The sequence below is a fragment of the Oxalicibacterium sp. genome (assembly GCF_057353965.1).
The window spans coordinates 170,821-278,626 of the sequence record NZ_JBMQZD010000003.1; the positions used below are offsets into that span (position 1 = coordinate 170,821).

Sequence of the window (107,806 nt, forward strand, 5' to 3'; positions counted from 1 at the left end):
ATGCTGCAACGCCAGTCGCCCGAACTGCGCCGCCGCTTCACGCTGGCCGGCGGCGACGATTACGAACTCTGCTTTACCGCGCCGGCTTCCCGCCGCGACGACGTGCTCGGCGCAGCGCTTGCCGCCGGCACGACCGTGACGCGCATCGGCACCATCGATGCGGAACACGGCACACGCCTGTGCGACGCCAGCGGCGAGGCACTCGACCTGCATCTTTCCTCTTTCGATCATTTCGCTTCACCATGACCGCACAGGCATCCACGCGCGCGACCGCCGTCCGCGCCAACTCCAGTTTCATGCTCGCACATCCAGCGCACCTGCTGGCGCAGGGATTCGGCAGCGGCCTCGCACGCACGATGCCCGGTACCTTCGGCACGCTGTTCGGCTGGCTGTCGTTCAACGTGCTATCGTCACGCTGGCCCGGCATCTTCACGCCGGAAAACTGGCTGTTGATCGTCATCGTCGGCTTCCTGATCGGCATCCCGGCGTGCGCGAAAACGGGCCGCGACCTGGGCGTACCCGATCACGGCAGCATGGTATGGGACGAGATCGTCGCGATCTGGCTGGTGATGCTGTTCGTCACGCCGACCAGTGCGTGGACACAGTTCTGGGCTTTCCTGTTGTTCCGCTTCTTCGACATGGTCAAGCCGCAGCCGATCAAGCACTTCGACCGCACGGTCAAGGGCGGCTTCGGCGTCATGCTCGACGATCTGGTCGCCGCCTTCATGACGCTGCTGGTCTTTGCCATCTGGCGTGCGCTGTAAGGAAACCGCGATGGATGAACTGCTGACACTGGCGGCATTGGCAGGACAAAAACTGAAGGAGCGCGGCCTCGTGCTCGCCACGGCCGAATCCTGCACCGGTGGCGGCGTCGCCCAGGCCATCACGGAAATCGCCGGTTCCTCCGAATGGTTCGACTGCGGTTTCGTCACCTATTCGAATGCCGCAAAAATGGCGCTGCTCGGCGTACCGGCGAATGTGCTGGAACGGCATGGCGCGGTCAGCGCGGAAACCGCTGCGGCCATGTGCGAAGGCACGCTGCGCAACAGTCGCGCGACGGTATCGCTCTCCACCACCGGCATCGCTGGTCCAGGCGGCGCGGTGCCCGGCAAGCCGGTCGGCACCGTCTGGTTCGGCTGGGCACACGGTAAATCGGTACGTACAGAGAAGATGCTATTCGACGGCGATCGCCATGCAGTACGCACGCAATCAATCATTCATGCATTGCGCGGCCTGATGGCGCTGCTGGATGGAACGAACTGAAAAAGCTGAATCGAAGACGAACCGGAAATGAACTGAAGCGGGATGCATCGCATCCGGCGTCTGCGTCATCGACAATGAATCGGCTAAAAACCAGAGCCGAAAATCAGAATTAGAAATCGAAGCTGAAGATCAGAACAGAAAAACCAGCGTGGATACGCCGAGAAGCAGGACGGCGGCCATCGTCTTGGCCGGATGTTTTTCGATCAGGTAATCCATGGGGAGAAGGAAAATTATTGCGTGGCGGCAGTATGCCGAGCACCGCTTCCTTTTCCCATCCCATGAACATGGCAGATCAACTGCCGCGATGATGATTCAATCGCTCTTCATTCAATAACGATTGATTGCGTCGCGCGTTTCCAGTGCGACGCGACGCGAAGCTTGCGCGAACGGTTCGCCGCCTTCACTCTTCGCATACAGGATGGCACGCGACGAATTGATCATCATGCCGGTGCCGGCCTTCGTGCGGCCGGCTTCCACCGTGGCCTTGATGTCGCCACCCTGCGCACCGATGCCCGGAATCAGCAAGGGCATGTCGCCGACGATTTCGCGCACCTGCGCCAGTTCGTTCGGAAAGGTCGCGCCGACCACCAGACCGCACTGGCCGTTGGTGTTCCACTTGTTCGCGACCATCGCCGCCACGTGCTGGTACAAGGGTTTGCCGTCCGCGTTCAGGAACTGCAGGTCGGAGCCGCCGGCATTGGACGTGCGGCACAGCACGATAACGCCGCGATCCTTCCATTCCAGATACGGCTGCACCGAATCGAAACCCATGTACGGATTGACGGTGACCGCATCGGCGCCGTAACGCTCGAACGCTTCGCGTGCATACTGCTCGGCGGTTGCACCGATGTCGCCGCGCTTGGCGTCCAGCACGATAGGCAACTGCGGATGGCGCTTCTTCAGATAGGTGCAGATTTCCTCCAGCTGGTCTTCGGCACGCAGCGCAGCGAAGTAGGCGATCTGCGGCTTGAATGCGCAGACCAGATCGGCCGTCGCATCGATGATCTCCTTGCAGAAGGCGAAGATCGCATCGCTTTTTCCCTGCATCTGGCCGGGGAACTTCGCCGGATCGGGATCGAGCCCGATGCACAGTTGCGAACGACGGTCTTGCCATGCGGCGGATAATTTCTCGATGAAGGTCACGGCTGGATCTCTTGCTGAATGCCGGAATGCGGCTGGAATATGGTCGATACGTGGTCGATACGGTCGAAATGTGCGGCAGATTGCCGCGATGCGTATTGTACCGCGCGTACCACGCAGCACGGCATGGATTACGCCTGCCCGATTGCACCTGACGGATGGCACCGTAGCGCTGTCATGTTATCTTTTCGTCACCGGCGCCATTGAAATCCCTGACGGCGGCAGCACATGGCATGCAGTTCAAACCCCTCATTCCACGGAGAAACGCAATGGCAAAACTATTCAAGTGGCTGACGATGGCAGTACTGGCGTCCATGCTCACCGCCTGCGGCTATAACGACTTTCAGGCCAAGGACGAAGCGACCAAGGCTGCATGGAGCGAAGTCGTCAACCAGTACCAGCGCCGCGCCGATCTGATCCCCAACCTGGTCAACACCGTCAAGGGCTACGCCTCGCACGAGCGCGAAACGCTGGAATCCGTGACGAAGGCGCGCGCTGCCGCCACCAGCTTCCAGGTCACGCCGGAAGTGCTGAACGATCCGCAGGCTTTCGCCCGCTTCCAGCAGGTACAGGGCGAGCTGTCGTCCGCGCTGTCGCGCCTGATGGCGATCTCGGAAAACTATCCGCAACTGAAGGCCGACACCAGCTTCCGCGATCTGCAGTCGCAACTGGAAGGCACGGAGAACCGCATCACCGTCGCCCGCCAGCGCTACATCGCAGCGGTACAGGAATACAACGTGCTGGCGCGCAGCTTCCCGACCAATCTGACGGCGAAGGTGTTCGGCTACGCGGTCAAGCCATCGTTCACGGTCGAGAACGAAAAAGCGATCTCGGCGCCGCCGGCCGTCAATTTCGACAAGTGATCGTCATCCGATGAGAGGTGATGCGACGATGCGCAATGCGATGCCGGGCTGGCTGCTGCGGCTGCACTTATCGCCCGGTTTCCTGACCGGCCTGCTGCTGGCTGTTTTCTTCGCATTGCAGGGCACGCTGGCTGCAGCGCAAGTGCTGCAGTCGGTGCCGCCGCTGAACGCGCGCGTCACCGACCAAGTCGGCATGCTCAACATCGGCCAGCGCACCACGCTGGAAAACGTGCTGGCCGAATACGAACAGCGTACCGGCAGCCAGATCGCGATCCTGCTGGTCGATCGCACCGAACCGGAAACCATCGAGCAATACAGTATTCGCGTCGCCGATGCATGGAAGCTCGGCCGCAAGGGCATAGACGACGGCGTGATCCTGCTGGTAGCCAAGAACAATTCGGCCGCATCGGGCCGCCTGCGCATCGAAACCGGCCGCGGCGTGCAGGGCGTGCTGACCGATGCGCAATCCAAACGCATCCTGCAGGACGTGATCGCACCGCACTTTCGCCAGGGCGATTATTACGGCGGGCTGGCATCGGGCGTTTCCGTCATCACCAGTCTGCTCGACAAGGAAGCCTTTCCCGCACCGGACAAGCAGCAGCGCCATGCAGAAGATGAAGGTTTCGGCATCGCGCCCTTCGTCTTCTTTGCCGTGCTGATCTTCATCACGTTGTGGCGCAGCCGCGGTGGACGCGGTGTCGGGCGGCGCGGACATCGCAGCGACGACTGGGGCAATGCCGCCGGCGTCATCCTCGGCAGCGCAATCGGCAATCATTACGGACGCCGTCCACCGGGAGGATTCGACGGCGGCTTTGGTGGTGGGGGCGGCTTTGGCGGCGGATTCGGCGGCGGCGGTGGTTTTTCCGGCGGCGGAGGCGGCTTCGACGGTGGCGGCGCTTCGGGGAACTGGTGATGAACAGACTGACGCGCACACTACGACACCTGGCAACGAATCGACGCACCGGCAACAAGGCGTTTCCCGTCGAGACGCTGAAAGCCATCCAGGCTGCCATTGCCGAAGGCGAAACCCAGCATCGCGCCGAAGTGCGCCTGATCGTCGAACCGGCGCTCGACCTGGCCGCATCCTGGAACGGCATGACGTCACGCCAGCGCGCACGTGAACTGTTCACGCTGTACGGCATCTGGGACACGGAAGAAAACTGCGGCGTGCTGATCTACATCAATCTCGCCGACCATCAGGTCGAGATCATCGCCGACCGCGGCATCGCGCGTTGCGTGCCGCCTGACGGATGGCAAGCCGTCTGCCGCACGATGACCGACGGTTTCGCGCAGCGCATGTATCACGACAGTGCAATCGCCGGATTGAAGCAGCTGAACGCACTATTGCGCACGCATTTCCCGGAAACCGCTTCGCAAGCAACCGAGGCGCCGTCCAACCAGTTGTCGGACAAACCCATCCTGCTTTAGCGGCACGACGTTTTTAAAGCGCACAACTTCATGCGCATGCAGCGTATGCGGTAAAGAAGCGCGCAATGCAAAGTAATGCATGATGCACATGAAAAAAGCCGGCAGCTTCAACAAGCTGCCGGCTTTTTCTTTGTCAGTATGAATCAGTAGCCCGCTGCCTGACCGTCGCCGCGCGGATCGGTGGCGCCGTAACGCACCTTCGAAGCCGGATCGATCCAGATCGCGCCTGCATGCCCCATCGTATCCGTGTAGTCGTCGACCACGTTGATCGGATGACCGCGCTTCTTCAGTTCATCCGTGACGGCCGAAGGCACGCGTCCCTCGACTTTCAGATCGTTCGATGCCGCGCCCCAGGTACGGCCATGCAGCCAGCGCGGACCGTTGATCGCATCCTGCGGCGACATACCGAAGTCGACGATGCGCGTGACGATCGCTGCCTGCGTCTGCGGCTGGCCTTCGCCGCCCATCGTGCCGTAGACCAGCAGCGGCTTGCCGTTCTTCGTCAGCATCGCCGGGTTCAGCGTATGGAAAGTGCGCTTGCGCGGTTCCAGGTGATTGACGTGGTTCTTGTCCAGCGAGAAGAAGCTGCCGCGGTTCTGCAACAGCACGCCGGTGCCTTTCGGCACGATGCCGGAACCGAAATCGTGATAGACGCTCTGGATCAGCGAGACGGCATTGCCGTCCTTGTCCACCACGCCCAGCCAGATCGTGTCGCCTTTCGGATCGAGCGGCTGGACAGAGGTCGCGGCATGCGCCATCTGGATGCGCTTGGCCTGATCCGTGCCGTGCTGCTGCGACAGCAGGAAATCGAGCGGAATCTTGTTGAAGGCAGGATCGGTCAGATACTTGTCGCGATCGGCGAAGGCTTCCTTGGTCGCCTCGATGATCAGGTGGTAGTAGTCGGCCGTGCCTTCACCCAGTTTCTTCACGTCGAAATTGTTCAGCACGTTCAGGATTTCCAGCGAAGCCATGCCCTGCGTATTCGGCGGCAGATTGTAGGCCACGGTATCGCGATAGTTCACTTTCAGCGGCGTGACCCAATCGGCCTTGTGCGAAGAAAAATCCTTCATCGTCAGCAAGCCGCCGTTTTGCTGCAATTCGTCCACGATCTTCCTGGCGATCGCGCCCTGGTAGAACGCTTTCGCGCCGTCGCTGGCGATGGTGCGCAACGTGCCTGCCAGTTCCGGCTGCTTGAGCACTTCGCCGACGTGATAGATGCTGCCGTCCGGCTTCAGATACGTGTGCTTGAAACCGTCGAAACGCTGCAGGTTGCGGAATTCCTGATCGGCCGGATTGACGTTGATCTTGCTCCATTTTTCCAGCGACGGCGTGACGGCAAAGCCGTTCTCCGCATAGCCGATCGCGCTGTTCAGCAGTTGCGGCCATTTGACCTTGCCGCCCATCGATTTCTGGCCGTAGCGATATGCCTCGTCCCAGCCGGAAATCACGCCGGGCACCGTGTTGGCGGCCAGATAGCCGCGCGCCGGGATCTTTTCCAGTCCTTTCTGCTTATAGAAATCGATGGTGGCCTTTTCGCCCGAACGACCGCTGGCGTTCAGCGCGCGCATTTCGCCGGTCTTGGCGTTGTAGATCAGCCAGAAGTTGTCGCCGCCGATGGTCGTCATCTGCGGATAGACCACGGCCAGCGTGGCCGCCGCCGCAATCGCCGCGTCGATGGCGTTGCCGCCGTCGCGCAGGATCTGCAGTCCGGCCTGGGTCGCCAGATAGTTGGAGGTGGTCACCATGCCCTGCGTGGTCGCCGGGTTGATGCAGCGGGAAGGGGTGTCGCAATACTTCCCGGTAATTTCGAATGCCCCGGCTGCGGAATATGCGCCACTCAACAAGATGGCGCCAGCCAGGCGCGTGCAAAACGATGCCTTGATCACTGTCTTCTCCTGATATCGATTTAATTATTGATTTATTATTTTTTCGATCTAACACATTTGTAACATGTCAGATCGAGCAAAAAGATATCACCAAAAAGAACAACGTTGGGAGATTTTTTGTCGACGTTACGTGCAGGTAATATCGCAGGCAATATCGCAGGCGATATCGTAGGCAATACGGCGGCCGCAGCAGGCAGATGACACGAAGAGCACAAAACCGGCACGAAGGCGGCACAAAGACGTCCCGCCCCATTGCCGGCCTCAGCAGGCCTAGCCTTTTTCGTACACCCACTGCAGCAGCGCGTCCTGGGCCGCCTGCCCGCCTGCGGCATGAATGTCGTTGATGATGCAGACCACCACATAGCGTCGCCCGGATGCTGCCAGCACGTAGCCGGCCACTGCGCGCACGCCATCCAGCGAACCGGTCTTGATATGCGCGTGGCCGGCCACCGTATCGTCCACCAGGCGCTTGCGCATCGTGCCGTCCAGTCCGACCACCGGCATCGACGCCATCAATTCCGGCATTACCGGCGAGCGGAAGGCCGCCGTCAGCATGCGTCCCATCATCGCCGGCGTGACTTGCTCGATGCGCGACAGGCCCGATCCGTTTTCGATCACCAGCTTGGCGGTATCGATGCCCTTGTGATCCAGCCAGCCCTTGACGACCACGGCGGCCGCCTCCGGCGTCGCCGGCAGGTTGCCGGTTTCCGCTGCGATCGTCAGCAGCAGCTGACGCGCCATCACGTTGTTGCTGTACTTGTTGATGTCGCGCACGACTTCCGGCAGCGACGGCGATTGCCATTCAGCGACCAGACGCGCCTCTGCCGGCGTCACGCCTTCCGTTACCGCACCCGAGAACACGCCGCCGGACTCGCGCCACAGTTCGCGGAACACGCGGCCGAAGTACTCGGTACTGCTCAGTCCGTACGGATGCAGATACCAGGTCTTTTCGCCGCAGGAAGACGGATAGCTGCCATCGAAGCGCAAGCTGCCGTTATCGAGTTGTGCATTCAACCCCGATTGCCAGTCACCGCACGGTCCGTTCGACAATACCGGCGCGGCAATCGGCATGCCAGCCACCGGCGGATCGGTCTGCACGGCAACAGCCAGATGCATGGGCTGCGGCAGGAAATGCAGCGCCAGCACCTTGTAGTTCAGCAGCAGCGCATCGGGGCCTGCGTTATACGGTTTCGCCGGCTCATCGTCGAAGCGCGCCGGATCGTAGGGCATGGAAGCAAACACGCTGCGATCCAGCACCAGATTGCCGCGTATCTCGCGAATGCCGGATGCGCGCACCTGCCGCAGCAGTTGCCAGAATTTTTCCGTCACCAGTTTGGGATCGCCGCTGCCCTTGATGATCAGGTCGCCGTTCAGCACGTCGCCGTCCTGCGTACCGGTCGCATACACACCCGTCTTCCAGGTGAATGCAGGGCCGAGCAGATCGAGTGCCGCATTGCTCGTCACCAGCTTCATCGTCGAAGCGGGATTGAAGCCGGCTTCGGCATTCAATGTCAGCATCGGCGCCGCACCCGTCACCTGCTGCACATACACGCCCACAGCCTGCAGCGGAATCGCGCTGCGATTGAGCGCATCGGTCACGGCGGCCGGCAGGCGTTGAGCCGACACCGACGACATAAGCGAAAGAAACAGAATGCAGAGGCAGGAAAAATATTTGGCGATTCGCATGGCGGCAGGCTGAATGGACAGTGCCGGAATTATTGCATGGGGATCGCATCGCCTGCCCGATCACCTGTCCACAGGCATCCGGCACATGGCGGAACGCGCAGCAAACCGCATTACAATGGAATGCCCGAACGCAACAGACCAGACATCAAGGAACCGCATGCCGACATCCGTTCTTTCGCACTGCCGTCTTTGCATCCATCTGCACACTTTGCCGGCGGGATGCTGACGTGATTCCAGCTTACGAACCGCTGGTGCGCGCCATCGGCTGGATCGACGGCATCGCATTCGGTCTGGCACTGCTGCTGATACTGGCGGCCGGTACGCTGCGCATCGCGCAGCAAAAAAAGCGGCGCAGGGAACAGGACTTTCTCGCCGTCTGGCGTCCGCTGCTGCTGAACGCACTCACCTCTTCCGTTCCTCCGCAATTGCCCGCACTGGCCGCCGACGAACGCGTGCCCTTCCTGAACCTATGGAACAGCCTGATGCGCGACGCCGCAGGAGAGACGGCGCACAACCTGATCGACGTCGCCCGCGCCATCGGTTGCGACCGTTTCGCACGACACATGCTGCGTCACGGCAGCCGCGCCGAATGCCTGCTGGCGACCATCGCGCTCGGCCATCTGTGCGACCAGATTGCGCGCGAAGCGCTGACCACGCAGACGCTGGCCGCCGACAGCATCACCTCGCTGCACGCCTTCCACGCACTGATCCGCATCGATGCCGATACGACAGCCGCCGAATTGACACCGCTGCTGCTGGCACGCACCGACTGGTCGATCGTACAGATCGCCGCCATTCTGCAATCAGCACAGAATGCGTTCGCGCCGGCCTTGCTCACCGCCGCGGCCGAGCGTACTGCAGAACATCTGCCGCGCACGCTGAGATTGCTGGAAGCGTTGCATCTGTCACCGCCACCTGCCGCCCTCGCTTCCTTGCTGGCACGGGACGACATGGAAACCGTTACCGCGGCGCTGCGCACCATCCACGATGCGGAAATGCTGCCGCAAGTACGTCCTCTACTGCAGCACGGCGACTGGCGCGTCCGCCTGCAGGCTGCCAAGGTTGTCGGACGTCTCGGCGAAGAAACGGATGTCAACCGGCTGGTACCGCTGCTGGCCGATGCCGAATGGTGGGTTCGCTATCGCACCGCGCAGGCGCTGGTCGGCATGCCTTCCTTCGGACGCGTCGAAGCCGAAATGCTGCGCGACAACCTGGCTGACCGCTTTGCCCGCGACATGCTGGCGCAGGCGCTCGCGGAAAAGGATGCAGCATGAGCGCGCATCTCTGGGCAAGCTGGCTGGCATCCGCCATCCTCGCCTATTTCCTGCTGTCACGCACCGGCAATATCCTGCTGAACCTGCTGTCCATACGCAAGCTGCGCGACATCGAACGGGAACGGCTGCTGGCCGACCTGCCACAACTGCACTCGGGACTGGAACAGCCGATCAGCATTCTGCTGCCGCTGCAAGGGACAGAAAAGGATGCGACCGTCGCCGCCGTGCGTGCATTGCTGCAGATGGAACATGCGGCGTACGAGCTCATCGTCATCCACGATACCGATACCGATGGCGACGGCGGCGCCACGATGGCTGCGCTGACGCACGCCTTCGATCTGCATCCGTTTCCCGAAACCTACCGCATGCGCATTCCGACGCAGGCGATTCGCGGCATCCATCGTTCGACGCGCCACCGCAATCTGCGCATCGTCGACAAGCAGACCGGCGGCCTGGCCGATGCGCTGAACGCCGGCATCAACGCCGCGCGCCATCCGCTGTACTGCAGCGTCGATACCGGCATGCTGCTACGCCGCGACTGTCTGCAGCGGCTGGCAGCGCCCTTCATCAACGAAAGCGGCATCGTCGCCACCGTAGCAGCGCTGCATGCCGCCAACGATGCCGCGATTACGGAAGGCCTGCTCTTCGACAGGCTGCCCCTGCCACGCCGCTGGTTGCCGCGCCTGCAGGTCGTCGAACTGCTGCGCAGCGCGCTGTGCGCGCCGCTCGGCTGGTCGGTCTGCAATGCGATGCCGCACGCGCCTTCTGCACTGGCTCTGTTGCGCATCGATGCAGCGATGCAGGCAGGCGGCTACGATGCGACTGCGGTCGATCCGCAGGCGGAGCTGATTCTTCGCCTGCAACGCACGCTGCGAACGCAAGGCAGGCAACATGGCCTGCGCTTCGTTGCCGAACCGGTCTGCGCACGCGCGGTCGCTGCATCATGGCCGGACTGGTCGCAGCAGCGATCGGCGTGGCAGCAAGGCCTGTCCGATACCTTGCACCGCAATCGTCGCTGGCCACCGATGTGTGCCGGTCTGGCCGGCTGGCTGGCCTATCCGTTCACGCTGCTGTGCGAAGCATGGGGGCCGCTGATCGAAACGTTCGGTTATCTGTTCATGCTGGTCGCGTTGGTCTTCGGCCTGCTGCCGATGTCGGTGTTCTGCGCTTTCCTGACTGTGGCGATCGGATTCGGAATTCTGCTGTCGCTATCCAGCGTCCTGCTGGAAGACATGGCGTTGCACAGCTATCCGGCCGGTAGCGATGCGGCGGTGCTGGCGCTGTCTGCCGTGCTGTTCAATTTTGGTTATGCACAACTGGATGTCGGCTGCCGCGCGCTGGCGATGCTGCGTCCGCAAGATACGAAGGCCGGCTGACGCCGCGATCCTTCCTGTCGTTCAGATCAGAGTTCCTGCGTTTTCCGCCTGCAGACGCCGGCCGTCCTGCAGCATGCGGCCCATCGCCTCGGCCGGAATCGGGCGGCTGAAGAAATAGCCCTGGATCTGATCGCATTCGTGCTTGCGCAGATAACCAAGCTGCTCGATGGTTTCCACACCTTCCGCGATGACCTGCAGGCGCAAGCTGTGCGCCAGTGAAATAATCGATGCGACGATGGCGGCATCGTCCGGATCGATCGTGATGTCGTTGACGAAGGAACGATCGATCTTCAACACGTCGATCGGGAAACGTTTCAGGTACGACAAGCTGGAATAGCCGGTGCCGAAATCGTCGATCGACAGCTGAACGCCCAGTGCTTTCAGTTCACGCAGAATACCGATCGCATGGTCGACATCGGCCATGACCAGGCTTTCGGTCAGTTCAATCTCCAGATATTCCGCCGCCAGCCCGCTTTCCTTCAGCGCCGCCGCCACGCATTCCACCAGATCCTGCTGGGTGAACTGCCGCGCCGACAGGTTGACCGCCACGCGCGGATGCCCGAGCCCTTCCTTCTGCCATTGCCTGCCTTGGCGGCAGGCTTCGCGGATGGCCCATGCGCCGATCGGCACGATCAGTCCCGTCTCCTCGGCCAAGCCGATGAAGCGCATCGGCGGCACCATGCCGAGCTCCGGATGCTGCCAGCGGATCAGCGCCTCGACGCCGACAATCTCGCGCGTGCGCAGATCGACCTGCGGCTGGTAGTACAGCACGAACTCGTTGCGCTCCAGTGCATTGCGCAGATCGCCCTCGATGCGCAATCGCTCCAGCGCGCGTTCGTTCATCTCGGACGTGTAGAACTGGAAGTTGTTGCGGCCGGTTTCCTTGGCACGATACATCGCCACGTCCGCATGCTTGATCAGTTCCTCGGGCGTGGCGCCGTCGGACGGATAGACGGAAACGCCGACGCTGCAGCTGATGAAGAATTCATGCCCCTCGATCGTCAGCGGCTGCGCAATCGCGTCCATGATGCGCTTGACGATGCCGGTCGACAGTCCCGCATCGGTACGCTCGGGCAGCACCAGCACGAATTCGTCGCCGCCCATGCGCGCCACCGTGTCGGTATCGCGCACCGACGATTGCACGCGTTCGGCAACGGCTTTCAGCAACACATCGCCGGCCTGATGCCCTAGCGTATCGTTGATGAACTTGAAGCGGTCGAGATCGACGAACAGCACCCAGATCGGATGCCCGTAGCGATAGGCGTATGAAATCGCCTGCCCCAGACGGTCGCGCAGCAAGTTGCGATTGGCCAGTCCAGTCAGCGCATCGCGGTTGGTCTGGAATTCGAGTTCGGATTCATAACGCTTGGTGGAGGTGATGTCGTATTGCGCAACCACGTAGTGGCCGACATTGCCGGCATCGTCGCGCACCGGCGCAATGTACAGATCGCTCCAGAACATCGCGCCATCCTTGCGATAGTTGCGCAACACCGCATGGCCTTCGCGCTGCTCAAGCGTGCAGCCGCGGATTTCCTTGATGCCCGACTGTTCCCTGTCCTTCTCCCACAGCAGGCCGAGATTGCGGCCGATGACTTCACTGGCCGCGTAGCCGGTGATGCGTTCGAATGCCGGATTCACGTATTCGATCGCATAGTCGGGCGCCGTCGCGCTGGTGATGATGATGGCATTGGCGCTGGCCTCGATTGCACGCTGGCGCAACTGCAGCGCCTGTTCGGTGCGCTTGCGCGCGGCGATATCGGCAATCAGGTCTTCATTGACCGAACGCAGCTGCAACGTGCGTTCATCGACCAGCTTCTGGATGCGCCGCGAGCGATTGGCCATGACTTGCATGCAGAACGCCGTGCCGCCGCTGAACAATAGTGCGGCCAGCAGCGCCCACAACGCGTTGCTGCTGCGCTTGGTAAACAATGCCGGCGGCGTGGCGACTTCGACGCGCCAGGTTTTGCCGGCGATCTGGAAGACCTGCCGATACGGTTGCGGCTGGTCGTACAGCAGCCAGCCGAATGCGGATTTCTCGATCGGCGGCAATTTGCCGGTGCCGTAGATCAGGCTCTGTTCGTCCCAAACCGGATTGAGCAATGCACCGACATTGACGTTGATATCGATGTTGCGCTCCGCCAGCGATAGGGTGCGGGGATTCTCGGTCGTCAGCGCCTTGGCGATCAGGTCGCCGCTGCGAAACACAGCCGCGGCAAAGCCGATCACGGCCGCACGGCGCGATGGCGCATCGGTCAGCATGGCGCCATGCCGGTAAACCGGCATCAGTACGATGAATCCTCTCTGGGTGCCGCGCTCCTGCAACAACTGAAATAGCCCGGTAGCCGATGGCTCACCGGTATCGATGGCGCGCTGCATCGCTTCCTGCTGCATATCGTAGGAATCGGCATCGAATCCAAAGGCCGCTTCATTGCCCTGCATCGGTTCGATGTAGTCGACCACGCGGTAACGATCCCGCGGTCGCGCCGGCGTCAGCACGCCGTTGATCTTTTCCGTAATCGCAAACCCGGGGAACTGTTCCCGCATCGCTGCTTCATACGCCGCGCGATCGGTTTCATAGACGAGACGCTGGTAATTCAGCGCCTGGATGGTGGGGTTGCGCGCCAGCAGCGGTTCGGCGAACAGCCTGAACTGTTCGCGGCTGACATCGCCGAAGGCGACGAACAACTGGTTGATGTCGACCAGCACGCGCATCGAATTGTCCAGGCTCTTCTGGATGGCGGCGACGTGCAGCTTGGCGTGCTGGCGGAATTCGATGTCGGCGTTGTCGTGCTCCAGCCGCCGCAGCGAGGCAAACAGGACCGCGCTGATGAACACGCCCAGAATGAGCGTCAGCACGGCTGCCATCGACAGGGAAAAGAGTGGACGACTGCGCATCGATGAATTCCCTATGCGGTACCGTTTCTGGCGTCGGGACGGCCGACGATGGTAAACGGTCGACAGGATTTTCGACCGCAAAATATTTCCACAGGGTAACTTAATTCCCCTTCGCTGATAAGCAAAGATCGGCGCTGTCCGCTCGCGAATGGCGTCGATACAACAGTTCCGCCTTTGCGCACGCTTTCAGTGCACAACAACCATCATCAAGTCGTCAAATAAAAAAGCGCGCCATCGGCGCGCCTTCTCCTGTTCTACGCTATCCCAGCCATGTAGCGATCGACAGCAGCAGGACCAACAGCATCCACAACAACAGCGCCCGCCAGACCAGGCCCACCGTGCTTTGCAATGCCCGCCCGGATGCTTCCTCGCCGAAAGGCGTTTCTGTCTCGATGTTGACCGAATCGACGGTCGTCGCATCGGCCGGAATCACGTCAGCCGCATTTTCGACCGGCGCGCCCAGACGAATGCCCATCGCACCGCCGCCCGCCGACAGAATGATGCCGACCGCCTCGTCCTGCCAGCGTCCGGCGAAATTGCGCCAGGCATAGATCGCATCCTCGAAATTGCCGACCACCGCGAACGCCGCCGCGGTCAACCGCACCGGAATCCAGTCAATCAGGTAAAAAGCCTTGGCAGCGAAACGGCCGAACTCTTCGCGCTCTGCCGTGCGCGGCTCGTTCCAGATGCGCGCCAGATATTCGGCCACGCGATACATGACGGCGCCGATCGGTCCCAGCGGCGTCAGCACCCAGAAAAACACGCCGAACACGTTACGATGCGTCGTCACCAATGCCTGCTCCACCGCGATACGCGCCACCTCGCTGGCTTCCATGCCGGCGGTGTCGCGCTTGGTCCATTCGCCCAGCAGCGAACGCGCCGTGGCTTCGTCGCCGCTGTTCAGCGCCAGCTGGATCGACGTGAAGAAATGGCTGTAATGGCGAAAACCCAGCGTCAGGTAGACGACCGCGATGTTGAGCAGCAGCACGAACAGCGGCCCCATCTTGAGCGTAATCCAGTACAGCACGGCGACCGGCACCGTGAAGGCAGCGATCATCAATCCCCACGCCAGGCGTCCATGCTGCGCCTGCCCCGCGTTGAACGACGCTTCCAGCCGTGCAGCCAGCGCACGCGCACCGGCGTAGACAGGATTGTCCGCACGCAGCGGCTTCAACTGCTCGATCAACAAGGCGAAGAATATGGAGAAAAATGTCATCGGCGTCCCTGACTGTCAGTGAGCCCATACGATAACGCAGCGCTTCCACGGAAGCAATGAAACCGCACACAGCGTACGCATGGCTGCGACCGCCTCTCCGCCGGGCCATCAGGCGCCAGGCAAACTACAAGGCAACTTTATGCGCGCAGATAGTGGAAGAGATTACGCAACATGCCGGCAGTCGCTCCCCAGATGAAATAGCGCTGGTAAGGCATTGCGTAGAAAGTGCGGCGGCCGGTCTGGAATTCGGCGGTACGACGCTGGTGATGCATGCCGTCCATCAGGAAAGACAACGGCACCTCGAAGATTTCGGCGACTTCGAAGGAATCGGGATGCAGATCGAACGGCGGCTGGACAAGGCCGACGATCGGCATCACGCGAAACCCGGTGCCGGTGCAGTAATCGGGCAGGCTGCCGATCACTTCGATGTGGCGACGATCCAGTCCGGTCTCTTCTTCGGTCTCACGTAAGGCGGTATCGACCGGAGAAGCATCGGTCGTTTCCACACGGCCGCCGGGAAAGCTGATCTGTCCCGCATGATCATGCAGATGCGCAGTACGCTGCGTCAGCAACAGCGTCGGGCCGCTCTCGCGCTGCACGATGGGCACCAGCACGGCCGCATCGGTCAGCGGCCTTTCCATTGGGCGCACCAGACGCTCCACGGTAATCTCGGGCGTCCATTCGCGCTGGTCGGCAAAACGGCTGCGCAATGCGTCAGCCGTCAATCGTTCCGGAGAAACCGCCGTTTCTCCTCCCAGCGAATCCACCGGCAAGGCTTCCGGATCGAAATGCAGTCTGGCCAAGTTCTATTCCTGCTTGCTAAAAATCTAGAAAAATTCTGGAGCAAATCTGACTCAAGCGGCGGCATGGCCAAGCCCGCCAACCGGACAAATCGGAACATTTTGTTCCCCTCGTTACGTTACGCGTAACGTTTCGCGATGTTACCCGAGCGTTCGCAAATTTGCCGTGCGCGCCAAAAATATCGCACAAGTCATTGATTTCAAATGAAATAAAAAAACCTCCTCCGTCTCACTCGTTCCGTTTTTCCAGCTGGCACGTCGTTTGCCCTATGGAAAGTGCGGGGTTCCGAATTTTTTGATTTTCGAATTGAACGAGGAGACGAAAATGAACACCTTCCACAACGGCGTTTCAAGCATCCTGGCCTTGACGGCCGTCCTGACGCTCGCCGGTTGCGCAAGCGGCAGCGGCTCAACGAGTGCCGGTCTCGGTGGCAGCGACGGCGGCGGCAGCGGTGGCGGTGGTGGAGTCACCACGCTATCGGCGACGCCGACCGGCAAAACGCTCGACAGCACCTCCAATATCGTTACTGCTACCGGCGACACGGTTTCCGAGCTTGGCGACACGATCACCGCCATGAACCTGCCGATCGTGCCGGATCAGACCCAGAACGATCTGGGCCAAGTCGTTACTGAGACCGGCGGCATCGTCTCGACGCTGGGCGCCGGCATCGGCGACGGTCTCGGCCAGATGGGCATCGTCAAGGATCCGGTCGGCATCACGGTTGCCAACACCGGCAACGTCGTCGACCAGACCGGCGTAACCGTCCAGAGTGCAGGCCAGCTGGTGACTAATCTCGGCACCGGCCAGCTGTCGGCGCTGGCTCCCGTCACTGAACCGGTCGGCGGACTCGTGACCAAGGTCGGCACGACGGTTTCGGATCTGTCGGTACCGTTGACGAAAGCCTTGTCGACCGGCCCCGTCGAACAAATCACACAAACCACCAGCAACCTGATCGTTCCACTGACCAGCCGGGTCACCACGCTGACGCGCGACATCGGCGTCAAGACCGGACTCGGCCAGCCGGTCAATAATCTGCTGGTCACGCTGGGCGGCCAGGTCGTCCGCACTGGCGAACAGGTCGGTGCAAGCGGCATCCCCGTCGTCGAGCGGACGGACAACATCATCGAAGCAGCCGGCAGCACCATCGCCCTGGCCGGCATTCTGCTGCAGCCTGAAGGTGCAAGCGGCAATCCGAACGGCTTGGGCGGCTTGCTTGCACCGATCACTGGCGCACTGGGTAAACTGGATGGTATCGGCGGTCTGCCTGACGGCGGCACCGGCAACATCCTCGCACCCGTCACCAATACGGTCGGCGCAATCGTCGGCGGCGTAGGTGGAGGCAACGGCGGCAACCTGCTGTCGCCCGTCACCAATGCCGTGCACACGATCGTCGGCAATGTCGGCGGTGGACTGCCGGGCGGCGAGAATGGCGGCCTCACGTTGCTGGCGCCGGTTACCGGCACGCTCCATACCGTCGTCGGCGGCACGCTGGGCGGCATCGGTGGCCTGCCCAACGGCGGCGCGACCGGCAACATCCTTGCGCCGGTCACCAATACGGTTGGCGCAATTGTCGGTGGTACAGGCAGTGGCACTGGCGGCAACCTGCTGGCACCCGTGACCAACGTCGTCGGTAGCGTTGTCGGCGGCGTGACAGGAAGCACGACTGGCGGTACCACCAAACCTGTACTGCTCGCTCCGGTTACCTCGCTGGTAGGCGGCTTGCTCGGACAAAAATGAGCGCCGCGTCGTATCCCTCCCTCGTTCTCCGGAGGGTCGGATACGACTTTTCGAATAGCGTGATCGCAGCATACAAAAAAACAACAACGCATTACGGAAAAATCCTGACAAGGAAAATGCCGTTTCCCCGGCGCCGATAGAAGAAGAAAAAAACGAAGAAATAGAAACGAAATCGGCAACTTTTTCCAGAAATCCCATATTCATGGGATTTTCAGAACGGCAAGGGAACTTCATTCTCCAAAGCAACGGTTACAACCATATTCATGGGAAAAGTAGCCGGCAGTTGGCAGGTTTTATGCGCACTTGAGTTACTGGCAAGAAGTTGGCTGTTTCGCCATCAATGTCGGACAAAGGGGACGTATGCAACACTGCATCAAAGGGTGGATCGCAATCTGCGCCGGTGCCGCCTTCTGCCAGTCGGCCTTCATCGCCGATGCGCTGGCAGCCGATGCCCGCAGTCCGGGCCAGGGCAACCCGCTCGATACCCTTCCCAAACTTGAGGCTGCACCTGCGCAGCCCGTCGTCACCGATATCCAGACGCCCGGGCAAGACCCGGCGATGCAGCGCCTGCTCAACAGCCGCATCACGCCGTCGCGGTTCCGCATCGCAGGCGTCAACGCCCTTCCCTTCGACGTCGTCGCCGCCGAATTTGCCGGACTCACCAATCGCGAAGTCACGGTTGCCGAATTGCTGCGTGCCGCCGAAAAGGTCAGTCATCTCTACCGCGAAAAAGGCTATCCGCTGTCGTTCGCCTTCGTGCCGGACCAAAGCTTCAAGGACAACGTCGTTCTCATCAATGTCGTCGAAGGTTATGTCGAGACGGTGAAGATCCACGGCAATGTCGGCGCCTCGGAAGCGCGTCTGCGCAAGATCGCCGAACAACTTAAGACCGATCGGCCGCTCACGCAGAAAAGCTTCGACCGCATCACCGGCATCCTCGGCCTGCAGCCCGGCATGCGCATCAAGGCCACCGTGAAGCCGCCGCTGACCACCGACGGCGCATCGGAAATGGTGCTGGATGTGCACCGCACACCGATCGCTGCCGCAGTCGGCATCGACAGCTCCACCGGCAATCTGCGCGGCGTGCTCAACGTCAGCGCCAACGCGCTGTCGCCGCTGGGCGAACAGATCAGTGCCAGCACACTGGCGCCGCGCGGCCCGTCGAAAGAGGAGTACTACAGCGTCAATTACGCGCAACCGATACGCTATCAGGGCATGCTGCTGCAAGTGAACCTGTCGCGCTACGAGGCGCAACCGAAAAACCGCGATCTCGTGCCGCTGCAGTTTAACGAACGCTATCGGACTGAAACGCAGCGCGTCAGCGCAAATCTCAGCTATCCGCTGATCCTGGCGCAAAGCCGCACGCTGACGATCAACGGTGGCGTCTATGCCGTCAAGAACACTACCCGCTATTCGCGATCGGTGCCGTCTACGCAACCCACCATCGAACAGCGTGCCGATATCCGCGCCATCAGTATCGAACTGAATGGTGCGGAAGCGATGAAAAGAACCACCGCGCAATGGTCGCTCGGCCTGTTTCAGGGCATCGACGGCATGGGTGCCGATCGTCTCAACAGTGACGTTGACCTGGACTTCACCCGCCTGCGCGGCAGCTTTTCGCTGAGCCGCCAGCTGACCGAACATGTCGGCACTGTCTTCAGCGGCATGGCGCAATACAGCGGCGACGTGCTGGCGCTGTCGGAACAGATCGGCTTCGGCGGCCGCCTGTTCGGCCTGGCCTATCCGGCCGGCGAGATTGCCGGTGACAAAGGCTGGGGCTTCTCGCTCGAATTCAATCGCGTCTTTGCCTACGACGGCACCTATCTGAAGCAGATCCAGCCCTATGTAATGGCCGATGCCGCCCGCGTCTATGTCAACAACTACACGCTATCGCACGACGAGATCGCTTCGGTCGGCTTCGGCGTGCGCTTTACCGACCAGATGCACTACTCACTGGACCTGTCCATCGCCCAACCGATAGGAGAGATTCCGGTCAATGCGAGCCGGCGCGAGCCGCGATTGAATCTTTCGTATGCATATCAGTTTGAATGACTGCAGGCGATGGACTATGTTGGATAAGTAGTTTTACTGATCGCAGAGACTGTCAATGGCAGGCTGCTTCGCTCGGGAAACCGGAAGAACTGCGAGAAGAACCATGCGTTTTCATCCGGATATGAGGTAGTGAAAACCGTCGGTCCTTACCTTAAGGAGAAATGCCATGAAAAATCAGATCATCCAGTTCTTAAAAGACGAAGAAGGTGCGACAGCTATTGAATATGGCTTGATCGCAGGACTGATTGCCATCGCAATCATCGCTGGCGCCACTGACATTGGCGAAGCATTGGGAACAATTTTCGACAATATTGCGACCGCGCTACAAGAAGCCATATCGCCACCAGCAGAATAAAACTTCAACACGAAGACAAAGTGCTCCATAGAAGATACGCACTTTCTTCTATGGCGCCCTCTCACCAGGAGATCGAAATCATGCTGTTCGTCTCTTTATGCATTGCCATTGCCGCTTACGACATCATGTATCGTCGTGTTCCCAACAGCATTCTGCTGCTGGCTTTGGGATTACATGCCCTATCCCTGATGACGATGGGAAAAGGTTTTGCCGGCATCGACGTCTGGCAATCGGTAATCGGCGGCTCGATCGCATTCGCCGTCTTCCTGCCCCTATACCTGCTGCGAGCGATGGGTGCCGGTGACGTGAAATTCTTCACGCTGCTCGGCTTCCTGCTCGGAATCAAATATCTCGCAATCACCTGGCTGGTCGCCAGCCTGATGGCCGGTCTGCATGCCGCGGCGTGGCTTGCATGGCGGCATGGCATCACCGCGGATCTGCCCGCGCTGGGGCAACTGGCTCACAAGATCGCCGACAGCCGCTTCTATCAACGCATGGTGCAACATCGATCCGGCAGAAAAGGCATTCCCTACGCTGCCTATCTCGCCTGCGCAGCCCTCGTCGCCACCGCCTGAAGGAAAAACCGACCGGAGAGACGCAATGAAGAACGCGGCATGCCATGGCAAAGCAATACCGACATCATCCAATCTGCCGGTTCCGCCCCGTATCTCCTGCCGTGCCATTCCCTTGTGCCATTCGTTCCGCCGTCTTCCGTTCAACCAGGCCGGCGGCGCAGCCATTGAATTCGCCGTTGTCTTTCCGCTCTTCTTCATGATTTTCTACGCGATCGTGACCTACGGCCTGATCATGGTCGCCCAGCAATCGATCACGCTGGCGGCAGAAGAGGGAGCGAGAGCCGCACTACGGTTCGCGGCAACCGACGCAGCGCGCAACGACAACGCGCAAAACGCCGCCATCGGTACCGGCAGCGCCGCTGCCTGGCTGGCCGATCGGCTGTATTTCGATGGCGCGCTGCTGGAAAGCTGCCCGTACTCCGCCGGCACGAGCCGCTGCTATCGCGTCACCGTCACCTACCCCGACTATCGCACCAACCCATTGGTCCCGCTGCTCATCGGCCCGCTGATGGGTGTCGTCGTTCCCGAACAGTTGTCCAGCACGGCCGTCGTGCAGATCGACTGATGATTGCTGTCTATTCTTCCGATAAAGAAAGCGCGCAACCATGAACAGACTGACGAAAATCGTCGCAGCGATCCTGATGGTGCTGGCCGTGCTGCTTGCCGCAGCGGCATGGTGGATGGGACGCAAACCCGTCGTCACCAATCCAGCCATTGCGCAAGTCGAAGTGCCTACCTATCTGACCGTCGTCGCCGCACGCAAGCTCGAAAAAGGGCAGCCGATCGCGATGGAAGACGTCAAGCTGGCCGCCACGCCGATGCAGATGAGCGGCACCTACCAAAATGTCGCAGATGTCGTCGGCCGCCTGCCGATGGACGACATCGAAGCCGACGCCTTCATCACCGACGCCGGCCTGGTGCATGGCCTTGCGCTCAAACTGACCGAAGGTGAACGTGCGATCGCCATCCCGGTAGACGAAACGATCGGCGTTGGCAACAAGGTCCAGCCCGGCGATTACGTCGACGTCTTCTTCACGCTGAAACAAGGTGCCAACGTCGAACACGGCCAGGCCCGTCTGCTGGCATCTCGCATGCGCGTGCTTGCCTATGGCGCGGCAGTAGTCGGCGAACCGCCTTCCAAAAGCACACTATCCACACCATCTTCCACGCCATCTACCCAAGCCCGCACCGCCGTGCTGGCCGCCGGCATGGAACAGATCAACCCTCTGCTGCTCGCCATGCAAAACGGCAAGCTGACGCTGGCGCTGCGCCACCCTGGCGACGCAGGCACCGCCGATACCGCACTGTTCCCGCAGCCACGCAGCGTACTGTCGCCCACGGAAAATCGCGCCGAACTGAGCGCCGACAACCGTGCTTTCGCCGGTGTCGATCTCTCCAGCTGGGCCGACGGCAAGGGCGCGCGCGACAACCATTCCGCACCGCGCAAGACCGCAAATGCCGCACCGGCATCCGGCAAGCTCGAAGTCATTCGCGGCGCGCAGAGGGAGAGCGTCAACTTCTGAAACGCTTCGCAGGTTCATCGCAATACCGGTCATTCCCGTCAACGTCATGAAAGAAACGAGACGCAGCAATGAAGATATTTCGCGCGATGGCAGCAACGGCAGGACTTCTGTTCTTTACTCCTGTTTTCTCATCAGCGGCTGAAGGCTCTGCGGCCGATCTGACGATCAGCGTGCGTGAACAGCGCCCGCTGCAGATACCGGCCGATCTGGAGCGTATCGCGGTTGCCGATCCGGAAGTCGCCGATGTCGTCGTTCTGCGCGGTAGCGCGCGCAAGCCGGGCAGCGTGCTCATCGTCGGCAAGAAACCCGGCCGCACCGTCGTGACGGCCTGGCCGCGCAACGGTGTCGAAAAATCCTGGCACGTCACAGTGCAAAGCCAGCTGCAAAGCCAGTTGCCGAAATCGGGCGCCGAACTGCAGATCGGCGACGGCAACGCGCTGATCCGCGGCGAAGCGCCATCGCTGCTGTCGCATGCCGGTACGACGGCGGTTGCCGCCAACGCGGTCGGCGCGGACAAGTTGCTCGATACTTCCACCGTCGGTGTCGGCGGTGTTGTGCAGATAGACGTCAAGATCGTCGAATTCAGCAAGAAGGTGCTGAAGGAAACCGGCTTCGATTTCCTTTATCGGCAGGATCGCGGTGCCGTCTTCAGCTTCGGGCTGAACACGTTTACTTCACTGCTGCTGCCCGGCACCCAGACGCCGGAAGCACAGGCCTTCAATCTGCTCGGCAGTTCCAGCGTCGACGCCAAACTGAAACTGATCGAGGAAAACGGCCTGGCCCGCGTGCTGGCGCAACCGTCGCTGACCGCGCTATCCGGGCAAAGCGCCAGTTTCCTCGCCGGCGGCGAACTGCCGATTCCGCAATCGGGCGGACTGGGCACCACCACCATCGTCTTCAAGCCGTTCGGTATCGGATTGACCGTCACGCCGACCGTGCTGGCCGCCAATCGCATCGCGCTGAAGGTCGCACCCGAAGCCAGCGACATCGATTATCTGAACGCGCTGAACGTCAACGACATGCTGATTCCCGCCATCACCACGCGCCGCGCGGAAACCACGCTCGAACTCGGCGACGGCGAAAGCTTCATCATCGGCGGGCTCGTCTCGCGCACAACGAAATCCAACGCCAGCAAGATTCCGCTGCTGGGCGACCTGCCCATCATCGGCGCCTTCTTCCGCAGCATGAACTATACGCAGGATGAAAAGGAACTCGTCATCATCGTCACGCCGCGTCTCGTCAAGCCCATCGCCAAAGGCGTACAGCTCGCGCTACCGGGCAGCACGGAAAAACGCGACACACCCGCCAATGCTTGGAGCTATTACCTGATGGGCAAGGCCGGCAACGAAGACCTTCCCGGTTTTTCGAAATAAGGCAGAGGGAGATTGCAACCGATGCATACGGAAAAATCGATGCTGTCGGCAACAGATACAGATGCCAAGTTCGCGGGCGGAAAATTCGCCGACAGCAAGTTCATCTTCTGCTCGTCCAACCGCGCACATTTCGACTGGCTCGATCGTGTGCTGAACGAGTGGCATCTGAAGCAGCAGGAAATGGTGCCGCTGGACATGCTGGTCGCGCGCATGACGGCGTGCAAGCCGCAGCTGCTGCTGCTCGATTTTTCCGGCAACTGCGGCGAAGAAGGCATCGACTGCAATGCGTCGATGATCGGTCTTGCACAACGGCTCAAGGCCGTACTACCCGATCTGCAGATGGTCGCCGTCGGCACGATGGACTATCCGGACGGCGCCATCGCCGCGTTGCGCGCCGGCGTGCATCATTTCGTCGACATGCACGCCGATGCCGAGGAAGCACGTACCGTCATCCGCAGGCTGATTGCTCCGGACGCAACGGCGGCCTCCGAATCCTGCACCCTGATTGCGCTGGCCGGTGCCCGTATCGGCATCGGCACGACCACGCTTGCCGTACATCTGGCCGATCTGTTGCAGCAACGCCAGACCCTGCAACAGACGGAACCACGCATCGGCCTGCTCGATCTCGGCCTGCCGGTCGGCGACGGCCAGCTCTACATGAACGCCGCCGGCGCATTTCACCTGGACGACGCGATCCGCAATCGTCATCGCCTGGACCAGACGCTGATCCACACCGCATTGCCGCGCACTGCCAGCGGCGTACGCATCGTCTCGCTGCCGCGCACGGCAAACGATATCACCGGCATCGCTGCATCCGATACGGTGGCGCTGCTGATGCAGCTATGCCCGTACTTTGACGTATTGATCGTCGACCTCGGCGGTTTTCCGCATGCCGGCTTCATCTCCCGGATTACGCAGGCCGTCGACGAGACCTGGCTGGTCACCGATCAGAGCGTCGGTTCGCTGGTATCGCTGGCCACATTGCTGAAGGAACTCGACAGTCAGGCTGCCGAAACTGAACGTCAGACCGGAAAGCGCCAATTGATCGTCAGCCGCTACGACACGCGCTACGGCATGGACGCCGAACAGATTGCCGACCGTTTCGGTCTGCCGCTGAAGGCCGTGCTGCCGGAATGCGCGGCACGCATGATAAGCGCGGCCAATCTCGGCAAGCTGCTGCACGAAGTTGCCCGCAACGATCCGTATGTACGCGCGATACAGAAGCTCGGCGCCGACCTGCTGAAAACAAACGTGGACAGGCGCAGCAGCGCCGACAGCCGCCTGCCGCGCTGGATGCAACGCTGGATGCCGTCGAATAACAATAAAAGGGGAATGAAATGAGCGATCACATCGACATGACCGGCGAAGAAGCCGCATTCGTCAACACGCAGCGTTTCCAGGACATCAAGACCGCCGCCTACGACAACCTGCTGACGCGCATCGAAGAGCTGGGTGCGGAGTTCGGCCGCTGGTCGCGCTCGGCAATCCAGCAGTTCGTCAATCTGGATGTCGACGGCTTCGTGCGCCTCCGCCGCATTCCGCTGAACGAGAATGAAGTACGCCTGATCGCTGATGCACTGACAAAAGAACTGGCCGGCCTCGGCCCGCTGGAAGACCTGCTGGCCGACGCGGATGTCGAGGACATCCTGATCAATGGCTACAACGATGTCTTCGTCTCGCGGCACGGCGTACTGGAACGCGAAACATTGCGCTTCACGGACAACAGCCACTTGTTGCGCATCGTGCGCCGCATCCTCGCGCCGCTCGGCCGCCGCCTCGACGAATCGAATCCGATGGTCGACGCACGTCTGCCGGACGGTGGCCGCCTGAACGTCGTTATCGAACCGCTGGCGGTGGACGGCCCGATGGTTTCCATCCGTAAGTTTCGCAAGGATCCACTGAAGCCATCCGATCTGCAGCAACTCGGCACGCTGAACGAAGACCTGTTCGCGCTGCTGGAAAACGCCGTCAAGGCACGCTGCAACATCCTCGTCTCCGGCGGCACCAGTTCTGGCAAGACTTCGCTGCTGAACGCACTGGCCTTCTTCCTGCCGGAAAACGAACGTGTCGTCACCGTCGAAGACACGGCCGAACTGTCGCTGAACCATCCGCATGTGGTGCGCCTCGAATCGCGCATCGGCAGCTTCGAAGGCACCGGCGCCGTCACCATTCGTGATCTGATCCGCAACAGTCTGCGCATGCGTCCGGACCGCATCATCGTCGGCGAGGTGCGTGGCGCCGAAGTGATGGAAATGCTGCAGGCGATGAATACCGGTCATGACGGTTCTATGGCAACGATTCATGCCAACACGCCGCGCGAATGCCTGCATCGTATCGAAATGCTGGCCGGTTTCGCCGGCTTTCAGGGCAGCGAAAACAGCCTGCGCCGCCAGATCGCCGGCGCGATCGATTTCATCGTGCAGATCGCGCGGTTGTCGAACGGCCGACGGCGCATCGTCTCGATCACTGAAGTCACCGGCGTCGGCGACAACATCATCACGACGCAGGAACTGTTCCGCCACGAAAGCTTTGTCGCACCCGACGGCGAAGAAAAGGATCGTTGGGTATCGCTCGGCATTCAGCCGCATTCGCCCAAGCTACAGCGCCGCAAACAACTCGCGGCAGCCGCAGCCATGCCGACGAGGAAGCCATGAGCACCTTGATGCTGCTGCTGATTGCCGGTGCGATCCTGCTGATCGCGGCCAGCCTGCTGCTATGGCAGGGTGCACAGACGCGCGCGCATCAGCAGGCGGCTTCGGCTTTCGTCGATCGGCAATTGCGCAACATGGCCGAAACGGAAAACCTCGAGATGACCGGTGCCAATTCCGCACAGCACAACACCACCGCACGGCAAGGACGGCGCAGGTGGCAGAATTTCCTGCGGTATTTCTTACTGCGCGCCGGCATCGTGCCGAATCGTCTGTTTCTCTTTCTATTGATTGCGCCTGGCGTTCTGCTCATTGCCATTGCCGCACTGTTCGGCGGCATCCTGTCTGCGATTGGCACGGCCATTCTGTATGTCGGACTCTGCCATTTCCGCCTGTGGTTGAAGGCCACGCGGCGCCATCAGCGGATGGTGCGCCAGTTGCCATCCTTCCTCGACACGATGGTGCGGCTCGCGACTATCGGCAACAGTCTCGAATCGTCCTTTCAATCCGCGCTGCTGACGACCGATGCACCTCTGCGCGACCTGCTCGACCGCTCCAACGGCCTGGTGCAGGCCGGCCTCGATCTCGAACAAGCACTGCTGCAGGAGGCGCGCCTGTTCCGCCTGCATGAACTAGAGCTGATCGCCGCCGTCATCGGTGTCGCGCTGCGCTTCGGCGGACGCGCCGACAACGTGCTCGATCGCATGGCTGCCTTCATGCGCGATCGCGAACAGGCGCAGAACGAACTGGTGGCACTATCGGCGGAAACACGCCTGTCGGCATGGATACTCGGCCTGCTGCCGATCGGGCTCGGCCTGTTCATGGTCATTTTCAACAGCGCCATGTTCTCCATCATGCTGAACGATGAAGCCGGCAGGGAAATGTTGTTCGGTGCGCTGGCGCTCGAAGTATGTGGCGCATTCTGTCTGTACCGGCTCGCAAAGTCGGTATGAAATTGAAGAAAGACGGGAACACACAATGGAACGCAATACGCTGATCGCCCTGTCGCTGCTGTTCTTCGCCGCCGCCGCGCTGCTGGTCGGCGGCGTGCTGCTGCGCCGCGCATGGGACATGATGCGTACCGAGCGTATGCTGAACCGCCGCATCGACAGGCAGGAACATCCGCAGCATCCGGAAGAGCATGAAGCCGACGACGAACCGGAGCCGACGCACTGGCTCGACCGCATCGTCGCGCATGCTGCACATTGGGTCGATACGCCGATCGGAAGGCAACTGGTCGCCGAGGAAGACCGCCAGCTGCTCGACCAATGCGGTGTCAACGACAATCGCGGCAAGACGCTGTTCTTCATCACGCGTACTGTCCTCGGCCTGCTGCTGCCCACCCTCGCCTGGTTTTTCATCGCCAACGGCACGACATCGTCCTTCCTGATCTGCGGCTTCTTCGGCTTCGGTTTCGGCTACATGGGACCGAAATGGGCGATGCAATGGAAGGCGCGCGACCGCCGTCGCCGTGCCGCAGAAGAACTGCCACTGCTGATCGACCTGTTGCGTCTGTTGCAAGGTGTCGGCCTGTCGATCGATCAAAGTCTGCATGTGATCGAAACCGAATTCGCGAAGACGCTCCCGGTTCTCAGCCGCGAACTGCAGATCGCCGCGCGCCAATACTTGAACGGCCGCAGCCGCGAACAATCGCTGCGCCGCTTCTCCACCGTGTTCAACAACGACGACATCAATGCCATCGCACGCCTGATCGTGCAGGTCGATCACTACGGCGGTGCAGTACAGCAGCCGCTACAGCAGTTCAGCGACCGCGTACGCGAACAGCGCAAGCTCGACATGAAGGAGAAAGTCGGCAAGCTGACCGTCAAGATGACCGGCGTCATGGTCCTCACGCTGTTGCCCGCGCTGCTCATCATCACCGGCGGCGCAGGTTTTCTCGCCATCATTCGCACACTCTCGAGGATAGGACACTGACATGAGCGCATGCCATCGTTTTTCCCGCCTTGCCATCGGTACCACTGTGCTATCCCTGCTCGCTGCCTGTTCCACTTTCGACAAGGCATCGAACGACCAAGCCGAACGCATGGAAGCTGCCATTCAGCGCCAGCAGCTGGAGCCGGAAAAGCCGGCGATCGACAACAAGCTGGTCTATCTGGACATGATCAAGACGATGCAGTCGCGCTCGCTGTACTTCGCCTCGCTCGCCCATATCGACGCCTATCGCAAGCAGCATGGCGATTCGCCCGAAATCATGCGTCTGGAAGCCGATGCATTGCGCGCCACCGGCCAGACGGAAGCAGCCGACAAGGCCTACCGTCGCTTGCTGGATACCGTGGAAACCGCCTCGGCTTGGCGCGGCCTCGGCCTGCTGGCAGCGCAACGCGGCGATTACGCCACCGCCGTCACCGCACTGCAGGAATCGACGCGGCACGATCCGATCAATGCGACGGCACTCAGCGACCTCGGCTACGCACTGCTGCAAAACAACGAATTTGCAGCCGCCCGCCTGCCGCTGATCCAGGCCGCCGAACTCGCGCCGGACAATCGCAAGATCGTCAGCAATCTGGCTCTCTACCTGATCCTTGCTGGCGAAAACGACAAGGCACGCCATCTGATGGACAAGGCCGGCTTGCCGCAGGAAACGCAGGAAGAAGTCGCACGTCAGGCACGTGCAAACGGCAATCCGTCATCGAAAACGGCCACGACTAACGCATTGGCATCCGCCCGACACGACAACAGCAACGGTATGCAATTGCAACTGCAATGGCAATTGCTCGAACCGGCGCAGCAGTTGCGCCAATAACTTTCATCGAGACAACGCGTACCTGAAAAGGAGATCAACATGCCGAGACGCCTTCTTCATCGCGACGTTCCCGCACGTACAGTGCCAGTCCTCTCGCGCCGCCTGCGCACACCTTTACTTGCCGTGCTGCTAATCGCTTGTACGCCATATGCCTTTGCCCAATCGGAATCGAACGAAGAACCGACTGCCGAGCAGATGCAACAATCGTCAAATACCATCGGCGAGACCACCACCAGACTGCTGAATGCACAAGCCGACGGCAGCATTGCCGGCCCCGGTCTGCCGATGCTCGGTGCCACCGGCAATCTGAGCTGGCACCGCTATCTGGACAGCTTCAAATACAAGATTCCAGAAAGCTTCAACAGCAAGATCGATGAAGCATCGACCAGCCGCTGAAACCGGTCACGCATATGCCAGCGTTCACGACAATCGGAAATCCGGTGCAGAATCTGCCACCACGTCAGCGCGGCTCGATTGCCGTGATGGCGGCGCTGGTGATCTCCGCTGTCGTGATTTTGCTGGCTTCGATCGATATCGGCTTCCTGTTTTATCAAAAGCGGGAATTGCAGAAGATTGCAGATATGGCGGCGATTGCGGGAGCACAAAAAATCGCACGCTCGGCAGATTCGCCCGATGACCAATGCGCATCCGGTTTCAGCGCTGCCGCCAACAATGCACAAATCGCACATGGTTTCAGCGGCACGATCAACTCTACGTGCGGCAAATGGGATCCGACCTCGATACCGGCAGCGCCGCATTACCTCGCTTACGCTGGCGGCATTACTCCAGCGGGCCACCCCGTACCGACGGCAGTTCGTGTCGAGGTCAGCCGCTCGTTCGGCAGCTTCTTTGGCGCATGGGCCAGCCAACAGGTAAGTGCTTTTGCCATCGCCACGACATCGGCACCTGTTGCCGTATTCTCCGTCGAATCGCGGCTGTTGCGCATCAAGGATGGCAGCGTACCGATGCTGCTGGCGCAGCTGGGCGTCGATATCAACGGCACGACGCTGGCATCGTATGATGGATTGGCGAATGCACGCATCACCACCGGCGGATTGCTTTCTGAACTGGGATTCAACATTCCCCTGAATGCCGATATCGCCACAATCAAGAACATCGTCTCGTTGGGTTCACCGGCATGCAGCAACGGCATTTGCCCGCTGAACACACTACTTGGCGCAGTCAGCACCATCGGCGGACAGCAAGATCTGATCAATGCACTCGGTGTTCAGAGTGGGAATGTCAAGCTGCTGACGGATGCCGGCGAACGGGGCTTGCTCACCATTCTTGATACAGCCAACGGCAAGGCAGCGCTGGATGCCAATATCAAGGCATCAGAATTGCTCTCAACTGCCATTGTCATGGCCGGCAGCGAACATCCGGCTATTGCAGCCAATGTCAATCTCGGTGCTCCAAGCCTGCTATCAGTTGATAACCAGATTGGCATCGTTGCTCCACCGTCGATCGGGATAGGTGGCGTTGGCACCAAGGCTTTCACGTCACAAGTACGAATGTTCACGCATGTCACAAGCAATCTGCTGAACGCAAATCTGGTCTCTTCCGATATTCCTCTGGCGATCGATGTCGTTAATGGCACCGGAACGATCATGGACATGTGTACGAAAAAGAAAGATGGCAAGGATGTCGCCACCATTGCAATCGATGCACCGATCCTTAAATTATGTGTCGGAAATTTCAATGCGAGCAGCGCATTTTCGACGTCTTCGACATGCAGCGACAATCTGCAGAATCAAACCCTTCTCAAAATATTGCCCAATCTTCCGCCCAGTGGCGGATTGAACGTCAATACCAGCTTTTCCATCGATTCCTTACCGAATACCGATACGCATGATTTCGTAAAAGGGGAAACGTTCACGCTGGGAAAAAATGATCTTCAGCTCGGCGCAACCCTGCTGGATCTGATGGACGGCATGCTTGCCAAGCTGCTGGGAGCAACCTTGCTACAAGTGCAGACGCAAGGCGCCGGCGGCGTCAACAACAATACGCTTGCCACAGGTCTGTTAAACGCTAGCGGCAATGTACTTAATACAGCGCTCTCCACCGTCCAAGGCGCTCTCGGCGATCTCAAGAATTTCGTCAATGGCATCAATGCAAACAGCGGTCTGGCTGCCGCGCTCGGCAGTGTTTTGACGGGCCTGCTGAATACCGTAGGCAACCTGGCAAACGGGCTGCTCAACATCGTCGGCGACATTCTCAATCCAGTTCTTTGCCTGGGCAACGCACAGTGCATCCTTTCGGGGCAACTAGCAGGCGATCAAGGTTCTATTAGCAAGGCCGTATTAACTGCGCTAGGCCTAACGACCGACTTGCTGCAGCCGATTCTCGACGAACTGGGCAGCGCCCTTTCCAATCAATTGCAAACCCTGCTCGGCCTGCAGATCGGCCAGGTCGACGTCACCTTGATCGACCTGAATTGCGGCGGTGGCGAAAACGTCAAACTGGTTTATTAGACATTTTTCATATGAACGGAGCATCGACCATGCAATCCTCTGATTCCGCCAGCAGATTTTTCCGCTATCTGAACATGGATGACCTGATCGCCCCCTTTCTGATCAGGTTGATCTATTGGGTCGGCTTCATCGCCATCATCGGCGCCGCATGCGGCATCCTGTTCAATTCGCCCGATACATCCGTCTCAGACAGCGCGCGCATATCGCTGACGATAGGCGCAACCTTACTCTCCCTGCTGCTATGGCGGCTGCTCAGCGAAATGCTGGTGCTCGCCTTCAATCTCCATTCACGGCTGATCGAAATTCGCGACCTGCTGTCGCATCGGCAGGGCATGGCGGAAGAGGAACAACATGCACCGCCGCCATTGTTCCTCCTGAAGAAACCCGCACCTCCCTTCGACGATCAAGGAACGGCATGATCAAGAACAAGCCTCCACAGGAAAATATCGACATCTACGTTTGGGAAGGCAAGTCCGATATTTTCGATCGCATTGCACGCTGCCTGGTCAGCGCCGATGTCGACGTCATTCGCGCCGACGGCATGGAGCCGTTGCCGGAGCAGGTGGCGCAATCGACATCGATCGCGATCATCTCGGTCACCGTCATCGACAGTTCCGGCTTCGATGCGCAGGATTGGCAGCGCACGCACGGCATGCCGGTCATCTGGGTCGCCGAAGCGCCGCGCGCCTACGATTCGCGCGTCTATCCGCCCGAGTATTCGCACATCCTGATGCTGGATTTCACCTGTGCGGAACTGCGGCGCCAGGTCTTCGCACTGGCAGGAGAGCTTCACCTGCACGGCAAATCGGCACAGGAGCGCGATCCGCTGATCGCCGAGTCCGACGTAATGAAAGCCTTGCTGAAAGAAGCGGAAACGTTTGCCGACTGTGATTCCAACGTACTGATCTCGGGCGAAACCGGCGTCGGCAAGGAACGCATTGCGCGACTGCTGCACGATCACCATAGTCATTACAGCAAGGGGCCATTCGTCGCCGTCAACTGCGGTGCCATTCCGGACGGTCTGTTCGAATCACATTTCTTCGGCCACGCTAAAGGCGCATTCACCGGCGCGATGCTGGCGCACAAGGGCTATTTCGAGCAGGCCGACGGCGGCACACTGTTCCTCGACGAGATCGGTGACCTGCCGCTGTACCAGCAGGTAAAACTGCTGCGCGTGCTGGAACAGAGCAAGGTCACGCGGCTGGGATCGGCAACAGAGATCAGCGTCGATTTCCGGCTAGTCGCTGCCACAAATCGCAACTTGCGCGAACTGGTGCGGCAGGAGATGTTCCGCTCCGACCTCTACTACCGAATGGCCGTCATCGAATTGCGCGTACCGAACCTGCAAGAGCGCGGTGAAACGGACAAGATTGCGATCTTCTCGCACATCGTGCAGCGCATGCTGGGCAGTCAGTCCGGCAGCGACAAGAATGGCGAGGCATCGTCGATCACCATCCCGGACTGGCTGATCCGCATGGTTGCGAACACGCGCTTCGTCGGTAATGTACGTGAGTTGCGCAACATCGCCGAACGCATCACGATCATCCATCGCCAGTTCGGCGACTGGAATCGCGATGCGATCGATCGCGTGTTCGTCGCCCTGCGCGAATTCCGCGACGAGTTGCAGGAAATCGAAAACGACGGTGCGCGCCGCAAATGGGACATGGCCGACCGTCAGCGCATCATCGAAGCGCTTGATGCACACAACTGGCGACGGCAGGATACGGCCAACCATTTGAAGATGAGCCGCAAGGTCTTGTGGGAAAAAATGCGCAAATTCCAGATCATCGACGGCGAGACGGCAGCAAAGGGCGATATCGATCCCTGATAGCACTTGTTGGGATCACAAGGCATGCCCTGCCCGCCACTTCTTCACTTGATCGATTGGCTGCACTCGCAGCCGAAAAAGAAAAACCCCGCCGAAGCGGGGTTTTCATGGAAACCGAAGAGCGTTTCCTGACGCAGACATCGGCCAGAAAACTGGCCCGATAAATTATTCTGCGTCTTTTGCAGCGGCGCGGCGGCTCGGCAGTTTTTCCTTGATACGTGCCGATTTGCCCGAACGATCGCGCAGGTAGTACAGCTTCGCGCGACGTACGTCACCGCGGCGCTTGACTTCGATCGACGCGATCAGCGGCGAGTACAGCTGGAACGTACGTTCCACGCCTTCACCCGACGAGATTTTGCGAACAATGAAGTTCGAGTTCAGACCACGGTTGCGACGCGAGATCACGACACCTTCGTATGCCTGTGCACGCTTGCGGGTGCCTTCGACCACATTGACGCTGACGATGACCGTATCACCCGGCGCAAAGTCGGGGATGTTCTTGCCGAGACGGGCGATTTCTTCCTGCTCGAGTTGCTGGATCAGATCCATTTTTCACTCCTGTAACCATCATGCCGGCGCTGCTTGCTGCTGATGCCCGGTAGAGGATGGGGTTTGCAAATTGCAGAGAACGGTTGCTCCCTGCACGATTGCCGCCACGGTTTGCCGTGACGGCGAATTCCTTGTTACTTCAGACTGCTCAAAAATTTTTCGTCGGCCCGCGTCAGCAATCCTGCCTCGCGTGCCTTGCCGATCAGATCGGGACGCTTCCTTGCGGTCGCTTCCAGCGACCGCTCTCGCCGCCACTTCTCGATCTCGGCATGGTTGCCGCCCATCAGGACCGTCGGCACCGCTTCGCCTTCGTGGACTTCCGGCCGCGTGTAGTGCGGGCAATCCAATAAGCCGTTGACGAAACTGTCTTCGACTGCAGAAGCATCGTCATTCAATACACCGGGCAACTGGCGGATCACTGCATCCATCAACGCCATCGCCGGCAACTCACCGCCGGAGAGAACGAAATCGCCAAGGCTGATTTCCTCATCCACGCAACGATCCAGGAACCGCTGATCCACCGCTTCGTAGCGGCCACACAGCAACACCAGCCCCGGTTCCGCTGCCAACTGCATCACGCGTTCATGCGTCAATGCCTTGCCTTGCGGCGACAGATAAATCACTTTCGGTATCGGCAACTCGGCGGCAATCTGCCTCGCCTTGGCTGCCTTTACCGCCGCTTCCAGCGGCTTGACCATCATCACCATGCCGGGACCGCCGCCATACGGCCGGTCATCGACGGTGCGATGCTTATCGGTCGTGAAATCGCGCGGATTCCACAGCGACAAGGAGCAACTCTTCTGCTCGAACGCGCGTCGCGTGATACCCGACTGCGTGATCGCCGTGAACATTTCCGGGAACAGCGTGACGACATCGAATTGCATCCCGCCCTACTCCTTGCTCCGGAATCCAGTCATGGGACTCAGTAATCGAGTTCCCAGTCCACCGTAATCTTCTTTGCCGTCTTGTCGACCGTGATGACGAACTGGTCGACGAACGGAATCAGCATTTCCTGCTGCTTGTCTTCCGTCGCGACCGCCGGCATCACCCGCAGAATCGGATGCGCGCCGTTGTCCATCATGTCATGCACGGAGCCCAGATGCCGGCCTTGCAGATTCTCGACTTCCAGGCCGATCAGATCGACCCAATAGAATTCGTTGTCCGACAATGCCGGGAAATGGCTGCGTGCGATTTGCACGGTAGCACCTTTCAGCGCCTCGGCGGCATCGCGATCGGCGACGCCCATCAGCTTTGCCACCACGTCGTCGGTATGCACGCGGGATTGCATGACTTCCACATCCCGCATGGCCGGCTTGTCCAGCCACCACGTGCGTGCGTGCAGCAATGCGTCCGCGTCTTCCGAATACGGCCTGATACGTACCCAGCCTTGCAGCCCGTACGCACCGGTAATGTGCCCGACCAGCACCAGATCGTCAGGAATTTTCATCCCCGAAGCTGCTCCCGATCAGACAAGCCTGAACAGCTATTGCTGCAATTAAGCAGCAGCTTTGCCGGCTTCGACCAGACGTGCGACGGTCGGCGACAGTTGGGCGCCAACACCTTGCCAGTACGACAGACGATCCTGAGCGATGCGAACGGTTTCTTCCTTGCCCGATGCAACCGGGTTGTAGAAGCCGATGCGCTCGATGAAACGACCATCGCGACGGTTGCGCGAATCGGTTGCAACGATGTTGTAGAACGGGCGCTTTTTGGCGCCGCCACGAGCTAAACGAATGACGACCATAATATTTCCGATATCGGGATTTTTAATCAATAAAACCGCCGAATCCTCGGATAACCACAGGGTTCGACGACGCCCATCGAATTGAACGACCAACCGGTGAAACATCGGCCAACCGTCGAAACGTGGGAAAAGCCGCAAATTATAGCCCGTACAGCCCTCCCCCTGCAACTTTCAGTAGTAGCACGCAGTGGCTTTTACTACTTTCAGTAGTATTTCGACCACCAATAGTTGCCAAAAATTTAACTCGCCAGCAACCCATATAGCTCCACCGCACGCCCACGCCCGCTGTACCACCTTTGTGCATGCGTCCCTAATCTGCGCAGGTCCAGTGCAATCGAACCGTTCCGGACACGGCCTGCCGCGCTTTCTTCCGGCTCCGCGCATGGCACGCATAGTGCTTTTGTGAAACACAAGACATCGCATCAAGGAAGCCTCCATGATCAACCGCTTTGCCGCGCCGCTGGCAATGGCCGCCCTGGCCGCCGCCTTGTTCCTCCCCTCCGCATTCGCCCAAAATGCATCGGATACATCGGATGCATCGGCTTCCGCCGACACTCCGGTTACAGCTCCACCCATCCTTGCCGCGCCGCCGATCGCCGATCCGGAAGCGCAGCCGGCCACCGTCGAACCGACCGCACCGCCAACGGAAGAAGAAGTGCTGACCCGGCCGATGCTGGTCGATGCCGCCAGGCTTAATCCCGGCGATACCGCCTGGATGCTGACTTCCACCGCACTGGTGCTGCTGATGACAATTCCCGGCTTGGCGCTGTTCTACGCCGGCATGGTGCGCAAGAAGAACGTGCTGGCGACGATGGCACAAAGCTTCGCCGTCACCTGCCTGGTCACCGTGCTGTGGGTCGCGATCGGCTACAGCCTCGCCTTCACGCCTGGCTCGGCCTACATTGGAGGACTGGACCGCGTACTGCTGGATGGCATGTCCTTCATGAAAGAAGCAGGCAAGGTGACCGTCAGCGAGATCGCGCCGACGATTCCGGAAAGCGTGTTTGTCATGTTCCAGATGACTTTCGCCATCATCACGCCGGCGCTGATCACTGGCGCCTTCGCCGAACGCATGAAGTTCTCGGCGCTGCTGATTTTCATGGCGCTGTGGTCCGTCTTCGTCTACGCACCGGTCGCGCATTGGGTGTGGGAGCCGGGCGGCTGGCTGGCCGGACGTGGCGTACTCGATTTCGCCGGCGGCACCGTGGTGCACATCAATGCCGGCGTTTCCGGCCTGATCGCCGCCGTCATCATCGGCCCGCGCACCGGCTTCGGCAAGGAGCCGATGCCACCGCACAACCTGGTGCTGACCGTGATCGGTGCCTGCCTGCTGTGGGTCGGCTGGTTCGGCTTCAATGCCGGTTCCGCCGTGGCGGCCGACGGCCGTGCCGGCATGGCGATGCTGGTCACGCAACTGGCCACCGCGGTCGCCGCGCTGGCATGGATGTTCGCCGAATGGCTGCGGCGCGGCAAACCCTCGGTGCTCGGCATGGTGTCCGGCGCGGTATCGGGCCTGGTCGCGATCACGCCAGCCTCCGGCTTTGTCGGCATCAACGGCGCGCTGGCGATCGGCGCAGCGGCCGGCATCGCCTGCTACTGGGGCGCGACGTCACTCAAATCCATGCTCGGCTACGACGATTCGCTGGACGTGTTTGGTGTGCATGCGATCGGCGGCATAGTCGGCGCGCTGCTGACCGGGGTGTTCGCGGCAAAGGAAATCGGCGGCGTAGAAAGTTCGTTCGGCAATCAGGCATTCGGTGTCGTCATGACGATTGCCTTCTCCACCGTGATGACCGCCATCATCCTCGGTATCGTCAAGGCCCTAGTCGGCCTGCGCGTGACGGAAGAAGCCGAGCGCGACGGCCTCGATCTGGAACAGCATGGTGAGCACGTACTATGAGCGACGAACACCACACACGTGCCGAACAGGAGAATCACGCCTTCGCATTGATGGGGCGGCTGCACGTCACGCTGCGCCGCCACACCGGTCGCGTGACCGACATCGAGTACATGCGCATCGATCCCGACTACTGCCGCCACGTGCTGGAAATGACCGCCGGTTCGGACAATGCGGGCTTGCGTGAACTGAGCGCCAAGCTGCAGGACATCTTCTTCGGCGGTGAAGGTTTATTCACGCAGCAGGCACCGCGGCAACCGCTATTGTCGCGACTAGCGGAGACGCCGCCCGCGCCCCAACCGCAACAGTCGGCCAAGCCTTCTTCCGACACCGATGACGATGTCGATCGCGGCTATATCGGCCGGCTGCGTTGAAAGTCGTCAGAACTGATCTTCTTCCAACGCCAGCATCCCCGCATTGCCGCTGACAATCGCGCTGCTATAACCGGCCGCCTGCGACAAGAAATGATCGGCAAAGAAACGCGCGGTCGCCAGCTTGGTGCGGTAAAAGGTTGCGTCGCCGTCGCCCTGTTTCAATTTCTGCCGCGCGATCAACGCAGCACGCGCCATCTGCCAGCCGCCGAGCACAATGCCCGCCAGTTTCAGATACGGCACGCTGCCGGCGAATACGCCCTTGATGTCGGATTGCACATTGGCAACGGCATAGTCCACGACGTCTTCCAGCGCCTGCGCCGCCGCAGTCAACTGCGCATGGATCGCAGCGAAATCTTCCGCGCCGTCCTCCGATGATGCTTCCAGCAATTCGTTTGCCGTACGCATCACGTCGGCAACGATTGCCTTCGCTACCGCACCGCCGTCGCGCACCGTCTTGCGGCCGACCAGATCGTTGGCCTGGATCGCGGTCGTGCCTTCATAGATCGTCAGAATGCGGGCATCGCGGTAGAACTGCGCAGCGCCCGTCTCTTCGATGAAGCCCATGCCGCCGTGAATCTGCACGCCGGTCGAAGCGACGTCGATCGCCATCTCGGTCGACCAGCCCTTGATGACCGGCACCATGAATTCGTAAACCGCTTCGTTCGCCGCGCGCACGTCAGCATCCGGATGATGATGCGCGATGTCGGCTTTCGCCGCCGCCACGTAGGCCAGCGCGCGCGCCGCCTCGATCTGCGCCTTCATCGACATCAGCATGCGCCGCACGTCCGGCTGGTGGATGATGGACACCGCCGTTGCCGAGCCTTCGAGATCCTTCGACTGCACACGCTCTTTCGCGTACTGCACCGCTTTCTGATACGCACGCTCGGCCAACCCGATGCCCTGCACGCCGACCGCGAAGCGCGCCGCATTCATCATCACGAACATCGTTTCCAGGCCGCGATTTTCCTCACCGACCAATGTACCGATCGCACCGCCATGGTCACCGAACTGCAGCATCGCCGTCGGACTGGCCTTGATGCCGAGCTTGTGTTCGATCGAGATGCATTGCACGTCGTTGCGCTCGCCGAGCGAACCGTCGGTGTTCACCAGATATTTCGGCACGAGAAACAACGAGATGCCCTTCACGCCTTCCGGCGCATTGGGCAAACGTGCGAGCACCAGATGCACGATGTTCTCGGCCATGTCGTGCTCGCCGTAGGTGATGAAGATCTTGGTGCCGAAGATACGATAGGTGCCGTCGCCCTGCGGTTCCGCGCGTGAACGCACCATCGCCAGGTCGGAACCGGCCTGCGGTTCGGTCAGGTTCATCGTACCTGTCCATTTGCCGGCGACGAAGTTGGGCAGGAAGCGCTGCTTCTGTTCGTCGGAACCCGCCGTCATCAAGGCCTCGATCGCACCATCGGTCAGCAGCGGACACAAGGCAAACGACAGGTTGGCCGCATTCAGCATTTCCATGCACGGCGTCGCCACCAGCTTGGGCAAACCCTGCCCGCCGAATTCCGCCGGATGCTGCACGCCCTGCCAGCCGGCTTGCGCAAACGCATGGAAGGCATCCGCGAAACCAGGCGTCGTCTTCACTTTGCCGTCCTTCCATATGCTCGGTTTCTCATCGCCGATGCGGTTCAGTGGCGCGATGACTTCTTCGCAGAAGCGCGCGTTTTCTTCCAGCACCGCCTCTACCGTTTCCGGCGTCGCATCCTCGCAGCCGGGCAAGGCATTGACGGCCGGCAGATCGGCCAACTCGTTCAACACGAACAGCATGTCCTTCAACGGCGCGGCGTAACTCATGCAGACTCCTGAAATGGAAAACGGACGGGACGGTGACGATTGCAGTGTGCCAGAAAGCCTCCAGCCGCTACAACCGTCGCCGCCCCGCCCGTTCGTTTGAATCAAGCGGAACGCAGCTCAACGTCTAAAACGTCAGCCCAGTTCCTTCACCAGTGCAGGCACGACTTCGAACAAATCGCCGACGATGCCGTAATCAGCCACCGAGAAGATCGGCGCTTCCGCATCCTTGTTGATGGCGACGATGGTCTTCGAATCCTTCATGCCGGCCAGATGCTGGATCGCACCGGAAATGCCGACGGCGATGTACAGATCGGGCGCGACGATCTTGCCGGTCTGGCCGACCTGCCAGTCGTTCGGCACGAAGCCGGCATCGACGGCCGCGCGCGAGGCACCCATCGCCGCGCCCAGCCTGTCGGCCAGCGGTTCGAGGATCTTGAAGTTTTCTTCCGAGCCGAGACCGCGGCCGCCGGAGACGACGACCTTGGCCGCCGTCAGTTCCGGACGCGCCGACGTCGCGATCTCACGCGAGACGAACGACGACTTGCCGGAATCGGCAACTGCCGTCACGTTCTCGACCGCAGCGGAACCGCCTTCGGCAGGCGAATCGAATGCCGTGGTACGCACGGTGATCACCTTCACCGCATCCGACGACTGCACGGTCGCGATCGCGTTGCCGGCATAGAACGGACGCTCGAAGGTATCAGGCGATACCACCTTGGTGATTTCGGAAACCTGCGCGACGTCCAGCTTGGCAGCCACGCGCGGCAGGATGTTCTTGCCGTAGGCGGTGGCAGGCGCCAGGATGTGCGAGTAGTTCGATGCCAGCGCCAGCGCCTGCGCAGCGACGTTCTCGGCCAGGCCGTCGGCAAACTGCGGGCCTTCTGCGACGAGGACCTTGGCAACGCCGGCGATTTTCGCAGCGGCTTGCGCAGCGGCACCGGCGTTGTTGCCGGCGACGAGGACATGGACGTCGCCGCCGCATTGCGCGGCAGCGGTGATCGTGTGCAGCGTGCTGCCCTTCAGGGAAGCGTTGTCGTGTTCTGCAATGACGAGTGCGGTCATGATGTGATCCCTTAGATGACTTTGGCTTCGTTTTTCAGCTTGTCGACCAGCGTGGCGACATCCGGCACGATGATGCCGGCGGAACGTTTCGGCGGTTCGCTGACCTTCAGCGTCTTCAGGCGCGGCGTGACGTCGACGCCCAGATCGGCCGGCTTGAAATTGTCCAGCTGCTTTTTCTTCGCCTTCATGATGTTCGGCAGCGTCACGTAACGCGGCTCGTTCAGGCGCAGGTCGGTGGTGACAATGGCCGGCAGCGACAGTTGCACGGTTTCCAGGCCGCCGTCGACTTCACGCGTGACCTTCACCTTGTCGCCGTCGACTTCCACTTTCGACGCATAGGTCGCTTGCGGCCAGTCCAGCAGCGCAGCCAGCATCTGGCCGGTCTGGTTGGCGTCGTCGTCGATCGCCTGCTTGCCGAGGATGATCAGTTGCGGCTGTTCCTTGTCGGCAACGGCCTTCAACAGCTTGGCCACGGCCAGCGGCTGCAATTCGACGTCGGTCTCGACCAGCACGGCGCGGTCGGCGCCGATCGCCATCGCAGTACGCAGCGTTTCCTGCGATTGCAGCACGCCGCACGAGACGGCGATGATTTCCGTTGCCTTGCCGGCTTCCTTCAGACGCACCGCCTCTTCCACGGCGATCTCGTCGAACGGGTTCATCGACATCTTCACGTTGGCGATATCCACGCCGGACTGGTCCGATTTGACGCGTACCTTGACGTTGTAATCGACGACGCGTTTGACTGGCACCAATACTTTCATCACTTTTCCCTTGAAAAAGTCACCAAATTGCAAAAATCAACGCAGGATTATAGCGGAAGCACGCTTTTCGCCGGCCTCGCCCCACGGCAAGGCCTTGCGAACATCGGGAGCGGGTACGGGGAAACAAGCGCGCACTGCGCGGGGGAAGCGCCGGCGATGTGCCTGGCGCGGTACTGCGATGAACGACCGGGATTACTTGCGCTTCATGAAGAAGACGAAGACGTCGCCGTCCTTGTCCTGCTGCACCAGCTCGTTGCCGGTCTGCCTGGCAAACGCCTGGAAATCGCGCACCGAACCCGGATCGGTTGCCTGTACGCGCAATACTTCGCCACTCGACATTTCCGCCAGCGCCTTCTTCGTCTTCAGAATCGGCAGCGGACAGTTCAAACCTCGTGCATCGAGGTCCTTGATAAAGTCCATGGTTGTGTATCCACCTCAGTACTATCAAAGGGGCGATTCTACCCTCAATCGTTGCACGGTGACGGTATCGCGCCGATGTGTTGTCTCCGATTTAACAATTGATTGCAGTCGCGGCAACACTGCATGGCATGCACCAATGAAAACGGCGGACACCCGGCCCGCCGTTTTACAAGTACGGATCAAACTCAAACGCGCTCGGCCACCCAGCCCTGCACGGAAGCCAGCGCCGCCGGCAATGCCGCCGCGTCGGTACCGCCCGCCATCGCCATGTCCGGCTTGCCGCCGCCCTTGCCGCCGACCTGCTGCGCGACGAAGTTGACGAGTTCGCCGGCCTTGACCTTGCCCATCGCATCGGCCGTCACACCGGCCGCGATCTGCACCTTGGCACCGTCGACCGCCGCCAGCACGATGGCTGCGCTCTTGAGCTTGTCCTTCAGCTTGTCCATCGTATCGCGCAAGGTTTTCGCATCGGCACCGTCCAGCTTGGCAGCCAGCACCTTCAAACCCTTGACGTCGATCGCCTGCGTGACCAGTTCATCGCCCTGCGACGAAGCCAGCTTGCCTTTCAGCGTGCCGACTTCGCGTTCCAGCGCCTTCATCTGATCCAGCACCTGCGCCAGACGCGCCTGCAGTTCCGTCGCCGGCGACTTCAGCGTTGCCGCCGCGCTATGCACCGTCGACTCCAGATCCTGCAGATAGCCCAGCGCATTGGCACCGGTGATCGCTTCGATACGGCGCACACCAGCGGCAACGCCGCTTTCGCCGACGACCTTGAACAGGCCGATATCGCCGGTGCGCGACACGTGCGTGCCGCCGCAGAATTCGCGGCTGGTGCCGATGTCCAGCACACGCACGGTCTCGCCGTATTTCTCGCCGAACAGCATCACTGCGCCAGTCTGCTGCGCCGATTCGATATCCATCACGCGTGCCTGCGTGTCGGTATTCGCCAGGATTTCCGCATTCACGCGTTTTTCGATTTCGAGAATCTGCTCATGCGTGACCGGCGCGTTGTGCGCGAAGTCGAAGCGGGTCTTGTCGGCATCGACCAGCGAGCCCTTCTGCTGCACGTGGCTGCCCAGCACTTCGCGCAGCGCCTTGTGCATGATGTGCGTGACCGAGTGGTTGCGCATGGTCGCCGCGCGGCGCGCGCCGTCGACCGCCGCCTTCACCTTGTCGCCGACCTTCAGCGTGCCTTGCGTCTGCACACCGTGATGGCCGTAGACGTCCGACTTGATCTTCTGCGTGTCTTCCACGCCGAACTGCACACCCTCGGCAGCGATCACGCCCTGATCGCCGACCTGGCCGCCGCTTTCCGCGTAGAACGGCGTCGTATCCAGCACGACGATGCCGCTCTGGCCCTGCTTCAATTCGTTGACGGCCGTGCCTTCGAAGTACAGGCCGACCACCGTCGCCTGCTCTTCCAGATGTTCGTAGCCGGTGAAGACGTTACCTGCGCCGGTGTATTCAACAGCGCGCTCCATCTTGAACTTGCCGGCGGCGCGGCCTGCGGCTTTCTGCTTTTCCATCGCCGCATTGAAGCCGGCTTCATCGACGGTCACATTACGTTCGCGGCAGATGTCAGCCGACAGGTCCAGCGGGAAGCCGAAAGTATCGTGCAGCTTGAACGCCACGTCGCCCGGCAGCACTTTCACGCCGTTCGCCAATGCCGTATCCAGGATTTCCATGCCGTTGGCCAGCGTTTCGAAGAAGCGTTCCTCCTCCGCCTTCAGCACTTCGGTGATGCGGTCCGCATCGGCCTTCAGCTTCGGATAGGCGTCGCCCATCTGTTCGACCAGATCCTTCACCAGCTTGTGGAAGAACGGTTTCTTCTGGCCCAGCTTGTAGCCGTGGCGGATCGCGCGGCGCACGATGCGGCGCTGCACGTAGCCGCGGCCTTCGTTCGACGGAATCACGCCGTCGGCGACGAGGAAGGACGTCGCGCGGATGTGATCGGCGATCACCTTCAGCGAGTTGTTGTCGAGATCGGCCGTATTGGTTTCACGGCCAGCCGCCTTGATCAGCGCCTCGAAGGTATCGATCTCGTAGTTGCTGTGCACGCCCTGCAGGATTGCGGCCAGACGCTCCAGCCCCATGCCGGTATCGACGCACGGCGCCGGCAGCGGCTTGACCGAGCCGTCCTCGGCCATGTCGAACTGCATGAAGACGTGGTTCCAGATTTCGATGAAACGGTCGCCGTCTTCGTCCGGGCTGCCCGGAGGACCGCCGGCGATATGCGGGCCGTGGTCGTAGAAGATTTCGGAGCACGGGCCGCAAGGGCCGGTATCGGCCATCATCCAGAAGTTGTCGCTCTTGTACTTGCCGCCCTTGTTGTCGCCGATGCGGATCACGCGCTCCGGCGGCAGGCCGATGATCTTGGTCCAGATGTCGAAGGCTTCGTCATCTTCGTGATAGACAGTCGCCAGCAGTTTTTCCGGCGGCAGGCCGTAGACTTTCGTCAGCAGCTCCCAGCCCCACTGAATCGATTCCTGCTTGAAGTAGTCGCCAAAGGACCAGTTGCCCAGCATCTCGAAGAACGTATGGTGGCGCGCCGTGTAGCCGACGTTTTCCAGATCGTTGTGCTTGCCGCCGGCACGCAGGCAGGCCTGCACCGAAGCCGCGCGCACGTAGGGGCGTTTGTCTGTGCCGAGGAAGACGTCCTTGAACTGCACCATCCCCGAGTTGGTGAACATCAGCGTCGGATCGTTGCCCGGCACCAAGGGGCTGGATGCGACGACCGTATGGCCTTTCGACTCGAAGAACTTCAGGAATTTTTCGCGGATTTCGGACGATTTCATGTTGGTGAAAATGGAGTGGCCGGTTGGCTGGGAAACCGCAAATTATACGTGATAAGCGCCCAATGCCCCTGCCCCCGTCAGGGTCGGAAATGCGGAAAAAACCACGAAAACCGGGACGTTTCTCGCTTCCGGCAGTCGGAGCGCGGCATTCTGCCGCATCCCGCCACATTCGGCTTATTTGACCGTCGCCGCCACGCCGGCGAATTGCGGCCCGATCAGGTCGATGCGATCGGTGCAGAAACCGTCCACGCCCCACGCCATGATTTCCGTCGCCCGCACCGGATCGTTGACCGTGTAGCAGAACAGGCCGAAGCCGGCTTCCTTGACGGCGCGTGCCAACGGCGGCGTCAGGAACTGGTGATTGGTCATCAGCGCAATTGCGTTCAACGCATGCAGGCGCTCCGACCAGTCCGGCGCAATCTCGCGCATCAGCAGGCCGCGCGGAATCTCCGGCGCTGCCAGCTTCGCCGCCTGCAATGCCTCGAACGAAAATGAAGACAACAACGGCAACGCCGCCGGCTGGTAATTCATCGCCGGATCCAGCAGATGCGCGAACAGTTTGCGCGTGGTTTCCGCCACCACCCAGCCGGTGCGCTCCTCGAACCCCGGCACCGGCTTGATCTCGATATCCATCCAGATGCCGTGCTGCATGCAGAACGTCGCCACCTGCTCGAAGGTCGGCACCGGCTCGCCTTCGAATTCCTCGCCGAACCAGGCACCGGCATCGCGCGCCGCCAGTTCGCGCGCGGTGAAATCGGCAATGCTGCCTTCGCCCGCTACCGTGCGGCCAAGCTGCGGATCGTGCATGACGACCGGCACGCCATCCTTCGCCAGCATCACGTCGAACTCCACCGCGCGGAAGCCATGGTTCAGCCCGCAGCGCATCGCCGCAATCGTGTTCTCCGGCGCCAGCGTGCCGCCACCGCGATGCGCGACGATTTTCGGATAAGGCCACATGCTCGTTCTCCCGTTGGAAATTCCCGACCGTATTGGCGCAGTGTAGCCGACGCACCGTCGCTTGCGGCACGGCCAATTGCCAGTGAATGCAATGAGAGACAGCTGCGGATCGGCGACAGATCGACAACGCGCCACAGAACGCTAGAATGTCCCTCAACCAATCCATTCACCGGAATACCTCATGCACGCATTCGACTGGAGCAACCGTTACCCATCCATCCGCCAGCCGCTGTTCGCGCGCAACGCCGTCGCCACCTCGCAGCCGCTGGCCGCACAGGCCGGCCTGCGCATGCTGCTCAAAGGCGGCAATGCCATCGATGCCGCCATTGCCGCCGCCGCTGCACTGGTCGTCGTCGAACCGGTTTCCTGCGGGCTCGGCAGCGATGCCTTCGCGCTGGTATGGGACGGCAAAGAACTGCACGGGCTGAACAGCTCCGGCTGCGCGCCCGCCGCGTGGACGCCGGATTACTTCAAGCAGAAGCACAACAACCTGATTCCCGAACGCGGCTGGGATGCCGTCACCGTGCCGGGCGCGATCGCCGCCTGGGCCGCGCTGTCCGACAAGTTCGGCAAGCTGCCCTTCGCCGATCTGCTGGAACCTGCAATCGATCTCGCCGAGCGCGGCTACATGGTTTCGCCGGTCGTGCAGAAGAAATGGACCAACGCGATCCCCATCCTGCAGAACCAGCCCGGCTTCGCGCAGACCTTCATGCCGCACGGCCGCGCGCCGCATATCGGCGAGAACTTCGTCTTCGCCGATGCCGCCAAATCGCTGAAGAAGATTGCGGAAACGAAAGGCGAAGCCTTCTACCGCGGCGAACTGGCCACCGCCGTCGCCAGACATGCAAAAGAGAACGGCGGCGCGATGACCGAAGCCGATCTCGCAGCCTTCGCGCCGGAATGGGTGCAGCCGATCAGCAAGGATTACGCCGGCCACACCGTGCATGAAATTCCGCCGAACGGCCAGGGCATTGCCGCGCTGATGGCGCTCGGCATCATCGACAAGCTCGACATCACGCGCTTCCCCGCCGATTCGGTCGAAAGCCGCCACCTGCAGATCGAAGCGATGAAACTTGCCTTCGCCGACGTCTACAAATACGTCGCCGACGAACGCTACATGACGAACGTCACCGCCGCCGACCTGCTGGACGATGCCTATCTGGCCGAACGCGCCAAGCTCATCGATCTGCAGAAAGCCACGCGCTTCATGTACGGCGCACCGAAAGGCGGCACCATCTACCTGACCGCCGCCGACGAATCCGGCATGATGGTCAGCTTCATCCAGTCCAACTACATGGGCTTCGGCTCCGGCGTCGTCGTGCCCGGCACCGGCATCAGCCTGCAGAACCGCGGCCACGGTTTCAACACCAGTCTCACGCATCCGAACTGCGTCGCGCCCGGCAAGCGCCCCTTCCACACCATCATCCCCGGCTTCCTCACGAAGAACGGCCAGCCGCAAATGAGCTTCGGCGTCATGGGCGGCAACATGCAGCCGCAAGGCCACGTGCAGGCGCTGGTGCGCATGCTCGCCTACAACCAGCAGCCGCAAGCTGCCTGCGACGCGCCGCGTTGGAAAGTCAACGCCGGCATGTCGGTCGACGTTGAGGATACGTTCGCGCCGGAGGTGACGGCGGCACTGGTCGCACGCGGCCACAAGATCGAAAACATCGCCGACAGCTACTTCATGGATTTCGGCTCCGGCCAGTTCATCTGGAAGACGGCGGACGGCTACATCGCCGCCAGCGATCCGCGTCGCGACGGACAGGCGGTGGGCTACTGAGAAGCCCGTTCGCGCTTGCCTCCGAAAGCGGCACGTATCTTGCACGGAACAGATGGGCGGATCAGATCAGATGGGTTGATATTTCGCACGCCCGTAACTTTCGTGTCGTAGCATGCAGATGTCGGCAACAATTTGGAGAATGAATGAAGCGCAGCGAAGTACGTCACAAGGTCCAGAACATCAGCCTGGGTTTTCTCGCGGGCTATGTAGATACGCTGGGATTCGTCGCGCTGTTCGGGCTGTTCGTCGGCCACATTACCGGCAACTTCGTGCTGATCGGCGCGGAAATGGCCCAGCCGCAAGGCGGCCCGCTGCTGATGAAATTCCTCGCCTTCCCTGCCTACATCCTCGGCGTGGCCGTTGCGCGGCTGCAGATCGCCTCGCTCGTCAAGCATGGCCACCATGCGCTGGTTTCCGCCTACGTGCTGCAGATCCTGCTGCTGTGCCTGTTCATGATCCTCGGCACCATGGCCGAACCGATCGGCCCCGTGCCCACGCTGCATTCCGAACTGGCCGGCATGGCCGGCGCACTGGCAATGGGCACGCACAGCGCCTGCAGCCGCCTGCTGCTGTCGCATCAGGCTCCCACCGCGATGATGACGGGTAACGTCACCCAGCTCGTCATCGACGCCACCGACTGGCTGCGCGGCGCCGCCGATGAACGCATCAAGGAACGCTGCATCAAGATTCTGTGGCCGGTGGTCGCCTTCGGCTTCGGCGCCGTCGTGGCTGCGTTTTCCTATCAGTTCATCCGCTTCTACGCACTGATCGTGCCGATCGGCATCCTGCTCTACCTGTGCTATCTCGAGCGCGGCGCGATCAAGAAGCTGCAAAAGAATGCGTCGGTATCGCACGTCGACCCGTCATCACGCTGATCTCCTGCGTTGAGATCCTGCGCCGATTTCCCGGATTGATATCCCGCACCGATATTCATCAGTGACCGGGCTCGATGCTGGGCCCGGCGCCATCCAGCCAGCTTTCCAATGGCAAAACCACCGCCGGCTGGCCATTGTTCACAAACCAGCTATCGATCACGTATTGGTGCGTTTTTGCCTTTTCCTCGGTGCCATCAACCGTCGATGCCGGAATGGGGCGAGGAAATTCCTGAACCACGGCAGAGAAATGATCGAACAGGAAAAACCGGCGACGGCGCGCGATATCCGCGACGACGTGATACTTCAACAATCCTCTACGCTCCAGCATCCTGAGGAAGCGCGTGGTCGTCGTGGAATGATCGATGCAATCCATTGCACCGTTCACGTGGTCATCAAACGCATTGCCGCCCTTGTCCGCGTATATGGGCGATTGCTGCCCGGCCCAGTGATACATCTGCCCGATGACATCCGCCAGGGCATTGCGCTCTTCCGCAGCTGAGGGAAGCGATCGCAGTCTTTTTGCAAGCGTGCGCAACTGCCGATCCGAAAACCGCACTGTGGCTTCCTGCTTACAGCCATAGTTGTAGCAAACGTCGATACTTTCCCCTGCAGACGCCGCACCGCTTGCCAGCAGCAAAAGAAGTGTCAGGATTTTCCTCATTGAGCACGCACTCACTGTTATGAAACGAGCGGAACAAAGCCGCAAGTACGTTCATAAAGACACTCGATAAGCAAAGACGTTCGCTACCGCAACTAGCCGGGCTGTTGTCCACCAGCCGTCAACTGCAGGCATCCAATGCCATGCCCCCGGCATTGCCACGGAAACCAGACTTGTTCCACCGCACAATCACCGTACCTGCTACGGTAAAATGCCCTCTTCCCAAGTCGCCCCATGTTGCGTCGCGTACGCACAAAACAACACAGCATCCAATGAGCAACGATCCAAAAAACGGCAGCACGACAGACAACCCGGCCTCGTCCAATTTCCTGCGCGGCATCATCGAGGACGATCTCGCGTCCGGCCGCCACGCCAACCGCACGGACAAGAACGGCCAGCCGCTGCCGCAGGTCGTCACCCGCTTCCCGCCGGAGCCGAACGGCTACCTGCACATCGGCCACGCCAAATCGATTTGCCTGAACTTCGGCCTCGCACGTGATTTCGACGGCCGCTGCACGATGCGCTTCGACGACACCAATCCGACCAAGGAAGAACAGGAATACGTCGACACCATCCTCGACAGCGTGAAATGGCTCGGCTTCGACTGGAAAGACGCCACCGGCGACCACCTCTACTTCGCCAGCGACTACTTCGACCAGATGTACGCCATGGCCGAATACCTGATCACCGCCGGCCACGCCTATATCGACAGCCAGTCCGCCGACGACATGGCAAAGAACCGCGGCAACTTCGGCGAACCGGGCAAGAACTCGCCCTTCCGCGACCGCCCGGCAGAAGAATCGCTGGACCTGTTCCGCCGCATGAAGGCCGGCGAATTCAAGGATGGCGAACACATCCTGCGCGCCAAGATCGACATGGCCTCGCCCAACATGAACATGCGCGACCCGGCCATCTACCGCATCCGCCACGCGCACCATCACCGCACCGGCGACAAATGGTGCGTCTACCCGATGTACGATTTCGCGCACCCGATCGAAGACGCCATCGAAAACATCACGCATTCGCTCTGCACGCTCGAATTCCAGGATCACCGTCCGTTCTACGATTGGGTGCTGGAGCACCTTGCCGAAGGCGGCTTCTTCAAGAAACCGCTGCCGCACCAATACGAATTCGCGCGCCTGAACCTCACCTACGCCATCACCAGCAAGCGCAAACTGCTGCAACTCGTCGAAGAAAAAATCGTCGACGGCTGGGACGATCCGCGCATGCCCACCATCGTCGGCATCCGCCGCCGCGGCTACACGCCGGAAGCGATCCAATTGTTTGCAGAACGCATCGGTGTAGCGAAGGCCGATAGCTGGATCGACATGAGCACGCTCGAAGGCGCACTGCGCGACGACCTCGACGCAAAAGCCCCGCGCGCCACCGCCGTGCTGCGCCCGCTCAAACTCATCATCGACAATTTCCCCGAAGGCGAAACCGTCGAATGCAGCGCGCCCGTCCACCCGCATCACCCGGAACGCGGCAACCGCAACTTCCCGATCAGTAAAGAACTGTGGATCGAACAGGAAGACTTCATGGAAGTGCCGAGCAAAGGCTACTTCCGCCTCTTCCCCGGCAACAAGGTGCGCCTGCGCTACGGCTACGTCGTCGAATGCGTCGGCGCGGACAAGGATGCAGACGGCAACGTTATCGCCGTGCACTGCACCTATTTCCCGGACAGCAAATCCGGCACCGAAGGCTCGGCCAACTACAAGGTCAAGGGCAACATCCACTGGGTCAGCGCCGCGCATGCGCTGGAAGCGGAAGTACGTTTGTACGACCGCCTGTTCACCGACGCGCATCCCGATGCGGGCGGCAAGGATTTCAAACTGGCGTTGAATCCGAATTCGAAGGAAGTAATTACGGCTTATCTGGAACCGGGATTATCAGTGGCACAGCCGGATGAGAAGTTCCAGTTCGAACGGCATGGCTACTTTGTGGCGGATCGCGTGGACAGCAAGGCGGGGAAGCCTGTGTTCAATCGAGCGGTGACGTTGAAGGATGGTTGGGGAAAATAGAATTTTTACGTAATGCTTCTTGAATTTAGAAAAAGGCCATCACATGGCCTTTTTCTTTTTATCGTTTCAAGCATTTGCTGAAAGCGTATTATTTAACCAAACGAGCATTGGCATCACGTGACGGAATTGATCAGTTGTGATGGTTTTAGCGTGCGCATCTGATCGATATTTATTTGCCACATCAATGCATTCAGAAAATTTTCTTTTATCTTGGTTAAACGCAAACTGAAATTTATCCCAATGAGTAAGAATTGCCGTTTTTAAATCAAGAAAATACAATTCGCCTTTAAAAAGGTCATCGTATTTTATTTCTTTGCTTTTTTGTATTTGGCTATTCTTCTTCATACATCCAACCATCACATCTTTAGCCGCCTCAGCACCCAAACTAATTTTGAGTGTTTGCCTTACCAACTCTCTAAGCTTGTATTCAAATTGATTTCTCTCTTTACTTAGAAGAGCCCAGCGCTCCTCTAATGATGAAGGACACGCCAAATCTCGCGCATCATATTGAACAGCAGATTCAACTAACTTAATTCTGAATGCATAGCCTGTACGACTTTTTTCAATTAATCCATATCCCACCAAATGTTCAACGAGTTGTGGGTCTTCTTCAGCAGATCGATTAAAAATTTCGATCGCCCCAACTGCCAGATGCTTCAACAGTACAAATTCTTTAGGATATCGATCAGTGAGAACTTCCAAGATAAGGTTAATGTAGTTTCTCGTATGGGCGGCCATTTCATCACGAGATGCGTGATATTCGTCTTTCCGGATACGCATTCGAATTGGCAAACCTGTAGCCAAACGTGAAGAACGCAAAAAACTGCAAATTTGTTTAATTAGAAAGGGATGTCCGCCGAAGTCATCTGTCAAGTAAGTGAAAATTTCCCTATCAAAATCAACCCCCATATATCTTCCCATTTGAGAAATCATTTTCTCCACTTCTTCCACATCAAAAAACCCTAAGTAATACGTATCTATGTATTTATAAATGGGATTGTCTGCGCCATTTGGAAGGCGGGTTACTTCAATGGCATGAGGATTCGTCCCACAAATTAAAAACGAAAAAATATTGGGATTTTGCTGATATGTAGATCGCAGGGCTTGCCAAAATAAAAGGAAATTTGACCCATCTTTCCATCTCTCAAATTGAGACACCTCAAAACAAAGATTCTCTATTTCATCAAATATTAAATAACAGGGCTTATTATGTTTTTGCTTAATTTCAATTAAATCTTTTGCAAAACACGCTGTTGCATTCTCTTCAGAATAATCGCTCTCTTCAAATCCGTGACCATCTAAACCATTAGTTCGATATAAAACTTCTTTGATTCGGTACAAAGTCTTATTCCAATTTGTTTGATGAAATTTCGGGTCCGTACAATCAATAAACGCAACCGGAACATTCATTTCTCGAAGATGACGCACAACGGCCCAAAGCAAAGATGATTTACCAATACGGCGCAAGCCAAAAACAGAACCATTCTCCCCATTTTGATATTGAGCGACGATTCTCTGAAGCTCAGTTTTCCTACCGAAAAAGAATCGGTCTGTTTTTAAAACGGAAGAAAATGCGAACAAATCCTTGGTATATAAATCCTTTTCGAAACGTTCCAGCATGAGGCGCTCTTTCCCGCCTACCCCGCCAACTAATTCGTTGTATTTAAATGGAACAATAATTCGCGGATCATTTTCATTATCAGCTCTGGTAACTGCTTCCGATACAGAATCAGCGTTAGTTACAAGCACAATGCAAAGTCGATCTACTCGGAAGTTATTTGACTTAACAATCCTGTCAATTGCATCAAATGCTCGACCATCAATTTCTGAATATGGGTGGAAAATGCAAACTATTTCATTCGCAAAACTAAATCTTTCTTTAAAAACTTCGGTAGGTTTAAGAAACACATAGGGATACCTATTTTTCTTCCCAACTTGTTGGATTCCTGCGTACGAAACAAACCACACACCAGCAATATTGTTGATGATCTCTTTTTCTTTTACACCAAAATCTTGTAATTGAAGACCTGGCATCATTCCTGATTTTTGTTCCATGTCACTCCCCTCCCCAGATAGCACTTCGAATTTTTATTAGTCCTCAAGCAATTGCATCACATACTGCATAATTTTTTTCCTATTTGCTTGCTTTAATTGATATACCGCAATCAACAAATCAGCAACGTCATCCTCTTCTATATAAAAATAAGCGACTGGAATATTGAGTACAGTAGCTAACCGCTTCACCATCGAAACATCCGGCATGTGCTTGCCACGCTCATACTGATTCATCCGAGCGCTAGCCGACATTTCATCAATCCCCGCCAAAACACCAAGCTTTTCCTGCGACAGCCCGGCCTGCTGTCGCGCCTCTTTCAACCGCTTCGCGAATGACGACATTCTTAGCTCCTAAAAGCTAAGATATTCTTAGGATTTTGTTGACCAAACACTAAGGAATCCTTAGTATTAATCGATGCCTCATTCATCGACAAGGTCAACAATGAACAATCCAAAAAGCGGAATCTGGCAGCTCCTCCCTACCATCCTCGTCGCCGCACTCGCGGCTTTCGTCACCAGCTACTTCGCCAACCGGCTGATCAATGCCCCGCCGGGAGCCGACAGTTCCGTACTGCTCTGGCTGGTCGTCTGCGGGATTCTGGCGGCCATGGTGGCGGCCTTTACCGTCGGGCAGCGGCAGGTTGCGGCGCTATGGCGCAAGGCGGCGGCGCGGGAACAGCGGGCGCAGGAACGGCGGCTGGCTTCATGGCGGCAGCTTGCCGAAAAGGTGCACACCACGCTGATGGATCTGGCGGATCAGTATGAGGACACGCCGGAAGACCGGCTTCGCATCCGCATCGTCTATCACAAGGACACCTTTGCAGCGCTGATCGCCGCGCTGGAAGCGGTGCCAGTGCATGAACTGGGCAGTGCGGATGCGGCCGTGGCGCTGTGCGGACTGAAGAGAAATCTGCGCGATGCGCATTATCTGGTGGACTTGTACGCCTCGCCTACGCTGCCGGGCAATATCTCCACGCCGCTTGCTTTCGGGCGCATCGATCTTCGGCCATGCAAGGCGTTTGCGGAAATCCATTACATGAGCTTCAGGCGGTCGATGCCGTCCTGAAATCGCGGAACAAGTTGCGTCTGCTGAAGGTCAGTATAGAAAGCGGTCTACCAATCAGAATTCACGGAGCGTATCGGATGAAGAACCGGTTGAAAGTCGGTGATCGGGTTGCATGGAATTCGGAGGCCGGCAAGGTTAGCGGCACAATCCGGAAAATTCATACGCGCGATTTCGATTACAAGGGCTATACGCATCACGCTTCCGAAACGGACCCGCAATATGAAATCGCAAGTGACAAGAGCGATCATATTGCCGTTCACAAAGGTGGAGCGCTAAAGAAGATCCCGCACCAATAAGGCAATGCTTCCGTTCTTTACCATCGGGCATTCGACCCGAACCATCGAGGAGTTTGTCGCGCTTTTGCGAATAGCGCAGGTGACGCTCGTGGTCGACATTCGCGCGGTGCCGCGATCGAGGACCAATCCTCAATACAACAAGGACAGCCTGCCGCATAGCCTGGCCGAATACGGCATTGCCTATCAGCATATTGCCGAACTTGGCGGCCTGCGAGGAAAAGCCAAAGATGTTCCGTCAGAAATAAATGGGTTCTGGAACAATCAAAGTTTTCATAATTACGCCGATCAGGCCCTTACAGAGTCATTTCATCGCGCGCTGGATAAGCTGATCGAACTCGGGCATGCGCAGAGGAGCGCGATCATGTGTTCAGAGGCGGTCTGGTGGCGCTGCCATCGGCGACTGGTTGCCGACAATCTCATCGCCAGAGGTGAAAACGTGTTTCATCTGATGGGGAACGACAAAATCGAACCGGCTAAATTAACTTCCGGCGCACGTATTTCGCCTGACGGGATCGTCACTTATCCAGCGGATGATGGTGGAAGCTAGTACGGCCATCGTTTATTGCAGAGAAAAGCGTCTTTCAATCAACTGAATCGCGCGCGCCTGATCCGGCTTTTTATCTGATTTGCTTTCCACAGTTGCCCCCATGTCTGGAAAAATCCCGTTTTCAACTCAACCGTACGTCGAAAAAACTACGCAAGTCGGTGTGGTAACAAACGAAGCAGTACCGTTACCCGGCCATGTACTCCATTGAATCCTGCGAGCCGCATGCGCTGCTTCGCCCAAAACTCTTACATCAACTTGGGCGGTCTTCTTATATCCGGCGTGGGCCGCGATGCATAAAGTTGAGCTTGCCGAAATACAGGCAGGCATTGCACCCATATTCAATTATTCGGAGACCATCATGACGACCAAAACCGCTGCGGCATCGACGAACGCCGTCGACCTCCTGATCGAGGATCACGAGAACGTGAAGAAACTGTTCAAGGAATACGAAAAACTGGCGAAGAAAGGCGATACCGAGGGCAAACAGGAAGTTGCCACGCATATCTGTGAAGAACTGACGGTGCATACACAGATCGAAGAAGAAATTTTCTATCCTGCTGCCAAAGCAGCAATGGAAGAAAAAGACCTGGTGAACGAAGCTGCCGTCGAGCATGCTTCGGCCAAGATCCTCATCGACCAGATCAAGAAAACTTCGCCTGAGGACGAGATGTACGATGCGCTCGTGAAAGTGCTGAACGAGTATGTCGAACATCACGTGAAGGAAGAGGAAACCGAGATGTTCCCGAAGGCAAAGAAAGCCAAGCTGGACATGAACGAACTCGGTACACGCATGATGGAGCGCAAGGAAGCACTGATGGGCGTCACGGCATAAGCGACAGCAATTCCGTTTGGCACGATCGCGCATCGTGCCAAACGATAAAAAAGGAGCCCGCAGGCTCCTTTTTTCTTTTTTATTTGCCGATCAACGATTAGCTGTTCTTGTGGCTTTGCGAGCCGGCCTTGGCGTGCTGCTCGCTCGAACCGCCACGCGTTCCTTCAGTATTGGAAGCAGTGTTGGTTTGATTCTTGTGGCTTTGCGCACCGGCTTGTGCGTGCTGCTCGCTGGAGCCGCCGCGCGTGTTGCCGGAATTGCCGGAGTTGCCCCCGGATGCCTGTGCGTTCCCGCCGCCGTGGCTGGCTTGACCGCCTTTACGCCCTGCTTCAGCTGCTTCCTCGGACGAGAATTCATGCGCGTTGCCGCTGGCATGCGATGCACGTCCGCCTTCTGCCGCAATGGAACGTTGCTTGTCTTCATCCATTGATGCAAAGCCGCGGTTGCTCGGTCCTGACTGATTGCCTTGATTGTTAGCCATGGGTATCTCCTTTCGAATGATCGGTAACCGGACGGTTATCGCTACCTCAAAAAGTAGAAGTCCATGCTACCTGCCGCATCGCCGCGGCTCTATCGGACAGGGCAACCGATTCCTGTCAGAAGATCGGTTTCATGTTTCGCTGAATCCATAGTGAAGTTCACGCTGGTTTCGCAAACGATACATTCCGAAAAGAGGAGCCTGCGAATCAGCGACCGAAACGCTGCTCGATCAACCCGATCGCGCGTGCCACACCATCTTCTTGCTGCATGCGGCGACCGACTTCAGTTGCACACTGTTGCATCGCCTGCGACTGCAGCGTTGCGCGAATAGCCTGCGCAAGCTGTTCCGGCGTGACTGTATTGCGATGCAGAACGGCGCCCGCCACACCGGCTCGGCGCAGTTCGTCGCCCCAAAATTGCTGATCGAACGCATGCTCGACCACGATGGAAGGCCGGCCGGATCGCGCCGACGAATGCGACGTACCGGCACCGCCATGGTGAACAATGGCGGCACACTGCGGAAATACCTGCGCGTGCGGCGCACGGCCGCAGCGGAAGATTTCTGGCGAAGCCTTGCCCGGCCATTCGGACTGGATGATCGCGCGGCAACCGGCCAGCGCTGCCGCTTCCGTCATCAGCGTATCGAACGACTCTGCCTGAAACTGCGCCAACGAACCGAAGGTCATGTAGACCGGCGGCGGACCGGACTGTAGAAAATCCTGCAAACCCGGCGGCAAGGGAATCGGTTGATCGTTCTGCGGGTAATGCAGGTCGCCGCAAATCTGGATGTGCTCGCCCCAGTCGCCGCGCCGCTGGCTCAGCGTGGGGCTGGATGCGATCAGCGTCAGGTCCTTCGATACATACAACTGTTCCTGCATGCTTTTGAGCGGCGGCAGGCCTTCCCGCTCGCGCAATGTCTCTGCGCGCGAGAACATCTTTTTACGCCCGACGTAATCGCCCAGTTTCCACGTCAAGCCATTGATGAAAGAGCCGAGATTGGGGCCGAAGAGCGGAATCTCCTTGGTGCGCACGGCCAACGGCGCCAGCGCGACGGAAACGCGCGGCCTGCCGGTGAGCTCTGCGGCGGTGAGCAGCGTGTGGCAGATCATGTGGCCGATGACGATATCGTTGTCGGCACACAGCGCCTGCGATGCGGCATACATCGCTTCCAGTGCCGGATCGAAGTACTGCTGCATCACCAGCACGAACTGCTTCATCGGATCATTGGTGCGGACGATCTCTTCCAGCACGGGATTGAGCCCGCCTTCGAATCCGTCGTAGGCGCGCACGGCAGCAAAGCCGCCTGCAGCGGCGTATTCGCCATAGTCCTTGTTGTCGACGCTGGTGTACGCAACGGTGACCTGATGGCCGGCGCGCTGCAAGCCATGTGCCAGCGCCATGAACGGCAGGATGTCGCCGTCGCTGCCCCACGTCTGGATACCGATCTTCATTGGCTACTCCTCACAATTTCGGAAAGCGTTCGTTCGTCATCGACATGACGAGTGCGATCGTGCGATCGACGTCGAACACGTCATCGCGCAAACCCACGATCAATCCCAGCAGATAGAAAGACCAGAAGCTCAGCGTTGCCTGCAGCGGATCGTCTATCGGTGCAATTTCCTTGCGTTGCGCGGCAACGGCAAACAGTTCGGCGATTTGCTGCAGGAACGCCATGGTCTTGCCGTGCACGATCTCGCCCGCCGGGCCGCCGAGAAACAGCGATTCCTTTACCAGCACGCGCGAAAAAGCCTGATGGCTGGCGTAGTAGCTATAGATGGAGACGAGGATGTGCTGCAACTGCTGGTGCAGCTTTTTCCTGGGCAGGGTCTGGAAAGCGCGCTGGATCACACCATCGATATCGCGCTCGAATGTCGCCACCAGGATCGACGACTTGTCAGGGAAGTGCTTGAACAGCGTGCCGAGTCCGACGCCGCAATGGCTGGCAAGCTGCCGCATGGTGGTGCCGTCGTAGCCGTTCTGCTGGAACAGCGTATAGGCGGATGCGAGGATCAGCTTGCGCGTGGATTCCTTTTGTCGTTCCCGATGAGTGCCGCCGGGTACGTCCTGCTCTTCTGGTGATTTGGCCGTAGACATATGAACATGATTCTTTAGTGAACATGTTCACTTTATTGACGCAAGCAGTCGTTGTCAATCGCCTTTTTGCAATAGGCGATGCCGGCGGAACGCTGGAGATGCGTTTCGCCTATGTTTTCAGGGAAAGACGAAAAGCAGGCGTTACCGGTAAAACGGTTCGACCTTGCCTTTCAGTTTGGTCAGCATCGGATTGCCCTTGCGGTCCAGGACGCGCCCGGCTGGGACCTTGATCCATCCTTCGCTGACGCAGTATTCCTCTACGTCGGAGCGTTCGCGATCGTTGAAGCGGATACCGATCGCGTGTTCAAGAATGGCGGCATCGTAATGGGGGCTGCGCGGATCGATCGAGAGATGGTCCGGAAGCGCTGGGCGTTGTGTCGTGTCGTTCATGCGCGCCATTATCAACCATAAGGTTGATCAAAACAATTTCCCTAAAGGTTCGCGCCCTGCTGCCGGGCGGGCGCCGAATCGCCGATGCAACGCGTACTACGCCATGCCGTGCAAAACCTCGGTTGCGACAAGTCAAACGCGTCGGACAGATGGCCGAACCGATTTTTGTGTCTGCATGTATCCGGGCCGGGATGCGATACACGGGATTGCAAAAATCGCCATCAGCGACACGCGCCGGATACATCGCACGTGCCTAATGGCGTCATGCAACGCCGCACACGGCGTAATGCATAAGAAGCGCATAAGCACCGCATCCCAACGCACATACCTTTCAGGAGAACACATGACTGCTTCCGGACAAACCCACAAAACCGCGCTCGTATTTGGCGGCTCGCGCGGCATCGGCGCCGCGATTGCGCTGCGCCTGGCGCAGGATGGTGCACATGTCGCGCTGACCTACGCATCGGCAGCGGCAAAAGCGGCCGAGGTGGCCGCCGCCATCGAACGACACGGTGTCGATGTACTGACGTTGCAGGCAGACAGCGCCAATGCGGCAGATATCCAGGCAGCCGTCCGGCAAACCGTCGCCCGCTTCGGCCGTATCGATACTGTCGTCGTCAATGCCGGCATCCTGCAGATCGCGGATGTCGCACATTTCAGCATCGATCAGCTGGACCGCATGCTCGACGTCAACGTACGCGGCGTTTTCCTCGCGATCCAGGCGGCGTTGCCACACATGCAGACCGGCGGCCGCATCATCACGATCGGCAGCAATACGGCCGTACGCAGCAATCACCCGGGATCGAGCGTCTATTCGATGACCAAGGGCGCAGTGGCTGTGATGGTTCGTGGATTGGCTGTGGACCTCGCGCCACGCGGCATCACGATCAACAACATCCAGCCGGGCCCAATCGAGACCGACATGACGTCGGACATGATCGATCAGATCAAGGATCACATTCCGCTGAAGCGTGTCGGACAGCCCCGCGAAGTGGCCGCACTTGCCGCGTATCTGGCCAGCGAAGAATCCGGCTATATGACCGGCGCCAGCGTCACCATCGACGGCGGCATGTCGCTGTAATCCACAACCACGCCGCCAGCTGGGTATACGGTGGCGTGGCTTTCGAATGATCGACGAAGAACATCGCGTATGAATGGGCGCTGCCTGCGGCCTCAAGGCTGTTGCAGATCCGCAGCCAGTCCGTGAGCATGGGATACCGCCGTCCCGACTTCTGTGCCATATTTCCCCGATAAAACATCCATCAAAAATCAGGGAGCAACAGAGTTGGACGATCGCACCTATACGCATCTGGTCCGCCGGCTGGAAGTCGAATCGACGATCAATCCGGCTGCCTTCCGCGCGAAGGTTCTACTTGTCAGCATCAGCGCCTATATCGCGCTGTTCGGCACGCTGCTCTGCATTGCCGCGTTGCTGTATTTTTCCTTCGAATTCGTGCAAAGCCATCGTAGCCACAGCCCGTCGCGAGTGGTCGGCATGGTCTTTCTCGCGATGGCGGCGCTGCCGATCTTCTACATCGTGCTGCGCGCATGTTTCCTGCGGCTGTCACCACCGGAAGGCGTGTCCATCACGCGCAAGGATGCGCCCAAGCTGTTCGAGATTCTGGACAAGGTGCGCGCCAAGCTGCAGGGGCCGCCCATTCATCATGTGTTGATCGACGAGACGTACAACGCGGCGATTTCACAGGTTCCGCGCTTCGGCCTGTTCGGCGGCCATACCAATTACCTGATTCTGGGATTTCCCTTTCTGCTGGGCGGCACGCCGAAGGAACTGGTCGCGACGATCGCGCATGAATACGGGCATCTGCGCGGCAACCACGGCAAGTTCGGCTCGTGGGTTTATCGGCAACGCCTGATCTTCCGCGCGCTGGACGACCACGTTCGCTACAAGTCGGAAGACAGCCTGCTGGATTCAATGTTCAACAAGGCCTTGCGTTATTTCATGCCGCGCTACTACGCCTATACCTTCGTGTTGTCGCGCCAGGACGAATACGAGGCGGATAAAGCCGCCGCGCAACTCGTCGGCGCCCGCGCGATGGTGGACGGGCTGGTGCGCAGCACGCTGCTGGGCCGCTGGATACATCGCGAGTTCTGGCCGCGCCTGTATCGGCAGGCCGACACGGCAACGCGCCCCGCTTTCCTGCCTTATCAGGCGATGCGCACGGCATTCAAGGCCAGTCACGAGCAATGGGCCACCAAGGAAAACCTGCAGGCGGCATGGATGGAAAAATCCGGCCTGCTGGATACACATCCCGCGCTGCGCGATCGCGTCGAAGCCACGGGAGAAAGCGCGGCATTGCCACCGCCCGTTACGATGACGGCGGCAGAAGCCCTGCTTGGTGCGACGCTGGCCATGAATCTGATCGAGCGCTTCGACCAGCAATGGTGGAAGGCGGAAAAGATAGATTGGGAAGCCCGCTGCAAGTACGCAACGCGTTCGCGCGCCCGGCTGAAGGAGTTGTCGGCAAGGCCGCTGGCCGATGTGCCGCTGCAGGATTTGCAGGAATACGCGCTGCTGACAGCAGAATTCGATTCGCCGCAGGCAGCCAAGCCGATTCTCGAACATCTGCTGAAAAAGGACGGAGGCCCTTTCCCACGGCCGGCCTTCATCTACGGACGCATCCTGATCGATGAAGACGACCGGCGCGGGCTGGACTACCTCGAATCGGCGGCGATCAACGACCGCAATGCAATCGAGGATGTCGCCTATATCGGCTTCTATTACCTGCTGCGCAAGGAAAGCGAATATTCGGCGCAGAAATGGTGGGACAAGATCACGGTGCTTTGGGAAGACTGACGCCCCTGCCGGGCGACAATTCCAGCAACAGATTTCATCATCGGTCTTGCCGCCGCCATATATTTCAATAATAATTGAAATATTGAATTTTTATCGACTGCCATGAATAACCACGAAACAGTCGTCGCGCTGGCCGCACTTGCGCAGGAATCGCGCCTCGCCATCTTCCGCCTGCTGGTACAGGCTGGCCCGGAAGGCATGGCTGCCACGCGAATCGGCGATGAGCTGGGCATTGCGCCGTCATCGATGTCCTTCCATTTAAAGGAATTGGCGCATGCGCAACTCGTTACAGTGAGACGCGACGGCCGGTCGATGATCTATTCGGCCAGCTTCGATACGATGAATGCGCTCGTCGGCTTCCTCACCGAGAACTGCTGCGGCGGCAACGTCTGCACTCCCAGCCGCCCTTGCCGCCCTGCCGCCAAAACAAAAGCCAAAGCCTGATTGGCTTTTTATTCCGTTAACTCTTCCTCCCTATCGTGCTGATCGCCTTTCTTGTTTTCCTGCTGACATTGACACTGGTCATCTGGCAGCCGCGCGGCCTCGGCATCGGCTGGAGCGCCAGCTTCGGCGCCATACTGGCCCTGCTATCCGGTGTAATCCATCTGTCCGACATTCCTGTGGTGTGGCATATCGTCTGGAATGCGACCGGCACCTTCATCGCGATCATCGTCATCAGCCTGATCCTGGATCGCGCCGGCTTCTTCGAATGGGCAGCGCTGCATGTAGCCCGCTGGGGCGGCGGCCATGGACGCAAGCTGTTCGTGTTGCTGGTGCTGTTGGGCGCGGCGGTATCGGCGCTGTTCGCCAACGACGGCGCGGCACTGATCCTGACGCCGATCGTGATCGCGATGCTGGCGGCTTTGCGCTTTCCGCCGCAGGCGACGCTGGCCTTCGTGATGGCAGCCGGTTTCATCGCCGATACGGCCAGCTTGCCGCTGGTCGTGTCGAATCTGGTGAATATCGTCTCGGCGGATTTCTTCGACCTCGGCTTTGCGCGCTATGCGTCGGTGATGGTGCCGGTCGATCTGGTCTCGATCGGCATGACCTTGTTGGTGCTGTTGTGGTTCTTCAGGCGCGACATTCCGGCCAGCTACGACATGCAGCAACTGAAACCGCCCATGGAAGCGATCCGTGACCGCGCCACCTTCATCGCCGGTTGGTGGGTGCTCGGATTGCTACTGATCGGATTCTTCTGGCTGGAAAACTGGGGCGTGCCGATCAGCGCCGTCGCCGCAATCGGTGCGATCGTGCTGTTGACAATTGCCGCCAAGGGCCATGTGATCGCCACGCGCGAAGTGATCCGGAATGCGCCGTGGCAAGTGGTGTTCTTTTCGCTCGGCATGTATCTCGTCGTCTATGGATTGCGCAATGCCGGGCTGACCGATTACCTGACCGGCCTGCTGACTGCCTTTGCCGACGGCGGCATCTGGTCGGCCACCATCGGCGCCGGACTGACAACGGCATTCCTGTCTTCGATCATGAACAACATGCCGACCGTGCTGATCGGCGCCTTGTCCATCGATGCGACGGCATCGCAAGGTGTCGTGCGTGAGGCGATGATCTACGCCAATGTGATTGGCAGCGACCTCGGCCCGAAGATCACGCCGATCGGCAGCCTGGCGACCTTGCTGTGGCTGCACGTACTTGCCGGAAAAGGCATCCGCATCTCCTGGGGCTACTACTTCCGCATAGGCGCATTGCTCACGTTGCCGGTGCTGCTGGTGACGCTGTCCGCGCTGGCAGTCAGACTGCACTGGTAATCCTCGAATCTTCGACAGGCGCTCTCTACAAGGACCGACATGAACGTCATCATCTATCACAACCCGGATTGCGGAACCTCCCGCAATACACTGGCGCTGATCCGCCATGCCGGCATCGAGCCGGAGGTCATCGAATATCTGCACAACCCGCCTTCGGTCGAAACGCTGGCAGCGCTGATTGCACAGGCCGGCTTGCCGGTACGCGAAGTGATCCGGCAGAAAGGCACGCCCTACGAGGAACTAGGCTTGCACGATCCTGCGCTGACCGACGATCAATTGCTCGCGGCGATGGTGGAAACCCCGATCCTGATCAATCGCCCCTTCGTCGTCACGCCGGCCGGCACCCGATTGTGCCGTCCGTCGGAAGTGGTGCTGGATTTGCTTCCACCGCCGCCGAAGGGAATTTTCCGGAAAGAAGATGGAGAAATTGTTCTGGACAGCGAGGGACGCCGTGTCAGCTGATCTGCCGAATATCCAGCCAGAGCACTTTCGTGTTCCGGCCATTGCCGACTTTGACGGTGCGGCGACCTCGAAGCGCGCGCCGCGCTTTCTGCTGCTGTACGGTTCGGTGCGGGATCGCTCGTACAGCCGCCTGCTGACGATGGAAGCGGCGCGCCTGCTTGAAGCAATGGGCGGAGAAGTCAGGGTGTTCGATCCTCGCGGACTGCCGTTGCCAGACAGCGAGCCCGACACGCATCCCAAGGTGCAAGAATTGCGCGCGCTGGCCGAATGGGCCGAAGGCATGATCTGGTGTTCTCCGGAACGCCATGGCGCGATGACAGGCATCATGAAAGCGCAAATCGACTGGATTCCCCTATCGCTCGGCGCAGTTCGCCCGACACAGGGCAAGACGCTGGCCGTGATGGAAGTGTCGGGCGGTTCGCAGTCTTTCAATGCCGTGAACCAGATGCGCATACTCGGCCGCTGGATGCGCATGATCACCATTCCCAATCAATCGTCGGTCGCCAAGGCATTTCTGGAATTCGACGAAGACGGACGCATGAAACCGTCCGCCTATTACGAGCGCGTGGTGGATGTGATGGAGGAACTGTTCAAATTCACGCTGCTCACCCGCGACGTATCGGCTTATCTTGTCGACCGATATAGCGAACGACGCGAGAGCGCTGAAGAACTCAGCAAGCGCGTTAATCAAAAAAAGCTGTAACCGCCGCATGCTCCTGCGCATAACCTCGCGCATGGCCTTGCACACAGCTTTACGCACGACTGTGGAACATTGAAGCGCGCGCGAACATCTTCCATACCTACGGCCGCCGTCAGCGCGGCTGTTTCGCGATCTGCATCCTCTTGCCCGACGACATGCCGCCCGCTCGGCGAACGAAACATTGTATGCCGCATCGAACCGTCAATCGCGCCATGCGCGCTTCCGACGAAAGGCGACCATGAATCCCTACCTGCGCTTTGGCCTGATGATCGCGACTTCCACGGTCGTGATGTTTGGCCTGATGTACCTGAACACCTTCCAGCTCGATCATGTTTTCTTCAGCGAAACGCGTACCTATATGACGCTGCTGATGGGCGCGACGATGGCAATCGTGATGCTGCTGTTCATGCCGGGCATGTACAAGAATCGCCGCTTGAACATGGGCATCCTGGCCGGTGCGGCGATCGTGTTCGTCGGCGCGCTGTGGCTGGTGCGCAGCCAGGCGACCGTGGAGGACGTCTCCTGGATGAAGGCGATGATCCCGCATCATTCGATCGCCGTGCTGACGAGCAGCCGCGCGCATCTGTCCGATCCGCGCGTCAAGGCGCTGGCGAACAGCATCGTGGAATCGCAGACGCGCGAGATCGGCGAGATGAAAAGCCTGATCGCGGAACTGGATCGCAAGCAGAAGTAACGCTTCTGCCGCCGTAGCCTCTCGACGGGCACATGCATGGGATACCGCTGTCCGGACTTCTGTGCCATTACGCATCCCGCGTTGCACGATCGCGTGGAAGCTGCCGGAGCAGCCGCCGAGCTGCCGCCGCCCGTCACCGTCACTGCGGCGGAAGCCCTGCTCGGCCCCGCGCTGGTAAAGGATCTGATCGAGCGCTTCGACCGACAATGGTGGAAGGCGGAAAAGGCGGACTGGGAAGCGCGCTGCAAATACGCGACGCGATCGAGGACGTCGCCTATATCGGCTTCTATTACCTGCTGCGCAAGGAAAGCGAATATTTGGCGCAGCAGTGGTGGGACGAGATCACGGCGCTGTACGAGGAATAGGCAGAATCGTCCCGCCGCGTCCGTATATCGCTCTTCTCATCGAGGCGGCGAATCGCGGCGCCGGCCACGACGCAACGCAGCGAGACCGGCAGCCGCCATCAGCCGTTAAACCATCATCTATTACGCCAGCAGCGGCTGCCCGCGCATCGGCAGACTGGAGCGATCGTCCAGCTTGAACGTACCGACCGTTTCCTTCAACTGATCGGCCTGGTTCTGCAACGATGCGGCGGCAGCGGCCGCTTCCTCGACCAGCGCCGCATTCTGCTGCGTTACCTGATCCATCTGGCCGACGGCCTGATTCACCTGCTCGATGCCGGCGCTCTGCTCCTGGCTTGCGGCGGTGATCTCGGCCATGATGTCCGTCACGCGGCGCACGCTGTCCATGATTTCATCCATCGTCGTACCGGCCTGCATCACATATCTGCCGCCGGCATCGACACGTTCGACGGAATCGCCAATCAGCGCCTTGATTTCCTTCGCCGCCGTTGCCGAACGCTGCGCCAGATTGCGCACTTCAGAGGCGACGACGGAAAAGCCGCGCCCCTGTTCGCCGGCGCGCGCCGCCTCGACCGAGGCGTTCAGCGCAAGAATGTTGGTCTGGAACGCGATGCCGTCGATGACGGCGATGATCTCGACGATCTTCTTCGATGCATCGTTGATCGATTCCATCGTCTGCACGACTTGCGTCACGACTTCACGCCCGCGATGCGCGACATCCGACGCGCTGGCCGCGAACCGGTTGGCCTGGCGTGCATTCTCGACGTTCTGCCTGACGGTGGCGGTGATTTCTTCCATCGACGATGCCGTTTCCTCCAGCGCGCTGGCCTGCTGTTCGGTGCGCGACGACAGGTCGAGATTGCCTGCCGCGATCTCGGCGGAACCGGTTGCAATGGCATCCGTTCCCTGACGCACGCGGCTGACGATGCGCACGAGATTTTCGTTCATTTCCTTCAGCGCGTTGAGCAGCGTGCCGGTTTCGTCGCGGGAAGAGACTTCGATCTTCGCCGTCAGGTCGCCGGAGGCCACGGTACGCGCGACGTCGATCGCATTGTTCAACGGACGAATCACGCTGGTGATGATCCAGTAGGTCAACGCGGCGCCCAGCAGCGTGAGGATGACGACCGCCGCCAGCATCGTCATGGTGGCTGTGCTGGCGCTGGCAGCGAGCGCATCGCGGTTCTGGGCGCGGATGCGGACGGCGCTTTCATTGACGTAATCGACGATGCGGTCGATCTTCTCGGTCGGTTCGCGATCCATTCCCTTGACCAGGGTATCGACCGCCTTGGCACCGTCGGGATTGCCCTCATACTGCCGCAACGCGACCAGATATTTTTCCGTCAGCTGGGCCAATGCCTGTCTGGCGACATCAACCTGCGCGGCATCCAGATCCAGCCTGCCAAACACGGTTTTCAACTCTGCCAGTCCGTTCTGCGTTTCCTCTCCGTACTTGACGAAGGAAGCGCGGTATTTGCCGAATGCTTCGGGATCACCGCCGCGCAGCAGCGTGTTCTTCCATTCCTGAATCTGTATCTTGAAATCGACCTGCGCCTTTCTTGCGACATCGACTGCGCGTTCGGCGTCGGCCGATTGTTGCAGTGCGGTTGCCATCAGGGCATTCACTTTGTTCAGTGTGGTCCAGCCGGTGAGGCCAAGAAGCACGGAGCCGAAAATGAGAAAGGCGCTGAGCAGGATCAGACGTGTGGATATCTTGACGTTTTTCATGAGAGTCCAGAGAGGATGGAAGATGGAAGGCGGATGCCATTGATATCGGCCACACCAAACGAAACTAAAGCGCGCTTTCTGCCAATCCGCCGCGAAATCGAAACGGCAACGGGCTGGCGAGCGTTGTCTCGCGATATCGCCATGCCGTACTGCTCGATGTTTCCCTTGTGCATGTTCCTGTACTCCTACAACGCTTGTCGCCTTTCTCCTATTCGACACGGATGCCATTCGTGCAACACTGCCGGAATAGCCGAGAAGCAAGCCCTTCCGCGATTCACGCGCCGAAAACACGGCAAACCGACATAGATAAACAGCATGCCGCGATTTCTGACGGCGATTCAAGCTGACCTGCCACGCGAGCCGGGGAGCACACGATGACTGCACAGAACAGTTCCACCACGACGTTTCTATCGACCGGCATCGCAGGTCTGGATGACGTTCTGCGCGGCGGATTTACCGGCGACCGCCTGTACCTGCTTGAAGGCTCCCCGGGATCGGGCAAGACGACGCTGGCCTTGCAATTCCTGCTGGAAGGCGCGAAGAAGGGCGAACCGGCGCTGTACATCACGCTGTCCGAGACGGCTGTCGAATTGCGCGCCGTGGCGGCAGCGCACGGCTGGTCGCTGGACAGAATTCACATCCATGAAGTGCTGCCGTCCGAAAGTATCCTTGATCCGGCCGAACAGTACAGCATCTTCCATCCGAGCGATGTGGAGATGGGCACGATGACCAAGGGCGTGCTGGCGATCTTCGAGAAAATCAGGCCGGTGCGCGTCGTGCTCGATTCGCTGTCCGAACTGCAGTTGCTCGCATCCAACGCGCTCGTCTACCGCCGGCAGGTGCTGGCCTTCAAGCAGTTCTTCGCATCGCACGCGTGCACGGCACTGTTTCTGGACGACCGCACGGCCAGCGAAGGCGATCTGCAGGTACGCAGCATTGCGCACGGCGTCATTGCGCTGGAGCGGATGGCGACCGACTACGGCGGCATCCGCCGGCGCATGGAGATCATCAAGTATCGCGGCATCGCCTTTCGCGAAGGGCTGCACGATTACAAGATTCAGCACGGCGGGCTTATCGTCTATCCGCGCCTGGTGGCGGCGGAAACCCGCGAGTTCAGTTCACGCAATCAGTTTTCCAGCGGGCTGGCCGAGCTGGACAGTCTGCTCGGCGGCGGCCTGGAGGAAGGCAGCAGTACGCTGATCGCCGGACCGCCAGGGACCGGCAAATCGACGCTGGCCTCGCAGTTCGTCAACTCCTGCCTGCAACGCGGGCAGTATGCGGCGATGTTCGTGTTCGAGGAATCGGCCGCCAATCTGCTGCATCGCGCGGATGCGTTGCACATCGGCCTGCGCGAGCATATGGAAACCGGTCGCCTGTCGCTGCGGCAAATCGATCCCGCGCAGCTGACGCCGGGCGAGTTCGTCCATCTGGTGTGCCGCGCAGCGGATACGGGCGCGAAGGTTATCGTGGTGGATAGCCTGAACGGTTTCATGCAGGCGATGCCGAACGAGAAAATGCTGACCAGTCACATGCACGAACTGCTGACCTATCTGGGACAGCGCGGCATCATCACAATGCTGATCGGCGTGCAGCAGGGCGTGCTGGGCGGACAAATGAGCACCAACGTCGATGCCAGCTACCTGTCCGACAACATCATCCTGCTGCGCTATTTCGAAGCCAGCGGCGAAGTGCAGCAGGCGATTTCCGTTTTCAAGAAACGGGGAAGCGGACACGAACGAACGATACGCCGATTGTCCATCACGCAGGAAGGCATCAAGATCGGACCGGTACTGAAACAGTTCCGCGGCATTCTTACCGGCGTCCCGCGCCTGGCAGAAAAAGCAAAGGAATAGCGGCCCCATGGTTGAACCGGCCGAACTGCGCATTCTGGTCTATACACCTCATGGTAAAGATGCGGCACTAGCCTGCTCGGCGCTGGAGCGTGCCGGGTTGTCCTGCTTCATCTGCAACACGTTGGCGGAACTGGTACAGCAGGCATCTCTCGGCGCCGGTGCAATTCTCATCGTCGAGGAAGCCTTGCCGAAGTCGGCTTCCGCGCCGCTGATTGCATACCTGGCCGATCAGCCTCAATGGTCGGACCTGCCGATACTGGTGCTGACCAAACCCGGTGGAGAATCGCCATGGACGCGCAATGCATACGAATGGCTGGGGAATCTGACATTACTGGAACGTCCGATCCGTATGCCGAGCCTGATCAGTGCCGCGCGTTCCGCCTTGCGTGCGCGCCAGCGACAGTACGAAATCCGCCTGGCCGATCAACGCAAGGATGAATTCCTAGCCATGCTGGCGCATGAATTGCGCAATCCCTTGTCGCCGATCAAGGCGGCGGCGACAATACTCGAAAGGGCCCCGGCCGATATCGATCGCGTCAAACGGTCGAGCACGATCATCGCGCGACAAGTCGACCACATGACGAATCTCATCGATGACCTGCTCGACGTCGCACGCGTGACACGCGGCCTGATCACGCTAGACAAGCAGGCGCTGGACCTGCGCGACATCCTGTCCGAGGCGATTGAGCAGGTGCGGCCGCTGATCAACGCACGACATCACCAACTGACGCTGCATCTGCCGCCGGAACCGGTGTCGGTATTGGGCGACCGCAAGCGGCTTGTGCAGGTAGTCGTCAACATCCTGAACAATGCATCGAAATACACTCCGGAAAACGGCTGTATCAGTGCACGGCTGCAGGTACGGGAAAAAAATGCCAGCCTGGACATCAGCGACAATGGCATCGGCATGCCGCCGGAATTGATTCCGCATGTATTCGACCTGTTTTCGCAGGCAGAGCGCGCAGCCGACCGTTCACAAGGTGGCCTCGGACTTGGCCTTGCGCTGGTAAAAAGCCTGATCGAATCGCACGGCGGCAAGGTATCGGCAAGCAGCGGCGGACTTGGACAGGGCAGCACGTTCACCGTGCAGCTGTCGCGCCTCGCACCCGAGGCGCTCGTTTCTCCTTCCGACGACGACAAGGAAGAATCATTCGAGAAAACTGCTTCTGCTTTGCGCATCATGATCGTCGACGACAACCAGGATGCGGCCAATACGCTGGAGATGTTTCTGAGCATGGTAGGCCATGACGTGGAAGTCGCATACGACGCACATCAGGCGCTTGCGCGGGCCGACGCCGTCTCTCCACAAGTCTGGCTAGTCGATATCGGCCTGCCGGACATGGACGGACTGGAACTGGCACGGCAGCTGCGTGCCTCGCCTGCTGCTGCCTCGGCTTCGCTGATTGCCGTCACCGGCTACAGCCAGGGGCAGGACCGGAAGAAATCACAGGAAGCGGGATTCGACTATCACTTGGTAAAACCGATCGATACCGTTCGTCTCCTTGCACTGCTGACGGAAATCGGTGCATCATCGTAAGCCTCGCATCCTGCCGGGCCGATCATGAACGCCTTCGTCGCTTTCCTGCACCACCTCTGCTTCGTCGCCATCATGCTGTTGCTGTCGTTCGAAATGCTGCTGCTGAAGCAGCCGCTGACGCTGGCATCCGCAAGAAAAATCATGCGCTACGACGCGATCTACGGCGCATTTGCCGGCGCAGTCCTCATCGTGGGCGCATTGCGCGTGATGTATTTCGAAAAAGGCCCGCTTTATTACATGCACAGCACGCCCTTCATGGCAAAGATGGCGCTGTTCGTCGCGGTCGGCCTGATTTCGATCTATCCGACGCTCACTTTCCTGAAGTGGGGTAAATCGCTGAAGCAAGGCATCGTGCCGGAACTGGACGAAGCGAAAAACCGCAGATTGCGCATCCTGATCCATGTGGAACTGACGCTGCTGCTGTTGATGATGCTGTGCGCGGCGATGATGGCGAAGGGAATCGGCTATGCGGGATGACGATCGACTTTCCGTACGCCGCCGCGCCCTGCTGATGATTGCGATGACTGCGCCGTTCGCCAGCCTCTCCCGGTCCGCGTCTGCGGCATCGGCGGCATCTGCCTCCGTACAGGATGCGCTGGCAAAGCTGGAGCAATCTACCAACGGCCGCCTCGGCCTCGTCGCCTTCGATACCGGCTCCGGCAAGGCGGTGGAATACCGTGCCGGCGAGCGCTTTCCGTTCTGCAGCACTTTCAAGACCATAGCCGCTGCAGCCATCCTGAAACGCAGCGAAACGCAAGGCGAACTGCTGGGCAAGCGCATCAGTTACACGCGGCAGGATACCGACAGCTCCGGCTATGCGCCGATCACAGGAAAACTGGTTGGCAAGGGCATGACAGTTTCCGAACTGTGCGCGGCCACGCTGCAGTACAGCGACAACGCCGCCGTCAATCTGATGATGAAGGAACTGGGCGGTCCTGCGGACGTGACCGCTTTCGCCCGCACAATCGGCGACGAGACTTTCCGGCTCGATCGGTGGGAGCCGGATCTGAACAGCGCCGTTCCCGGCGACTTGCGCGATACGACGACGCCTGCCGCGATGGTGCAGACCTTGCAAAAGCTCATGCTGGGCAATGCGTTGGGATCGTTGCAGCGCGAACAGCTGGTGTTCTGGATGAAGAAGAACCGCACCGGCGATGCACGCATTCGCGCCGGCGTGCCGACGGACTGGATCGTGGCCGACAAGACCGGCACCGGCTCCTACGGCACCACCAACGATATCGGCGTGCTGTGGCCGCCGGGCCGCGCACCCATCGTGATCGTGGCGTATTTCACGCAGCACAATCAGGCCGCCAAGCCACGCGACGATGTGATCGCCGATGCGACGCGCACGATTGTTCAATCCCTGGGCTAAGCTTTGCCCGTGTTGCATGGACATGCCATCGGCCGAATTGCGCTAATCGGCCTACAATGACAAACATGAAACTCGACCACGCCACCATCGTTGCGCCGCAGCTTGAAGCCCTGCGCAATTTCTTCTGTACCGTCGTCGGCCTTGTCGAAGGCGAGCGCCCGCCGTTCTCTTTCGACGGCTACTGGCTGTACCAGAAGGACAAACCGGTGATTCATCTGGTCAAGGGCAATACCGATCAGCCGCCCGTCAAATCTTCCACGCGCATCGATCACTTCGCGTTCCGTATCGAAGACAACGCCGAATGGACGAAACTGATCGAACGCCTGCAGGAAGAAAATGTCGTCTACCGTGCGACGGAAGTACCCGTCAGCGGCGAACTACAGTTGTTCGTGATGCCGATACCGGGCGTGACAATCGAGTTCGTCGCAGTAGCCACCGTCGCATCATCAGCGAAAGGGATACTCAATGCCTTACGAAACCATTGGCGATCATGAAATCGAATATGAAGCGGAGCAGATCGGCGGCACAGAGCAATGGGCGGCCTATCTGACGATCTACGGCCCCTCCACCAACCCAATGCACCGCAACAGCGTGTTTCCGCGCCAGCATGTGTGCGTGGAAGAAGTCTTCATGACGAAGGAAGAAGCGGAAGCCGGCGCACTGCGTGCAGCGGAGACGCTGCTGAAGGCGCATGTGGAACACAAACCCGCAGACTGATTGCCGATCTGCGGCCCTTATTTCGGTGCTGCCTTTTTCCGGGTGGGGAACGCAGATAACGTAGCGTCCGTCCTTGTCTCCAGCTCCAGCACGATCCTGCGCACGGCCTCAATGAACAATCGCGTGCGCGCCGGATAGAAACGCGCGTACGGATAAACCAGCGAAACCGGCAGCGGCTCGGCCCGCCATTCGGGCACGAGATGCACCAGCCGGCCTGCCGCGATATCGTCGGCCACCAGCCAGGCCGACACGATGCCCACGCCCAGGCCTTTCAACGCGGCATTGCGCATCGCATACAGGCTGTCGGTACTCATGCGCGGCCGTATCGGGAAACGGTGCGTATAGGTATTGCTGCGGTCATTGGCATCACGCCTCTTCCCTCCACGCTTATCTTCCTGCTGCCGCGTCAGCACGACCTCGTCGCGATAATAGGTGCGCAAGGCCAACCATGGCAGATCATGCAAATCTTCAGGATGTGCAGGCAGTGCGCCGCGCACCAGATCCGGTGAACCGATAACGATGCGCGGCACTTCAAACAGGCGCAAGGCAACGAGCGAAGGATTGTCGATTTCGCCGGCCTGGATTGCGCAGTCGATGCCTTCGGCGATGAAATCCGGCCTGCGGTCGTGCAGCATCCAGTCGACGGAAACCCGCGGATAGCGCGCCAGGTAATCGGTCAGCAGATCGATCAGCTGATCCTGGCCGAATGCATGCGGCACCAGCACGCGCAACATGCCTTCCGGATCGTCCTGCGTCCCGCGCAGGTCGGCTTCCATCGCCTTCCAGTTCTCCAGCAATTCCTTCGCATGCGCATAGCAGCGCTCGCCGTCTTCGGTGAGCTTCATCACATGCGTCGTGCGTTGCAGCAGGCGCAAACCCAGCGAACGTTCCAGCGTCTGCAGGCGACGGCTGACTGTGGGCTGGCTGGTCTTCAGTTGTTCGGCGGCGGCCGACAGGCTGCCCGTCTCCACGATACGGACAAAGGTTTGCATCAGCTCGATGCGGTCTACGCCGGGGTTGCCTGCTTCTTTCATGCATCAAGCGTATAACAAATGTACGTTTAAGGCCACTACCATCATCTTTTATTCAAAAGGAGAATACGCGGCATCATCACACGAAGGGAAACCACTATGTTGGCCGCTCAAACAACACCTGCACTACCTGCAAACAAGAAGGAAAAACCTACCGATACTGCCATCCCCGCGCCGCTCATCCTGCTGATGGCGACGGGCGCCGGCCTCGCGGTTGCATCGCTTTACTACAGCCAGCCGATGCTGGGCCTGCTAGGCACGGACATGCACACCAGCGACAGCATGATCGGTTGGGTGCCGACGCTGACGCAGCTCGGCTACGCACTTGGCATCCTGCTGCTGGCACCGCTGGGCGACCGCTACGACCGCCGCACCATCATCCTGGCAAAGGCAGCGCTGCTGACGCTGGCGCTGCTGGGCAGCGGCCTTGCGCCCGGCATCGGCACTCTGCTCGCCGCCAGTCTCGCGATCGGCCTGACCGCGACGATGGTGCAGGACATCATCCCCGCCGCGGCGACACTGGCGCCCGAGGCGCAGCGCGGCAAGACCGTCGGCACCGTGATGACGGGCGTGCTGCTCGGCATCCTGCTGTCGCGCGTGATCAGCGGCGTCGGCGCGGCGCAATTCGGCTGGCGCGCCGTTTATGTGGCGGCGGCTGTCGGCATCGCGCTGATCGCCGTGGCGATATGGCGTGGCCTGCCGCGCTTCAAGCCGACGACGCAACTGGGCTACGGCGCGCTGCTGGGTTCGATGGTCGATCTGTGGCGTGCACACGGCAAGCTGCGCCAGGCTGCACTGGCGCAAGGCCTGCTGGCGATCGGCTTCAGCGCATTCTGGTCGACGCTGGCCGTGATGCTGCATGGCGAGCCTTTCCATCTGGGCAGCGCAGTCGCCGGCGCCTTCGGCCTGGCGGGTGCCGCAGGTGCGCTCGCCGCGCCGCTGGCCGGCCGCATCTCCGATCGACGCGGCCCGGAACTGGTAACGCGCATCGGCTGCACGCTGGCTGCCATCTCGTTTGCGTTGATGTGGCTGGCGCCGCTGATGTCGCCGCATACGCAACTGATACTGCTCGTCGTTGCCACCGTCGGCTTTGATTTCGGCGTGCAGGCCACGCTGGTGGCGCACCAGACGGTGGTGTTCGGCATCGATCCGGGTTCGCGCAGCCGCCTGAATGCGCTGCTGTTCACCGGCATGTTCGTCGGCATGGCGTCCGGCGCGGCGCTCGGCAGCATGGCGCTGGCGCATTGGGGCTGGCCGGGCCTGGTGACGCTGGCAACGCTTTCTTCGCTGGCGGCACTGGCGGTGAGGTTGCGCACGGTGCGCGATTAAGCGCACCACCGTTGCAGCAAGAAATACGTTACTGGATGCGCTACAGGATACGTTAGGATATGCGGCGGACGCACAGTCCGCCGCTTGCCGTTAATCTGCACGCAAAACATGCGTCGTGCAGTTTGCAGTTTCAACGAACGTTTTCCCCGATCGCCATGACCACATTCCGCAACATCGTTCTCTTTACCGATACCGACGGCTTCGCGCGTTTTCGCGAAGAAGACATTCCGCTGCCCGGCGGCACGCCGAAGGCGCTGCTGTCCGAACTGATTCCCTCTTCCGGCTTCCAGGTGCGCCATAGCCCGCCCGGTATCAGCAGTGATTTCCATTGCACGACGACAGCGCAGTGGCTGGTGGTGTTGAGCGGTGCGATGGAAATCGGTCTGCGCGACGGCACCTCGCGCATCTTCCGCGCTGGCGAGCATTTTTTCTCGAACGATCTGTTGCCGGAAGGCGCGGCATTCGATGCCGCCGTACACGGCCATTGCAGCCGCGTCGTCGGTGACGAGCCGCTGACGACGCTATTCGTTAGGACTGCCACCTGATTCCTTCCGATCCTTTGCATGCAGGCGGCCGTCACGGCCGCTTTTTTCATTCCGCGACGTTTGCCAATACCAGTTGCGCTTCCAGGCCGCCTTCCGCGCGATTGCGCAGCGTCAGCGTGCCGTTCATCGCCTGCATCAGCTGGCGTGCAATCGCCAGGCCGAGGCCGGTGCCGCCAGTGCTGCGGTTGCGTGACGATTCGAGCCGATAGAACGGCTGGAACACCGCTTCCAGTTCCTCTTCGGGAATGCCGGGGCCGTTGTCCAGAATGCGGATGATGGCGTGGCCCTGTGCATCGGTCGACGCGGTCAGCTCGACCGAGCCGCCGTATTTGAAACCGTTGTCGATCAGGTTGACCAGCACGCGGCGCAGCGCATTCGGACGCGTGACCAGCGGCTGGCCAATCCGGCCGTTCAGGTACAGGCGCTCGCTTGCATCCAGGTAATCGCCGACCAAGCTGTCGAGGAACGCATCGGGATCGATACGGCATGCAGCTTCCGATGCGCCATGCAAGGTGCGCGCATAGGTCACGCCTTCACGCACCAGCGATTCCATTTCCTTCAGATCCTGATTCAGTTTCCGCTGCTGCTCCGAATCGTCCATCATGTCCGCACGCATGCGCATGCGCGTGATCGGCGTCTGCAGGTCGTGCGAGATCGCGGCGAGGATTTGCATGCGCTCAGTCATGTAGCCGGCGATACGTTCCTGCATGGCATTGAAGGCACGTGCGGCGCGCGCTACCTCCTGCGGGCCGTCTTCCGGCAGATGCATGGCGCGCAAATCGGGGCCGAGCGTATCGGCGGCCTTTGCCAGTTGCGCCAGCGGCCGCGTCGCCAGGCGCACGCCTATCCACGTGAAGACTCCCAGCAAGAGCAGCTGCACCAGCAGCACCGTCGGCAACCAGTTGGAAATCGGCAAGCCGGCAGGCCGCATGTCGATCGTCAGCGGCGTACCGTCGCTCAACTTCAACTGCGCCTGCACGCGTTCGCGCGCGCCGGGCACTGCGTAGGCTTCGACCGAGTAATGACTGCCGATCGCTTCGAGAAAGGAATCGGCAATGCGGCGCGACAGCTTCGTATCCGGCTTGCGGCCTTGCATGCCCGGTTCCAGCATGAAGCTGTAGGTGCGGCGCTCCAGGCGCGGCAGCCAGGCGGCGCGCTCATTGGCCGGCAAGCGGTCGAGCAAGGCGACCGAGCTGGCGACGTCCTGCTCCAGATAGCCGAGCATCAGCTTGGTCGTGGCTTCCGTGCGTTCGTGCATGATCAGCCAGTACGTCAGCCCCTGCGCCAACGCCAGTCCGACGAAGAAGATCAGCGTGACACGCGTGAACAGCGTGCGCGGCCACCACTTCAGTTGCATGACGTGCATTTCATTCCTCGCGTAGTTCCACCGCAGCGGAGAACACATAGCCCTCGCTGCGCAGCGTCTTGATGTAGCGCGGCTCGCGCGCATCGTCGCGCAGGCGCTGGCGCAGGCGGCTGACCAGCAGATCGATGGAACGATCGAACTGGTCGGCATCGCGCCCTTGCGTCAGGTTCAGCAACTGATCTCGGTTCAGCACGCGCTGCGGATGATCGAGGAACACGCGCAACAGGCGGTATTCCGCGCCGGACAGCGCCACCATCGTGCCTTCCGCATCCAGCAGATGACGTGCCGTGGTATCGAGCCGCCAGTCGCCGAAATGCAGGAACTGCGCCGCTTCGGTCACCTGCAGGTTCGGCGGCAGCATGCGCGCACGGCGCAGCACCGAGCGGATGCGCGCCAGCAGTTCGCGCACGGCGAACGGCTTGGCGAGATAGTCGTCGGCGCCCATTTCGAGGCCGATGATGCGGTCGGTTTCCTCGCTGCGGGCAGTCAGCATCAGCACCGGAATGTTGCGCCACTTGCCGGCGCGCAGTTCGCGGCACAGCGTCAGGCCGTCTTCGCCGGGCAGCATCAGATCGAGCACGATCAGATCGACCGGCGCATCTTCCAGCTGCGTGCGCATCTGGCGGCCGTTGGCCGCAGTCGACGCGCGCAAGCCGTTCTTGGTGAGATAGGTCGCGAGCAGTTCGCGGATTTCGCGATCGTCGTCGACGATCAGGATGTGGTCAGTATTTTCCATCGGCGCATCTTACCTTACGGGATTGCTTGCGGGATTGCAGACGAAGCTTGACCGGCATCATCAAGGTGCACTGCAGCGGCTTGACGATTTCGGTGCCGATTCCTCCGGCGAGGAAAGCCAGGATGGCGAGCAGACGTTTCATGTTCTCTCCTCACGCGTCTTCGACGACGGAGAGACTCGCGCCGTCGGCAACGGATGTCTGCAGCGCATACGGATCGACGCCATCCAGGCAGCCGATATTGACGCGCCACAGCGCCGCACCCTTGCGCGTCTGGTGGAACGGATAGACGCCACAAGTCCTGCAGAAGAAATGGCGCGCCGCCCGCGTATTGAACTGATACAGCGCCAGCTCCTTTTCCCCTTCGACGATGCGCAGTTCGGCCGCATCGAATACCGGCGACATCAGCGCACCGCGGCGCTTGCACAGGCTGCAGTTGCAGCGCACGGCCGGCGTCAGCGCGGTACGTACTTCGAATCTGACGGCGCCGCAATGGCAGGAACCGGTATGCAGTCGGACATCCATGTTTTTCTCCTTTCGGGTTGATCGATGTCCGCTTTATAGCCTCCTTTTTCCGGCGTTTTGTATCGCAATGTATCGGCCCCGTACATCGATACAAAACATTGCACTGCAAGCCTTTTCAGACACATCCGTGATACGTGCGGACGTTTCAATACGTCTCATCGTCAATCAACGATCAACCACAAAAGGAGCTTGCCATGCACAACCTGATCGAAGCGCCCTTGGCCCTGCTGGCCGGCGTACTCACCATCGCCTCGCCCTGCGTCCTGCCGATCCTGCCGATCGTGCTGGGCACCACGCTGAATGCATCCGACGACGCCTCTGTCAGCCGTGTGCGTCCGCTGTTCATCGTCGGCGGTTTCGTGCTGACTTTCGCTGCTTTCGGCATGTTGCTGGCGGGCTTCTCGCAATCGGTCGAGATTGCGCACGACACATTGCGCAACGTCGGCATCGCCGTGCTGGCACTGTCCGGCCTGACGATGCTGTGGCGCACGCCATATGAATGGCTGATGGCGCGCCTGAGCGGCCCGTTCGACCGCATCGGCGCCGCCACTGGAAACGGTTCCGGCAACCTCGGCGGCTTCGTGCTCGGCATGTCGCTGGGCGCAGTGTGGACGCCATGCGCCGGCCCGGTGCTGGCTTCCATCCTCGTGCTGGTCGCCAAGGCGCAGGACATCGGCTGGTCCGCCTCGCTGCTGTTGCTGTATGCGCTCGGCGCCGGCATTCCAATGCTGATCATCGCCTACGGCGGCCGCTTCATCACCTCCCGCGTGCGCTCCGTGGCGCGCCATGCTCGCCACCTGCAACAGGTGTTCGGCGCGCTGATTGTAGTGACCGCCATCGCCATTTACTTCCAGTACGACGTGCTGTTCTACGCATGGATTTCCAACTTCATCCCTACCCTGAAAGGACTGTAATCATGAAAACCCTCATCAAAACCATGTTCGCTACCGCCTTGTTGTCTTCTGCCGTTGCCCAGGCTTCGCCGTTCTCGTTCCTGTCGGCGCCGAGCACGCCGCAGGTCGCACCGGAATTCACCGGCATCGAGAAATGGCTGAACAGCGAACCGCTGTCCATGCAGAAGCTGCGTGGCAAGGTCGTCCTCGTCGATTTCTGGACCTACACCTGTATCAATTGCGTACGCACGCTGCCCTACGTGAAGAGCTGGTACGACAAGTACAAGGATCAGGGGCTGGTCGTGGTTGGCGTGCATACGCCGGAATATCCGTTCGAACGCTCGACCGAAAAGGTGACGACCGCGCTGAAGCGCTTCGACATCCGCTATCCGGTCGCGCAGGACAACAACTATGCAACATGGAATGCGTACAACAACCGCTACTGGCCGGCCGCGTATCTGGTCGACAAGCAGGGCCGCATCGTCTACACGCATTTCGGCGAAGGCAACTACGCGGAAACCGAAGCGAAGATCCGCTCGCTGCTGGCGCAACCGGAATCGCCGTCGGAGTCACAGCCGAAATCACAGCCGAAATCACAACTGAAATAAGCGGTGAAACGACCGTCCGCCGGTGAGCAGCGTTTCGAGCAGAGCGTTTTGTTTCTCAATGTATCGGCGGGAGTGATGGATACACAGGATTACTCCCGCAGCCTTGCACCGACACAAAGGCGATACATGCGGACGGTTTAATAAACACATCGACGCAGTGATGCAGCGATAACGAAAAAACCCTGAAGACAAATCAGCAACATCCATTTTTGAACACGCACAAGGAGCACACATCATGACCCAGGCAAAAGTTCTGTACACCGGCAAAACCCACACCACCGGCGGCCGCGACGGCAGCGCACGCAGCTCGGACGGCAAACTGGATATCAAGCTGTCGTCGCCCGGCAGCAGCGGCGCCGGCACCAATCCGGAGCAGCTGTTCGCTGCCGGCTGGTCGGCCTGCTTCATCGGCGCGATGGGTCTGGCCGCAGCCAAGCTGAAGGTTGCATTGCCGGCCGATCTCGCCGTCGATACCGAAGTCGATCTGTGCAATGCCGACGGCGCCTACTTCCTGCAGGCGCGGCTGAACGTCAGCCTGCCGGGCATCGCACGCGAGATCGCACAAACCCTGGTCGATACCGCACACCAGACCTGCCCGTATTCGAAGATGACACGCAATAACATCGACGTGACGATCACGCTGGTCTGACGAGCCGCCGGTCTTTCCTGTTCACACAGGAATAAACCGGTGCCGAAATGCATGCAGCTTGAAAAAAGAAACGGCATCGCCTCGGCGGTGCCGTCTTCATTTGAACGATTCGCTGGCCTTGTATATGTCCCGCCGTGTGTTCGTTATGTGTCCGGTTATGTGTTCCGTTATGCGCCTGTTTTTCGCACTTGTTCGTGCTTGTCCGCATCTGTCCGTTTTTCCGTCCATTTTGGCCGGATTCAGCGGTACGCCGCCGTTGTCCCGCAATAGCCCCGCTCCTACACTGGATTCACCCACCAGACAGGAGAAAACCATGCGTACTTCCATCGACGGCATCGTCATCCCCGACAGCAAGCTCGCACGCGAGATCACCGAATTCGTCCGCGATACCGAAACGCCGCTGCTGTTCAACCACTCCAGCCGCGTCTACTATTTCGGCGCGCTGGCCGGCAAGCAGCGCGGCCTCAAGTACGATCCCGAGCTGCTCTACGCAGGCGCGATGTTCCACGATCTTGGCCTGATGCACGATCACAGCAGCGACCACGACCGCTTTGAAGTCGACGGTGCGAACGCTGCAGCGGACTTCCTGCGCCAGCGCGGCATTTCCGAACACGACGTGGAAACCGTCTGGACCGCAATCGCACTGCACACCACGCCCGGCATCCCGCAATATATGCGCCCTGAAATCGCACTGGTGACGGCCGGCGTCGAAATGGACGTACTGGGACTGACCTACGCGCAATATCCGGATGCGATCCGCGAAGCCGTGGTGCACGCGCATCCGCGCACGCCGCACTTCAAGGAAGACATCATCCAGGCGTTCTACGACGGCATCAGGCACAAACCGGACACCACCTTCGGCAACGTAAAGGCCGACGTCATCGCCGACAAGGAGCCGCATTTCCACGCGGGGAATTTCTGCAGCATCATCCGCAGTTCGGCCTGGAAAGGTTGAAGTTGAGGTTGAGGTTGAGTGAGCGTTGACTATCCAGGCCGGATTGCCACAGACCAGACCTGGGTGGCAAGTGAAAAGCCGCATGTGCGCGAATGCACGCATGCGGCTTCGTCGTTTCGTACAAAAATGGAAATATCGTGCAATCCATTCAAGTTTGTCCGGACTTGGGCGTTATAGAAGATATCCCACTTTTACGCCGAACCCGGCGCGGAAAAAGCCCGGACATCCTTCATGGCCATCCTGCCGTTATCAACTGCCGCAAGCCGCACATCCGGCGCATCATCGCCGCCGGCTCGCTTGTCCACGGCCTCGTCTGGCAACGTAGCAGGAAGCGCATCCAATTCGCTGCCGCAGTCCGCCATTGTTTCGCTCCGCGCTGAAAACGTTCCATCGCAAACGTATTCCATTCCGCGCGCACCTGCCACGCCTTCTTCAACGTTGATCTGGAAAGTGCCGTCGAACGACGCCGTGTCTTCGTTGATGGCCGGGAATTTCATGTCCCACTCGCTGACCAATCGGCTGAAGGATCTGGGCAGCACCTTGCTGAACATGGTCAAGGATGGCGTCGGCAATTTCTCGCAATCGGTCACGCAATCGTCCGATGCAAGCACGGTCGCAAATGCAAATGGAGAGAGCAACTCTTTCCCGTGGGCCGACGAGCGACTCGTCGTCAAGACAAAAAGCGGCGTGGAAGTGAAGATTTCTCTGAAGAACCAAGACGACAATCTCGCCGTCAACATCAAGAGCAGCGGCGGCAATGGTCAGCTCAGCGAAGCGGAACGCACCGCGCTCGGCAATCTGTCGGACGCCTTCCAGCAAGCCATCGACGGCCTGCATGCGGTTCCGCCACGTATCGATTTTGGCACACTGACGCAATTCGATTCGACGGTGTTGTCTTCAGTGGATTTTCATTCCGACATCACGCTTGACGGGAAAGCGCCGCAGGTCCTGGATTTTCATGCCGGCGACACGCAACGCACGCTGAGTCTGGATGGGCCGGCCGGCAAAATCAGCGTCGACGTCAACATGCGCGATCCCGAAATGTGGGGCAGTGCAAAACAGCGCAGCGCCTCCATAGCCAACTATCTGCAGCAATTTGATGCGGCAGCCGCGCGCGGCCATGGCGACAAGGCACTGATGTCCATGTTCAAGGATGCCTTTACGCAAATGAACAGCGACTATCCCGTGCCGGCATTGCAGCAGCGGATCATCGGACTGACCGACAGCGATCACGCCATGCTGAGCGGACTGGCCAACTTCAATGCATCGATCACGCAAGCGCTGGACACGCCCAATCCCAAGCATCTGGATGAAGTCGATACGTTTTCCTATGAGGCTTCCCAAAGCACGCACGTCACTGATACCAACCGGCTCGACCGCGCCATCTCGCAGCGGCAGCAGTCCCATCTGACTTCCAGCTACCACACGTCGCTGATCCCGGATGTTCCGCTGAAACTGACGACGGACAACAAATCGCAGAATTACTATTACACGCAGATCGACGACAAGGCCGACAGCGCGACCGACATCGAATACAAGAAGGGACGGCTCAGCAAGGCAACGTCAAGCCAATCGGCCAGCCAATCCACGCATGTGCAGAAATTCGAGATGGGCGAATTGACCGAAGACACCACCAGGCCGTCCGATGCATCGCAGACGCAGAACATCCTGGCCATACTCAAGCCATTTCTGGAAAACCGCCGAGAAAGATTGCCGCTGGATGAATATCGCTGGGAGCAAATCCTATCCGACGTGCATGGCCGGACATTCCTGAAAGCCGATCCTGCCGATTTGCAGGGCAGGACCGTATCCGACTCGTAACGGCGCATGCATTGCAAACCGTAGCGAATCGTCGCCGCTGGAGACTTCTTGTAAACCGCTTTTTCCAGGCAAGCAGTTGCCGACGTCCTGGATATTTCGATCAAGCCCGTTGAAAACTGGATCGACGACGGCACCAGATTGGTCGGTCCAGCCAAACTCGGAGGGAATCCTCCGAGTCAGACTCACCAGACGTGGTTGTACAGCACGCGCAACACTGCACCGGATGCAGGTAAGCGACTAGTATTGTTGCTGTTGCGAAGTAACTGGCTATAGGCCGGCAAGTAATAACGATCGAAGAGATTCTCGATCCCTACCGTGACGGTGTCTTTCTTGGTCACGGCATAGCGACTGATCAGATCCACCGTCGTGTAACTATGGACCTCTCGACGGCCAAACGACTCGACTCCCTTGAGACGATAATCGCGTTCGCCGAAATAGGTCACCTGCAAACGATTGCTCCACTTTTCGTTTGGCTTGTATTGCACATAGCCTGTCACCTTCATTGGAGGAATGCGATACCCGCTCATATCCTGCTCAGGTTTTCCCGTCGGCCGTTCACGACCTTCCATATAGGTAAAGGTTGCGCCGCCACTCCAGTTTCCTACCGGAAGGTAGTCGACACTACCTTCGACACCCTGAATCTTTTCACTGGTTCTCAGCAAGATCAGACCATTATTCAGGCTTTGCACATCGCCTAATTTTGACGTGGTCTGGAAAATCGCCAGCGAACCCAATACATCCCCGAACGTGCCACGCCAACCAATTTCATAGTTGTCGGTCTTCACAGGCTTTACCGAAGAAGAGTCGACATTGAATGCAGCCGATGCATTGCGAACGATGACACCGATATCCGGCAGCTGGAATCCTTGGCTGAACGCAGCATAGAACTCGTGATTTTTTACAGGCTTGAAGATCGCACCGACGTTGTACAGCCATTCGTCGTACTTGATAGTGCCGCCTTGTACTGTGCCGGGAGTCGCCTTGCTGCTTTCCAACAGTGAAACGAAATCGTCGAACTGTGCTTGCGAACGTTCATAACGCACACCGCCTTCGAAAGCCCACTGCTCATTCACCTTGTGCTGCAACTGTCCAAATGCACCGATAGTACGCGTAGTCAGTTTCGGCATATACGTCACACGGCCAGTCTTGTCGAATACGGTGCCGCCGCTTGCGTCATAAGCCGCCGGATCGAATACATCGTCCGGCATATCGCTGCGCTCTTCGTTGAAGTCCAGACCCCAGACCAGCTTCGTGCTTTCGACGATCGGCGTCGTCAACGTCAGACGCCCGCCTAGTACGTCGGAATTCTGCATGACCTGGTCGATATTGTTGCCACGGTTCGCAAGTGCGCGCGCATCGAATGGCGTAAAGCGCGTGAAATAGTTGCGGTAGTACAGTTGCGCCGATAATTCGCTACCGAAGAAATCGGCATTCTGATAATTGGCAGATACCAGCGTATTGCGTATCTGGTTCTGGTCATCCAGCTCCAAGCCCTTGATCGGTTTGGCTACCGCCGATCTAGGCTTCAGCTTGGCAACGGAAGGGTCGGAAGCATAGTCGCTATCCTGGTCGGCGACATAACGGCTGATCGAGAACTGCAATCGCTGGTCACGATCGATGCGGAATCCGAGCTTCCCGCCTATTGCGTAATTATTACTGTCGAACAGATCACCCTGGCTTGGTTCCGGCGCGATCCGGTCGCCATGGCCATCGTAGGAACCACCGATATGCTGCAATCCGAGATTGAATGCGTAATCAACAACCCCACTCGAACCGGAAAGGAAGTGATTGATTTCGGCACCGATGCTGTCGGCACGCAATTTCGACAATGAGGAATTGAGAGAAACGCTTGTCTCGGCATACGGCTCACCACCGGCCGGACGAGTCGTGATTGAAACGACTCCACCCGTGGCGCCGCTTCCGTAAATCGCACTGCTGCCACGCAGAACCTCGATGCGCTGGATGCTACCGAGGTTGATCGTCGCCAGATTGCGGGAAGAATCGCGGTTGGTATTGATTGGAATACCATCGACCAGAACCAGCATGCTGCGGCCTCGCAGCGTTTGGCCGTAATCGGTGATGGTTCGGCTCGAATCCGCCATGCCAGGCACCACTTTGCTCAACAACGTGGCAACGCTATTGGAGCCTTCGCGCAGCTCCTCCAGTTCTTCTCGCTCGATGATATTGACCTGACGCGTCGGCCGAATCAGGTTGCTATCGGAACGCTGTGCCACAACGTCGATAACAGGAAGGTCGTGTTCCTCGGGCATCTTCGCGGCAGATACAGGTGCGACCACGGGCTGGCTTGTCACAGGAATCGCCTGCAATGTATAGCCGCCACCGGGCAAATGTTGCGCCCGCAAGCCACTGCCTTGCAGCAGCCTGTCGAAACCGGTCGATACCGTGTAATTGCCCTGCAGTCCTTTGCTCGACTTCCCTTCGGTTAGGCCTGCATCAAACGAAAACTGCACCCCGGCCTTGGCTGCAAAGACAGAGAGCACCTGACCTAGTGGACCTGCAGGTATGGAATAGCTCTGCGCATTGTCTGCCACCTGCGCATGAGCGGTAACGCCAATTGATGCGACAGGAAGGATGCAGATTGCCGAGCGCATCGCCAAGGTGAGTGCCGACTGACGGAAAAATGCAAATGACGGGGATGTTCCTGATTTTTTATGCCTTGGTGATGCCATTTCCTGCCTTTCGTTGATCAGATATTGTTGCCTCCTATCTGGTTTGCCCAACGAAATTCAAAAATGGCTCACCTTTTTTTGTATTTTTTATTTCGGCACCACCGTGACCCAGTAGCGCGTCATGTAATCGATACGCACCGGCATGGTCTGGGCCAGGACTTCCAAGGTCTGGTCGGTATCGCGAATCGAGAAAGCGCCGGATATGGGCAGTTTGGCAACCTCCGCGTCATATCGCAAAACCCCTGACCGGTAGCGATTCAACTCGGCGATAAACCGCCCTAATGGCATCTTGTGGACAATCAACATGCCGTCTACCCAACTGTTCGCACCGGCTTCCAGTTTTTCAGGGGTATCGATTTCCTCGTTCGTGAAAGACGATTGCCAACTGCTCGGTATGACTTGGCGGCTGCCTTGGTTATCTGCCGGATTGATTTCCACCGCGCCTTCCATCACGGCGACATGGCTTTTGCCTTTTTCCTGCCGTGCCGTAAAGACGGTGCCTAGCGGCCGAAGCGTTCCCTGTGAAAGCCGCACTGAAAACGGACGTGAGACGGGAAGACTGTCCTTTGCTGTTGTAACCAGAATTTCCCCGTGGCGTAATTCGATCAAGCGCTGACTCTCGTTGAACACCACACCGATTTCCGTATTCGTGTTCAATACGATTTGGCTACCGTCAGCCAAGGTTATCTTGCGTTGCTCGCCTACCGCCGTTCGATATCGATCGTCTGCGCCCTCGACCATCTGGCGATATGTCAGCCAGCCGGCAGGTGCTGCGACCAGCAATGCTGCGATTGTTTTCACTGCCTTGCGGCGGCCCGCACCGGAAAGTTGCTTCAATGCCTTTGCCCCCGCCACCGGAAGTCCATGCATTTTTTCCGAAAACAAGGTGGCGCGTTGCCAGGCACGTTCGTGATCCGCGCTGCGTGCGCACCAGTCCTTCAATTCCTGATGTCGATTTCCCTTGAGTTCGCCGCTATGCAGTTCCATCAACCAATAAGCTGCTTCATCCAGGATTTCTTCCGGAATCGCATCGTTCTGCGACACGGCGCGGGCGTTCATGACTGTATTCATGTCATGCCGCGGCAAGGCAGTGACGGAACGCCAGCACCATATGCCGCTTGATGGTACTGAGAGACAGGTTCAGCCGACTGCCGATTTCCGCATACGTCAATCCATCAAGTTGCGACATCAAGAATGTCTGGCGCACCTTCGACGGCAATCCATCCAGCACACGGTCGATCTCGACCAGGATTTCGAGTACGGCCATACGCTCTTCCGGCGAAGGATGACTGTCTTCAGGGATCGCCATCAACGCATCGAGATAAGCCTGTTCAAGCTTTTTCCTTTGCAGATGATTGCTGACCAGTCCTTTGGCAATGGTCGTCAGATATGCACGAGGCTCGCGCAAGTCCAGGGGCTTTTCCGTCCCAAGAATACGCACGAAAGTGTCCTGAGCCAGATCCGCGCCAAGATTGCGGCAATTCAGCCGCTTTCCCAGCCATCCGACAAGCCAGCCATGATGATCGGAATACAGCACGCCAATCTGCTGATTGATACCTAGATCAGTGGTAGTAGACATGGTGGCCCCCTCGGAGAATCAGCGCCAGGCAATAATGAGAATAATTCTCATTATATTGTCATGATTAAACACGGCGCAATCCTATTTTCGCAACGGATTCTTTGTCGCGCCCCGCAGGAACTGGAAGTAGTGGACTGCCTTGGAGGAATTCCATGCTATTCAAGCAAGGAACCGGGTAGTTATTAGAAGCCCGATCTTCGCTCGATGCTGCGATATGTCTTTGAACGAAGACAGTTGCGGAATCATGCAGGCATGGCCTGGGCAATCTGTTGGAATTTCAATCAAGCCGAAGCCGGCAACGAGCGCCGACATGCGAACAACCTGCGGAAGAAATATGCTCTGTTCGCTTGTCATGACAAACCATTGCCATTAGCGATTTCAGGAAACCAAGACTCGAACGAGCCTTTGCTTTTTGAGATTTGGTCGGGGTGAGAGGATTCGAACCTCCGGCCTCTACGTCCCGAACGGGCTTTCTACACCTAAAACAGTCTTTTGGTTTAAAGACTCTCATTAAAAATCAATGACTTACGTTTATTTCGCAACTGTGTGAAGAGTGATACTCGTTGATTTATGGGAATATAACTTTTATTAAACTTGAGACAAAATTTAGGTGAACTGGAGAAAAATATGAAACTTAGAGAGCAGTTGCAGGTGCTTGCCGATGTAGGTTTGACTTTGAGTGATGGACTGACTATAGACGATTTACTTATTTCATTCAGCGAAAAAGATTTTGAGGAGCGGCCGTTTGACCTTTTGCTCTACATACTTGGCAATGAGGTTGAAGCGGAGCCATATGGCCGCCCATTCAGTTCCTTCGCATGCACGATCGATATGGCTGGAATACATGGAGATGGCGATTACACTGCAATAGCAAACCAATTCAAAAGAGTCGCTGGGGATGATCGCTTATTCGAAATAACGAAAGATCACGTCAATTTTGAAAATTTGACCGCTCAACTTCGGTATGAAGCTAATGGAAGTCACCGGGATTTCACGCCACATGTAGTCGACACATGGGCGGATCCATATGTCATCACCAATACGATTCACACGATTATGTGGTTACAAGGTGAGGCGAAAGAGTGGTATTTGAAGGCCAACGGTAACGAAAACGTTTTCTACTATGTGACGAAAGAGCAGGGAAAAAAATTGGTAGAACTCGGACGAGGTACAGTAGAGATTATTGAATTTAATACAGCTTAACCGTCCATCGTCCAAGGAATGATCACCTCTTTATCCTGCCATAGGTCTATCTTTTTCAGGCGGGTAGCCTGTTCCAGAACTGGCAGACTCCCACTTGTTATAACGCTGATATACCCAAGCCATTCCTGCGATGACCTCTGCTAGAGATTTTCTTCAACGTCCATTGCACCAGACTACAGCAACAGTGCGGCCATAACGATCTTTTTTGCTTTTCGTACTTGGCATCTTTACCCCAGCAAATTGAAGACAGTGATTCCGTGGAGCGGCGACCATAGGCTTGCCGGAGTTCGGGGGCATCAATATTGGCGATTCGGTTCTTCATTGGCTTGCGATCAACCAGCACGGTCATGGTATCGCCGTCATGAATACCAATAACCCTGATTCGCATTGACGGCCTGCATGGCCAATGCCATAGAGAGTACTGCAGATGAAGTTAGGTACAGCAAAGGCTGTTAAAAATCGAAGACATAAGACAATCAGAACAGGCATTTACGTCATGAAGTGTTCACCGTCAAAGTTAGATGAAAATTCAGTCACAGTTACAGCGCAACTTTGACGATTCATTGCTTTCTTCGATAGGAATAAGTCTATTTCTGCACATCCACCACCAGAATAGATGGATCCCTTATCGCAGCATTAATAACTAGCAACATCAATTCTTGAGCAGCACGAACGTCTAAAAAGACGTATTTTTTCGAGCAAGAGATGATCTCCAACTCTATAAATATCTGCAGAGCTTTTCCTCCTTAATTTCATCCCTCGATAATCCTTAACTACCATACTTCACACATGCAAAAATTTGAACAAGGCGTAAAGACCGTATTGGATATCGTCTCCAAAGCGACTAGAGAAAAACGTCCCAAAACAGAAGAGACGGCATTCCAGAAGAAATTAGATTTAATAGCGGGGAAAATTCTGGAACATAGTATTTATGGCTTTGTAACTACGGTGATTTTGGCGATACTAACTTTTGCATATCGATCAACGCCGCTTTTTACTACAACCATCATGGTTGGAAATATCGTTTTTTTACTTTGTATAGCACTTGAATTAACGGTGATTGTCAGCATGGTTCCGGGCATCAGGAACATAAGGAAAGAACCATACGGAAATAACCTTAAGTCACTGGCTTATTTTTCCGATCTTCATCTTTCCTACTTTCTGCAGTTGCGCCAGCATGAAAAGAAAGTGTTGAACTACGTGCTCATACACTACAAGAATGAGAAGCAAGCAATGGAGCTACGGACTAATCTTATAGCCGGCGCAATTCAAAAAATAGGATTTGTTCCAGCACTGGCAGGTTTAGTAACTATATATATAAGCGTACATGACCATCACGATCTTCAATGGGCCGTTGGTTGGTTCATCTTTGTTATTCTATTTTTTAATTGCCTAAGCTTTGCATCCGCGCTTATGCAACATAGAATGAATGAAATCATCGCCCTACTTGAATTTGCAATCTCCGAAGATCGTTCACCAGTTTAATTCCAACGTTAATGATTTCTTAAGACGTCACCATATACACGAGATATCCTAATAGTCTGAGATATCTCGTGTCATAGCATTACATCAATCTTGGCGAAGAATCCTACCGGCAGGAGCGCGTTGACCTTGTAGTCTTCGACTTCGAAGCTTTTGTGCCGCGGCGCTTTCTCGCGTAGATAACGAATCAGAAGGTCTGCAAGACTTACTTTCTGTCCGCCGGAGTAGTCAATAAACAACCTTTGTCGCTACTCACTTTCAACACGACGCTTGATTTCGAGCGCTTCGGTTTTGCTATGAGCGACCAGAAATTGGTTCTTGCTACTGATATCGCGTGTGCGGACGACATAGCGATCATCCAAGCTGTCCAAACGCGGCTTGAATCCCTAGAGTCACGCAGCTTCTGGAGATAGGTCTAAATCGCCTTCTCTACGTTGTAAGCGAATTGTTTGCTGAGGTCGTCACGATTCTTAACCGTGACTTGGATGCGAGAGCGGTTCTCAATGAATGCCATGTCGTGTTCCAATATGTTGGAACACTGTATAGGGTAGAAATCTATCCACGGCTGACGTAAAGCATCAGTAATTTCCACTGATTTTCCACCAGATCATCTTCCGAGACAAACCGGACGCTTGTAAGCCACTGTTTTATTGAATATTTGGTCGGGGTGAGAGGATTCGAACCTCCGGCCTCTACGTCCCGAACGTAGCGCTCTACCGGGCTAAGCTACACCCCGACTGGTGCGACAGACATTTCATTGCGCCGGGAAGCGCCGTCAATCGCGGAAGGACGCTATTTTAAATCAGGATCGACCTGGCAAGCAATCCCCTGAATCGCCCGATCTTTACAGTCGAAAGCGGCCGGAAGGGCGAAAAACGCCCGGTGCCACAGTACATCCTGTAAGCTAACGGCCACCATGACTCCCGCCCTCGCAGCCTGATCGCATCCATGCCGAGCTTCCTGCTGACTGCCGCCCGTTACCTGCAACGCCTGTTCCGCTTTTCCGAGGTACACCTGATGCTGGTGTACGCCGTTGTCGTCGGCGTACTGGGTGCCTTGTCGACCATTGCCTTTCGCGACGGCCTCGCAGCCATGCAGCATCTGCTGGTCGGCCGCAGCGGTTCCTTCGTCGAAATGGCGCGTACGCTGCCGTGGGAAATCCGCGTGCTGCTGCCGACCGTCGGCGGCGTGATCGCCGGCACTTTCCTCGTGCTGGCGAACCGCTACACGGCGGGACTGAAATCCGATTACATGGAAGCGGTGGCCGTCGGCGACGGCCATGTGTCGGTGCGACAGACGCTGCTGCGCAGCCTGTCCTCGTTTTCATCCATCGTCACCGGCGGCTCGATCGGCCGCGAAGGCGCGATGGTGCAACTGGCCGCCATGTGCGCGTCGGTCGTCGGACGCGGCGTGCGTTTCGAACAGTCGCGCCTGCGCCTGCTGGTGGCGTGCGGTGCTGCGGCAGGTCTGGCTTCCGCCTACAACGCGCCGATCGCCGGCGCCTTCTTCGTCACGGAAATCGTGCTCGGCTCGATCGCGATGTCCAGCTTCGGCCCGGTACTGGTGGCAGCCGTGGTGGCGAACATCACGATGCGCGAATTCCCCGGTTATCAGTCAGCCTTCCAGATGCCGGCCTTCCATGACATCGCTGGCGTCGAAGTGCTGCTGTTCATCGGACTGGGCCTGGTGGCCGGCATCGCCGCGCCACAATTCCTGCGCATCCTCGACGGCACACGGAAGCTGTTCCAGAAAAGCCGCCTGCCGCTGCCGCTGCGTCTCGGTCTCGGCGGCCTGATCGTCGGCATCCTGTCGGTCTGGGTGCCGCAAGTCTGGGGCAACGGCTACAGCGTCGTCAACTCGCTGCTGCACGATCAGTGGCTGTGGACGGCAGTGCTGTCGGTGCTGGTCTTCAAGCTGGCAGCCACCGCAGTGACGACCGGTTCCGGCGCCGTGGGCGGTGTCTTCACACCGACCCTGTTCATGGGTGCAGCGCTCGGCTTGCTGTTCGGCCAGGCGATGCAGGCACTGTGGCCGGAAGCGGTATCGGCACCATTCATCTACGCGATCGTCGGCATGGGCGCTTTCCTCGCCGGTGCGACCGGCGCACCGCTGATGGCGATCCTGATGATCTTCGAGATGACGCTCAGCTATCAGGTGATGCTGCCGCTGATGCTGTCCTGCGTGATGGCCTACTTCATTTCGCGCAGCCTCGATGGTTCGTCGATGTACGAGATCACGATCCGCCGCAACCGCGAGGAACAGGAAAGACTGCGCCTGCGCCGTACGCAAATGCGCGAACTGATCCGCCCGGCGGAAACCGTGCTGCCGCTGACCGCGACGCTGGCAGAACTGACGCAGACCTTCATCCGGCATTCGGTCAAATACGTTTATATCGTCGACGAACATAATCGTTTGCAGGGCCAGGTGGCGCTGCAGGACCTGACATCGGTGCTGACGGGCGATCCGGCGGAACAGAAGAAGACGGCCGCCGACTATCTGCGCCGCGATTTCCTGCCGGTCATCACGCCGGAAATGTCGCTCAGCGAAGCCTTGCAGCGCTTCCTGACGCACCAGGGAGAACGCTTGCCGATCGTGCAAAACATCAACGATCCCGTATTGCTGGGCGCGATCTACAAAACCTCGTTGCTGGACGCCTACTATCGGCTGAGCTGAAGCGGACGATCCGCGCCCAGCGGTCGTTTCCCGGCTGTTTTGGGTCTTGTTCCAAAGTCTGTTCCGGACCTTTCTTGTCCTTTGCCGGCACCGCTCGCGCGGCTCAGACGGGCGCCAAAAATTCCTAATTAAAAGACGATGCCCTAAAATCACGGCTTTAAGCCAGCATTTAACGCAGAAATTACGGAGTTTTATCGATGCAAATTATCGACCTTGCGCACCCCAACACGTCCGCTCCATCCATGGATCGCACCGCTTTCCCGGCACACGCCCTGCTCAGGTCCTGCATCAATCGCCTTCTTTCCCCGTACTTTCTGCTGCGCTGCGCCACCTTGCTCCTGCTGTTCGCGCTGGCTTCCGGTGCCTTTGCCGCATCGGCACAGACTGCACCTGCCGCAGAAAAAGACTCGACCGCTTCTGCTACTACCGCACCAGTCGCAGCGTCGGGCTCTTCGCCCGCCTCTTACGCCGCACTGGCAGACCTGCTGGAAAACGAGGCGACCCGCAAGCGGTTGATTGAAGAACTACGCACGCTGGCTGCGCCTGCGCAAGCACCGCAGGCAAAAACCGACGACAAACCCGCGCAGGAAAAAACTTCCGCCATCGATGACGAACCTTTCCTGTTCTCGCGCGGCATCGCCAACGGCATCGAACACTTCATCACCGGCCTTGGCGCCGATCTGTCGGAAGCGGCGACCGTCTTCCGTTCGCTCGGCGAGGATGACGATACGGCCGTGCTGAACCGCAGCAAATGGCGCACTGCGCTGCTGAACTTCGTCATCGTGGTCGTTGCGACGATGATTGCCTTCTTTGTATTCCGGCGGTTGGCCAGCCGCTTCTTTGCGCGCAGCAACGACTGGATCACCGCGACGAGCAACGAGCCAAGCGGCGAACCGGGCAACGGATCAGGTAACGGACCGGGCACAGGCCGCCTCGCGCAATCCGGCCTGTACCGCAAGACGATCGCCATCGTTGCCGCGATGGTGGCGGATGTCGGCGCAATCCTGCTGGCAGGCGCAGCCGGCTATGCAACGGCCCTGTTCGCCGTCGGCGACAAGGAGCACATCGATACGCTGGCCTCGCTGTTCGTCAACACCTTCGTCGCCGTCGAAATCGCCAAGGCGCTGGTGCGCGGCGTGTTCGCGCCGCGTTACCAGCGGCTGCGCCTGTTCGAGATGGACGACGACATCGCCGTCTTCTGGGGTCACTGGCTGGAGCGACTGGTCGGCCTGACCGGCTACGGCATTCTGGTCGGTGTGCCGCTGGCAAAATCGGTGCTGTCGCCGACCATCGGCCACATACTCGGCGTGCTGATCATCCTCGGCGTCTATCTGTACGCGGTGCGCGTGATCTGGCGCAACCGCCATACCGTGCGCGAACGAATGGAACGCTATGCCGACGGTCTGTCGGCCGCCTTTTTCTCGACGCTGACGCGCATGCTGGCGCGCATCTGGCATGTGCCGGCCATCGCCTATTTCACAGCGCTGCTGGTAGTCAGCCAGATCGCACCAAACGATGCGCTGCCGTTCATGGCGGAAGCGACGCTGCAGACGCTGGCCGCCATCGGCATCGGCCTGCTGGCTTCGGCCATCGTCACCGCCGCGCTGTCGCGCCGCATCATGCTGTCGCAACGGCTGCGCGAACGACTGCCACTGCTGGAGGCGCGCATCAACGCCTACGTGCCGCCGGCGCTGAAAGGCTTTCATGTGCTGACGATGCTGGTCGTGGCACTGGTTGTGCTCGACGCCTGGCATGCGTTCAACCTGGCGAACTGGATCGCTTCCGGCAATGGCCGCGCCGTGATCCTGGCAGTGGTTCATGTCGCCATCATCCTGCTGATCGCCACCGTGGTGTGGACGACGGTGGCCAGCATCATCGAGCATCGCCTCAGCCCCGCGCCCGGCCAGGGCCAGCCCAGCGAGCGGGAAAAGACGCTGCTGGCGCTGTTCCGCAACGCGGCGCTGATTGCCATCGTCACGCTGACGATCCTGGTCGTCCTGTCGCAGATCGGTATCGACATCGCGCCGCTGATTGCCGGTGCCGGCGTGGCAGGTCTGGCGATCGGTTTCGGTGCGCAGAAACTGGTGCAGGACGTCATCACCGGCGTCTTCATCCAGCTGGAAAACGGCATGAACCAGAACGATGTGGTCGAGGTTGCCGGCATCTTCGGCACGGTCGAGAAGATCACGATCCGTTCGGTCGGCATCCGCACACTGGACGGCGGCTTCCACATGATCCCGTTCTCGTCGGTGGACAAGGTCTCCAACCATACGCGCGACTTCTCCTACCACTACGGCGAATATGCGGTGCCGTATCGCGAGAACGTGGACGAGGCGATGACGCAGTTGCGCAACGCCTTTGCCGAGTTGATGCAGGACGCCGAGATGGAGAAAGCCGTGATGGCCGACATCGAAATCCCGGGCGTGACCTCGCTGCACGAACGCGGCTATAACATCCGCGTGCTGATCAAGACGCTGCCCGGCATGCAATGGCCGGTACAGCGCGCGTTCAACCGCCTCGTCAAGAAGCATTTCGACGCAGCCGGCATCGCGCTGCCATATCCGCATACGGTGCTGCGCTTCGGCGACGACGGCAACGATGCGCTGCCGGTGATGCCGATGCGCGGGGCGACCGGCAGCTAATCGCACAATTGGTCGCGCGCCCATCACGCAACCGAGCGACCAACCGAATAGGCAACTGACACGGCATCCGCCGGCCGGACGTTGCCCGTCCGGCCGCGCGCCGCTACACTCGGGGCATTCCACTTCCGTTGCCAAGCCATGTCCGCTTCCCGTCTGACATTCGCTGCTGCCACACTTTTCCTTACTTTGCCCGCCTGCGCCGATGACGGCCCGCCCGTCACGCCATATCGCCCATCCGTTGCGTCGCCGGCGCAGCTGCCTGCGCCGGGCCAGCTGGAATTCGAAATCGGCGGCTTGTCGGAGAAGGACGATGGCGATCGCCGCGGCAGTCTGCCCTATCTGTTCAAACTGGCTTTCTCGGAAGAATGGGGCGTACTGCTGGGCGGCGATGCCTATGTCTCCGCACGTGACGACGATGGCCGGCACGACGGTTTCGGCGATACGACGGTGACGCTGAAGCGTGCCTTCTTCGTCGACGATACGACCGGTTACGGCGTCGAGCTGACGGCCAAGGCGCCGACGGCAAAGGACACGATAGGCAGCGGCAAATCGGATTGGACGCTGAACGGCATCTACAGCAAGGATGTCGGCGAACTGCACATGGATCTGAACCTGAATGCGACGCGGCTGGGCGCGATCGATCCAGGCACCGGCCGCACGCAATGGGGCTGGGCCTCGTCGTTCTCGACGCAATTCGCGAAAAAATGGACGGCAACCGGCGAAGTCTCCGGCACGCACCAGAGCGGCACCCGCAACACCGCGCTGGCACTGGCCGCGCTGACCTACAGTCCGACGCCACGTCTTGCAATCGACTTCGGCGTGGCGAAAGGATTGAACAGCGCATCGCAGGACTGGAGCTTCTTCACCGGCGTTGTCGTGCCGCTTACGAATTTCTGGTGAAGGACAACAGCATGCTGGCCGGCGCTCCGAGCACACAGCTTGCACGCCACCGGATGGAAAGATCGCCTGCGTAGCAGACCCGGTAAAACAGATTCACTTGTCCTTGCGAACGGCATAGACATAGCCGGCGGCCGCACCGACGGCAATGCCGATGCTGATACCGAATGGCGCGTTGTCCAGCGCGCCGCCGATGATCGAACCGATGCCGATACCGATTGCCATGCCGGCTGCCATCGCCGAATAGGGATTCTTCATCACGCTCTCCAGGTTTCCTCGTCGGGCAGCCGCCGCAGTGGCGCAATTCTTGCATCGTGCCTGCCATGCCTTCCATGGCGAAATCTTCCACGCTTGCAATCATGAACCTGACAACGCCTGCCCTGCTTTTCCCTGCCATTTCGTTGCTGCTGGCCGCCTATACAAACCGTTTCCTGTCGACCGCGCAGGTGATCCGCCAGTTGCACGCGAAGTATCAGTCCGGCGACAAGGAGTTGGTCACGCGCCAGATCGACAACCTGCGCGTGCGCATTCATCTGATCCGCCGCATGCAGATGATGGCGGTCGGCGGCTTCATCCTGTGCGCGCTGTCGATGTTCCTGATCTATCTGCAGCAGATCGGGATCGCCGAGATCGTGTTCGGTTGCAGCCTGCTGATGCTCGTCCTCTCGCTGCTGCTGTCGCTGTACGAAATCGTCATCAGCACCAGGGCCATCGACATCGAACTGGAAGACATGGCGCTCGGCCTGGAGCAACGGCACTGAACGTCGCATGGTAAAGTCGACGGTTCGAGAAACCCGTAATCAATGAAGCAACGGATGCAACGAATGCCAAGTTTACCCGCCGCAAGAAACGTATTCGGCGAACCGCTGGTGCCCTGCTCGTTCGAGCCGATGGCCGGCTTCTTCCGCGACGGCTGCTGCCGCACCTGCGATGAAGACAAGGGAGAACATACGGTCTGCGTGGTGGTGACAGCCACCTTTCTCGCCTTCAGCATTTCCTGCGGCAACGATCTGTCGACACCGCGTCTCGAATGGGGCTTTCCGGGTTTGCAACCCGGCGATCAATGGTGCCTGTGCGCCAGCCGCTGGGTCGAAGCCTGGCGCGCCGGCGTGGCGCCGGCTGTCGTGCTTGAAAGCACCAATCAGAAAATGCTGGATGTCGTGCCGCTGGAAGAACTGCGCAAGTATGCGTATGCGCGGCCGGAAGAATAAGGCTGAAGGCGAAGCACAAACGCTCAATCGCCGTCGCACATGCGGCCGTAGGTCAATCCGAGATTCTTCGCCATGACATCCTTCAACGCCAGCAGACGATCGTCGTACGCGCGTTCAAGGCAATCGACACGATCGCCGCAGGCATCGCGCACCGTCTTCAGCCAGACTGCCTGCTGCCGTCGCTGGTAACCGCGAAATTCGCGAAACGCCATGCCGCTGACGGCAGGCCGGATATCCTGCAGCATCTCGTAATAGCTCGCCATGCGCACGTCCTTCGCTCCCAGCGACGGTGTTGCGCAGATCGCCTTTTCGGTCGGCGTCGCCGCCTTCGCACAATCGAAGCTGGCGACCTGGGCATGCGCCGCCTGCCAGCCACCTATCAGCATCAGCACACCGCATAAGCTGCGCATCACGCTTATCGCGCTTCTTCCCGTATCGCACCGCATGCCTTTTCCTTTCTTCGCGATGAGGTTCACTTGCCGGGCATCGTTCCCTGGAACGGTTTGACGCTGCCGCAATCGTCGGCCACCCATTTGCCGCTGGTATCGACACGATCGTTGACAGGAATGCCTTGCACAGTGCCGTTGAAATCGGCAGTCGAACTAAAGCTCTCGCTATTGGCGAATACCGTTTTCGATTTTCCCGTGCCCTGCATTTGCGCGTTGTCGCATTGCATATCCACCAGATAGGTTCCTTCGTGATGCGATTGCCGCGTGATCCTGCAACCGGCTTCCTTCTCGTTGAACGGCGGCAGTTCCTCACGCTCGGCCATCTCCTTGGTGATACAGACCCGGCTGACCACTGCGCCATTCTGCAATTGCGACACGTCGAGTCCCATCTGTTTCAGCTGTTCGATCTGTTCGGGCGAGATTTTCGGCAGGCTCTTGGTCAGCGGCGACTGGCTGGTGACTTCCCACAAACCCGGGCGCATGTTCCCGGCAGCGAAGACCGGTGCTGCCAGTGCCAGCGCACAGACGAATACGGCAAGCTTCTTCATGGCGAACCTCTCTTGCAAGAATGGTAATGGCCGCATGCTAACGCGGGAATCCTGTGTGGACAATCGGAGACCGCACATACAACAGCAGGTATTTTCCGTGTCATTTAGTTGCAATCAGTCAACCATTTGAGACTAGAATGAAAGCAGGAATGCACTGCAGCAGATGCTGCATTTGCTGTCTTTTCCTCGGATGGATAGCATGGATTCTCTTACCGCCGGTACCGCGCTGATTCTCGTGCAATGCTGCGTTGCATTGGTCATGATCGGCTTTCATTTTGCCGCGCCGGACGAACAATGCACGCGGGACTGGGCGCTCTCTGCCAGTTGCATCGCCCTCGGTGTACTGGTCGCCATCGTGAGCGGCCGTCTGTCTCACCCGTTCCTGTTGCTGCTCGGCGGTTCCCTCATCATGCTCGGCATGGCATATCAATGGGAGGGAATTCTCGCCTTCTACGGCCGTCCACCACGCCAGGCCGGCTGGATCATCTGTCTGCTGTTCATCGCTCTACTGGCAGCCATGCTGCTGCTTCGCATGCCGGTACAGCACCGCACGCTGCTGTTTTCCAGCACGCTCATCATGCTGCTCGCGCTCTCGCTGCATGCGATATGGCAAGGGCAAGGCATGCCGCGCACCTTCGTGCAGGCACTGGTACCGGCTGCGATCGTGCTGCTGCTGTCGAGCCATTTGCTGAAACTGGCAATCGCCATCGTGCAACTGCACGACGTCGTACCGATACGACGTACGCCGCTGGAAATCACCGTCATCTATCTGATACCCATGATCGGTACGGTGCTGTTCTCGATCGGCCTGCCGCTGCTGTATTTCGAGCGCCTGATCGAAACCAATCGCCACCTCGCCACGCACGATGAATTGAGCAAACTGCTGAACCGTCGTGCGATCTTCACTGCCGGCGAACGCGAGCTGGAACTGTCACAGCGGCTGGAGCGTCCGCTGTCGCTCGCCTTCATCGACATCGATCTATTCAAGCATTTCAACGACGAATTTGGACATGCGGCAGGCGATGCCGTAATCGCCGAAGTGGCTGCCATCCTGCAGCGTACCTGCCGTGCCGTCGACCTGGTAGGCCGCTACGGCGGCGAGGAATTTCTGATCGTGCTGCCAGGTGCCAATGCCGACGATGCGGTCGATATCGGCACCCGGCTGGTCGAAGCCGTACGCAGCTATCGCTATCTCGGCCAGCACCCTGTGACGATCAGCGTGGGATTAGCCACGTTGCGGGAAGACAGCGCCTCCTGGCCGCAATTGCTGGCACGCGCCGACGCCATGCTGTATGAGGCGAAAAGACAGGGGCGCGACCGGTGCTGCGCCTGAAACCCGGCAACAGTTCCATTCCCGGCCGCTATCGGGGAAAATGGCGGATTCCGATGGTAAGCTAACCGCAAAATCATCTCGACGAGGCAGACGTGAGCATCATTCACAGGCAACTGGCACTGGCGGACGTGGAAGCGGGCATGATGTTGTCCGACGATCTGCTGGACGGGCAAGGCCATGTGCTGCTGCCGCAGGGCAGCATCCTGACCGAGCAAATGATCGCATCGCTGGAACGGCACGGCATCGCATCGCTGCGCGTGGTCGCCGGCGAACTGACGCCGGAGCAGGAAGCCGAACGCCACGCCCATTACCGCATGCGCATCGAACGGCTGTTCCGCCATCTCGACGACACGCCTGCCAACAGCACGCTGCGCCGCTACATCAGCACCTATCGATTGAGCAGATCATGAATACGCCCGTCGACCCGAGTGCACCGCACCGCATCCAGCTCGAACAACTGACGCGCCAGGTCGCCGACCTGCCGGCGTTGCCGGCCATCGTCCACGATCTGCTGAATAACGTGAAATCGGAAGAAGCCGACATCAACGTCGTCGCACGCAAGGTTTCACTCGATCAGGCGCTATCGGCCAAGACGCTGCGCTTCGCCAATTCCCCGATGTACGGACTGCAGGCGCGTGTCACGACGATCCAGCAGGCGATCACGATGATCGGTGTCGATTCGGTGCGGCAGGTCGCGCTGGCATCGGCATTGAAGAGCCATTTCCCGCCAGGCGAATGCACCGGCTTCGATTTCGTCGCGCTGTGGCGCCATGCGATCGCGGCAGCCGTCTGCGCACGCGCCCTTGCCTGGCATCTGCATGTGAACCAGGATTACGCCTTCACCGCCGGTCTGCTGCACGATATCGGCCGATTGATGCTGGCCACGCATTTCCGCCAGCAATACGAAGCGGCGGCCGCCTATCGCCAGGCACACGACTGCACGTGGCTGGATGCGGAACGCGCCGTAATCGGCATCGATCACGCGATCGCCGGCGAAATACTGGCCGAACATTGGAAATTCTCCGATTCGATCCGCCATGCGATTGCAGGCCACCACCACCCGGAAAGCCAGAAGGTACATTCGCTGGCATCCATCGTGCACATCGCCAATGCCATCGTGCATGCACTGGATCTGTCAGGCATCGAAGACGATCAGGTGCCGCCCGTTTCGCAGACGGCATGGGACGATCTTGGATTAAGCGAAGACGTCTATCAGCATGTCTTCCATGAAACCGAACTGATGTTCGAGGAAGTCAACCGCGTCCTGCTGACGAACGATTAGAAAGCCCCTGGAAAGCCCTTCTTGGAACCGACCACCTTCGCCGCATCCGGCTACGGTCTCGATGGCCTGCACCTGTTCGAGCACGTTACCGATCCCGCCGTTCGCACCTTGCTTGCGTCCTGCACGGTGCTGCATCTGCATGCCGGCCAGACGGTACCAATCCCGAATGGCGAATCCTGCATGCATATCGTGCTGCGCGGCGCACTCGGCATGCTGGTCGAAGCGACCGATCGACTGCAACCGCCGCGTACCGAAAAAATCCTGCGCGGCGAAAGCATCGGCGAATTGGCCGTACTCGACGATACCGCGCGCACGCCGATCCTGACCGCGCTGGAAGAAACTGCACTGCTCGTCATCGATTCGCACACGCTATGGCGCCTGATTGACGAAACTGACGGCGTGGCGCGCAATCTACTTCGCCAACTGTCCTTCCGCCTGCGCGCCGCCAATGTCCAGCTGCGCCGCCGTGAGAAGGTTGGCGAGTTCTATCGACGACTATCGATGGCAGATGCACTGACCGGATTGCATAATCGCACCTGGTTCAATGCCCGCCTGCCTGCGTTGATCAGTGAGGCGCATGCGGCGCAACAGCCGCTGTCGCTGATCATGATCGATCTCGATCATTTCAAGCGACTCAACGACGACCACGGACATCAAGCTGGCGATCAGGCATTGCGCGTGGCGGCCAATGTACTGCACGGCGCCTTGCGCCCCAGCGATTTTGCGGTACGCTACGGCGGCGAAGAATTAAGCGTAATCCTGCCCGGCAGCAACGAAGCCGGGGCCTGCATGGTAGCGCAGCGCCTGTGCGAACGCCTGCGCGAAGCGATCGTCTTCGACGACATGCGCTGTCCGCTACCGCATGTCACCGCCTCCTTCGGCGTGGCTGCACTGGCTCCAAACCAGGATGCCGACATGCTGACCGCCGCAGCCGACGCCGCGCTGTATCGTGCAAAACAAGGCGGCCGCAACCGTATCGCCTGCTGACTCTACTTTTCATTCAATCCAACCGATGGCGCATACCTTTCTCTGGCACGACTACGAAACCTTCGGCGTACAGCCACGACGCGACCGCCCGGCACAGTTCGCCGCGATTCGTACCGATGAAAACCTGAACGAAATCGGCGAACCGGTGATGCTGTACTGCCGCCTCGCCGACGACTACCTGCCCGATCCGCAATCCTGCCTGATCACCGGCATCACGCCGCAACTCTGTCTTGAGCGCGGTATTCCCGAATACCAGTTCGCCGCCGAGATCGAACGCCTGCTGGCGGAACCCGGCACCATCGGCGTCGGCTACAACACGATCCGCTTCGACGACGAAGTCACGCGCTTCCTGTTCTGGCGCAACCTGATCGATCCGTATGCGCGCGAATGGCAGAACGGCTGCGGCCGCTGGGATATCCTCGACGTCGTGCGCACCGCCTACGCATTGCGGCCGGAAGGCATCGAGTGGCCGAGACATCCGGATGGACGACCGAGCTTCCGCCTCGAAGACTTGACGGCCGCAAACGGCATCGGCCACGAAGCGGCGCACGATGCGCTGTCCGACGTACGCGCGACGATCGCGCTGGCGAAGCTGATTCGCGATCGCCAGCCCAAGCTGTTCGATTTCTGCCTCGGTCTGCATCGCAAGGATCGTGTGGCTGCCGAGATCGGCCTGCCGTTGCGCCGTCCCTTGCTGCACGTGACCGGCATGTATCCTGCCGAGCGTGGCTGCATCGGCGTCGTATGGCCGCTGGCCGAGCATCCGACCAACCGCAACGAAGTCATCGTCTGGGATCTCGCGTCCAATCCGTCGGCATTGGCATCGCTGGACGCGGAAGCAATCCGCCTGCGCATGTTCAGCAAGGCCGACGCGCTGCCGGAAGACGTGGAGCGCCTGCCGATCAAGACCATCCATCTGAACCGCTCGCCTGTCATCATCAACAATCTGAAGACGCTGTCGTCCGACATGTGCGCACGCTGGGGCATCGACATGGAAACCGTGCTGCGGCACGCCGACATTGCCGCCGCCACACCGGACATGAGCGCAATCTGGAAGCAGGTGTTCAATCGTGCGCAGGAAGCGACGCCCGACATCGACGAAGACCTGTACGGCGGCTTCGTTGGCAACGGCGATCGACGGCTGCTGCAGGAACTGCGTGGCCTGCCGCCCGAAACATTGGCGCAAGCCCGTCCATCGTTTGCCGATGCACGTCTGGAAGAATTGCTGTGGCGCTATCGCGCGCGCAATTTTCCGCAAACGCTGTCGCCGGAAGAACTGCAGCAATGGGAAGCGCATCGCGCCGCAAGATTGTTCGATGGCATGGGCGGTGCACGCACGGTAGACATGCTGTTCGAACAGGTCGACCAGTTATCGGAAACGGCCGACGAGCGCGGCGAGGAAATTCTCGGCGCGTTGTACGATTACGCAGAATCGATCGCACCCGCCCGCCTCTGACGTACTTTGGCGTCTGAACGCATACACGATTTTCTTTTCATTCCGTCACAGGATCATTGATGCAACACGAATCCACATTGCGGCAACTGCGCGACGCGCAGCATGCCATCCGGCAAGGCAAGATGTCCGTCGCCGACTTTTGCCAGACCTGGCGTGCTCAGACAGCGCTATTGTCTGCACTGCCCGAACGCTTTTCCACGGTCATGGAAGATCTGCTGGGCCGACTCGAAGCCGGCAGCCTGTTCAGTGAGGAAAGCTGCTCGTTCAGTCAGATCGATCTGCTGGCGACGCTGGACGTCTGGCTGGATACGGCCGAGCAGGCCTTGGCCGAAACCTGACCGAGGGACATGCGATGCAACACATCGATTTCGAACTGAGCGGCGACTACGTCGAACTGAACCAGTTGCTGAAGCTGGCCGGACTATGCGATAGCGGCGGTGCCGGAAAAATGATTGTCGCCGCCGGCGGCGTGAAGGTGGATGGCAAGACTGAATTGCGCAAGACCTGCAAGATCCGCGCCGGCCAGGTCGTCACGCTAGGCGATGTACGCATCGCCGTTGGCAATGGATAACCCGCCTACCCGCACCGGCGACATACATCTTCTCACCGCCATGCACAGATGGCAAATGTACGACCGAATCGCCGTCGGCGAATCAGGAAACGGCAGTCGCCAAGACTGGAAAAGATGACTGTATGACGACAACGGAAAAACTGCTGTTCGTCGATCTGGAAACGACCGGCGCACGCCAGGAGGAAGATCGCATCACGGAGATCGGTATCGTATCCGTCGAGAGTGATGGCCGTGTCGAGCACTGGTCCAGCTTCGTCAATCCAGGCATGCCCATTCCTGCATTCATCCAGCAGTTGACCGGCATCCAGGACGAGATGGTCGCGGATGCACCATCGTTCGAGACATTGATGCCGGAATTGCAGCAACGCCTGGAAGGCGGTTTGTTCATCGCGCACAACGCCCGTTTCGATTACGGGTTCCTGCGCCATGCGTTTGCGCGCACAGGCCATGCATTCCACCCCGATATCCTTTGCACGGTTCGTCTGTCGCGCCAGCTGTTCCCGCAGGAGCAGAAACACAGTCTCGATAGGCTAATCACACGCCACACGCTTGTTCCACAGGCCCGCCATCGTGCGCTGGCCGATGCCGATCTGCTGCATCAGCTATGGGGCAAGTTGAAAGCCGGATTTAGTGAAGATACTTTCGCGCAGGCCGTGCGCAAGCTGCGTCAGCAAACGATGGCCACGGTTGCGGCCGGGAAGCACGCCCAACAAGGTCAAAAAGTGCGCAACAAGCTTGTCAGCGCACCGAATACGCGTATGCTCGCTGCATTGATTTCCACGACAGAGGATTTACCATGTCCAGACTGATCTATATCGCCGACCCCATGTGTTCCTGGTGCTACGGCTTCGGCTCGGAGCTGAATACCTTGCTGGCCGGCCTGCCGGACATGGAGCTCGAACTGATCGTCGGCGGCTTGCGCGCCTACAACACTGAAGTAATGGACGAGCAGCTGAAAACGACGCTGCTGTCGCACTGGAAAAAAGTGGAAGAAACCAGCGGCCTGCCGTTCTCCGATGGCGCACTGTCACGTCCCGGATTCATTTACGACACGGAGCCGGCATGCCGGGCTATCGTCGCCACCGGCCTGCTGGCGCCGCAACTTGCGCTCGATGTTTTTCATGCCATTCAGCGATGCTTTTACGCAGAAGGACGCGACGTCACACAAGCAAATGTGCTTGCCGAAATCGCTACGGACGTGCTGCGCAAAGGCGGCGTCGCATGCGACGAGAATCTGTTCCTGACCACCTGGGATTCGGAAGCCGCCAAGACCGGTACGCAAGCAGATTTCACGCAGACACAACGTTGGGGCATTCACGGCTTCCCGACGCTGGTATTCGAGCATGCTGGCGGATTGCACCTGATCACGTCTGGCTTCGTACGCACGGAAACGCTGGTCGAACGTCTGCAATCTGTTGTCGATCAGGCTGCCTGATGGCGGTCAGGCATTTCAGTATAGATAACGCCCCATATTGATGGCGATGTTGGCACCGTGAATGCCAGCAGCCTCGTCGGAAGCCAGATAGGCTGTCAGTCCCGCAATCTCTTTCAGTTTTCCTGAATCGGCCCGGCAGACGTTTAGACTATCGTTTCGGCTATCGATTGCATTCATTTGCGGCGATGTTATCGCCGTTTCTATGCATCCTAGTGTGATCGTATTGACCGTCACTGAACGATGCGCCATTTCCCCTGCCAGCGCCCCGATGAAGGCGTCCGCATCGATGGCAACCGCCCGGTCGGATGAAACAGCCGCGCCATTCCTGCCTGCAGAGATATGAATGATGCGTCCGCAATGATCTGCCGCCATGCCATGCGCAACCGCCTCGATTAAAACCGCACTGGTCCTGGAAACAACATCAGCTGCGACATGCACGAATACGTTGACAGTCTGGGCGTCCATTATGTCTTTCGCATATCCTGCTACATCCGCAACTTGATCTAGCGACGGCAATATCTGCACGTCTTCATGTTTTTTCAGGATAACGGGTACCCAGCCGGCATTTTCGATTTGCGTTCCTGCCAAAATGACGCGATGACGCAAAGCCAGAAACGTGCTGCAGATTGTCCGGCCGATATCTGCATCGCCGTCGCACAGCAACATCAGGCAAGGCGATTGCAGACGATTCGACACATCGCTCATTCATTCACCGCTCATTCACCGTTCAATTGCCATCGCGATGCCCATACCTCCGCCTATGCAAAGGCTTGCCAACCCGCGCTTCGCATCGCAGCGCATCATTTCATGAATCAATGTCACCAGAATGCGGCAACCGGAAGCACCGATCGGGTGACCGAGCGCAATTGCACCGCCGTTCACGTTGATGCGATCGACGTCCCAACCCATTTCTCGATTGATGGCGATCGCCTGCGCGGCGAATGCTTCGTTAATTTCCATGAGGTCGAGATCCTGATGCGTCCAGCCGGCTTTCTTCAGGCACTGTCGCGCAGCAGGTACAGGCCCCATTCCCATGATCGCCGGGTCCACGCCAGCCGATGAACATGCCTTGATGCGCACCAATGGCTCGAGACCGAGCGCTCGCGCCTTTTCCTCAGCCATTAGCAATACAGCTGCGGCGCCGTCGTTGATGCCCGATGCGTTTCCGGCAGTTACGGTGCCACCCTCGATGAATGCCGCACGCAGCGATGCCAGTAATTCCGGCGTCATACCATGACGCGGATGCTCATCGGTATCGACAATCGTATTGGGGGCCGTTTCCAGCGGGATGATTTCGCCCTGAAAACGCCCGGTTTGCTGCGCAGCTTCCGCTTTCTGCTGCGACGCCAACGCAAAGGCGTCCTGCTCGACACGCGCAATCCCGAACTTGTGCGCAATATTCTCAGCCGTCACGCCCATGTGGCAATGATCGTACGCATCCTGCAAACCATCGACGAGCATCGTTTCGACTGGTTTTGCTTTATCGGAAGATAGTCCTGCATGAGAACGATGTTGCACTAGTGGTGCCAGGCTCATGTTTTCCTGTCCGCCGGCGATGACGATCTGCGCATCGCCGCATCGTATCGCCTGCGCAGCCAACTGCACGGCTTTCAATCCACTGCCACATACCTTGTTGACCGTGAATGCCGGCACTGTGTCCGGCAGGCCCGCCTGCATGGATGCCTGGCGTGCGGGATTTTGTCCGCAACCCGCCGTCAGCACCTGCCCCATGATCACTTCATCAACGATCCCGCCGTTAATACCTGCTTGAATCAACAAATGTCGAATGACATGAGCGCCTAATTCCGTCGCAGGAATTTTTGACAAGCTGCCACCGAATTTTCCCACCGCAGTCCGTCCGGCTGCGACGATGACGACTTCGTTCATTCACACTCCCGTATCCAGGCTAGGCTTACAAGCCGTGTTGCTTTCATGATTGATTTTGCATGTTACCAAGAGCGAGAACATTCGGCTTATGTTCCGTGACAATGCAACGATTCACATATTTTCAAATGGACGCTTACACAGATCAGAAGGCTAGGCCAATTCACAAAATGAAGCATGTCTCGACGTTACTGCATCGGATGCATCATCTGATTCAAGAATTTGAGGTCATTAACACACAAATGCTTTGTTCGACTTGTCTTGAATCGAGTCATCCTCATTCAGAAGGCCCAGGGAAGTGAAGCGGCTGTGCGAGTCAGATGCGCTCGCCCCTTGAGAGCGAGGCTGCCGTGCGAGTCGTTTTGAGGGAGGAAATCTTGGAGCGTAGTAGCCGGCCCGGGCTGAGCAGAGC

The 107,806-nt window shown here is 59.0% G+C and carries 108 protein-coding genes and 1 tRNA gene (1 of these 109 cut by a window edge); 70 read left to right on the top strand and 39 right to left on the bottom strand.

Going from position 1 to position 107,806, the window contains the following annotated elements; translation table 11 throughout:
• The 3 genes in view from thiL to ACO1VH_RS05935 are tightly spaced (at most 10 nt apart) and all read left to right on the top strand, a layout consistent with a single transcriptional unit that may run on beyond the window.
• Positions 1–246, top strand: partial view of a thiamine-phosphate kinase gene (thiL, locus tag ACO1VH_RS05925; RefSeq protein WP_486243413.1) — the end only. It extends 723 nt beyond the left edge of the window; the window shows 246 of its 969 coding nt (coding positions 724–969); the start codon falls outside the window, past its left edge; the stop codon is at positions 244–246.
• Positions 243–764, top strand: a complete 522-nt coding sequence (locus ACO1VH_RS05930) for a phosphatidylglycerophosphatase A family protein (RefSeq protein WP_486243415.1) — start codon at positions 243–245, stop codon at positions 762–764. The genes thiL and ACO1VH_RS05930 overlap by 4 nt, the downstream gene beginning before the upstream one ends.
• A gap of 10 nt (positions 765–774) precedes the next feature.
• Entirely contained in the window at positions 775–1,263 is a 489-nt protein-coding gene (locus tag ACO1VH_RS05935) for a CinA family protein (protein ID WP_486243417.1), read from the top strand.
• A 327-nt stretch (positions 1,264–1,590) separates the two neighbouring features.
• Here ACO1VH_RS05935 and pyrF read toward each other — a convergent pair whose 3' ends face one another.
• Positions 1,591–2,406, bottom strand: a complete 816-nt coding sequence (pyrF, locus tag ACO1VH_RS05940; RefSeq protein WP_486243419.1) for an orotidine-5'-phosphate decarboxylase — start codon at positions 2,404–2,406, stop codon at positions 1,591–1,593.
• A 266-nt stretch (positions 2,407–2,672) separates the two neighbouring features.
• Here pyrF and ACO1VH_RS05945 point away from each other — a divergent pair, with 266 nt between their 5' ends.
• Genes ACO1VH_RS05945 through ACO1VH_RS05955 form a run of 3 tightly spaced genes read left to right on the top strand, consistent with a single transcriptional unit; the run spans position 2,673 to position 4,694 of the window.
• Positions 2,673–3,266 carry a LemA family protein gene (locus tag ACO1VH_RS05945; RefSeq protein WP_486243421.1) on the top strand — a complete coding sequence of 198 codons (594 nt, stop codon included), beginning with the start codon at positions 2,673–2,675 and terminating at the stop codon, positions 3,264–3,266.
• A gap of 40 nt (positions 3,267–3,306) precedes the next feature.
• On the top strand, positions 3,307–4,179 hold the full coding sequence (locus ACO1VH_RS05950) for a TPM domain-containing protein (protein ID WP_486243620.1): 873 nt from the start codon (positions 3,307–3,309) through the stop codon (positions 4,177–4,179).
• Complete coding sequence (locus tag ACO1VH_RS05955) at positions 4,179–4,694, top strand: TPM domain-containing protein (protein WP_486243422.1); 516 nt, start codon at positions 4,179–4,181, stop codon at positions 4,692–4,694. Before ACO1VH_RS05950 ends, ACO1VH_RS05955 begins: the two co-directional genes overlap by 1 nt.
• A 143-nt stretch (positions 4,695–4,837) precedes the next feature.
• Here ACO1VH_RS05955 and ggt (ACO1VH_RS05960) read toward each other — a convergent pair whose 3' ends face one another.
• Together ggt (ACO1VH_RS05960) and dacB are read right to left on the bottom strand one after the other, a co-directional pair.
• Positions 4,838–6,439 carry a gamma-glutamyltransferase gene (gene ggt, locus ACO1VH_RS05960; protein ID WP_486243622.1) on the bottom strand — a complete coding sequence of 534 codons (1,602 nt, stop codon included), beginning with the start codon at positions 6,437–6,439 and terminating at the stop codon, positions 4,838–4,840.
• Between the two features lie 411 nt (positions 6,440–6,850).
• Entirely contained in the window at positions 6,851–8,215 is a 1,365-nt protein-coding gene (gene dacB / locus ACO1VH_RS05965) for a D-alanyl-D-alanine carboxypeptidase/D-alanyl-D-alanine endopeptidase (RefSeq protein ID WP_486243624.1), read from the bottom strand.
• 278 nt (positions 8,216–8,493) lie between these two features.
• Here dacB and ACO1VH_RS05970 point away from each other — a divergent pair, with 278 nt between their 5' ends.
• The gene (locus ACO1VH_RS05970; RefSeq protein WP_486243424.1) at positions 8,494–9,540 is read left to right on the top strand and encodes a HEAT repeat domain-containing protein; all 1,047 of its coding nucleotides are present in this window, start codon (positions 8,494–8,496) and stop codon (positions 9,538–9,540) included.
• On the top strand, positions 9,537–10,916 hold the full coding sequence (locus tag ACO1VH_RS05975) for a glycosyltransferase family protein (protein ID WP_486243426.1): 1,380 nt from the start codon (positions 9,537–9,539) through the stop codon (positions 10,914–10,916). Before ACO1VH_RS05970 ends, ACO1VH_RS05975 begins: the two co-directional genes overlap by 4 nt.
• A 21-nt stretch (positions 10,917–10,937) precedes the next feature.
• Here the strand turns inward: ACO1VH_RS05975 and ACO1VH_RS05980 are convergent, their stop codons facing one another.
• The 3 genes from ACO1VH_RS05980 to ACO1VH_RS05990 form a co-directional block, all read right to left on the bottom strand.
• Positions 10,938–13,811, bottom strand: a complete 2,874-nt coding sequence (locus ACO1VH_RS05980; RefSeq protein ID WP_486243428.1) for a bifunctional diguanylate cyclase/phosphodiesterase — start codon at positions 13,809–13,811, stop codon at positions 10,938–10,940.
• A 259-nt stretch (positions 13,812–14,070) separates the two neighbouring features.
• On the bottom strand, positions 14,071–15,027 hold the full coding sequence (locus tag ACO1VH_RS05985; protein WP_486243430.1) for a CobD/CbiB family protein: 957 nt from the start codon (positions 15,025–15,027) through the stop codon (positions 14,071–14,073).
• Between the two features lie 137 nt (positions 15,028–15,164).
• Positions 15,165–15,830 carry a CoA pyrophosphatase gene (locus ACO1VH_RS05990; RefSeq protein WP_486243432.1) on the bottom strand — a complete coding sequence of 222 codons (666 nt, stop codon included), beginning with the start codon at positions 15,828–15,830 and terminating at the stop codon, positions 15,165–15,167.
• 322 nt (positions 15,831–16,152) lie between these two features.
• Here ACO1VH_RS05990 and ACO1VH_RS05995 point away from each other — a divergent pair, with 322 nt between their 5' ends.
• From ACO1VH_RS05995 to ACO1VH_RS06070, 16 genes are all read left to right on the top strand, one after another.
• Positions 16,153–17,565, top strand: coding sequence for a collagen-like triple helix repeat-containing protein (locus ACO1VH_RS05995; protein WP_486243434.1), 1,413 nt, complete (start codon positions 16,153–16,155; stop codon positions 17,563–17,565).
• Positions 17,566–17,925: 360 nt separating this feature from the next.
• Positions 17,926–19,617, top strand: a complete 1,692-nt coding sequence (locus tag ACO1VH_RS06000) for a ShlB/FhaC/HecB family hemolysin secretion/activation protein (RefSeq protein ID WP_486243436.1) — start codon at positions 17,926–17,928, stop codon at positions 19,615–19,617.
• A gap of 166 nt (positions 19,618–19,783) precedes the next feature.
• Entirely contained in the window at positions 19,784–19,972 is a 189-nt protein-coding gene (locus ACO1VH_RS06005; protein WP_486243438.1) for a Flp family type IVb pilin, read from the top strand.
• A gap of 80 nt (positions 19,973–20,052) precedes the next feature.
• Positions 20,053–20,547: an A24 family peptidase gene (locus ACO1VH_RS06010; RefSeq protein WP_486243440.1), complete on the top strand. Its 495-nt coding sequence runs from the start codon at positions 20,053–20,055 to the stop codon at positions 20,545–20,547.
• Positions 20,548–20,572: 25 nt separating this feature from the next.
• Positions 20,573–21,112 (top strand): TadE/TadG family type IV pilus assembly protein, encoded by a 540-nt coding sequence (locus tag ACO1VH_RS06015; protein ID WP_486243442.1) that lies wholly within the window; start codon positions 20,573–20,575, stop codon positions 21,110–21,112.
• Positions 21,113–21,152: 40 nt separating this feature from the next.
• A complete protein-coding gene (gene cpaB / locus ACO1VH_RS06020; RefSeq protein ID WP_486243444.1) occupies positions 21,153–22,070 on the top strand; it encodes a Flp pilus assembly protein CpaB in 918 nt (305 codons plus the stop codon).
• Between the two features lie 68 nt (positions 22,071–22,138).
• On the top strand, positions 22,139–23,443 hold the full coding sequence (locus tag ACO1VH_RS06025; protein ID WP_486243446.1) for a type II and III secretion system protein family protein: 1,305 nt from the start codon (positions 22,139–22,141) through the stop codon (positions 23,441–23,443).
• A 39-nt stretch (positions 23,444–23,482) separates the two neighbouring features.
• Complete coding sequence (locus ACO1VH_RS06030; protein WP_486243448.1) at positions 23,483–24,784, top strand: CpaE/TadZ family protein; 1,302 nt, start codon at positions 23,483–23,485, stop codon at positions 24,782–24,784.
• Positions 24,781–26,097, top strand: coding sequence for a TadA family conjugal transfer-associated ATPase (locus ACO1VH_RS06035; RefSeq protein WP_486243450.1), 1,317 nt, complete (start codon positions 24,781–24,783; stop codon positions 26,095–26,097). Before ACO1VH_RS06030 ends, ACO1VH_RS06035 begins: the two co-directional genes overlap by 4 nt.
• Positions 26,094–27,044, top strand: a complete 951-nt coding sequence (locus ACO1VH_RS06040; RefSeq protein ID WP_486243452.1) for a type II secretion system F family protein — start codon at positions 26,094–26,096, stop codon at positions 27,042–27,044. The genes ACO1VH_RS06035 and ACO1VH_RS06040 overlap by 4 nt, the downstream gene beginning before the upstream one ends.
• Positions 27,045–27,069: 25 nt before the next feature.
• Entirely contained in the window at positions 27,070–28,026 is a 957-nt protein-coding gene (locus tag ACO1VH_RS06045) for a type II secretion system F family protein (protein ID WP_486243454.1), read from the top strand.
• Position 28,027: 1 nt separating this feature from the next.
• Positions 28,028–28,855: a tetratricopeptide repeat protein gene (locus ACO1VH_RS06050; protein WP_486243456.1), complete on the top strand. Its 828-nt coding sequence runs from the start codon at positions 28,028–28,030 to the stop codon at positions 28,853–28,855.
• A 39-nt stretch (positions 28,856–28,894) separates the two neighbouring features.
• Positions 28,895–29,251, top strand: a complete 357-nt coding sequence (locus ACO1VH_RS06055; protein ID WP_486243458.1) for a DUF3613 domain-containing protein — start codon at positions 28,895–28,897, stop codon at positions 29,249–29,251.
• 44 nt (positions 29,252–29,295) lie between these two features.
• Entirely contained in the window at positions 29,296–31,326 is a 2,031-nt protein-coding gene (locus ACO1VH_RS06060; protein WP_486243460.1) for a TadG family pilus assembly protein, read from the top strand.
• Between the two features lie 29 nt (positions 31,327–31,355).
• On the top strand, positions 31,356–31,745 hold the full coding sequence (locus ACO1VH_RS06065) for a DUF4282 domain-containing protein (RefSeq protein ID WP_486243462.1): 390 nt from the start codon (positions 31,356–31,358) through the stop codon (positions 31,743–31,745).
• Complete coding sequence (locus ACO1VH_RS06070; protein ID WP_486243626.1) at positions 31,745–33,154, top strand: sigma 54-interacting transcriptional regulator; 1,410 nt, start codon at positions 31,745–31,747, stop codon at positions 33,152–33,154. Before ACO1VH_RS06065 ends, ACO1VH_RS06070 begins: the two co-directional genes overlap by 1 nt.
• A gap of 165 nt (positions 33,155–33,319) precedes the next feature.
• Here the strand turns inward: ACO1VH_RS06070 and rplS are convergent, their stop codons facing one another.
• From rplS to rpsP, 4 genes are all read right to left on the bottom strand, one after another.
• A complete protein-coding gene (rplS, locus tag ACO1VH_RS06075) occupies positions 33,320–33,703 on the bottom strand; it encodes a 50S ribosomal protein L19 (protein WP_486243464.1) in 384 nt (127 codons plus the stop codon).
• Between the two features lie 134 nt (positions 33,704–33,837).
• Positions 33,838–34,587 carry a tRNA (guanosine(37)-N1)-methyltransferase TrmD gene (gene trmD / locus ACO1VH_RS06080; RefSeq protein WP_486243466.1) on the bottom strand — a complete coding sequence of 250 codons (750 nt, stop codon included), beginning with the start codon at positions 34,585–34,587 and terminating at the stop codon, positions 33,838–33,840.
• Positions 34,588–34,625: 38 nt separating this feature from the next.
• Entirely contained in the window at positions 34,626–35,150 is a 525-nt protein-coding gene (gene rimM, locus ACO1VH_RS06085) for a ribosome maturation factor RimM (protein WP_486243468.1), read from the bottom strand.
• Positions 35,151–35,198: 48 nt separating this feature from the next.
• Positions 35,199–35,447 (bottom strand): 30S ribosomal protein S16, encoded by a 249-nt coding sequence (gene rpsP, locus ACO1VH_RS06090; RefSeq protein WP_486243628.1) that lies wholly within the window; start codon positions 35,445–35,447, stop codon positions 35,199–35,201.
• Between the two features lie 436 nt (positions 35,448–35,883).
• Between rpsP and ACO1VH_RS06095 the strand changes: the two genes are divergently transcribed.
• Entirely contained in the window at positions 35,884–37,347 is a 1,464-nt protein-coding gene (locus tag ACO1VH_RS06095) for an ammonium transporter (protein ID WP_486243470.1), read from the top strand.
• On the top strand, positions 37,344–37,718 hold the full coding sequence (locus tag ACO1VH_RS06100) for a hypothetical protein (protein WP_486243472.1): 375 nt from the start codon (positions 37,344–37,346) through the stop codon (positions 37,716–37,718). The genes ACO1VH_RS06095 and ACO1VH_RS06100 overlap by 4 nt, the downstream gene beginning before the upstream one ends.
• 6 nt (positions 37,719–37,724) lie before the next feature.
• On the opposite strand, the gene ACO1VH_RS06105 is transcribed toward ACO1VH_RS06100, so the two are convergent.
• From ACO1VH_RS06105 to ugpQ, 6 genes are all read right to left on the bottom strand, one after another.
• Positions 37,725–39,527, bottom strand: coding sequence for an acyl-CoA dehydrogenase (locus tag ACO1VH_RS06105; protein ID WP_486243474.1), 1,803 nt, complete (start codon positions 39,525–39,527; stop codon positions 37,725–37,727).
• A gap of 132 nt (positions 39,528–39,659) precedes the next feature.
• A complete protein-coding gene (locus ACO1VH_RS06110) occupies positions 39,660–40,589 on the bottom strand; it encodes an electron transfer flavoprotein subunit alpha/FixB family protein (RefSeq protein WP_486243476.1) in 930 nt (309 codons plus the stop codon).
• A gap of 11 nt (positions 40,590–40,600) precedes the next feature.
• Positions 40,601–41,350, bottom strand: a complete 750-nt coding sequence (locus tag ACO1VH_RS06115) for an electron transfer flavoprotein subunit beta/FixA family protein (RefSeq protein ID WP_188420084.1) — start codon at positions 41,348–41,350, stop codon at positions 40,601–40,603.
• A 192-nt stretch (positions 41,351–41,542) separates the two neighbouring features.
• Complete coding sequence (locus tag ACO1VH_RS06120; RefSeq protein ID WP_486243479.1) at positions 41,543–41,770, bottom strand: sulfurtransferase TusA family protein; 228 nt, start codon at positions 41,768–41,770, stop codon at positions 41,543–41,545.
• Between the two features lie 185 nt (positions 41,771–41,955).
• The gene (gene alaS / locus ACO1VH_RS06125; RefSeq protein ID WP_486243481.1) at positions 41,956–44,565 is read right to left on the bottom strand and encodes an alanine--tRNA ligase; all 2,610 of its coding nucleotides are present in this window, start codon (positions 44,563–44,565) and stop codon (positions 41,956–41,958) included.
• Positions 44,566–44,739: 174 nt separating this feature from the next.
• Positions 44,740–45,522, bottom strand: coding sequence for a glycerophosphodiester phosphodiesterase (gene ugpQ, locus ACO1VH_RS06130; RefSeq protein ID WP_486243483.1), 783 nt, complete (start codon positions 45,520–45,522; stop codon positions 44,740–44,742).
• 181 nt (positions 45,523–45,703) lie between these two features.
• Between ugpQ and ggt (ACO1VH_RS06135) the strand changes: the two genes are divergently transcribed.
• Both ggt (ACO1VH_RS06135) and ACO1VH_RS06140 read left to right on the top strand, forming a co-directional pair.
• Positions 45,704–47,302: a gamma-glutamyltransferase gene (ggt, locus tag ACO1VH_RS06135; RefSeq protein ID WP_486243484.1), complete on the top strand. Its 1,599-nt coding sequence runs from the start codon at positions 45,704–45,706 to the stop codon at positions 47,300–47,302.
• Positions 47,303–47,445: 143 nt separating this feature from the next.
• Positions 47,446–48,177, top strand: coding sequence for a YoaK family protein (locus ACO1VH_RS06140; RefSeq protein WP_486243486.1), 732 nt, complete (start codon positions 47,446–47,448; stop codon positions 48,175–48,177).
• Between the two features lie 58 nt (positions 48,178–48,235).
• Here the strand turns inward: ACO1VH_RS06140 and ACO1VH_RS06145 are convergent, their stop codons facing one another.
• Positions 48,236–48,838: a hypothetical protein gene (locus ACO1VH_RS06145; protein WP_486243488.1), complete on the bottom strand. Its 603-nt coding sequence runs from the start codon at positions 48,836–48,838 to the stop codon at positions 48,236–48,238.
• 269 nt (positions 48,839–49,107) lie between these two features.
• Between ACO1VH_RS06145 and ACO1VH_RS06150 the strand changes: the two genes are divergently transcribed.
• A complete protein-coding gene (locus tag ACO1VH_RS06150) occupies positions 49,108–50,856 on the top strand; it encodes a glutamine--tRNA ligase/YqeY domain fusion protein (RefSeq protein WP_486243490.1) in 1,749 nt (582 codons plus the stop codon).
• Between the two features lie 66 nt (positions 50,857–50,922).
• Here the strand turns inward: ACO1VH_RS06150 and ACO1VH_RS06155 are convergent, their stop codons facing one another.
• Together ACO1VH_RS06155 and ACO1VH_RS06160 are read right to left on the bottom strand one after the other, a co-directional pair.
• Positions 50,923–52,911, bottom strand: coding sequence for an ATP-binding protein (locus ACO1VH_RS06155; RefSeq protein ID WP_486243492.1), 1,989 nt, complete (start codon positions 52,909–52,911; stop codon positions 50,923–50,925).
• 36 nt (positions 52,912–52,947) lie between these two features.
• Positions 52,948–53,253, bottom strand: coding sequence for a helix-turn-helix domain-containing protein (locus tag ACO1VH_RS06160; RefSeq protein WP_486243494.1), 306 nt, complete (start codon positions 53,251–53,253; stop codon positions 52,948–52,950).
• Between the two features lie 100 nt (positions 53,254–53,353).
• Between ACO1VH_RS06160 and ACO1VH_RS06165 the strand changes: the two genes are divergently transcribed.
• From ACO1VH_RS06165 to ACO1VH_RS06180, 4 genes are all read left to right on the top strand, one after another.
• The gene (locus ACO1VH_RS06165) at positions 53,354–53,977 is read left to right on the top strand and encodes a hypothetical protein (RefSeq protein WP_486243496.1); all 624 of its coding nucleotides are present in this window, start codon (positions 53,354–53,356) and stop codon (positions 53,975–53,977) included.
• Positions 53,978–54,054: 77 nt separating this feature from the next.
• On the top strand, positions 54,055–54,273 hold the full coding sequence (locus tag ACO1VH_RS06170) for a hypervirulence associated TUDOR domain-containing protein (protein WP_486243498.1): 219 nt from the start codon (positions 54,055–54,057) through the stop codon (positions 54,271–54,273).
• 4 nt (positions 54,274–54,277) lie between these two features.
• Entirely contained in the window at positions 54,278–54,820 is a 543-nt protein-coding gene (locus ACO1VH_RS06175) for a DUF488 domain-containing protein (protein ID WP_486243500.1), read from the top strand.
• Positions 54,821–55,178: 358 nt separating this feature from the next.
• Positions 55,179–55,652: a hemerythrin domain-containing protein gene (locus ACO1VH_RS06180; RefSeq protein ID WP_486243502.1), complete on the top strand. Its 474-nt coding sequence runs from the start codon at positions 55,179–55,181 to the stop codon at positions 55,650–55,652.
• Positions 55,653–55,749: 97 nt separating this feature from the next.
• Here the strand turns inward: ACO1VH_RS06180 and ACO1VH_RS06185 are convergent, their stop codons facing one another.
• From ACO1VH_RS06185 to ACO1VH_RS06200, 4 genes are all read right to left on the bottom strand, one after another.
• Positions 55,750–56,133, bottom strand: a complete 384-nt coding sequence (locus ACO1VH_RS06185) for a KGG domain-containing protein (protein WP_486243503.1) — start codon at positions 56,131–56,133, stop codon at positions 55,750–55,752.
• A gap of 205 nt (positions 56,134–56,338) precedes the next feature.
• Positions 56,339–57,583 (bottom strand): glycosyltransferase, encoded by a 1,245-nt coding sequence (locus tag ACO1VH_RS06190; RefSeq protein WP_486243505.1) that lies wholly within the window; start codon positions 57,581–57,583, stop codon positions 56,339–56,341.
• A 10-nt stretch (positions 57,584–57,593) separates the two neighbouring features.
• Positions 57,594–58,226, bottom strand: a complete 633-nt coding sequence (locus ACO1VH_RS06195) for a TetR/AcrR family transcriptional regulator (protein WP_486243507.1) — start codon at positions 58,224–58,226, stop codon at positions 57,594–57,596.
• Between the two features lie 141 nt (positions 58,227–58,367).
• Positions 58,368–58,616: a DUF3297 family protein gene (locus ACO1VH_RS06200; protein ID WP_486243509.1), complete on the bottom strand. Its 249-nt coding sequence runs from the start codon at positions 58,614–58,616 to the stop codon at positions 58,368–58,370.
• A gap of 343 nt (positions 58,617–58,959) precedes the next feature.
• On the opposite strand from ACO1VH_RS06200, the gene ACO1VH_RS06205 reads away from it, so the two are divergent.
• The 8 genes from ACO1VH_RS06205 to ACO1VH_RS06240 all read left to right on the top strand — a co-directional run bounded on the left by ACO1VH_RS06205 (position 58,960) and on the right by ACO1VH_RS06240 (position 65,415).
• Positions 58,960–59,697, top strand: coding sequence for an SDR family NAD(P)-dependent oxidoreductase (locus ACO1VH_RS06205; RefSeq protein ID WP_486243511.1), 738 nt, complete (start codon positions 58,960–58,962; stop codon positions 59,695–59,697).
• A gap of 204 nt (positions 59,698–59,901) precedes the next feature.
• The gene (locus ACO1VH_RS06210; protein WP_486243513.1) at positions 59,902–61,431 is read left to right on the top strand and encodes a M48 family metallopeptidase; all 1,530 of its coding nucleotides are present in this window, start codon (positions 59,902–59,904) and stop codon (positions 61,429–61,431) included.
• Between the two features lie 102 nt (positions 61,432–61,533).
• Positions 61,534–61,875, top strand: coding sequence for an ArsR/SmtB family transcription factor (locus tag ACO1VH_RS06215; RefSeq protein ID WP_486243515.1), 342 nt, complete (start codon positions 61,534–61,536; stop codon positions 61,873–61,875).
• A gap of 35 nt (positions 61,876–61,910) precedes the next feature.
• Entirely contained in the window at positions 61,911–63,194 is a 1,284-nt protein-coding gene (locus ACO1VH_RS06220; protein ID WP_486243517.1) for an arsenic transporter, read from the top strand.
• A gap of 39 nt (positions 63,195–63,233) precedes the next feature.
• Positions 63,234–63,656 carry an arsenate reductase (glutaredoxin) gene (gene arsC / locus ACO1VH_RS06225; RefSeq protein WP_486243519.1) on the top strand — a complete coding sequence of 141 codons (423 nt, stop codon included), beginning with the start codon at positions 63,234–63,236 and terminating at the stop codon, positions 63,654–63,656.
• Positions 63,613–64,359 (top strand): arsenical resistance protein ArsH, encoded by a 747-nt coding sequence (gene arsH / locus ACO1VH_RS06230; RefSeq protein WP_486243521.1) that lies wholly within the window; start codon positions 63,613–63,615, stop codon positions 64,357–64,359. The genes arsC and arsH overlap by 44 nt, the downstream gene beginning before the upstream one ends.
• A 235-nt stretch (positions 64,360–64,594) precedes the next feature.
• Positions 64,595–65,050, top strand: coding sequence for a DUF305 domain-containing protein (locus ACO1VH_RS06235; RefSeq protein WP_486243523.1), 456 nt, complete (start codon positions 64,595–64,597; stop codon positions 65,048–65,050).
• A 206-nt stretch (positions 65,051–65,256) separates the two neighbouring features.
• Positions 65,257–65,415, top strand: a complete 159-nt coding sequence (locus ACO1VH_RS06240) for a hypothetical protein (RefSeq protein WP_486243525.1) — start codon at positions 65,257–65,259, stop codon at positions 65,413–65,415.
• A gap of 120 nt (positions 65,416–65,535) precedes the next feature.
• On the opposite strand, the gene ACO1VH_RS06245 is transcribed toward ACO1VH_RS06240, so the two are convergent.
• The gene (locus ACO1VH_RS06245; protein ID WP_486243527.1) at positions 65,536–67,137 is read right to left on the bottom strand and encodes a methyl-accepting chemotaxis protein; all 1,602 of its coding nucleotides are present in this window, start codon (positions 67,135–67,137) and stop codon (positions 65,536–65,538) included.
• 374 nt (positions 67,138–67,511) lie between these two features.
• Between ACO1VH_RS06245 and ACO1VH_RS06250 the strand changes: the two genes are divergently transcribed.
• The 6 genes from ACO1VH_RS06250 to ACO1VH_RS06275 all read left to right on the top strand — a co-directional run bounded on the left by ACO1VH_RS06250 (position 67,512) and on the right by ACO1VH_RS06275 (position 72,616).
• Positions 67,512–68,990 (top strand): ATPase domain-containing protein, encoded by a 1,479-nt coding sequence (locus ACO1VH_RS06250; protein ID WP_486243529.1) that lies wholly within the window; start codon positions 67,512–67,514, stop codon positions 68,988–68,990.
• 7 nt (positions 68,991–68,997) lie between these two features.
• Positions 68,998–70,527, top strand: coding sequence for a hybrid sensor histidine kinase/response regulator (locus ACO1VH_RS06255; RefSeq protein WP_486243531.1), 1,530 nt, complete (start codon positions 68,998–69,000; stop codon positions 70,525–70,527).
• A gap of 24 nt (positions 70,528–70,551) precedes the next feature.
• Complete coding sequence (locus ACO1VH_RS06260) at positions 70,552–71,004, top strand: DUF2214 family protein (RefSeq protein ID WP_486243533.1); 453 nt, start codon at positions 70,552–70,554, stop codon at positions 71,002–71,004.
• Positions 70,994–71,899 (top strand): class A beta-lactamase, encoded by a 906-nt coding sequence (bla, locus tag ACO1VH_RS06265; protein WP_486243535.1) that lies wholly within the window; start codon positions 70,994–70,996, stop codon positions 71,897–71,899. The genes ACO1VH_RS06260 and bla overlap by 11 nt, the downstream gene beginning before the upstream one ends.
• Positions 71,900–71,964: 65 nt before the next feature.
• Entirely contained in the window at positions 71,965–72,393 is a 429-nt protein-coding gene (locus tag ACO1VH_RS06270) for a VOC family protein (protein WP_486243537.1), read from the top strand.
• Positions 72,365–72,616, top strand: a complete 252-nt coding sequence (locus ACO1VH_RS06275; protein ID WP_486243539.1) for a hypothetical protein — start codon at positions 72,365–72,367, stop codon at positions 72,614–72,616. Before ACO1VH_RS06270 ends, ACO1VH_RS06275 begins: the two co-directional genes overlap by 29 nt.
• Positions 72,617–72,633: 17 nt before the next feature.
• Here ACO1VH_RS06275 and ACO1VH_RS06280 read toward each other — a convergent pair whose 3' ends face one another.
• Positions 72,634–73,650, bottom strand: coding sequence for a LysR family transcriptional regulator (locus ACO1VH_RS06280; RefSeq protein ID WP_486243541.1), 1,017 nt, complete (start codon positions 73,648–73,650; stop codon positions 72,634–72,636).
• A 96-nt stretch (positions 73,651–73,746) separates the two neighbouring features.
• Here ACO1VH_RS06280 and ACO1VH_RS06285 point away from each other — a divergent pair, with 96 nt between their 5' ends.
• A complete protein-coding gene (locus ACO1VH_RS06285; protein ID WP_486243543.1) occupies positions 73,747–74,976 on the top strand; it encodes an MFS transporter in 1,230 nt (409 codons plus the stop codon).
• A gap of 155 nt (positions 74,977–75,131) precedes the next feature.
• Positions 75,132–75,521, top strand: coding sequence for a cupin domain-containing protein (locus ACO1VH_RS06290; protein WP_486243545.1), 390 nt, complete (start codon positions 75,132–75,134; stop codon positions 75,519–75,521).
• Positions 75,522–75,567: 46 nt separating this feature from the next.
• Here ACO1VH_RS06290 and ACO1VH_RS06295 read toward each other — a convergent pair whose 3' ends face one another.
• Genes ACO1VH_RS06295 through ACO1VH_RS06310 form a run of 4 tightly spaced genes read right to left on the bottom strand, consistent with a single transcriptional unit; the run spans position 75,568 to position 78,146 of the window.
• Positions 75,568–76,887 (bottom strand): ATP-binding protein, encoded by a 1,320-nt coding sequence (locus tag ACO1VH_RS06295; protein ID WP_486243547.1) that lies wholly within the window; start codon positions 76,885–76,887, stop codon positions 75,568–75,570.
• A 1-nt stretch (position 76,888) separates the two neighbouring features.
• Positions 76,889–77,623 carry a response regulator gene (locus ACO1VH_RS06300; RefSeq protein ID WP_486243549.1) on the bottom strand — a complete coding sequence of 245 codons (735 nt, stop codon included), beginning with the start codon at positions 77,621–77,623 and terminating at the stop codon, positions 76,889–76,891.
• Positions 77,610–77,765, bottom strand: coding sequence for a hypothetical protein (locus tag ACO1VH_RS06305; RefSeq protein WP_486243551.1), 156 nt, complete (start codon positions 77,763–77,765; stop codon positions 77,610–77,612). The genes ACO1VH_RS06300 and ACO1VH_RS06305 overlap by 14 nt, the downstream gene beginning before the upstream one ends.
• A gap of 9 nt (positions 77,766–77,774) precedes the next feature.
• Positions 77,775–78,146: a GFA family protein gene (locus ACO1VH_RS06310; protein WP_486243553.1), complete on the bottom strand. Its 372-nt coding sequence runs from the start codon at positions 78,144–78,146 to the stop codon at positions 77,775–77,777.
• A 194-nt stretch (positions 78,147–78,340) separates the two neighbouring features.
• Here ACO1VH_RS06310 and ACO1VH_RS06315 point away from each other — a divergent pair, with 194 nt between their 5' ends.
• From ACO1VH_RS06315 to ACO1VH_RS06330, 4 genes are all read left to right on the top strand, one after another.
• Positions 78,341–79,060 (top strand): cytochrome c biogenesis CcdA family protein, encoded by a 720-nt coding sequence (locus ACO1VH_RS06315; RefSeq protein ID WP_486243555.1) that lies wholly within the window; start codon positions 78,341–78,343, stop codon positions 79,058–79,060.
• 2 nt (positions 79,061–79,062) lie between these two features.
• Entirely contained in the window at positions 79,063–79,647 is a 585-nt protein-coding gene (locus tag ACO1VH_RS06320; RefSeq protein WP_486243557.1) for a thioredoxin family protein, read from the top strand.
• 235 nt (positions 79,648–79,882) lie between these two features.
• Positions 79,883–80,296, top strand: a complete 414-nt coding sequence (locus tag ACO1VH_RS06325) for an organic hydroperoxide resistance protein (RefSeq protein ID WP_486243558.1) — start codon at positions 79,883–79,885, stop codon at positions 80,294–80,296.
• Between the two features lie 313 nt (positions 80,297–80,609).
• Positions 80,610–81,251, top strand: a complete 642-nt coding sequence (locus tag ACO1VH_RS06330) for an HD domain-containing protein (protein WP_486243560.1) — start codon at positions 80,610–80,612, stop codon at positions 81,249–81,251.
• A gap of 191 nt (positions 81,252–81,442) precedes the next feature.
• Here ACO1VH_RS06330 and ACO1VH_RS06335 read toward each other — a convergent pair whose 3' ends face one another.
• Positions 81,443–81,748, bottom strand: coding sequence for a hypothetical protein (locus ACO1VH_RS06335; protein ID WP_486243562.1), 306 nt, complete (start codon positions 81,746–81,748; stop codon positions 81,443–81,445).
• On the opposite strand from ACO1VH_RS06335, the gene ACO1VH_RS06340 reads away from it, so the two are divergent.
• Positions 81,747–83,072, top strand: a complete 1,326-nt coding sequence (locus ACO1VH_RS06340) for a hypothetical protein (protein WP_486243564.1) — start codon at positions 81,747–81,749, stop codon at positions 83,070–83,072. The two genes, ACO1VH_RS06335 and ACO1VH_RS06340, sit on opposite strands and share 2 nt — an antisense overlap.
• Before the next feature lie 182 nt (positions 83,073–83,254).
• Here ACO1VH_RS06340 and ACO1VH_RS06345 read toward each other — a convergent pair whose 3' ends face one another.
• The 3 genes from ACO1VH_RS06345 to ACO1VH_RS06355 all read right to left on the bottom strand — a co-directional run bounded on the left by ACO1VH_RS06345 (position 83,255) and on the right by ACO1VH_RS06355 (position 87,341).
• Positions 83,255–85,762, bottom strand: coding sequence for a TonB-dependent receptor (locus ACO1VH_RS06345; protein WP_486243630.1), 2,508 nt, complete (start codon positions 85,760–85,762; stop codon positions 83,255–83,257).
• Positions 85,763–85,849: 87 nt separating this feature from the next.
• Positions 85,850–86,821, bottom strand: a complete 972-nt coding sequence (locus tag ACO1VH_RS06350; RefSeq protein ID WP_486243565.1) for a FecR domain-containing protein — start codon at positions 86,819–86,821, stop codon at positions 85,850–85,852.
• Between the two features lie 13 nt (positions 86,822–86,834).
• Complete coding sequence (locus tag ACO1VH_RS06355; RefSeq protein ID WP_486243567.1) at positions 86,835–87,341, bottom strand: sigma-70 family RNA polymerase sigma factor; 507 nt, start codon at positions 87,339–87,341, stop codon at positions 86,835–86,837.
• Between the two features lie 627 nt (positions 87,342–87,968).
• Here ACO1VH_RS06355 and ACO1VH_RS06360 point away from each other — a divergent pair.
• Positions 87,969–88,544 (top strand): hypothetical protein, encoded by a 576-nt coding sequence (locus ACO1VH_RS06360; RefSeq protein WP_486243569.1) that lies wholly within the window; start codon positions 87,969–87,971, stop codon positions 88,542–88,544.
• A 789-nt stretch (positions 88,545–89,333) separates the two neighbouring features.
• The gene (locus ACO1VH_RS06365) at positions 89,334–90,029 is read left to right on the top strand and encodes a hypothetical protein (protein ID WP_486243571.1); all 696 of its coding nucleotides are present in this window, start codon (positions 89,334–89,336) and stop codon (positions 90,027–90,029) included.
• A gap of 656 nt (positions 90,030–90,685) precedes the next feature.
• Here ACO1VH_RS06365 and ACO1VH_RS06370 read toward each other — a convergent pair.
• A tRNA-Pro gene (locus ACO1VH_RS06370) sits at positions 90,686–90,762 on the bottom strand.
• Positions 90,763–90,974: 212 nt separating this feature from the next.
• Between ACO1VH_RS06370 and ACO1VH_RS06375 the strand changes: the two genes are divergently transcribed.
• From ACO1VH_RS06375 to ACO1VH_RS06385, 3 genes are all read left to right on the top strand, one after another.
• The gene (locus ACO1VH_RS06375) at positions 90,975–92,699 is read left to right on the top strand and encodes a ClcB-like voltage-gated chloride channel protein (RefSeq protein ID WP_486243573.1); all 1,725 of its coding nucleotides are present in this window, start codon (positions 90,975–90,977) and stop codon (positions 92,697–92,699) included.
• Between the two features lie 197 nt (positions 92,700–92,896).
• Entirely contained in the window at positions 92,897–95,341 is a 2,445-nt protein-coding gene (locus ACO1VH_RS06380) for a mechanosensitive ion channel domain-containing protein (RefSeq protein ID WP_486243575.1), read from the top strand.
• Positions 95,342–95,479: 138 nt separating this feature from the next.
• Positions 95,480–96,241 (top strand): transporter, encoded by a 762-nt coding sequence (locus ACO1VH_RS06385; RefSeq protein ID WP_486243577.1) that lies wholly within the window; start codon positions 95,480–95,482, stop codon positions 96,239–96,241.
• Positions 96,242–96,334: 93 nt separating this feature from the next.
• Here ACO1VH_RS06385 and ACO1VH_RS06390 read toward each other — a convergent pair whose 3' ends face one another.
• On the bottom strand, positions 96,335–96,496 hold the full coding sequence (locus ACO1VH_RS06390; protein WP_486243579.1) for a glycine zipper domain-containing protein: 162 nt from the start codon (positions 96,494–96,496) through the stop codon (positions 96,335–96,337).
• Positions 96,497–96,597: 101 nt separating this feature from the next.
• Between ACO1VH_RS06390 and ACO1VH_RS06395 the strand changes: the two genes are divergently transcribed.
• Complete coding sequence (locus tag ACO1VH_RS06395) at positions 96,598–96,999, top strand: DUF2721 domain-containing protein (protein ID WP_486243581.1); 402 nt, start codon at positions 96,598–96,600, stop codon at positions 96,997–96,999.
• Positions 97,000–97,062: 63 nt separating this feature from the next.
• Positions 97,063–97,449 (top strand): DUF2237 family protein, encoded by a 387-nt coding sequence (locus ACO1VH_RS06400; RefSeq protein ID WP_486243583.1) that lies wholly within the window; start codon positions 97,063–97,065, stop codon positions 97,447–97,449.
• A 23-nt stretch (positions 97,450–97,472) separates the two neighbouring features.
• Here ACO1VH_RS06400 and ACO1VH_RS06405 read toward each other — a convergent pair whose 3' ends face one another.
• Together ACO1VH_RS06405 and ACO1VH_RS06410 are read right to left on the bottom strand one after the other, a co-directional pair.
• The gene (locus ACO1VH_RS06405) at positions 97,473–97,859 is read right to left on the bottom strand and encodes a lysozyme inhibitor LprI family protein (RefSeq protein WP_486243585.1); all 387 of its coding nucleotides are present in this window, start codon (positions 97,857–97,859) and stop codon (positions 97,473–97,475) included.
• A 62-nt stretch (positions 97,860–97,921) separates the two neighbouring features.
• Positions 97,922–98,446, bottom strand: a complete 525-nt coding sequence (locus ACO1VH_RS06410; RefSeq protein ID WP_486243587.1) for a DUF3617 domain-containing protein — start codon at positions 98,444–98,446, stop codon at positions 97,922–97,924.
• Positions 98,447–98,645: 199 nt separating this feature from the next.
• Between ACO1VH_RS06410 and ACO1VH_RS06415 the strand changes: the two genes are divergently transcribed.
• From ACO1VH_RS06415 to ACO1VH_RS06455, 9 genes are all read left to right on the top strand, one after another.
• Complete coding sequence (locus tag ACO1VH_RS06415) at positions 98,646–99,779, top strand: GGDEF domain-containing protein (protein WP_486243589.1); 1,134 nt, start codon at positions 98,646–98,648, stop codon at positions 99,777–99,779.
• 92 nt (positions 99,780–99,871) lie between these two features.
• Complete coding sequence (locus ACO1VH_RS06420; protein WP_486243592.1) at positions 99,872–100,189, top strand: hypothetical protein; 318 nt, start codon at positions 99,872–99,874, stop codon at positions 100,187–100,189.
• Positions 100,186–101,061: an HDOD domain-containing protein gene (locus ACO1VH_RS06425; protein ID WP_486243594.1), complete on the top strand. Its 876-nt coding sequence runs from the start codon at positions 100,186–100,188 to the stop codon at positions 101,059–101,061. Before ACO1VH_RS06420 ends, ACO1VH_RS06425 begins: the two co-directional genes overlap by 4 nt.
• Positions 101,062–101,082: 21 nt before the next feature.
• Entirely contained in the window at positions 101,083–102,048 is a 966-nt protein-coding gene (locus tag ACO1VH_RS06430; protein ID WP_486243596.1) for a GGDEF domain-containing protein, read from the top strand.
• A 25-nt stretch (positions 102,049–102,073) separates the two neighbouring features.
• Positions 102,074–103,504, top strand: a complete 1,431-nt coding sequence (sbcB, locus tag ACO1VH_RS06435; RefSeq protein WP_486243598.1) for an exodeoxyribonuclease I — start codon at positions 102,074–102,076, stop codon at positions 103,502–103,504.
• A gap of 59 nt (positions 103,505–103,563) precedes the next feature.
• Positions 103,564–103,842: a hypothetical protein gene (locus ACO1VH_RS06440; RefSeq protein ID WP_486243600.1), complete on the top strand. Its 279-nt coding sequence runs from the start codon at positions 103,564–103,566 to the stop codon at positions 103,840–103,842.
• Positions 103,843–103,856: 14 nt separating this feature from the next.
• A complete protein-coding gene (locus tag ACO1VH_RS06445; protein WP_486243602.1) occupies positions 103,857–104,075 on the top strand; it encodes an RNA-binding S4 domain-containing protein in 219 nt (72 codons plus the stop codon).
• 122 nt (positions 104,076–104,197) lie between these two features.
• Positions 104,198–104,884, top strand: a complete 687-nt coding sequence (locus tag ACO1VH_RS06450; RefSeq protein WP_486243604.1) for a 3'-5' exonuclease — start codon at positions 104,198–104,200, stop codon at positions 104,882–104,884.
• The gene (locus ACO1VH_RS06455) at positions 104,872–105,510 is read left to right on the top strand and encodes a DsbA family protein (protein WP_486243606.1); all 639 of its coding nucleotides are present in this window, start codon (positions 104,872–104,874) and stop codon (positions 105,508–105,510) included. The genes ACO1VH_RS06450 and ACO1VH_RS06455 overlap by 13 nt, the downstream gene beginning before the upstream one ends.
• A 15-nt stretch (positions 105,511–105,525) precedes the next feature.
• On the opposite strand, the gene ACO1VH_RS06460 is transcribed toward ACO1VH_RS06455, so the two are convergent.
• Both ACO1VH_RS06460 and ACO1VH_RS06465 read right to left on the bottom strand, forming a co-directional pair.
• Entirely contained in the window at positions 105,526–106,215 is a 690-nt protein-coding gene (locus ACO1VH_RS06460; protein WP_486243608.1) for an SDR family oxidoreductase, read from the bottom strand.
• 15 nt (positions 106,216–106,230) lie between these two features.
• Positions 106,231–107,397 (bottom strand): acetyl-CoA C-acetyltransferase, encoded by a 1,167-nt coding sequence (locus tag ACO1VH_RS06465; protein WP_486243610.1) that lies wholly within the window; start codon positions 107,395–107,397, stop codon positions 106,231–106,233.
• Positions 107,398–107,806: the final 409 nt, after the last annotated feature.

Bases quoted from the DNA above. Each gene is read 5' to 3' on its own strand.
- ACO1VH_RS05930 (WP_486243415.1), top strand. From the start codon at position 243: ATGACCGCACAGGCATCCACGCGCGCGACCGCCGTCCGCGCCAACTCC.
- ACO1VH_RS05935 (WP_486243417.1), top strand. From the start codon at position 775: ATGGATGAACTGCTGACACTGGCGGCATTGGCAGGACAAAAACTGAAG.
- ACO1VH_RS05945 (WP_486243421.1), top strand. From the start codon at position 2,673: ATGGCAAAACTATTCAAGTGGCTGACGATGGCAGTACTGGCGTCCATG.
- ACO1VH_RS05950 (WP_486243620.1), top strand. From the start codon at position 3,307: ATGCCGGGCTGGCTGCTGCGGCTGCACTTATCGCCCGGTTTCCTGACC.
- ACO1VH_RS05955 (WP_486243422.1), top strand. From the start codon at position 4,179: ATGAACAGACTGACGCGCACACTACGACACCTGGCAACGAATCGACGC.
- ggt (WP_486243622.1), bottom strand. From the start codon at position 6,439: ATGGTGACCACCTCCAACTATCTGGCGACCCAGGCCGGACTGCAGATC.
- dacB (WP_486243624.1), bottom strand. From the start codon at position 8,215: ATGTCGTCGGTGTCGGCTCAACGCCTGCCGGCCGCCGTGACCGATGCG.
- ACO1VH_RS05975 (WP_486243426.1), top strand. From the start codon at position 9,537: ATGAGCGCGCATCTCTGGGCAAGCTGGCTGGCATCCGCCATCCTCGCC.
- ACO1VH_RS05980 (WP_486243428.1), bottom strand. From the start codon at position 13,811: ATGCGCAGTCGTCCACTCTTTTCCCTGTCGATGGCAGCCGTGCTGACG.
- ACO1VH_RS05985 (WP_486243430.1), bottom strand. From the start codon at position 15,027: ATGACATTTTTCTCCATATTCTTCGCCTTGTTGATCGAGCAGTTGAAG.
- ACO1VH_RS05995 (WP_486243434.1), top strand. From the start codon at position 16,153: ATGAACACCTTCCACAACGGCGTTTCAAGCATCCTGGCCTTGACGGCC.
- ACO1VH_RS06000 (WP_486243436.1), top strand. From the start codon at position 17,926: ATGCAACACTGCATCAAAGGGTGGATCGCAATCTGCGCCGGTGCCGCC.
- ACO1VH_RS06005 (WP_486243438.1), top strand. From the start codon at position 19,784: ATGAAAAATCAGATCATCCAGTTCTTAAAAGACGAAGAAGGTGCGACA.
- ACO1VH_RS06010 (WP_486243440.1), top strand. From the start codon at position 20,053: ATGCTGTTCGTCTCTTTATGCATTGCCATTGCCGCTTACGACATCATG.
- ACO1VH_RS06015 (WP_486243442.1), top strand. From the start codon at position 20,573: ATGAAGAACGCGGCATGCCATGGCAAAGCAATACCGACATCATCCAAT.
- cpaB (WP_486243444.1), top strand. From the start codon at position 21,153: ATGAACAGACTGACGAAAATCGTCGCAGCGATCCTGATGGTGCTGGCC.
- ACO1VH_RS06025 (WP_486243446.1), top strand. From the start codon at position 22,139: ATGAAGATATTTCGCGCGATGGCAGCAACGGCAGGACTTCTGTTCTTT.
- ACO1VH_RS06030 (WP_486243448.1), top strand. From the start codon at position 23,483: ATGCTGTCGGCAACAGATACAGATGCCAAGTTCGCGGGCGGAAAATTC.
- ACO1VH_RS06035 (WP_486243450.1), top strand. From the start codon at position 24,781: ATGAGCGATCACATCGACATGACCGGCGAAGAAGCCGCATTCGTCAAC.
- ACO1VH_RS06040 (WP_486243452.1), top strand. From the start codon at position 26,094: ATGAGCACCTTGATGCTGCTGCTGATTGCCGGTGCGATCCTGCTGATC.
- ACO1VH_RS06045 (WP_486243454.1), top strand. From the start codon at position 27,070: ATGGAACGCAATACGCTGATCGCCCTGTCGCTGCTGTTCTTCGCCGCC.
- ACO1VH_RS06050 (WP_486243456.1), top strand. From the start codon at position 28,028: ATGAGCGCATGCCATCGTTTTTCCCGCCTTGCCATCGGTACCACTGTG.
- ACO1VH_RS06055 (WP_486243458.1), top strand. From the start codon at position 28,895: ATGCCGAGACGCCTTCTTCATCGCGACGTTCCCGCACGTACAGTGCCA.
- ACO1VH_RS06065 (WP_486243462.1), top strand. From the start codon at position 31,356: ATGCAATCCTCTGATTCCGCCAGCAGATTTTTCCGCTATCTGAACATG.
- rplS (WP_486243464.1), bottom strand. From the start codon at position 33,703: ATGGATCTGATCCAGCAACTCGAGCAGGAAGAAATCGCCCGTCTCGGC.
- trmD (WP_486243466.1), bottom strand. From the start codon at position 34,587: ATGCAATTCGATGTCGTCACGCTGTTCCCGGAAATGTTCACGGCGATC.
- rimM (WP_486243468.1), bottom strand. From the start codon at position 35,150: ATGAAAATTCCTGACGATCTGGTGCTGGTCGGGCACATTACCGGTGCG.
- rpsP (WP_486243628.1), bottom strand. From the start codon at position 35,447: ATGGTCGTCATTCGTTTAGCTCGTGGCGGCGCCAAAAAGCGCCCGTTC.
- ACO1VH_RS06095 (WP_486243470.1), top strand. From the start codon at position 35,884: ATGATCAACCGCTTTGCCGCGCCGCTGGCAATGGCCGCCCTGGCCGCC.
- ACO1VH_RS06100 (WP_486243472.1), top strand. From the start codon at position 37,344: ATGAGCGACGAACACCACACACGTGCCGAACAGGAGAATCACGCCTTC.
- ACO1VH_RS06105 (WP_486243474.1), bottom strand. From the start codon at position 39,527: ATGAGTTACGCCGCGCCGTTGAAGGACATGCTGTTCGTGTTGAACGAG.
- ACO1VH_RS06110 (WP_486243476.1), bottom strand. From the start codon at position 40,589: ATGACCGCACTCGTCATTGCAGAACACGACAACGCTTCCCTGAAGGGC.
- ACO1VH_RS06115 (WP_188420084.1), bottom strand. From the start codon at position 41,350: ATGAAAGTATTGGTGCCAGTCAAACGCGTCGTCGATTACAACGTCAAG.
- ACO1VH_RS06120 (WP_486243479.1), bottom strand. From the start codon at position 41,770: ATGGACTTTATCAAGGACCTCGATGCACGAGGTTTGAACTGTCCGCTG.
- alaS (WP_486243481.1), bottom strand. From the start codon at position 44,565: ATGAAATCGTCCGAAATCCGCGAAAAATTCCTGAAGTTCTTCGAGTCG.
- ugpQ (WP_486243483.1), bottom strand. From the start codon at position 45,522: ATGTGGCCTTATCCGAAAATCGTCGCGCATCGCGGTGGCGGCACGCTG.
- ggt (WP_486243484.1), top strand. From the start codon at position 45,704: ATGCACGCATTCGACTGGAGCAACCGTTACCCATCCATCCGCCAGCCG.
- ACO1VH_RS06140 (WP_486243486.1), top strand. From the start codon at position 47,446: ATGAAGCGCAGCGAAGTACGTCACAAGGTCCAGAACATCAGCCTGGGT.
- ACO1VH_RS06145 (WP_486243488.1), bottom strand. From the start codon at position 48,838: ATGAGGAAAATCCTGACACTTCTTTTGCTGCTGGCAAGCGGTGCGGCG.
- ACO1VH_RS06150 (WP_486243490.1), top strand. From the start codon at position 49,108: ATGAGCAACGATCCAAAAAACGGCAGCACGACAGACAACCCGGCCTCG.
- ACO1VH_RS06155 (WP_486243492.1), bottom strand. From the start codon at position 52,911: ATGGAACAAAAATCAGGAATGATGCCAGGTCTTCAATTACAAGATTTT.
- ACO1VH_RS06160 (WP_486243494.1), bottom strand. From the start codon at position 53,253: ATGTCGTCATTCGCGAAGCGGTTGAAAGAGGCGCGACAGCAGGCCGGG.
- ACO1VH_RS06165 (WP_486243496.1), top strand. From the start codon at position 53,354: ATGAACAATCCAAAAAGCGGAATCTGGCAGCTCCTCCCTACCATCCTC.
- ACO1VH_RS06170 (WP_486243498.1), top strand. From the start codon at position 54,055: ATGAAGAACCGGTTGAAAGTCGGTGATCGGGTTGCATGGAATTCGGAG.
- ACO1VH_RS06175 (WP_486243500.1), top strand. From the start codon at position 54,278: ATGCTTCCGTTCTTTACCATCGGGCATTCGACCCGAACCATCGAGGAG.
- ACO1VH_RS06180 (WP_486243502.1), top strand. From the start codon at position 55,179: ATGACGACCAAAACCGCTGCGGCATCGACGAACGCCGTCGACCTCCTG.
- ACO1VH_RS06185 (WP_486243503.1), bottom strand. From the start codon at position 56,133: ATGGCTAACAATCAAGGCAATCAGTCAGGACCGAGCAACCGCGGCTTT.
- ACO1VH_RS06190 (WP_486243505.1), bottom strand. From the start codon at position 57,583: ATGAAGATCGGTATCCAGACGTGGGGCAGCGACGGCGACATCCTGCCG.
- ACO1VH_RS06195 (WP_486243507.1), bottom strand. From the start codon at position 58,226: ATGTCTACGGCCAAATCACCAGAAGAGCAGGACGTACCCGGCGGCACT.
- ACO1VH_RS06200 (WP_486243509.1), bottom strand. From the start codon at position 58,616: ATGAACGACACGACACAACGCCCAGCGCTTCCGGACCATCTCTCGATC.
- ACO1VH_RS06205 (WP_486243511.1), top strand. From the start codon at position 58,960: ATGACTGCTTCCGGACAAACCCACAAAACCGCGCTCGTATTTGGCGGC.
- ACO1VH_RS06215 (WP_486243515.1), top strand. From the start codon at position 61,534: ATGAATAACCACGAAACAGTCGTCGCGCTGGCCGCACTTGCGCAGGAA.
- arsC (WP_486243519.1), top strand. From the start codon at position 63,234: ATGAACGTCATCATCTATCACAACCCGGATTGCGGAACCTCCCGCAAT.
- arsH (WP_486243521.1), top strand. From the start codon at position 63,613: ATGGAGAAATTGTTCTGGACAGCGAGGGACGCCGTGTCAGCTGATCTG.
- ACO1VH_RS06235 (WP_486243523.1), top strand. From the start codon at position 64,595: ATGAATCCCTACCTGCGCTTTGGCCTGATGATCGCGACTTCCACGGTC.
- ACO1VH_RS06240 (WP_486243525.1), top strand. From the start codon at position 65,257: ATGGTGGAAGGCGGAAAAGGCGGACTGGGAAGCGCGCTGCAAATACGC.
- ACO1VH_RS06245 (WP_486243527.1), bottom strand. From the start codon at position 67,137: ATGAAAAACGTCAAGATATCCACACGTCTGATCCTGCTCAGCGCCTTT.
- ACO1VH_RS06250 (WP_486243529.1), top strand. From the start codon at position 67,512: ATGACTGCACAGAACAGTTCCACCACGACGTTTCTATCGACCGGCATC.
- ACO1VH_RS06255 (WP_486243531.1), top strand. From the start codon at position 68,998: ATGGTTGAACCGGCCGAACTGCGCATTCTGGTCTATACACCTCATGGT.
- ACO1VH_RS06260 (WP_486243533.1), top strand. From the start codon at position 70,552: ATGAACGCCTTCGTCGCTTTCCTGCACCACCTCTGCTTCGTCGCCATC.
- bla (WP_486243535.1), top strand. From the start codon at position 70,994: ATGCGGGATGACGATCGACTTTCCGTACGCCGCCGCGCCCTGCTGATG.
- ACO1VH_RS06270 (WP_486243537.1), top strand. From the start codon at position 71,965: ATGAAACTCGACCACGCCACCATCGTTGCGCCGCAGCTTGAAGCCCTG.
- ACO1VH_RS06275 (WP_486243539.1), top strand. From the start codon at position 72,365: ATGCCTTACGAAACCATTGGCGATCATGAAATCGAATATGAAGCGGAG.
- ACO1VH_RS06280 (WP_486243541.1), bottom strand. From the start codon at position 73,650: ATGAAAGAAGCAGGCAACCCCGGCGTAGACCGCATCGAGCTGATGCAA.
- ACO1VH_RS06285 (WP_486243543.1), top strand. From the start codon at position 73,747: ATGTTGGCCGCTCAAACAACACCTGCACTACCTGCAAACAAGAAGGAA.
- ACO1VH_RS06290 (WP_486243545.1), top strand. From the start codon at position 75,132: ATGACCACATTCCGCAACATCGTTCTCTTTACCGATACCGACGGCTTC.
- ACO1VH_RS06295 (WP_486243547.1), bottom strand. From the start codon at position 76,887: ATGCACGTCATGCAACTGAAGTGGTGGCCGCGCACGCTGTTCACGCGT.
- ACO1VH_RS06300 (WP_486243549.1), bottom strand. From the start codon at position 77,623: ATGGAAAATACTGACCACATCCTGATCGTCGACGACGATCGCGAAATC.
- ACO1VH_RS06305 (WP_486243551.1), bottom strand. From the start codon at position 77,765: ATGAAACGTCTGCTCGCCATCCTGGCTTTCCTCGCCGGAGGAATCGGC.
- ACO1VH_RS06310 (WP_486243553.1), bottom strand. From the start codon at position 78,146: ATGGATGTCCGACTGCATACCGGTTCCTGCCATTGCGGCGCCGTCAGA.
- ACO1VH_RS06315 (WP_486243555.1), top strand. From the start codon at position 78,341: ATGCACAACCTGATCGAAGCGCCCTTGGCCCTGCTGGCCGGCGTACTC.
- ACO1VH_RS06320 (WP_486243557.1), top strand. From the start codon at position 79,063: ATGAAAACCCTCATCAAAACCATGTTCGCTACCGCCTTGTTGTCTTCT.
- ACO1VH_RS06325 (WP_486243558.1), top strand. From the start codon at position 79,883: ATGACCCAGGCAAAAGTTCTGTACACCGGCAAAACCCACACCACCGGC.
- ACO1VH_RS06330 (WP_486243560.1), top strand. From the start codon at position 80,610: ATGCGTACTTCCATCGACGGCATCGTCATCCCCGACAGCAAGCTCGCA.
- ACO1VH_RS06340 (WP_486243564.1), top strand. From the start codon at position 81,747: ATGTCCCACTCGCTGACCAATCGGCTGAAGGATCTGGGCAGCACCTTG.
- ACO1VH_RS06335 (WP_486243562.1), bottom strand. From the start codon at position 81,748: ATGAAATTCCCGGCCATCAACGAAGACACGGCGTCGTTCGACGGCACT.
- ACO1VH_RS06345 (WP_486243630.1), bottom strand. From the start codon at position 85,762: ATGGCATCACCAAGGCATAAAAAATCAGGAACATCCCCGTCATTTGCA.
- ACO1VH_RS06350 (WP_486243565.1), bottom strand. From the start codon at position 86,821: ATGAACGCCCGCGCCGTGTCGCAGAACGATGCGATTCCGGAAGAAATC.
- ACO1VH_RS06355 (WP_486243567.1), bottom strand. From the start codon at position 87,341: ATGTCTACTACCACTGATCTAGGTATCAATCAGCAGATTGGCGTGCTG.
- ACO1VH_RS06360 (WP_486243569.1), top strand. From the start codon at position 87,969: ATGAAACTTAGAGAGCAGTTGCAGGTGCTTGCCGATGTAGGTTTGACT.
- ACO1VH_RS06365 (WP_486243571.1), top strand. From the start codon at position 89,334: ATGCAAAAATTTGAACAAGGCGTAAAGACCGTATTGGATATCGTCTCC.
- ACO1VH_RS06375 (WP_486243573.1), top strand. From the start codon at position 90,975: ATGCCGAGCTTCCTGCTGACTGCCGCCCGTTACCTGCAACGCCTGTTC.
- ACO1VH_RS06380 (WP_486243575.1), top strand. From the start codon at position 92,897: ATGCAAATTATCGACCTTGCGCACCCCAACACGTCCGCTCCATCCATG.
- ACO1VH_RS06385 (WP_486243577.1), top strand. From the start codon at position 95,480: ATGTCCGCTTCCCGTCTGACATTCGCTGCTGCCACACTTTTCCTTACT.
- ACO1VH_RS06390 (WP_486243579.1), bottom strand. From the start codon at position 96,496: ATGAAGAATCCCTATTCGGCGATGGCAGCCGGCATGGCAATCGGTATC.
- ACO1VH_RS06395 (WP_486243581.1), top strand. From the start codon at position 96,598: ATGAACCTGACAACGCCTGCCCTGCTTTTCCCTGCCATTTCGTTGCTG.
- ACO1VH_RS06400 (WP_486243583.1), top strand. From the start codon at position 97,063: ATGCCAAGTTTACCCGCCGCAAGAAACGTATTCGGCGAACCGCTGGTG.
- ACO1VH_RS06405 (WP_486243585.1), bottom strand. From the start codon at position 97,859: ATGCGCAGCTTATGCGGTGTGCTGATGCTGATAGGTGGCTGGCAGGCG.
- ACO1VH_RS06410 (WP_486243587.1), bottom strand. From the start codon at position 98,446: ATGAAGAAGCTTGCCGTATTCGTCTGTGCGCTGGCACTGGCAGCACCG.
- ACO1VH_RS06415 (WP_486243589.1), top strand. From the start codon at position 98,646: ATGGATTCTCTTACCGCCGGTACCGCGCTGATTCTCGTGCAATGCTGC.
- ACO1VH_RS06425 (WP_486243594.1), top strand. From the start codon at position 100,186: ATGAATACGCCCGTCGACCCGAGTGCACCGCACCGCATCCAGCTCGAA.
- sbcB (WP_486243598.1), top strand. From the start codon at position 102,074: ATGGCGCATACCTTTCTCTGGCACGACTACGAAACCTTCGGCGTACAG.
- ACO1VH_RS06440 (WP_486243600.1), top strand. From the start codon at position 103,564: ATGCAACACGAATCCACATTGCGGCAACTGCGCGACGCGCAGCATGCC.
- ACO1VH_RS06445 (WP_486243602.1), top strand. From the start codon at position 103,857: ATGCAACACATCGATTTCGAACTGAGCGGCGACTACGTCGAACTGAAC.
- ACO1VH_RS06450 (WP_486243604.1), top strand. From the start codon at position 104,198: ATGACGACAACGGAAAAACTGCTGTTCGTCGATCTGGAAACGACCGGC.
- ACO1VH_RS06455 (WP_486243606.1), top strand. From the start codon at position 104,872: ATGTCCAGACTGATCTATATCGCCGACCCCATGTGTTCCTGGTGCTAC.
- ACO1VH_RS06460 (WP_486243608.1), bottom strand. From the start codon at position 106,215: ATGAGCGATGTGTCGAATCGTCTGCAATCGCCTTGCCTGATGTTGCTG.
- ACO1VH_RS06465 (WP_486243610.1), bottom strand. From the start codon at position 107,397: ATGAACGAAGTCGTCATCGTCGCAGCCGGACGGACTGCGGTGGGAAAA.